The 83,471-nt window shown below is 67.3% G+C and carries 80 protein-coding genes, 2 tRNA genes and 12 pseudogenes; 47 read left to right on the plus strand and 47 right to left on the minus strand.

The window, feature by feature from the left end; genetic code table 11:
- From GNX96_RS31685 to GNX96_RS65330, 7 genes and pseudogenes are all read left to right on the plus strand, one after another.
- A pseudogene (locus tag GNX96_RS31685) lies at positions 1 to 592 on the plus strand (hypothetical protein); the annotation flags it as partial.
- The gene (locus GNX96_RS31690; RefSeq protein ID WP_279582029.1) at positions 580 to 1,026 is read left to right on the plus strand and encodes an FtsK/SpoIIIE domain-containing protein; all 447 of its coding nucleotides are present in this window, start codon (positions 580 to 582) and stop codon (positions 1,024 to 1,026) included. The pseudogene GNX96_RS31685 and the gene GNX96_RS31690, both read left to right, overlap by 13 nt.
- A gap of 162 nt (positions 1,027 to 1,188) precedes the next feature.
- Positions 1,189 to 1,254, plus strand: a pseudogene (locus GNX96_RS56825) (hypothetical protein); the annotation flags it as partial.
- Positions 1,255 to 1,561: 307 nt separating this feature from the next.
- The gene (gene eccCb / locus GNX96_RS31700) at positions 1,562 to 2,755 is read left to right on the plus strand and encodes a type VII secretion protein EccCb (protein ID WP_279582030.1); all 1,194 of its coding nucleotides are present in this window, start codon (positions 1,562 to 1,564) and stop codon (positions 2,753 to 2,755) included.
- A 16-nt stretch (positions 2,756 to 2,771) separates the two neighbouring features.
- A complete protein-coding gene (locus tag GNX96_RS31705; protein WP_163571673.1) occupies positions 2,772 to 3,443 on the plus strand; it encodes an FtsK/SpoIIIE domain-containing protein in 672 nt (223 codons plus the stop codon).
- Positions 3,444 to 3,480: 37 nt separating this feature from the next.
- The gene (locus GNX96_RS31710) at positions 3,481 to 3,846 is read left to right on the plus strand and encodes a WXG100 family type VII secretion target (RefSeq protein ID WP_163571674.1); all 366 of its coding nucleotides are present in this window, start codon (positions 3,481 to 3,483) and stop codon (positions 3,844 to 3,846) included.
- A 388-nt stretch (positions 3,847 to 4,234) separates the two neighbouring features.
- Positions 4,235 to 4,384 (plus strand): annotated as a pseudogene (locus GNX96_RS65330) (EsaB/YukD family protein); the annotation flags it as partial.
- Positions 4,385 to 4,437: 53 nt separating this feature from the next.
- Here GNX96_RS65330 and GNX96_RS31720 read toward each other — a convergent pair.
- The gene (locus tag GNX96_RS31720; protein ID WP_163571675.1) at positions 4,438 to 5,097 is read right to left on the minus strand and encodes a hypothetical protein; all 660 of its coding nucleotides are present in this window, start codon (positions 5,095 to 5,097) and stop codon (positions 4,438 to 4,440) included.
- 188 nt (positions 5,098 to 5,285) lie between these two features.
- Between GNX96_RS31720 and GNX96_RS31725 the strand changes: the two genes are divergently transcribed.
- Entirely contained in the window at positions 5,286 to 5,606 is a 321-nt protein-coding gene (locus tag GNX96_RS31725) for a hypothetical protein (protein WP_163571676.1), read from the plus strand.
- Positions 5,607 to 5,650: 44 nt separating this feature from the next.
- Here the strand turns inward: GNX96_RS31725 and GNX96_RS31730 are convergent, their stop codons facing one another.
- On the minus strand, positions 5,651 to 6,043 hold the full coding sequence (locus GNX96_RS31730; protein WP_163571677.1) for a YbaB/EbfC family nucleoid-associated protein: 393 nt from the start codon (positions 6,041 to 6,043) through the stop codon (positions 5,651 to 5,653).
- Positions 6,044 to 6,177: 134 nt separating this feature from the next.
- On the opposite strand from GNX96_RS31730, the gene GNX96_RS31735 reads away from it, so the two are divergent.
- The 15 genes from GNX96_RS31735 (at position 6,178) to GNX96_RS31800 (ending at position 30,770) form a co-directional block, all read left to right on the plus strand.
- Complete coding sequence (locus tag GNX96_RS31735) at positions 6,178 to 6,927, plus strand: WXG100-like domain-containing protein (RefSeq protein WP_163571678.1); 750 nt, start codon at positions 6,178 to 6,180, stop codon at positions 6,925 to 6,927.
- Positions 6,924 to 9,077: a hypothetical protein gene (locus GNX96_RS31740; protein WP_163571679.1), complete on the plus strand. Its 2,154-nt coding sequence runs from the start codon at positions 6,924 to 6,926 to the stop codon at positions 9,075 to 9,077. The genes GNX96_RS31735 and GNX96_RS31740 overlap by 4 nt, the downstream gene beginning before the upstream one ends.
- Positions 9,032 to 10,573 (plus strand): hypothetical protein, encoded by a 1,542-nt coding sequence (locus GNX96_RS31745; protein WP_163571680.1) that lies wholly within the window; start codon positions 9,032 to 9,034, stop codon positions 10,571 to 10,573. Before GNX96_RS31740 ends, GNX96_RS31745 begins: the two co-directional genes overlap by 46 nt.
- A gap of 2 nt (positions 10,574 to 10,575) precedes the next feature.
- Entirely contained in the window at positions 10,576 to 13,632 is a 3,057-nt protein-coding gene (locus GNX96_RS31750) for a hypothetical protein (RefSeq protein WP_279582032.1), read from the plus strand.
- A 39-nt stretch (positions 13,633 to 13,671) separates the two neighbouring features.
- The gene (locus GNX96_RS31755; protein WP_163571682.1) at positions 13,672 to 17,577 is read left to right on the plus strand and encodes a hypothetical protein; all 3,906 of its coding nucleotides are present in this window, start codon (positions 13,672 to 13,674) and stop codon (positions 17,575 to 17,577) included.
- Positions 17,508 to 18,335: a hypothetical protein gene (locus GNX96_RS31760; RefSeq protein WP_163571683.1), complete on the plus strand. Its 828-nt coding sequence runs from the start codon at positions 17,508 to 17,510 to the stop codon at positions 18,333 to 18,335. The genes GNX96_RS31755 and GNX96_RS31760 overlap by 70 nt, the downstream gene beginning before the upstream one ends.
- Positions 18,301 to 18,546 carry a hypothetical protein gene (locus GNX96_RS31765; RefSeq protein WP_163571684.1) on the plus strand — a complete coding sequence of 82 codons (246 nt, stop codon included), beginning with the start codon at positions 18,301 to 18,303 and terminating at the stop codon, positions 18,544 to 18,546. The genes GNX96_RS31760 and GNX96_RS31765 overlap by 35 nt, the downstream gene beginning before the upstream one ends.
- An 80-nt stretch (positions 18,547 to 18,626) precedes the next feature.
- Positions 18,627 to 20,957 (plus strand): hypothetical protein, encoded by a 2,331-nt coding sequence (locus GNX96_RS31770; protein WP_163571685.1) that lies wholly within the window; start codon positions 18,627 to 18,629, stop codon positions 20,955 to 20,957.
- 50 nt (positions 20,958 to 21,007) lie between these two features.
- Positions 21,008 to 22,234 carry a hypothetical protein gene (locus tag GNX96_RS31775; protein ID WP_163571686.1) on the plus strand — a complete coding sequence of 409 codons (1,227 nt, stop codon included), beginning with the start codon at positions 21,008 to 21,010 and terminating at the stop codon, positions 22,232 to 22,234.
- A 2-nt stretch (positions 22,235 to 22,236) separates the two neighbouring features.
- Complete coding sequence (locus GNX96_RS56835) at positions 22,237 to 22,689, plus strand: hypothetical protein (protein ID WP_279582033.1); 453 nt, start codon at positions 22,237 to 22,239, stop codon at positions 22,687 to 22,689.
- Positions 22,690 to 22,854: 165 nt separating this feature from the next.
- Positions 22,855 to 25,869, plus strand: coding sequence for a hypothetical protein (locus tag GNX96_RS31780; RefSeq protein WP_279582034.1), 3,015 nt, complete (start codon positions 22,855 to 22,857; stop codon positions 25,867 to 25,869).
- On the plus strand, positions 25,853 to 26,863 hold the full coding sequence (locus tag GNX96_RS31785; protein ID WP_163571688.1) for a hypothetical protein: 1,011 nt from the start codon (positions 25,853 to 25,855) through the stop codon (positions 26,861 to 26,863). Before GNX96_RS31780 ends, GNX96_RS31785 begins: the two co-directional genes overlap by 17 nt.
- The gene (locus GNX96_RS31790; protein ID WP_163571689.1) at positions 26,767 to 28,710 is read left to right on the plus strand and encodes a hypothetical protein; all 1,944 of its coding nucleotides are present in this window, start codon (positions 26,767 to 26,769) and stop codon (positions 28,708 to 28,710) included. Before GNX96_RS31785 ends, GNX96_RS31790 begins: the two co-directional genes overlap by 97 nt.
- Positions 28,711 to 28,749: 39 nt before the next feature.
- Entirely contained in the window at positions 28,750 to 30,027 is a 1,278-nt protein-coding gene (locus GNX96_RS31795) for a hypothetical protein (protein WP_163571690.1), read from the plus strand.
- Between the two features lie 29 nt (positions 30,028 to 30,056).
- Positions 30,057 to 30,770 carry a hypothetical protein gene (locus tag GNX96_RS31800; protein ID WP_163571691.1) on the plus strand — a complete coding sequence of 238 codons (714 nt, stop codon included), beginning with the start codon at positions 30,057 to 30,059 and terminating at the stop codon, positions 30,768 to 30,770.
- A 3-nt stretch (positions 30,771 to 30,773) separates the two neighbouring features.
- Here the strand turns inward: GNX96_RS31800 and GNX96_RS31805 are convergent, their stop codons facing one another.
- Positions 30,774 to 31,847, minus strand: coding sequence for an LLM class flavin-dependent oxidoreductase (locus tag GNX96_RS31805; protein WP_163571692.1), 1,074 nt, complete (start codon positions 31,845 to 31,847; stop codon positions 30,774 to 30,776).
- 9 nt (positions 31,848 to 31,856) lie between these two features.
- A complete protein-coding gene (locus tag GNX96_RS31810; protein WP_163571693.1) occupies positions 31,857 to 32,450 on the minus strand; it encodes a helix-turn-helix transcriptional regulator in 594 nt (197 codons plus the stop codon).
- Positions 32,451 to 32,824: 374 nt separating this feature from the next.
- On the opposite strand from GNX96_RS31810, the gene GNX96_RS31815 reads away from it, so the two are divergent.
- On the plus strand, positions 32,825 to 33,724 hold the full coding sequence (locus tag GNX96_RS31815; protein WP_163571694.1) for a zf-HC2 domain-containing protein: 900 nt from the start codon (positions 32,825 to 32,827) through the stop codon (positions 33,722 to 33,724).
- Here GNX96_RS31815 and GNX96_RS31820 read toward each other — a convergent pair.
- The 8 genes from GNX96_RS31820 to GNX96_RS31850 form a co-directional block, all read right to left on the minus strand.
- The gene (locus GNX96_RS31820) at positions 33,642 to 33,974 is read right to left on the minus strand and encodes a hypothetical protein (RefSeq protein WP_163571695.1); all 333 of its coding nucleotides are present in this window, start codon (positions 33,972 to 33,974) and stop codon (positions 33,642 to 33,644) included. The two genes, GNX96_RS31815 and GNX96_RS31820, sit on opposite strands and share 83 nt — an antisense overlap.
- Positions 33,971 to 34,963 (minus strand): S8 family serine peptidase, encoded by a 993-nt coding sequence (locus tag GNX96_RS31825; protein WP_279582035.1) that lies wholly within the window; start codon positions 34,961 to 34,963, stop codon positions 33,971 to 33,973. Before GNX96_RS31825 ends, GNX96_RS31820 begins: the two co-directional genes overlap by 4 nt.
- Entirely contained in the window at positions 34,933 to 35,145 is a 213-nt protein-coding gene (locus tag GNX96_RS56840) for a hypothetical protein (protein WP_279582036.1), read from the minus strand. Before GNX96_RS56840 ends, GNX96_RS31825 begins: the two co-directional genes overlap by 31 nt.
- A gap of 297 nt (positions 35,146 to 35,442) precedes the next feature.
- Positions 35,443 to 36,453 carry an RICIN domain-containing protein gene (locus GNX96_RS31830; RefSeq protein WP_163571697.1) on the minus strand — a complete coding sequence of 337 codons (1,011 nt, stop codon included), beginning with the start codon at positions 36,451 to 36,453 and terminating at the stop codon, positions 35,443 to 35,445.
- The gene (locus GNX96_RS31835; RefSeq protein ID WP_163571698.1) at positions 36,422 to 37,114 is read right to left on the minus strand and encodes a hypothetical protein; all 693 of its coding nucleotides are present in this window, start codon (positions 37,112 to 37,114) and stop codon (positions 36,422 to 36,424) included. Before GNX96_RS31835 ends, GNX96_RS31830 begins: the two co-directional genes overlap by 32 nt.
- Before the next feature lie 765 nt (positions 37,115 to 37,879).
- Positions 37,880 to 38,209: a hypothetical protein gene (locus GNX96_RS31840; protein WP_163571699.1), complete on the minus strand. Its 330-nt coding sequence runs from the start codon at positions 38,207 to 38,209 to the stop codon at positions 37,880 to 37,882.
- Between the two features lie 66 nt (positions 38,210 to 38,275).
- A complete protein-coding gene (locus tag GNX96_RS31845) occupies positions 38,276 to 38,752 on the minus strand; it encodes a hypothetical protein (protein ID WP_163571700.1) in 477 nt (158 codons plus the stop codon).
- 351 nt (positions 38,753 to 39,103) lie between these two features.
- Positions 39,104 to 39,176 (minus strand) — tRNA-Lys (locus tag GNX96_RS31850).
- 450 nt (positions 39,177 to 39,626) lie between these two features.
- Here GNX96_RS31850 and GNX96_RS31855 point away from each other — a divergent pair.
- Together GNX96_RS31855 and GNX96_RS31860 are read left to right on the plus strand one after the other, a co-directional pair.
- Positions 39,627 to 39,986, plus strand: a pseudogene (locus GNX96_RS31855) (Ig-like domain-containing protein); the annotation flags it as partial.
- Positions 39,987 to 40,102: 116 nt separating this feature from the next.
- Positions 40,103 to 40,657 carry a L,D-transpeptidase gene (locus GNX96_RS31860; protein WP_163571702.1) on the plus strand — a complete coding sequence of 185 codons (555 nt, stop codon included), beginning with the start codon at positions 40,103 to 40,105 and terminating at the stop codon, positions 40,655 to 40,657.
- 108 nt (positions 40,658 to 40,765) lie between these two features.
- Here the strand turns inward: GNX96_RS31860 and GNX96_RS31865 are convergent.
- From GNX96_RS31865 to GNX96_RS31875, 3 genes are all read right to left on the minus strand, one after another.
- Positions 40,766 to 40,841 (minus strand) — tRNA-His (locus tag GNX96_RS31865).
- Positions 40,842 to 40,901: 60 nt separating this feature from the next.
- A complete protein-coding gene (orn, locus tag GNX96_RS31870; protein WP_163571703.1) occupies positions 40,902 to 41,513 on the minus strand; it encodes an oligoribonuclease in 612 nt (203 codons plus the stop codon).
- 86 nt (positions 41,514 to 41,599) lie between these two features.
- Entirely contained in the window at positions 41,600 to 42,028 is a 429-nt protein-coding gene (locus GNX96_RS31875) for a winged helix-turn-helix transcriptional regulator (RefSeq protein WP_163571704.1), read from the minus strand.
- Positions 42,029 to 42,127: 99 nt separating this feature from the next.
- On the opposite strand from GNX96_RS31875, the pseudogene GNX96_RS56845 reads away from it, so the two are divergent.
- Both GNX96_RS56845 and GNX96_RS56850 read left to right on the plus strand, forming a co-directional pair.
- Positions 42,128 to 42,400, plus strand: a pseudogene (locus GNX96_RS56845) (alcohol dehydrogenase catalytic domain-containing protein); the annotation flags it as partial.
- A gap of 178 nt (positions 42,401 to 42,578) precedes the next feature.
- Positions 42,579 to 43,049: a zinc-binding dehydrogenase gene (locus GNX96_RS56850; protein ID WP_279582037.1), complete on the plus strand. Its 471-nt coding sequence runs from the start codon at positions 42,579 to 42,581 to the stop codon at positions 43,047 to 43,049.
- Positions 43,050 to 43,063: 14 nt separating this feature from the next.
- Here GNX96_RS56850 and GNX96_RS31885 read toward each other — a convergent pair whose 3' ends face one another.
- The 7 genes from GNX96_RS31885 to GNX96_RS31915 form a co-directional block, all read right to left on the minus strand.
- Positions 43,064 to 43,942 (minus strand): ABC transporter substrate-binding protein, encoded by an 879-nt coding sequence (locus tag GNX96_RS31885; RefSeq protein WP_163571705.1) that lies wholly within the window; start codon positions 43,940 to 43,942, stop codon positions 43,064 to 43,066.
- Positions 43,943 to 43,944: 2 nt separating this feature from the next.
- Positions 43,945 to 44,691: an SDR family NAD(P)-dependent oxidoreductase gene (locus GNX96_RS31890; RefSeq protein ID WP_163571706.1), complete on the minus strand. Its 747-nt coding sequence runs from the start codon at positions 44,689 to 44,691 to the stop codon at positions 43,945 to 43,947.
- Positions 44,692 to 45,022: 331 nt separating this feature from the next.
- Positions 45,023 to 45,442 (minus strand): nuclear transport factor 2 family protein, encoded by a 420-nt coding sequence (locus tag GNX96_RS31895; protein WP_163571707.1) that lies wholly within the window; start codon positions 45,440 to 45,442, stop codon positions 45,023 to 45,025.
- Entirely contained in the window at positions 45,439 to 45,762 is a 324-nt protein-coding gene (locus GNX96_RS31900; protein WP_163571708.1) for a Rossmann-fold NAD(P)-binding domain-containing protein, read from the minus strand. Before GNX96_RS31900 ends, GNX96_RS31895 begins: the two co-directional genes overlap by 4 nt.
- Before the next feature lie 85 nt (positions 45,763 to 45,847).
- The gene (locus GNX96_RS31905) at positions 45,848 to 46,495 is read right to left on the minus strand and encodes a MarR family winged helix-turn-helix transcriptional regulator (RefSeq protein ID WP_163571709.1); all 648 of its coding nucleotides are present in this window, start codon (positions 46,493 to 46,495) and stop codon (positions 45,848 to 45,850) included.
- Complete coding sequence (locus GNX96_RS31910; RefSeq protein ID WP_163571710.1) at positions 46,495 to 46,920, minus strand: SRPBCC family protein; 426 nt, start codon at positions 46,918 to 46,920, stop codon at positions 46,495 to 46,497. Before GNX96_RS31910 ends, GNX96_RS31905 begins: the two co-directional genes overlap by 1 nt.
- Before the next feature lie 63 nt (positions 46,921 to 46,983).
- A complete protein-coding gene (locus GNX96_RS31915) occupies positions 46,984 to 47,862 on the minus strand; it encodes an RICIN domain-containing protein (protein ID WP_163571711.1) in 879 nt (292 codons plus the stop codon).
- A gap of 127 nt (positions 47,863 to 47,989) precedes the next feature.
- Between GNX96_RS31915 and GNX96_RS31920 the strand changes: the two genes are divergently transcribed.
- A complete protein-coding gene (locus GNX96_RS31920) occupies positions 47,990 to 48,508 on the plus strand; it encodes an NlpC/P60 family protein (RefSeq protein ID WP_163571712.1) in 519 nt (172 codons plus the stop codon).
- Between the two features lie 48 nt (positions 48,509 to 48,556).
- On the opposite strand, the gene egtD is transcribed toward GNX96_RS31920, so the two are convergent.
- From egtD to GNX96_RS31950, 6 genes are all read right to left on the minus strand, one after another.
- A complete protein-coding gene (gene egtD / locus GNX96_RS31925) occupies positions 48,557 to 49,531 on the minus strand; it encodes an L-histidine N(alpha)-methyltransferase (RefSeq protein WP_163571713.1) in 975 nt (324 codons plus the stop codon).
- 13 nt (positions 49,532 to 49,544) lie between these two features.
- Positions 49,545 to 50,288, minus strand: a complete 744-nt coding sequence (gene egtC, locus GNX96_RS31930; protein WP_163571714.1) for an ergothioneine biosynthesis protein EgtC — start codon at positions 50,286 to 50,288, stop codon at positions 49,545 to 49,547.
- A 2-nt stretch (positions 50,289 to 50,290) separates the two neighbouring features.
- Complete coding sequence (egtB, locus tag GNX96_RS31935) at positions 50,291 to 51,634, minus strand: ergothioneine biosynthesis protein EgtB (RefSeq protein WP_163571715.1); 1,344 nt, start codon at positions 51,632 to 51,634, stop codon at positions 50,291 to 50,293.
- Positions 51,631 to 52,497 (minus strand): glutamate-cysteine ligase family protein, encoded by an 867-nt coding sequence (locus tag GNX96_RS31940; protein ID WP_279582055.1) that lies wholly within the window; start codon positions 52,495 to 52,497, stop codon positions 51,631 to 51,633. Before GNX96_RS31940 ends, egtB begins: the two co-directional genes overlap by 4 nt.
- On the minus strand, positions 52,422 to 52,901 hold the full coding sequence (locus GNX96_RS31945; protein ID WP_163571717.1) for a glutamate-cysteine ligase family protein: 480 nt from the start codon (positions 52,899 to 52,901) through the stop codon (positions 52,422 to 52,424). Before GNX96_RS31945 ends, GNX96_RS31940 begins: the two co-directional genes overlap by 76 nt.
- 161 nt (positions 52,902 to 53,062) lie before the next feature.
- A complete protein-coding gene (locus GNX96_RS31950; RefSeq protein ID WP_279582038.1) occupies positions 53,063 to 53,884 on the minus strand; it encodes a serine hydrolase in 822 nt (273 codons plus the stop codon).
- Between the two features lie 46 nt (positions 53,885 to 53,930).
- On the opposite strand from GNX96_RS31950, the gene GNX96_RS56855 reads away from it, so the two are divergent.
- A complete protein-coding gene (locus GNX96_RS56855) occupies positions 53,931 to 54,110 on the plus strand; it encodes a hypothetical protein (RefSeq protein ID WP_279582039.1) in 180 nt (59 codons plus the stop codon).
- Between the two features lie 100 nt (positions 54,111 to 54,210).
- A complete protein-coding gene (locus tag GNX96_RS31955; protein WP_279582040.1) occupies positions 54,211 to 55,497 on the plus strand; it encodes a M18 family aminopeptidase in 1,287 nt (428 codons plus the stop codon).
- On the opposite strand, the pseudogene GNX96_RS31960 reads toward GNX96_RS31955, so the two are convergent.
- Positions 55,494 to 56,819: pseudogene (locus GNX96_RS31960) on the minus strand (glutamate decarboxylase). The gene GNX96_RS31955 and the pseudogene GNX96_RS31960 overlap by 4 nt on opposite strands.
- A 71-nt stretch (positions 56,820 to 56,890) precedes the next feature.
- Positions 56,891 to 57,646, minus strand: a complete 756-nt coding sequence (locus GNX96_RS31965) for a hypothetical protein (protein WP_163571718.1) — start codon at positions 57,644 to 57,646, stop codon at positions 56,891 to 56,893.
- Positions 57,647 to 57,834: 188 nt separating this feature from the next.
- Here GNX96_RS31965 and GNX96_RS61580 point away from each other — a divergent pair.
- A pseudogene (locus tag GNX96_RS61580) lies at positions 57,835 to 58,390 on the plus strand (pyridoxamine 5'-phosphate oxidase family protein).
- On the opposite strand, the pseudogene GNX96_RS31980 reads toward GNX96_RS61580, so the two are convergent.
- Positions 58,377 to 59,503, minus strand: a pseudogene (locus GNX96_RS31980) (FAD-dependent monooxygenase). The pseudogenes GNX96_RS61580 and GNX96_RS31980 overlap by 14 nt on opposite strands.
- A gap of 154 nt (positions 59,504 to 59,657) precedes the next feature.
- Between GNX96_RS31980 and GNX96_RS31985 the strand changes: the two are divergent.
- Complete coding sequence (locus GNX96_RS31985) at positions 59,658 to 60,560, plus strand: GntR family transcriptional regulator (RefSeq protein ID WP_163571720.1); 903 nt, start codon at positions 59,658 to 59,660, stop codon at positions 60,558 to 60,560.
- On the opposite strand, the gene GNX96_RS31990 is transcribed toward GNX96_RS31985, so the two are convergent.
- Positions 60,547 to 61,218, minus strand: coding sequence for an asparaginase domain-containing protein (locus tag GNX96_RS31990; protein WP_279582043.1), 672 nt, complete (start codon positions 61,216 to 61,218; stop codon positions 60,547 to 60,549). The genes GNX96_RS31985 and GNX96_RS31990 overlap by 14 nt on opposite strands.
- A gap of 71 nt (positions 61,219 to 61,289) precedes the next feature.
- A pseudogene (locus tag GNX96_RS65335) lies at positions 61,290 to 61,553 on the minus strand (asparaginase domain-containing protein); the annotation flags it as partial.
- A gap of 139 nt (positions 61,554 to 61,692) precedes the next feature.
- On the opposite strand from GNX96_RS65335, the gene GNX96_RS31995 reads away from it, so the two are divergent.
- Both GNX96_RS31995 and GNX96_RS32000 read left to right on the plus strand, forming a co-directional pair.
- Positions 61,693 to 62,520, plus strand: a complete 828-nt coding sequence (locus tag GNX96_RS31995; RefSeq protein ID WP_163571721.1) for an SDR family oxidoreductase — start codon at positions 61,693 to 61,695, stop codon at positions 62,518 to 62,520.
- 2 nt (positions 62,521 to 62,522) lie between these two features.
- Positions 62,523 to 63,719 carry an MFS transporter gene (locus GNX96_RS32000; protein WP_163571722.1) on the plus strand — a complete coding sequence of 399 codons (1,197 nt, stop codon included), beginning with the start codon at positions 62,523 to 62,525 and terminating at the stop codon, positions 63,717 to 63,719.
- A 5-nt stretch (positions 63,720 to 63,724) separates the two neighbouring features.
- Here the strand turns inward: GNX96_RS32000 and GNX96_RS32005 are convergent, their stop codons facing one another.
- On the minus strand, positions 63,725 to 64,198 hold the full coding sequence (locus tag GNX96_RS32005; protein WP_163571723.1) for a QcrA and Rieske domain-containing protein: 474 nt from the start codon (positions 64,196 to 64,198) through the stop codon (positions 63,725 to 63,727).
- A 110-nt stretch (positions 64,199 to 64,308) separates the two neighbouring features.
- Between GNX96_RS32005 and GNX96_RS32010 the strand changes: the two genes are divergently transcribed.
- The 5 genes and pseudogenes from GNX96_RS32010 to GNX96_RS32030 all read left to right on the plus strand — a co-directional run bounded on the left by GNX96_RS32010 (position 64,309) and on the right by GNX96_RS32030 (position 67,396).
- A complete protein-coding gene (locus GNX96_RS32010) occupies positions 64,309 to 64,761 on the plus strand; it encodes a hypothetical protein (RefSeq protein WP_279582045.1) in 453 nt (150 codons plus the stop codon).
- A 38-nt stretch (positions 64,762 to 64,799) separates the two neighbouring features.
- Positions 64,800 to 65,309, plus strand: coding sequence for a sigma-70 family RNA polymerase sigma factor (locus GNX96_RS32015; RefSeq protein WP_279582046.1), 510 nt, complete (start codon positions 64,800 to 64,802; stop codon positions 65,307 to 65,309).
- Positions 65,306 to 65,983 carry an anti-sigma factor family protein gene (locus GNX96_RS32020; RefSeq protein WP_279582047.1) on the plus strand — a complete coding sequence of 226 codons (678 nt, stop codon included), beginning with the start codon at positions 65,306 to 65,308 and terminating at the stop codon, positions 65,981 to 65,983. The genes GNX96_RS32015 and GNX96_RS32020 overlap by 4 nt, the downstream gene beginning before the upstream one ends.
- Positions 65,984 to 66,186: 203 nt before the next feature.
- Positions 66,187 to 66,432: pseudogene (locus GNX96_RS65340) on the plus strand (MFS transporter); the annotation flags it as partial.
- Between the two features lie 73 nt (positions 66,433 to 66,505).
- Positions 66,506 to 67,396, plus strand: coding sequence for an MFS transporter (locus GNX96_RS32030; protein WP_279582049.1), 891 nt, complete (start codon positions 66,506 to 66,508; stop codon positions 67,394 to 67,396).
- Positions 67,397 to 67,417: 21 nt separating this feature from the next.
- Here GNX96_RS32030 and GNX96_RS32035 read toward each other — a convergent pair whose 3' ends face one another.
- The 7 genes and pseudogenes from GNX96_RS32035 to GNX96_RS65350 all read right to left on the minus strand — a co-directional run.
- A complete protein-coding gene (locus tag GNX96_RS32035; RefSeq protein ID WP_279582056.1) occupies positions 67,418 to 68,392 on the minus strand; it encodes a DUF222 domain-containing protein in 975 nt (324 codons plus the stop codon).
- Entirely contained in the window at positions 68,302 to 68,883 is a 582-nt protein-coding gene (locus GNX96_RS32040; protein WP_163571727.1) for a DUF222 domain-containing protein, read from the minus strand. The genes GNX96_RS32035 and GNX96_RS32040 overlap by 91 nt, the downstream gene beginning before the upstream one ends.
- A 345-nt stretch (positions 68,884 to 69,228) precedes the next feature.
- Positions 69,229 to 69,621 carry a DUF4291 family protein gene (locus GNX96_RS32045; RefSeq protein ID WP_313885829.1) on the minus strand — a complete coding sequence of 131 codons (393 nt, stop codon included), beginning with the start codon at positions 69,619 to 69,621 and terminating at the stop codon, positions 69,229 to 69,231.
- The gene (locus tag GNX96_RS65345; protein WP_390624194.1) at positions 69,545 to 69,835 is read right to left on the minus strand and encodes a DUF4291 family protein; all 291 of its coding nucleotides are present in this window, start codon (positions 69,833 to 69,835) and stop codon (positions 69,545 to 69,547) included. Before GNX96_RS65345 ends, GNX96_RS32045 begins: the two co-directional genes overlap by 77 nt.
- Positions 69,736 to 70,464, minus strand: a complete 729-nt coding sequence (locus tag GNX96_RS32050; RefSeq protein ID WP_279582050.1) for an RICIN domain-containing protein — start codon at positions 70,462 to 70,464, stop codon at positions 69,736 to 69,738. Before GNX96_RS32050 ends, GNX96_RS65345 begins: the two co-directional genes overlap by 100 nt.
- Complete coding sequence (locus tag GNX96_RS32060) at positions 70,461 to 71,012, minus strand: family 43 glycosylhydrolase (protein ID WP_390624196.1); 552 nt, start codon at positions 71,010 to 71,012, stop codon at positions 70,461 to 70,463. The genes GNX96_RS32050 and GNX96_RS32060 overlap by 4 nt, the downstream gene beginning before the upstream one ends.
- A gap of 22 nt (positions 71,013 to 71,034) precedes the next feature.
- Positions 71,035 to 71,256, minus strand: a pseudogene (locus tag GNX96_RS65350) (hypothetical protein); the annotation flags it as partial.
- A 242-nt stretch (positions 71,257 to 71,498) separates the two neighbouring features.
- Here GNX96_RS65350 and GNX96_RS32065 point away from each other — a divergent pair.
- The 6 genes from GNX96_RS32065 (at position 71,499) to GNX96_RS32090 (ending at position 78,771) form a co-directional block, all read left to right on the plus strand.
- A complete protein-coding gene (locus GNX96_RS32065; RefSeq protein WP_163571731.1) occupies positions 71,499 to 71,681 on the plus strand; it encodes a hypothetical protein in 183 nt (60 codons plus the stop codon).
- A 75-nt stretch (positions 71,682 to 71,756) separates the two neighbouring features.
- Positions 71,757 to 73,841, plus strand: a complete 2,085-nt coding sequence (locus GNX96_RS32070; protein WP_163571732.1) for an ATP-binding protein — start codon at positions 71,757 to 71,759, stop codon at positions 73,839 to 73,841.
- A gap of 325 nt (positions 73,842 to 74,166) precedes the next feature.
- Complete coding sequence (locus GNX96_RS32075; protein ID WP_163571733.1) at positions 74,167 to 74,634, plus strand: helix-turn-helix transcriptional regulator; 468 nt, start codon at positions 74,167 to 74,169, stop codon at positions 74,632 to 74,634.
- Positions 74,635 to 74,694: 60 nt separating this feature from the next.
- Positions 74,695 to 77,034 carry a PEP/pyruvate-binding domain-containing protein gene (locus GNX96_RS32080; protein WP_163571734.1) on the plus strand — a complete coding sequence of 780 codons (2,340 nt, stop codon included), beginning with the start codon at positions 74,695 to 74,697 and terminating at the stop codon, positions 77,032 to 77,034.
- Positions 77,031 to 77,933, plus strand: a complete 903-nt coding sequence (locus GNX96_RS32085) for a class I SAM-dependent methyltransferase (protein ID WP_163571735.1) — start codon at positions 77,031 to 77,033, stop codon at positions 77,931 to 77,933. Before GNX96_RS32080 ends, GNX96_RS32085 begins: the two co-directional genes overlap by 4 nt.
- Before the next feature lie 199 nt (positions 77,934 to 78,132).
- On the plus strand, positions 78,133 to 78,771 hold the full coding sequence (locus GNX96_RS32090) for an RICIN domain-containing protein (RefSeq protein ID WP_163571736.1): 639 nt from the start codon (positions 78,133 to 78,135) through the stop codon (positions 78,769 to 78,771).
- Positions 78,772 to 78,906: 135 nt separating this feature from the next.
- Here the strand turns inward: GNX96_RS32090 and GNX96_RS32095 are convergent, their stop codons facing one another.
- From GNX96_RS32095 to GNX96_RS32110, 6 genes and pseudogenes are all read right to left on the minus strand, one after another.
- A complete protein-coding gene (locus GNX96_RS32095; RefSeq protein WP_163571737.1) occupies positions 78,907 to 79,209 on the minus strand; it encodes a DUF2630 family protein in 303 nt (100 codons plus the stop codon).
- A 16-nt stretch (positions 79,210 to 79,225) separates the two neighbouring features.
- On the minus strand, positions 79,226 to 80,599 hold the full coding sequence (locus tag GNX96_RS32100; RefSeq protein ID WP_390624195.1) for an acetolactate synthase large subunit: 1,374 nt from the start codon (positions 80,597 to 80,599) through the stop codon (positions 79,226 to 79,228).
- 112 nt (positions 80,600 to 80,711) lie between these two features.
- Positions 80,712 to 80,855: pseudogene (locus tag GNX96_RS65355) on the minus strand (thiamine pyrophosphate-binding protein); the annotation flags it as partial.
- A gap of 55 nt (positions 80,856 to 80,910) precedes the next feature.
- Positions 80,911 to 81,513 carry a zinc-binding dehydrogenase gene (locus tag GNX96_RS56880; RefSeq protein ID WP_279582051.1) on the minus strand — a complete coding sequence of 201 codons (603 nt, stop codon included), beginning with the start codon at positions 81,511 to 81,513 and terminating at the stop codon, positions 80,911 to 80,913.
- Positions 81,498 to 81,908: an alcohol dehydrogenase catalytic domain-containing protein gene (locus GNX96_RS56885; RefSeq protein ID WP_279582052.1), complete on the minus strand. Its 411-nt coding sequence runs from the start codon at positions 81,906 to 81,908 to the stop codon at positions 81,498 to 81,500. The genes GNX96_RS56880 and GNX96_RS56885 overlap by 16 nt, the downstream gene beginning before the upstream one ends.
- 46 nt (positions 81,909 to 81,954) lie before the next feature.
- Complete coding sequence (locus tag GNX96_RS32110; RefSeq protein WP_163571738.1) at positions 81,955 to 82,689, minus strand: SDR family oxidoreductase; 735 nt, start codon at positions 82,687 to 82,689, stop codon at positions 81,955 to 81,957.
- A 145-nt stretch (positions 82,690 to 82,834) separates the two neighbouring features.
- On the opposite strand from GNX96_RS32110, the gene GNX96_RS32115 reads away from it, so the two are divergent.
- Positions 82,835 to 83,471: LysR family transcriptional regulator (locus GNX96_RS32115; protein ID WP_163571739.1), on the plus strand; the 637-nt coding region annotated here is incomplete at its 3' end.

Consider the following 83,471-nt stretch of genomic DNA (forward strand, 5'->3'; position numbering starts at 1 on the left):
GGTGAGCCTGCTCGGTGCTCGGAGCCGGACCGCCGGCCTCGCCCGGGCGCTGCTGTGTCAGCTCGCTGTGCTGCACGCGCCGGACGACCTGATGATCGCCGTCGAGATGTCCGACGGCGGCGACTGGGAATGGGCGAAATGGCTGCCGCACACGATCGAACCGGACGCGGCCGGCGAGTCGGGCGTGCTTCCGCTGGTACGGGTCGACACCGCTGACCTCGCGGGCTTCCTGGAACGTGAGGTGCACGCGAGACAGGAGCAGCTGTCGTTGCAGCGGACACAGATCACCTTCGAGCGTGACCAGGCGCCGCGGCCGCGGCATCTGGTGGTGGTGCTGTTCACCGGCTTCCAGCCGGTGTCCGAGTGGGGCCGGTCGCAGCTGTTCCGCAGCCTGCTGCAGACGGCCGGGCCGACGTACGGGCTGACCGCGATCTTCCTGGCGAGCCGCGAAGCGGACGAGCCGAGCCGGGTCGACCTGCGGATCCGGCTGGGCGAGGACGCCGGGCCGCGCTGGAAGGCCGTACGGAGCTGGTCTCGGCCGCCGTGGACGGTTGCGTTGCCGACACCATGGAGCCGCAGGTGGCGGACCTGATCGCCCGCCAGCTCGCACCGCTTCGGCTGATCGACGAGAGCGATCAGATGCTGACCAAGGACGTGTCACTGACGGACATGCTGTTCGAAGGCGACCCGCTCGCGATCGATCCCGCGACGCTCTGGGTACGCCCCGACAGCAGCCGGCTGCTGCGAGTGCCGATCGGAACGGACAGCGACGGCGGGACGGTCCTGCTCGACCTCAAGGAGGCGGCTCAGGGCGGGTCCGGACCGCATGGCCTGATCGTCGGCGCGACCGGCTCCGGCAAGAGCGAGTTGCTGCGGACGCTGGTGACTGGTCTCTCGCTCACCCATTCGCCGGAGACGCTGAGCTTCGTGCTGATCGACTTCAAGGGCGGCGCCGCGTTCGCGCCGCTGGCCGGGCTGCCGCACGTCGCCGGGCTGATCCCAACCTGGTCGATGACCAGGCGATGATCAGCCGGGTGCACGCCGCCCTGCTCGGCGAGCAGCAGCGGCGCCAGCAGATGCTGCGCGACGCCGGCGACGTGGACTCGATCCGTGAATACCAGACCCGGCGCGCGCGCGGCCGGCGCGACCAAGCCGGACGGTACGCAGCTGGAGCCGATGCCGTATTTGATGATCATCGTCGACGAGTTCAGCGAGCTGCTGTCCGGCCGCCCGGAGCTGGTCGACCTGTTCGTCCAGATCGGTCGGGTCGGGCGCAGCCTCGGCATGCATCTGCTGATGGCGACGCAGCGGCTGGAGGAAGGCCGGCTGCGCGGGCTGGACTCGCACCTGTCGTACCGGATCTGCCTGCGGACGTTCTCGGCGAGCGAGAGCCGCGCGGTGATTGGTACGACCGACGCCTACCAGTTGCCGTCGATCCCGGGCTCGGCCTACCTCAAGGTTGGCGAGTCGGTGTACCTGCGGCTGCTGGGTGGCGCACGTGTCGGCGGCGTACTTGACCAGCGCGCAGCGGACCGAGGCGGCTGGTCCGATCCGCACGCTGGTGCCGTTCGAGGTCGGGCCGCTGCCGGACAGCGCGGTAGGGCCCGCCGAGGCGGAGCCAGCCGAGCAGGAGACGACCGAGCGGAGCGGCCCGACCGAGCTGCAGGTCCTGGTCCAGCAGATGAAGCCGCTGGCCGCGCCGGCGCACCAGGTCTGGCTGCCGCCGCTGCCACCGGTCGTCCCGCTCGACCTGCTGCTGGGTGCGCCCGGCGTACGCCCCGCCCGCGGGATGTGCGCGCCGGAATGGGCCGGCGGCGACCTGATGGTGCCAGTGGGCGTGCTGGACCGGCCGCTGCAGCAGGACCAGCAGCTGCTGATGGTGAATTTCGGCGGTACGCAAAGCAATCTCGCGCTGGTCGGCGCACCACAGACCGGCCGAAGCACGCTGCTGCGCACCATGATGCTGTCCGCGATGCTCACGCACACTCCGGACGAGATGCAGTTCTACTGCCTCGACTTCGGTGGCGGCACGCTCTACCCGTACGCGGACGTGCCCCACGTGGGCAACGTGGCCGGCCGCAGTGACGACGAGCTGGTCCGGCGCACGCTGAGCGAGATCCATTCGCTGATCGGCGAGCGGGAGCGGCTGTTCCGGTCGATGGGGGTGGACTCGGTCGCCGAGTTCCGGGCCCGGCGGGCCGCTGGCCGGCTGCCGGCGGGCACTCGTACGGCCGACGTGTTCCTGCTCATCGACAACTGGGGCGCGTTGCGTGGCACGGTGGAGGAGGCCGACGCGCTGGTGACCGAGATCGCCGCCCGCGGCCTCGGCGTCGGCGTCCACCTGGTGCTGACCGCCAGCCGGTGGATGGAGATCCGGCCGGCGCTGCGGGACTCGATTGGTACCCGCATCGAGCTGCGGCTGAATGACCCGACCGACTCCGAGATCAACCGCAGGCTGGCCACCGCCATCCCGGCCGGCACCCCCGGTCGCGGTCTGGCCGCACCGGGCCTGTACTTCCATCTCGCGCTGCCGCGGATGGACGGCGCCGAGTCGACCGAAGGTCTGCGCGAAGCCCAACTGGAGATCCTCGACCAGATCGGCCAGGCCTGGCGGGGTGCCGCCGCGCCGCCGATTCGGCTGCTGCCGGCCCGGATCGACCTGCCCGACGTGCTGGCGCTGCCGGCCCCGATCGACCAACGCCGGCGCATCCGTCGGCGTACCAACGGGCATCCCTATTGGCATTGCGCAGCGTGACCTCGGCCAGGTCGAGGTGGACCTCGCGACCGACGAGTCGCATCTGCTGGTCTTCGGTGACAGCGGTTCGGGCAAGACCTCGTTCCTGCGTACGTGGATCTCGGCGATGGTCAGCCGCCGGTCGGGCTGGGAGGTCCGGTTCGTGGTCGCCGACTATCGCCGCAGCCTGCTCGGGCAGGTGCCGGACGAGCATCTCGGCGCGTACGCGGCGGACTCCGAGGCGCTCAAGGTCTACGTCGAGCAGGTCAGCGCGAAGCTGCGCGAGCGGCTGCCGCCGTCCACCATCACGCCCCGCGAGCTCGCCGCCCGGACCTGGTGGGAGGGCCCGGACATCTACCTGGTCGTCGACGACTACGACCTGGTCGGCGGCGGACCGCAGAGTCCGCTGCGGCCGTTCGTGGAGTTCCTGCCGCATGCCCGGGACATCGGCTTCCACATCGTGCTCGCCCGCCGGGTCGCCGGCTCGTCCCGCACGCTGATGACCGACCTGCTGGTGGCCCGGATGCAGGAGATGGGCAGTGCCGGCCTGGTGTTGAGCGGCGACCGGCGCGAAGGCGTGCTGGTCGGCGACCAGCGGGCGGCCGTACGACCGCCGGGTCGCGGCGTGCTGGTCACCCGGCGGGCGCCCACCGAGCTCATCCAGGTGGCGTTCACCGAGGACCTGATGACCAGCGGAGCCGCACGGTGACTCCCACGGCACGTACCAACCAGAAGAAGGAGCGAGCATGACCCAGTTCAACGTCACGCCGGAGTACGTGACGACCGCCGCCGCGGACTGTGACACGACTGCCCAGGACGTACAGACCCAGCTCGGCCTCTTGCGGACCTACGTCGAAGGTCTTGGCGCGACCTGGCTGGGTGTCAGCGCGGTGCAGTTCGCCGAGATGATGACCAACTTCCAGGTCTACTCGATCGCGCTGCACGACGCGCTGGTCGACATCGGCCAGGGCCTGCGCGGCAACTACGTCAACTACGTCAACAGCGAGGCGGACAACCTTCACAACCTCGTCGCCATCGACGGAAACATCGTCTCGACGCCGAACGGCGCGGCGAACCAGCCGACCGCGTACGTGCCGCCCGCCAACCTGTGATCCGCGCGAACCCGTACGGGAGGAACCACCATGCCTGACATCGAATCGAGCAACCTGCAGGTGCCGGCCGAGCTCGCCGAGGCCGGCACCCACATCCGTACCATCTCCGGCAACCTGGCCAGCGAGCTGGACACCCTGCACAAGAAGCTGGCCCGCGCGCGCGGAGAGCTGGAAAGGCGACGCCTACCAGTACTTCACCGGCCTGCAGCAGGAGTGGAACCTCGCCTCGCTCGGCCTGTGGGGCGACGGTACGCAGGGCAACACGGGGCTGCTGCCGTTCATCGCGCACGCGCTGGACGTGTCGTACGAGAACTACACGAACGCCGAGCATTCCAACGCGCAGACCTGGCGGCGCTGACCCGTGTTGGACAGGCGCAGCAGAATCACCGTGATCGGCGACGAGAAGCGCGTCGACCTCGCGCTTCCCAGCCAGACGCCGATCGGGGAGTACGTGGCCGACCTCGCCGGCCTCTGCGGCCAGCGCGGTGGCGCGGTCATGCCGCCGGCCTGGTCGCTCGCGCCGGCCGGCGGCGAGCCGTGGTCGATCGAGCTGTCGCTCGCCGAGGCGGGAGTCGCCGACGGGCAGGTGCTCTACCTGCGCGACAGCGCCCAGGACCCGGGCATGACACCGGTCGTCGAGGACATCGAGGAACTGGTCGCGCAGGAGTCGAAGGAGCGCCGTACGACCACCGGCCACCGAGGGGTGTTGGTCGTCTGGCTGGGCGCGGCCTGGATCACCCTCGCGGCCGCGGTCCTGGGTTTGCGACCGCCAGGTGGTGGCCTCGTCGCCGCCATCGGGCTCGTCCTGGTCGCCATCGTGATGCTCTCGCTCGCGTGGGCGCTGAACCAGCGGCGGACGCGGCTGCCGGCCACCGCCTGCCTCGCGATCTCGCTGTGCGCGGTGCCGTGTCTCGCGGCGGCCGGCGGAGTGGTCGGCACGATGTTCGGCACCGCCCCGGGTGGACAGCTTTTCTGGTGTGGTGTCGTGGTCGGCGCGAATGTCGGGATGGCGATGGCCCTCGGGGCCACCCCGGGACCGGCCGTGCTCGCCGCCGAGGTGCCGTTCGCGGTGGCCGGCGCCGTCGCGGTGGTGCTGGCGGTCCTTGGCGCCAACGGTACGCAGACCGCGGCCGCTGCCGCGGTGGCCGCGTTGGCGATGGTGGTGGCGGCGGCGCGACCGCTCGCCGGCCTGGTCGCCGCCTGGAGCGCGCGGATGCCGAAGGACGCCGCCGGCGTGGCTCCGGCGACCACCCAGCTGATGCGGCACGCCGAGCAGCTTTTGACGCTGATCCTGGTGTTCCCCGCGGTGGCGTTGGTCGCCGCGCTGCCGGCGCTCGCGCTGTCCGGGGAACCCGTGGGCGCTGGGCCTGGCCGCGGCCGGCGGCCTCGCTCTGGTCGCCCGGGCCCGCCAGGTCGGGTTCGCGAGCGAGGTGGTGCCGGTGGGTGCGGCCGGCGCGGTCGGCCTGTTCGCCGTGGTGGGCACCAGCGCGTACCGGTATCTCAACATGGACGCGGCAGTCTGGACGTTGGTCCTGGTCGGCGGCCTGGTGGTCGGTGCCGGCGTGACGGTCGCGGTGCTCTACCGCCCGCCGCGCGAGGACGAGCAGGCCTCCTTCGGGCAGGTGCTCGACACCCGCGACCGCGGCCGGTTCGTGGAGGTCATCGGGATGGTCTGCCTGATCGTCTCGGCGGCGCTCGCGATGGGGGTCTTCGGCGTGTTCGACGACATGGTCGCGATGGGTCGAGGCATCGTCGGATGACTACCGCCGGGGCGTTGCCCGCAGCCTTCGCCCCGGCCCGACCACTAGCCGTCGGCGAGCTTGGACAGATCGGCGGCGAGCGGGCGGACCATCTGCTCCGCGACACCGCGGACGTTCTCCAGCGCGTTCTGCATCGCCTGCGCGATCTGGCGCTCCAGCCGCCGCAGGTTGTCCAGGTCCACCGCGTTCGGCGCGATCCGCACCGAGCGGATCTCGCCGGCCGGCGTCATCGTCACCTGCACGGCGCCGCCTTCGCACACGCCGACGATCTCGCGCTGGGCCATCCGCTCGCCGGCCGCCCGTACCTGGGCGGTGATCTCCTGCGCCTGCCGGAGGAAGTCGGTCAGTTCGTCATCGGTCGCCATCGTGTTCTCCCGTTCGCTGTCTCGTACCACCTCGCAGACGGTCGCCGAGGCGTGGTGGTTCACCGGGGACATCTGAAAGTCCTCCGGACGGGGTGCCAGCGGCGTCCTCCGTTTTGGGTTCTGTGGCAGCACAAGTCATCGCTGCGATGGTGGCTTTGCGGTGCGTCTGTTCGGCGTACGGGGAGCAAGCGAGCGGAAGGCGGCCGGTGAGCGACGACTATCCGGATCCCGGGAAGCTGGACGATCTCGCGAGGCAGTGGGACGCGATGGCGGGCGACCTGGAGACGCTCGCCCGCGCCGTCGAGGAGTCGCTGAAAGGCCGGGACTGGAGCGGGCAGGCCTACCGGTACGCGGCCGAGGTCAGCGTCTTGGTCGGCCAGCAGGTCTTCCTGGCGGCGAACCATTCCCGGGATGTCGCAGACCAAATCCGGGCCTATGCCGAGCAGGTCCGCAAGATCATTGCCCAGGCGCTCAAGAACATGATCATCAACCTGGTCACGTCCATCCTGGGTTTCGCCCTGATGTTCGTTCCGCTGGACGGCATCATGACGGCGTTGACCAACCTGATCGCCTCGCTGCTGACCAAGATCATCCCCAAGATCTCCGAGCTGGTGGCGCCGTTCCTCAGCGGCGTCACCGTCGGTGTGGTCACTGGTGCCGGGGTCTGGGCGCTCGGTGAGGGCATCGGCGCCGGCGCCACCGGTCAGCCGTTCACCGTCAACCCGGTGGACCTCGCTCTCGCGCTCGGCCTTGGTGTTCTTCCTGCTCTGCTGCACGGTGCCAGTGGCCTGGTGGGTCGCCCCTTCAAGCCGGGCGGTGGCGGTCCCAACCCCGACGCGGCGCAGGGCCACGCCGGCGCACCACGTCCTGGCGGCGGTGCAAAAAACCCACCGGCGGAAAGGACGGGCAGTCGTCCAACGGCCCAGCGGGCGAACACGCAGGCGTCACCGGCGTGAAGTCCGCGCCGCCGGCCGAGCACGGCAGTGCGAACCCAGGCAGCGTCGTCAAATACACCGGGACCACGAACCACGGCCCCTCGGGTCCGGCGTCCGGGCGACCGGGATCTGTCCAGCCGAAGGCACCGGCCACGGACAAGGGCAACGAGCAGGGCAACGGCGTACGAGCGACGCCTGGCGGCGGCCGCGGGCCGGCCAACCAGATCCCCAACCCACGGAACGAACAACCGCAGACCGGCGGAAGGGGAGCGACTGGGGGTGGCCGCAGGCCCGGCCAGGTGAACCCGAACCGGCTGGATCCCAACCGCGACCTGGCCGGTCCGTCGGTGCCCAAAGGCGGCCGTGCCACCTCCGGGCATCTGGACGAATCAGCGGTGGGCGATGCCGGGAAAGGCAAGCTCTCGGCGCACGGCGATGCGCCGGAGGCGTCTGCGCGGGCGAACCCGAACCGCGCCGGCGAGGGTAGTCAGAAGGTCGGACAGGACCTTGGCGCTTCGAGCAAGGCCGGCACTCCCGTACCGATGCGACCCCAGCCTGACGGGCACGCCCAGCAGCAGCAGTCCCCGCCACGAACGCAACCACACGGCACCGACCTGGACCAGGCCAACCTAGGCGGCAACCCGCCGCGGGGCACCGGGACTGCCAGCCACGGCTCGACGCCGCCGTCGAACCGCGCTGGTGCCAACGACGACGGGAACCTGGCGCGTCCGAAGACCTCTGGACTCGATGCACCTCAGCCGGGGATGAAGCAATCCGGTGGCAACGAAACGCTCCAGCCGAAGGGGCAGCCGGGTGGCAACGAGACTGTGGTTTCGCCGAAGGGCCAGGGCACACTGCCACGAAACGAGAACATGCTTCCGCCGGCGAAAAAGGCGCCGGCCGGCCCGCATGGTCCCGACGATGCTGCCGCGTCCTCGGCCGCACCTCCTCGCCGCGCCTCACTGGATACGGCTCCTGCCAACAAAGCCGCGGCTGATCCGCACGGCCAGCCGCCCGGCGCCAAGCCCGGCGCAGACGTACGCGATGCGCCGGAGGCCAACGCGGCCCAGCCGCCGGTGCATGAAGGCAAACCCGCTGGCAGTGCTGGGCAGCGGCCAGACCGGTCTGATGTTCAGCAGAAGGTCGCCCAGGGGTTGGATCGGCGGATTCCGCCTCGTCCGAGTGGGGCAGGTGAGCGTGCCGCCGCCGGCGGCGACGCTGGTGAGTCGGCGACTGTCCAGCACGGGACCGGGCACGAGCCGACGCCACCACCGCGTGCGACTGGACCGGATCCGTTGGAGACGGGCCGAAAGCCACGCACGATGGCCGCGATCGAGGGGCATTTCGGTCGGGCGGACGGGCCGCGGGATGGCGTCTTCCAGTACGACGCCAAGACCGGCACGTTCGTACGACAGGACCCCGCCGAGGCGGCCTCCAAGCTGCCGAAGTCTTGGGAGCGCGGTAGTTGGCGCTTGGATGGCAAGCCAGTGCACGAGTCTGGTCCGGTCAGGGCCGAGAGGTCCGAGAGCGGTCAATCGAACTGGGTGGGTGATGGTCGTCGTTTGGACGGCAAACCCGCGGAGTCACCTGAGCCGGTGACGGCTGGAGGGGCGAAGGCTGAGCCGGCCGGTGGGTCGTCGGGTAAGTCGAACTGGGTTGGTGATGGTCATCGTCTGGATGGCAAGCCGGCGGAGTCGCCCGCGCCGGTTAAGGCCCAGGGGTCCGAGAGCGGTCAATCGAACTGGGTGGGTGATGGTCGTCGTTTGGACGGCAAACCCGCGGAGTCACCTGAGCCGGTGACGGCTGGAGGGGCGAAGGCTGAGCCGGCCGGTGGGTCGTCGGGTAAGTCGAACTGGGTTGGTGATGGTCATCGTCTGGATGGCAAGCCGGCGGAGTCGCCCGCGCCGGTTAAGGCCCAGGGGTCCGAGAGCGGTCAATCGAACTGGGTTGGTGGTGGTCATCGTCTGGACGGCAAGCCGGTGCAGGCGTCTCCGTCCGCCAAGTCCAAGCTTCTTCGGCGGGCGATGGGGAAAACCACTCCGCGTCGTCGGCAGGCGAGCGCGGTACGGCCAAGGGGCCGGGCCGGGCCGGCGATGGCGAGCCCGGTGCCGGGTCCAAGGTCCTGGTGGAGGTACGGCGCCCGGACGGATCGTCGACCTGGTTCGAGGTGACCCGGGAGCCCGGCAACCCAGGCGCAGGCGGCACGCACCAGAGCCCGGGCGGCACTACGGGCGCCGCGCGCGGCGATTCCGGTGGGGCAGCCCTGAAGTTCAAGCGTCCGGATGGCAGTTGGGGGACGGTCGAGGGCGAGCCGGGCGCGGCTGGGTCGGGTTTGAAGTTCAAGCGTCCGGACGGCAGTTGGGGGACGGCCGAGGGTGAGCCTGGTGCGGCTGGGTCGGGCCTGAGGTTCAAGCGTCCCGACGGGAGTTGGGGCACGGTCGAAGGTGAGCCGGGCGCGGCTGGGTCGGGTTTGAAGTTCAAGCGTCCGGACGGCAGCTGGGGCACGGTCGACGGTGAAGCTGGTGCGGGTGGGTCGGGCCTGAAGTTCAAGCGCCCCGACGGCACCTGGGGCACGGTCGAGGGCGAGGGTCGTTCAGGCGGCGCATCTGTACGCGATGGCGACCGCGGCACGGCGACGAAGAACGGCGGCAGCAGTACGCAGACCGTGACCGACCAGCGGTCCGGGAAGGGTGCCGCTGCCAAGACAACACCCCAGGTCAAGATCCGCGAGATCCCACCAAGCGAGGTGTCCGCGGCTCTGAAGAACGTCGCCGAGGTGCGGGCGACCGCCAAGGCCGAGGTGGCTACGCGTACGGACACGGCAACCGCCACGCGTACGGACACGGCGACCGCTACGCGGACCGGGACCGGCACTCGTACCGGAACGTCGACCGCGGCCGACGGCAAAAGTGCGCCGACGCCGGCACGTCTGGACGGTTCGGCCAAGGCAGACGTTGGCCAGACAGTGGACCAGACAACGAGCCAGCAGCCGGCGGGCGGTAGCACCGTTGGCGCCACCTCAGCCGGCACGAAGAGCACTGCCGGGTCGACTGCCGCGCGACCTCCCGCCGCGCGAGAGACGCCTTCGGCGCCCGCCGTACGAGCCGCTCCGCCACAACCGCCTCGGCAGCCCGTACGAAGTGGCCCCCATGAGCGTGCGGCGGAAGCGTTGAAGGTGGCGCATGCGAAGCAGGATGCGGCGGAGGTGGTGGCTAAGGCGGCTGCGAAGGCTGAGGTGAGGGCTAAGCAGGAGGCCGCCGACAAGGAGTGGGCTGAGTCTGGTCGGGCTCGGCAGCCCGTACGAAGTGGCCCCCATGAGCGTGCGGCGGAAGCGTTGAAGGTGGCGCATGCGAAGCAGGATGCGGCGGAGGTGGCGGCTAAGGCGGCTGCGAAGGCCGAGGTGAGGGCGAAGCAGGAGGTCGCCGACAAGGAGTGGGCGGAGTCCGGCCGGCGCCGGGTCCCGGTGTCTGGTGATCCGCGTGAGCGTGCGGCAGAGGTGTTGAAGCTGGCGCACGCGAAGGAGGATGCGGCGGAGGTGGCGGCTAAGGCGGCTGCGAAGGCTGAGGTCAAGGCGAAGCAGGAGGCCGCGGACAAGAGTGGGTGGAGTCTGGTCGGCGCCGGGTCCCGGTGTCTGGTGGTCCACGGGAGCGTGCGGCGGAAGCGTTGAAGGTGGCGCACGCGAAGCAGGATGCGGCGGAGGTGGCGGCTAAGGCAGCTGCGAAGGCCGAGGTGAGGGCTAAGCAGGAGGCCGCCGACAAAGAGTGGGTCGAGTCCGGCCGGCGCCGGGTCCCGGGGCCTGATCCGCGGCAGCATTCCGCTGACCAGACCTGGGCGGCTCACCTCAAGGCGGCCCGAGAAGAAGCCGAGGCTCAGCGGCGGCTGAACGAACAGTACGCGGCGAACGCGGCCAAGAACGATGCGAATTGGGCAAAGCGGGATGCGGAACGAGCCGCCCGCGACCGGGTTCCGGCGGAGTCGCTGCCTGCCGGAGTCAAGGTCCGCGACGGCGGCGACACGCTCGTGCTCTACCGCGGCAAGGAGCCGGTGGCGTTCGTGCCGAGAGGCCAGTCGCCGAGCAACGGAGTCCTGGTTTTCGTGGACCCGTCGATGGCTCAGCCAGGGACGGACTGGCTCGCGCAGGTCCAGCAGGCGTTGCACGCCATTCCGGTGCATCGCCGGCAAAATGTGATCGTCCAGTTCCTCGGAAAACATCCGCCGATCACTCCCGCACGCGCGCAGGAGATCGCGAACCAGGTCTTCGCCGACCTGCCCGAGCAGACCCGGTCGGCGCGGCTGATCTTCGCGACGCCGGCGTTGACCGGGCGGCCGGGGCGTACGGAGCTGCTGGTGCCGATCAAGCTCGGCCTGACGGCGACCTTGCCGGAATGGGCCGATGCGTACGCGATCCATCCGACCACCCGGCCGGTGCCGTCACAGGACCCCAAGCCAGCGTCGATGCGTGCCGCCGACTCGGCGGAAGCCGAGTACTTCGGCTCGATGCCGCAGGAGCTGTCGACGCACATCGACGGCAAGGTCATCCTGCTCTTTCGTGGCCCGCGCCCCACCCAGCCGGTCAAACCGCGTACCAGCCTGACGATCGTCGTCGACGAGTCGGTGGTGAAGCCGGAGCTGGTGGCGGCGGCGATCAGCCAGCTACGGCCGGAAGCGCAGCTGGGGCTAAGAGTCGAGGTCGGCGGCGACATGCAGCCCGTCACCCCGGCGCGTGCGAACGAGATCGCGGACCAGTTGCTCGCCGACACCGACGCCGCCGTGCTCTTCCCCCGGACCGTGCTGAAGGCGCCGCCGCCGTTGGACGCATCCCATGTCCCGGTCGACACCGCCGGCAATCCGACGTTTGCCCCCATCGCGAGCGGCTTCCTGTTCGCTCGCACCGATCATCCGGCGCCGGCCGCCGCCCCGTACGGCCTGAAGAACGGTCCGGAGCCGGGTACGTTCTCCTCGCCGAACGGCTTGCGATGGCGCGCGACCGGCGACGGCGAGATCTCGGTCGGCCGGACATTGGCGCCGAGCGGGCCCGCGATGGACCGGCCCGGCACGATCGTCGTCGGCAAGCCCGGTAACGTGTTGTCCGCCGCGGAACGGGACGAGATCACCCGCGTCGAGAAGCTGATTCGCGCGACCGGCCACCCGGTCCGCATGCTCCAGGTCGGACGTGTCACGACCGCCCAGGAGCAGGCGGAGCTCAAGCTGCTCCAGGACGCTTTGCCGGGATATACGGTGGTCCCGGCGTCGGCCGGCTTCGCGATAGCGCCGGCGGGCGCCGTCGCGGATCCTGGGGTGGCCGGGCGGCTGGCGCCGAACATGCGGGTGCTGTTCGTCAATCCCGCCGGCGCCAACCTGGACCAGGTCACGTCGCAGGTGGTGGCCGCGATCGCGGCTTTGCCAGCGAACATGCGGAAACAAATCGCGATCCAGCCAGTTTCCGGGTTGGTCGGGCCCTGGCGGGCAATCCAGTCCGTCGCCGACCGGCTGGGCGGCACGCCGATCATCATGCCGCGTGGTCAGGCGGCTGGCTTGCCACCCGCGGACGCGAACGTGGTTCCCATGGTGTGGACCAAGGACGGCCCCATCCGTACGGTGACGCCGGCCGCCGACCACTTCCGGGTGTACGCGCGCGGAACCACCCCGCTCGAGCCGCTGCCGGCCGGTCTCGTGGAAAACCTGCCTGGCTCGTACGGGATCGACTTGCCTGGCCTGGAAAACGTGAGTCTCGACGCCACCAAGGACGTGCTGCGGATCTACCCGCGCGGCACCGAGCCGCTGGTGCCGATCGGTCCGAAGCCGCCGGGGTTGGTGTCCGTCGAGATCACCGGCCCGGTCGATCTGGCGCAGCTGTACGACCTGCTCGAAAACCTCAGCGCGGGCCAGCTGCTCGACGTCACGCTCGACGGCCACTGGGGTGGCCTGAACGCGCAGGAGAACGCCGCGATCAAGCGGAGCCTGCCGGCCGGATACACCGCGCACCGGGTGCCGGCGGGTCACGTCATCTCGCGGGACACCGACCAGTTGCCGGACGCGATCGGCGACGTGTTGGGTCTCTCGCCGCGGCCGCGGGCCACGCTCATCGCGCTGGCTCCTGGCGTACCAGTTGGCCTGATCCTGGCTTCGTTGCCGTCGTCGATTCGCGATCGGGCCGTCATCCACCGCGCGGGCGAGCCTTCGCTGCCGGTCGCGTGGGCACCGGCGTACCTGCGGAAACAGCAGTCCAAAGAGCCATCCCGAGCGCCGGTGGACGCGCCGCGGCGGACGGCCGTCAAGCTGGCCGTCATCCGGGCGGCAGTCGCGCAGATGCGTTCCGAACCGCTGGTCACGTCGATGCCGACCGTCGCGCCGGCGGCGGCCGCGCGGGCGGTCCAGCTCGCGAACCTCGGGCATCACGCGGCCGCCGCCGACCAGCTCGCCACGGCCTACCTGGAGGCCGCCGACGTCAGTCAGCACGAGATGTTGCGGGAGCTCGGAGTCGCCGCGCCGCCGCCGGTACGCCTCGGTGGCGGCGACGGGGCGAGCCCGCGGCACCACGCCAACACCGCGGTCATGGCGGCCGTCCGGCTGACGTTCGCCGGTGAGCTGGGGGGCAGGCCCGCCTGGAAATCCAGCGGAACCGGAGCGTGCTCACCGGCCGGGAACAGTCCGACTGGCTGCTCTGGCTCCGGGAACTCGCGACCGCGCGGCCCGACCGTAGCCAGGACGTCGGCGAACTGGTGAAGGAATTGATGACGTGCTAGTCCAGATGGGGGAGTTCAGATGACCGGGCCCGGTGTCGAGGTGGTGATCTGCCCGGACGGGCGGGTCATCCCGGTTGGTCCGGGGGTCTACCTGAACGACCGCCCGGCAGCTGAGCCGATAGACCAGAAGGCGCTGGTGGCCGCGATCGCGGCCACGCCGCCGGCCGACACCTTCCTGGTGCACCTGGCCGCCGGTGCGGAGCATTCGGCGATGGTGGCGGACTATGTCGCGGGGCTGCCCACCGGTACGTTCGAGCGGCTTGCCCTCAAGCCGGCCGGCGCGGTGCTTGACCCGGTCGACGTACGGGCGTTGGAAAATCTCAGCGACCTTCACAAGTCAGCGCTCGACCTGCCGGTGCTGGGGGCCCTCGCGCAGTCCGCCCGAGCGGTGCCGATCGACCCGCAGGGCCGCCAGACAAGCTGGCAGCAGGCGGTGGCGGTGCGGCTGCTGACTCGTACGCAGGCGGCTGCGCGCGCCTTGCTGCACGCGGCCGTCCAAGCCGTTTCGGACGGGCATCGGCCGAGCCTGTCGCAATGGGCGGCCCAGGTGGCCGAGGTCCGCGACCAGCACCGGGTCACGCCCGGCAGCGCGCGGCCGTCGACGGTGGCCGCGGTCGAAGCGGTGGCCGCCCGGATCGCGCTTGACGGCCTCCCGGCCGGGCTCGATCCAGCCGAGCTGCTGCTTCCGGCGATGCCTGCGTCGCCCGCGCGGCTGCTGCTGCCAAGCTCGGGCTGGCCACCGCCGAGGTCGATGTCGACCAGCTCAGGCGCGAGATGCTGGACCAGCCTGGCTCGGCGGCGCTGGTGTCGTACCAGCCGGCTTCATCGGACACGACGGCGTACGCGTGTGTTGGTGTCCGGCGACCTCGGCGACAAGGACGAGCCCCGCCTGTTGGTGCTCGACCTGTCCACCCACGCGGCGCCGGTCGCGGTCGAGCCAGGTGCGGGTCTGGAGCTGTTCCGCGGTGCGCGAACCGCGCTGGTCATCCCCGACCGTACGACCACCATGCAGACCCCGCCGCCGCTGCGCCGGGTGGACGCCGGTCTTGGCCTCGATCCCGCGGTGACGCGGTTGCGGAATCTGGTCGACCTGAAAATCGCCCAGGGCGAGCACTTCGTCGAGATCCTCGAGGCGCTGGCTGGCCGGTCCTTCGTCAAGGAGTCACTGCTCACCCGGCTGCGGGTGGATTACCAGCGGCACGAGGTACGGGCCGCGGTGCGGCTGCTGGCCGAGGTCGCGGACGACCTGCGTGGCGAGATTTCCGCGGTTTCCCCGGAACACGGTGACCAGATCCTGCACCGGCTCGGGGACCTGTCCCGGGTGCTGGACACCGCCGGCCACCAGATCAGTGGCCTGGTCGAGGAAAGGGGACTGCGCGGCTATCTCGCGACTCGGGACAACAAGACCCGCGATCGAGTGCAGAAGGCGATTGGTGCGGTCGGCGACGCGTTGAACGCCGCCGCGCCGCTTTTCCTACCGACTGGAGCTTCGTTCGCGCCGCCGTTGCTGGAATTCGGCACCAAACTCGTCAGCAACGTCGTGCTCCGGGAATTCGAGGACTGGCAGGCGAAGGTCTATCTGCGCGAACACGGCGTCGGTGAGGCGCTGCTGGCTCATGACGACAACCCGCTGCTGATGGCCGAGGCGCTGATCAAACACCAGTCCGACGGTGTCGAGCTGCTGATTTCCGCGGCCGGCATCGGTGGCGCGAACGTGCCGGGTTGGCCGATCATCTCGTCCGCGATCACCAAGGTTTTGACCGGATACCTGAACGAACGACTCAAGCTCGCGCTGGCGGGGCACGGTCTCGCCGCCGCCGAGCCGGTGCAGCGGTCGGGCCTGTGGCGGCAGATCGTGGATCGGGTCTGGCCGGAGATCGTGGCGAAGATCAAGAGTCCGAGTACGGCCAAGGAAGTCATCAACGCCATTCGCGGCGACGCTGACGTGATCGCGCTTGCCAACATCGGCTCGGACATCGCGGTCGAAGCCGCGCTCGCCGTCCTTCTTGCCGTGATGCCACCAAAACCGGCGCAGCGGGTGACCGGCGAGATGTTGCGCGCGTCGGTCCTGGCCGCGGTTGGCAACGGTATCGCGAGTGGGCGTACGCCGACGCCGGTCGAAGCGAGGTCGCTGCCGGACGAGACGGTTCCGGTCGAGGTCGCCGGAATCGACCGCTTTGGCCGTCCGATTCGGCGCTATCGAGCCGGCGGGTCCAGCCCCAGCCGCGCTCACGTCACGGTCGAGTTCAATGGCACCGAAATCTGGGGATTCCTCGACCGGCGGACCCGGGAGTTCACCCCGGACTATCCGCACGAGTCGGCTTTCGTGGATTCGCAGGTGTGGCGCAACCGGATCGTCGGGCCGGACTATTACCTTCAGCTGCCCGAAGACGGCCAAGCCGGAGCTCCAGAGGACCGGGTGAAGGTGACTGGCAGCTGGTATCAGCCGTGGCCCGACCGGTTCCATTTCCTGTTCGTACGCGACGACGACGGCACGTGGGAATTGGCGCATGCTGGCGCTCCCACGACGCAGATGAACAGCGACGTGCACAACATGCACAAGATCTTCCAGGAAAACCCGGACTGGCTGCGGAAGTTCGTTTGGACGCCACCTGTCGTGCTTACCGTCGACCACGACGCGGGACAGGTCGCACCGCGGGTCAGCGCCTGGTCGCGGCGCCAGTTCGCGTACGGGATGGCGCACCAGACAATTGCCGCTCATCAGCGTCATTTCACCCTTCAGGTGCCGGTCGAAGGCGGCGGGAACGGTCGCCGCAACTTCGTGAAGAAGGCCTGGGACCGGCTCGGGAACCCGTCGACGGACCGGGCTGCCGCGTCCGGCCAGCGTCGCGCGGAAGCTGTCCGCGACCAGCAGAAGACCCTGGTGATCGAGGAGATCCAGCGGATCAAGGCCGAGCGCGGCCTGACCGACGACCAGGTGCCGTCCACTGTGGACGACTTGTTTGTGGTAAGCAACCGCGGAAAAGCGCGTGGCGCGACGTATTCCGGCAGTGACCGGGCACAGCTTCGCCGACAGACGTACGTCCGAATCGTCAACCCGTACGCCGAAGCGGACAAGAAACTGCGATCCGTGGTCGAGGAGACCGCACCGAATGTCGAGGCCTGCCTGGACTTCGTCCAGAAGTTCGCCGGAAAGGCGTTTCCAGCCGGAGTCCGCCAGGGAACGCGGACCGCGGTTGACGATTTTGGCGTTGCCGCCGGCCACCTCCTTCCGCATGTGCCGGACCGCGATTTCGCGCGTATCGACTCCTGGGACGCCGTACGTGAGCGGCTCATCGACGCGCCGCCGGGAACGGTCGCGATCGTCCTCGCCGGCCGACCGAACAACAACATCGGCCACGCGCTCGCGGTGTGGTACGACGGCGAAAAGCACATCTACGCCCACTTCACCCAGAATTCCGGCGTACGAGTCTTCACTGATTCCAGTCGGCTGATTCCCGATATCGATCTGCGCGGACTTTTCGTGGCAGCGAGCGGAAAAATGCTGGCCACGCGGCCCATGCGCGAGTCCGAGTCGCTTCCGCGCGCCCTGGTCGACGCGTCGATACCAGACAAGAACGGCGTCCAGTGGGGCCTCGATTTCCAGGACGTGGTGCCGGGCGAGGAGGACGAGGTCTACGTCGAACTGTTCGACCCGACCACGTTCGACCAACACCGGCTCGACATGGGCGGCACGAACGGGTACGCGTTCTTCGCCCATAAGGAGCTCATCGGCCAGGGCAACGGCTTCAAGGTCGTGATTGACCACGGACGGGACCCAGCTTTTCCCGATCGCTATGTCAACATCGCCGAATTCGTTACCCAACTGGGCTCTGGCCTGTCTCCCGAGAGCAGGTGCGCGCCGCCAAGAACCACGCCATCGAGGCGTTGCTTGCCGTCCCGGACGGTACGGTCATGCCGCTGAACCAGGTGCTGGCGGCTGCCGGCGTCCAGGTCATCGGGTTGGGCCAACGCCTTTCCGTCCGCGGCGGTGACCTGCAAGGTGTCATCTACCGGCAATGGACACCGGACCTGCGGCCCGACCTGCTCGCCGGTGTCCTTCGCTGGGTCGCCGCCGACCCGACGGCTGACAGCCCGGCGCATCGGCTGCTGAGCGCTGGGATCAGGATGGGCGAACAGGTACGCGCCGAGTTCGTCAGGTTCACCCAAGGACGGGCGATCGGGACGGACCAGCGGGCGCTGGAAGGCGTTGTCGCGCTGCTTTATCCGTATCTGATGCTGCGCATTTACGACAAGGTCCATTCATCGATGGACAGCGACGCCGGCACCACCGTCAAGGAATATCTCGCCCTCGGCTCCCGGCGTGACTTCGTCGAAAACCGAGCCGCGCTGACTGACCGACGTCGTCCAGGACTTCCTGGTTCACAACGGCGAGCGGATCCGGGAGATCATCAATGCCGAGACCCGGAGTTCCCAGGCGGACGTCCTCGCTGCCGTGGCCGACCAGCCCTGGATGTTCGACGCTGTCAACGGACTGTTCGTCGACCGCGAGAACGTGGACCTGCTGAACAATTTGCTGTTCGGCGATCGACTGCCAGACGGTCGGCCGGTCCGCCGAGTCCCCACCCTGGTGGGAGGCGCTCAGCTGCGCGACCAGTTGCGCGGATTCACGCCCGAGATCCGCGAGATGAGTTCCTCGTGGGGAAACCTTGGACAGCTTGACCGGGTTTCCGATGGCCTCACCGCGTTCCTGCGGCAGAATGCCGGGCCCTATCGAATGTCCGCGGACGAAGCGGCCGCCCTGAACGACAGCAACAGCGCGGTGCTGGAGAGGTCCGAGGAACTCCTTGTCCGACTCGACGAAGTCGTTGACTCTCCGGCCTCGTACGAGAGCAGGCCGCCGCGAATGCACAGCAGGCGGCATTTCTGCTGACTGTGGCCGCGCGAGACCTCCGTTTCGCGACAGACACGTACAATGCCATTCTTGCCGCATTCGGGCCCGAGAGCCCGGCGATGTTCACCGCGAACCTGAACCTGGAGAAAGCGCGCTGGAACAGCGGATTTGCCGCTGACACCCAACAGCTCGCGAACGACAGACTGGCGGCCTTCAGCCAGCAATTCGTGGGGTCCGGTCGTCGCTGGGAAGGTGACGGCACCGGACCGGTTCAGAGCGGCGGCGTACTTCCCACGGCGGTGGGATTCCCGGCCGGAGTGGATCTGGACGAGTTGTTGTCGGACGTACCCGTTCGCAAGGTACGCGGCGGTCCTGTCGACTTCGAGGTCTCTTCGCGGGTCACCGGGATGCCGGCGCGCGTCAAGGAGTCCTATCAGGTGGCGGGGCGGGCCGAGGATCTGGAAAACGGTCCGGACGAGCTGACTCGGATCTGGTTCGAGGATCAGCCGGTGGATGGCCTGATCGGCTACACCGAGCGGATCGCGCCGCTTCCCGACGGCCGGCAGCTGAAGAACCGGGAGCTGCGGCTGTACCTGAGTCCGCTTGACGCAGCTGCCGAAACACTGAAGAGCCAGGTCCAAGACCGGACCGTGGCCGAGATCGCCGCCCAGTGGAACAAAGGATTCGAGGTTGACGATGGTCTGCGGCGTTTCCAGCTGACCTTCGTGGAGAATCCCGCCGTTGCGGATTTCGTGGTCGAGCTGACCAGCGATCCGGCGGCGCGTGCTTCCCAGACGTTGTGGCCGCTGCAGGCGGGCGTACGAGTGTGGGCCCACGAGGTCGGTCATTTTTGGGGATTGCGCGACGAAACCGGTCGATATCAGCTCGCGAGGCGGCACGCGGACGACTCGGTGATGGGAGCATCGGCGACCGACCCGAACCGGCCTGGCCGGACGGTTTACCAGCGGCACCTGGATGCCATCGAGAAAATCGGCGCGGACCCGTCCATGACCGTCGTCGCCGGCTCTCATAACAGCATCGACTCGACTTTCTCCGCGGCCGATCTCAGCCCGCAGGTCCATGCGGCGTACGCGAAGGCGGCGGCGTCTCTCGAGGCAGCGGTCCACAAATCAAAGCCGATCGATGCAACCCGTGACGATATTTGTCTCACGTTCCTTCAGGACGTCGGTGCTGACGCGTTTCCCAGTGGCATTCGCGCGGCGGCGCCATCGGACGACGCGGATCTGGGCACTGGTCGTGTCTTTTCCACGGTTTCGGACCGGTCGTTCTCGCTGACCGAGTCTTGGGACGCCGTTCTGGACCGAGTGCTCGCGGCCGGCCCGGGCGCGGCCGGGTTCGTGCTGGCCGGCCGGCCAGGCACCATCGGGCACGGCGTCGTCGTGTGGTTCGACGGTGTCACGCCGAAGTACGGGCATGTGACGGCGTCGGGCGAGCTGCGGATCCTGGCGGGTTCGGCGGAGTTGCCCGCTGGTGTTGACCTGCGGACAGCGGTGGTTTCTCGCGGGGGCGTTATCCGTCCGCATCGGAGTTTGATGGAGTCAGGTTCTGTCCCACGCGCTCTGGTCGACGCTTCTTCGACCGACGAGAACGGTGTCAGATACGGCATGCTCGGGGAGGAAATCGAGCCCGCCATCGAGGTCTTTGACAAGGATCATCCGGATGAGATCTTCGATCCGAAGGAGCTCATCGGCACCGCGTACGTCGGAGATCTCGAAATCTATCGGATCGAAGTCGATCACGCGGCCTCGAATGAGACCAGGACCGTGGACGGAGTCCGGACGACAGCCAGACGTCAGTTCAACCTGCCCGAGTTCGTCACGGTGAAGATGGCGATTCTTCCGGGTGAGTCCGGACCGAGGCCAGCCGACGTACGCGGGAAGAAGAATGAGGCGATCCGCCTGCTGCGTTCGGTTCCGGTCGGTGCCGTCGTCCCGCTGAGCCAAGTGCTCCCTGAGGCGACCACCGGTCTGCGTTGTCGGCCCTGGGCAAGCGACTGTGGGGGCGCGCGGTGGCGCGCACACCCGGGATCTCCACGTTCAGTGGACCATGGGTGTTCCGCCGCGTCGCCTGAGCGCGCTACTGAAATGGGTCGCGGCCAACCCGTACCATCCGCAGACGAGGTCGGCGCAGTTGCTACGCGCCGGGATTCGGGTGGGCGAGATTGTCCGGGCAGCATACGTCGAGTCCAGCCGCGGGCGGGCGTTGGCGCGAGACCAACAGGCGCTGGAGGGCGTCGTCGCCCTGCTTTATCCTTATCTGACCGCGGGTTTTCAGGTGCTAGCGGCATCGGATTCGTTCCACGTCATCAAGAACTTGTTCGCGGTGGCGTCCCGGGTCGACTTCGTCGGAAATCGTGCCACGCTGTCGGAGGACGTTCACAGATTCCTGGAGCGCAACGGCGACCGAATCCGGGAAGCCATCAGGGATGAGGTCACCCGGACCGCTCACCCCGACCTGATCCAGACGGCCAGACCTTGGATTGTTCGACGAGGCCACCGCAACGATTGACGTGTTCCTTGAGCACGCCGCTGCTCCGGACCATCCAGCGCGGGAACGTCAGGCGAGCGTGGTGAACAACCTGCTGTTCGGTTCGCGCATGCCGGACGGAACGCCGATTCGACGGGTCCCGATGAGCGAGTACGGGATAAGCACCAACTTCCGGGAAGCCGACCACTATCCGGAGGACTTGCTCGTCATTGAGATCCGGGAGTTCCTCCACTCGCTGCTCTCGGATGTGAGTCAGGTCGACCGGATAACCGATCAGTTCGCGGCGAGCCTCGCGGCGAGCCTCGCGGCGACGCCTCGTACGCTGCCGATGTCCGACGGCGAAGCGGCCGGTCTCATCCTTCGCAACCTCGAGGCGGTTGAGAGCACCAGGCAAAAGACCAGCCAGCTTGTCCAGAGTTTGTCGGCCGCGGCCGAGAATGGGGTGTCGCGAGGCGAAGTCGAGGCCCTGGTCACGGCGGTGACGAACAACGCGCAGGAGGCGGCGGCGGACCTGCGATATGCCTCCGGGGCGTACGACGCCATCTCGGCCGCGTTGCCTGAGAGTCCTGGTCGGATAGCCGACGCTCTGACCAATGTCGAGAGCGCGCGCGAAGTCGCCCAGATCGCGCACGCTTTGCAAGCGCGGACCGCCGAGGTGACGCCGCGCCTGTCGGCGGGACAGATTCTCAGCCGGGCTTTGGAAATTGCCCAGGACCGGGTCAATTCACCGGCGGCCCGGCTGCGTGCACTGGTGGGCGCGATCGAGGCGCCGCCAGCCGCTGACTTGACCGAGGCGTTGGCTGACTGTCTTCCTCGGGCGTACGCGGCGTTTGTCGCCTATTACGGTCGGGCCGGGAACCGGGCCGACGTGGAACTGGCGGCGGATCCGGCGAAGCTGCGAGTCGCCGATCTGGAACATCTGCTGGAGATCCTCCCGCAGGGCGACGCGCGGCACCGCGCCGACAGTTCGTTCGAGCCCTTGGAAGACGTGCCGAAGCTGACCCACTGGCTGCACGCCTTCGCTGGCACGATGGCGCTTTTTTGCGGCTGCCGGCCGGTAACGGCGGATACGGCCATGTGTTCTGGCTGTGGTCAGAACCGACCGAGGCGGGCACCATCCTGCGGTGGATCGACACGCAGGAACCGGGTCTGCTCGACCGGGAGGCGTTCGCGCATCCCACCGATGTTCGCGCGGCGGCGATTTCCCAGCCAGGTGTGACTGTGGTGCGCTTCGGCGCGGACGGGAAACCGGTTCGGTCGGGCCAGCCGGTGGCACCCTCGCGGACCGTGGACGCGTTGACGCTCGCCAGTGATGTCTCGTCCCAGCCGCGTGGAATTCCGCTGAGCAGAATCGTCCGGCCCGACCGGCTCGTCTACGGCACCGGCTCGGCGGATCTCGCCGGGGCCACGCGTCTTCGTACCGACCTTCGTACGGTGTTCCTCACCGGCGACAAGCGGACCGATCGCAAGATGGTGGCAGCGGGCATTGAAGTCGCCGTCCCGGCTGCCGGTCCGGGTGGTGGCCGCCTCGCCGACGACCAGCGGCCTGCTCGACTCGCTGCGGGAGTGGGTCGGCAAGGCGACCGTGCCGGTGTTCGTACCCGGCGTCGGCCAGCGGGTCGCGGCGGCTCGGGACGACCTCGCCGCACAGTGGGCGGACGGACTCCCCGGTGACTGGGAGCTGGTTGGCGGCGCCGAACCGGCCGGCTACCGGACGGTGGACAGCGGTCACCTCGCCCGGTCCGTGGAGCTCGGCCGGCCGGTGACCGAGGGCGAGTTGGTGGCCTGGACGCTGCGCGAGTCGCGCATCCCGGTTCAGCTGGATCCGCTGCGGGCGAGTTGGACGTCGAGTGGGGAAACGAACTCGAGTACGACGCGACGCCGGGGGTCAAGGTGGCCGGGCTGGGGACGGCGATCGCCACCGACCTGCAGCGGTTCGGCCTCTCGAGGCATCCTCGGATGCAGGACTACCACGCGGCGATGCTGGCGGAATACAGCCATCGGCGGGACACCTGGTCGGTGCAGGTCGAGGACACCGCGGCAGGTGAGCTGCCGAGCCCGATTCTGCCTTACGGCCCGGGAAAGTGGCGCGAGAGCTGGTACGACATCGCGCTGGCGTACGCGGTGATTCGGCGTAACGGTGGGGTTTTCAGCACCCGTACCGGGTCGCACATCCACGTCTCGGTGAAGTCGTTCGATCAGCAACCGCGCCTGCTGATGAACCTCCTTCTGCATGTGCGGCACCGGCTGGACCTGCTTTACCGGGTCGGCGCGAACGGCCGGCATCACCGTGGCATCCAGTTCGCGACGCCGCTCGATCAGCTGCCGGCCGAAGAGGCCAGCTGGGAGGAGATCGCCCACCTGGCCTCTTCCGCGCTGTCGCTGACGCCGTTGTTGGGCAGCATCGGCGACCCCGAGCGCGACCACGTCGAACTTCGGATCCCGGACGGCATCGACGCCGTCGGGCATCTGCAGTTCCTGGTCCGCGTGCTGCAACGCCTCGTCAAGCTGTCCGCCGTGGCCGGACCAGACAACTACCGGCCACAGCAGCTCGGTCACCATTTCGACGGACGGGTGACCGACGCCGACTCGGCGGGACTCGCCCAGTTGCTGGAGCTGTTCGCGCCGGCCGCGAGCGCGGTCCACGATCAGGCGAGAGCGGTGTGGCAGGCCAGCAGCTGGCAAAAAGGCAACGTGTGGCGACGAGAGGCCTGGTACGGGGTCCAGATCGGCACCAAACCGGATGGCATGGGTACGTACGGTGCTGTCTCAGCGAAGCAACACCAGCGGAACATCGCCGCACTGCTGCGTACGACGGACGGCATGGACCAGCCGGTGGTCGTCTTCCACCACGTTTCCCGTCGCGACAACGTGGCCATCGGGGCGAGCAACTTCGGTGATCTGGAACAGATACTGCGGGAATACCACCTGGACACGCCGCGAGCACTGGTCGTGCTCTTCGAGCCGCGGGGGTCGGACGCGATCCGTGCTGCCGACGAGCTGGCGCTGGCTCAGCTGGCTGACCGGCGCCAGATTCTGCTCGTCCGGCCGTACGGCGTCGCCGACGTGGTGACCGCCGGGCCAGACGGTCTGTCCAGCCCGGGCGGGTGGAGCGTGCGCGAGCCGGGCGGTCGCCTGCGCCGGCTCGCCAGCGTGTTGCGGCGCGATGAGCTGGATGAGCTGGCTGCTCGTACGCCCGAGGCTGCGCTGGCGGAGCTCGCCGACTCGGTGCTGTGGGAACGGCTGGCCGGCGAGCCGGGGGAAGGTGGCGTGCGGTGTCGGGGGGACGCCCCGACGACGGTGCCGCCCGTGGTGGCCCGGACAGGTGCCGTCGCCGCTGGGCGTGGCCGGCCGTTGGTGGTGATGCGGCCCGATCGGACCGGACCGGGTGGCGTACGCCGGTTCTCGGTGGCTCGGCTGGACGCGCTACACGCGATGCTCACCGACGATCCGACGCTGGCGCGTACGGGCGTCCTGCTCGTTGGCGGCGACCCGCTGGCGATCGAACAGGTGCGTCGAGAGCACCGGATGGCGACGATTTTCGAGCTGGCCGGCGATTCCGGCCGGTCGGTCCGGTCCGGCTGGCGGCTGGTCAGTTCGGACGGCCAGCTGCTCTGGCTCGGTGAGGACGTCGACCGCACTACGATTCAGCGGTCCTTCGACCACCTCGACGAGATCCACCGGGCGGAGGGTTCGACGGCCTCCGCCAGCCCGGTTCTGTCCGGGACCGACGCCCATCGAGAGGCCGCACAGCGGATCAGGACCGCGGTCGTGGAGGTCGGGTTCGACCGCGTCGGTGCGTGTGAGGTGTGGGCCGGGGAGGCCGTCGCCGCGATCTTCAAGGGCGGGGTTCGGGTCCTGCGATCCTCCGATGACCTCGGTGTCCGCGACGGCGCTGGCCGGCTGACGACCAGCAGGGTGCTGGCGACTATCCCCGATCGGGAGTTCGTGGCGTCCGGCTCGTTCGCCGACTTGCGGCATCGAGTGGTGAAGGCTGGACCGGGTGCCGTGGCGGCCATCCTGATGGGCCGGCCAGGGACGGCCGGGCACGCCGCCGTCGCGTGGTATGACGGCTCCGGCCTGGTCGTACGGGACGACGAGGGCCGCGAGCAGTTCGTCGCCGATGGCTCGTCGGCCGGTCCGCACGGCTGGTTGTTGGAAGCCGACCTGCGGTCGGCGGTGTTCGATCGCAGGGGCGTGCTCCAGTCGGCACCGCCGGCGGAGCCTGAGTCGGGCTCGACCGTACGAACTCTGCTCGACCCACCCTCAGTGGACGAGGACGGCATCCCGTACACCGGAGGCGGTCTTGAGTTCGAGGCGCTGAGCGTCACGGCGGTCCCGGCGGGCCAGACGGACCTGACTCACGTCGATATGATCAGGGATTCGGCCGACGACAACGAAAACCTGGTGGGATGGGGAGACCACTACAAGATCGTTTTGGACAACGGTTGGCGGCGAGAGGTGCTGGCGGACGGCTCGTGGGAACAAATGTCCGTCAGCACTTTCGAGTTCGTCACCGACAGGTACGCGACCGTGCCCGGCGAGAGAGGCTCGGACGGTCTTTTGCGCCCCGAGTTCGAACAGGTATGGGCATCCTATCGGCGGGGTGTGGAGGCATTCTTCGCCATCCCGAGATACACGAACTGGCCACTTGTCGACCTGCAGACGCCGGAATCGGGGATCACTCTGAGCCGGTTTGGTCAGCGGCTGGGCGCCCTCAACGAAGGACGGCCCACCCAGCTCAGCCAGTGGACGTGGGGTGTCCCGCTGGACAAGCTGTCCGAGATTCTGGGAGTACGCCGAACAAAACTCCGATCGCGTTGGCGCACTGGGTCCGATGCTCGGCGACAGTAGCAGCCTGCTTTCCGATGGTCGTGAGGTCGGCGGAATCATCGCTCAGGAGTTCGCGGATTTCATCGATCGGTCCAGCCTGGGAGTGGATTCGGGGTCGCTGGCACTGGAGCGTCGGACGCTGGCGGGCCTCATGACCGGTGTATATCCGCATCTGGTCGCGCGCTTCTACACCGAGTGGTCCAACCAATCCATCACGAAGTCCTTGATAACCGCGCTGTTTCGGGTCGACTTCGTCGGCATCCACGACGGCCTGCCGCCACTGGTTCATCAGTTCTTCGAAGCCGAGGGCGATCGTGTCAGGGAGATCATCATCGGCTTCCTCAACACCAAGGTCCAGGACAGCGTCGCCTACCACGATTCGTGGGAGGCCGCCGTTGAGCTGGACATGGCGGACGTGGACGCCGACCGCATCGACTTGTTCCTCAACCGTCAACATTCCCATCTGATGAACAACTTGTTGTATGGCAGGACGATGCCGGACGGAACGCCGATCCCGCGAGTCAGCTTGGCGGACTTCTTCGGGCTCAAGTCGTCGCAGGCCGAGCTGGACCATGTCACGGTCGACGGCCGGCCACTGACGCTGCTCGGGATCGAGTTCCGCAGGTGGCGCGGGCGGGGCGGTGGCCTCGGTGCGGTCGGCCGACGGACTCTGGAGTTTCGGGAAAAAATAAGGGAAACGATGGGTGCGGGCAGGTTAACCGACACCGAGGCCGCCAGCCGTAGTCGCGCCGTCGCCCAGATGATCTCCTACCGGGGGCAGGAAAACCGGCGGATCGCCAGAGCGCTGGACGGTTTGGGCGGGGGGGAATGGCGGCGATGCCGCACGTGCCGGCGGCGAACCAGAACCTGGCAGCGGCGCTCCTTGGCCTGCGCCACGCGACCCACGTGCATGAGTCGATGGTCGGGAGCTTCGGTGTCGATGACCACCGTACGGTCAGTGCGGCTCGCCACCTTGATGAGGCCGAGCGGCTTGTCGATGACGCGTACGCGCTGAAAGATCGCGCTCTTTTCGGTGAGTTCGCTGGGTCCACCGATCGTCTTCCCGGCGAACCGATGGAGTTCGGCGGGCTCCGGGATGGCACCGCGGACGACGGTTTTCTGGTGTCGGGTTCGGTGTTGCGCAACGGGAAGGTGTGGCCTGCTGAGAACGTCGTACGAGTGCCGAGTGGGTATTACCTGCGTGGTCCAGACGATGCGGCCGCGGCCAGGGAGTTGGAGGCGGCAGGGCGGTTGCCCAGCCAGCCGGGCTGGGCCGTCTTTTTCGTGCACGGGACCGATGGCAGTCGGGTACGGGTGGGGAATCAGCTGCTGTCGGCGGCGCAGTTCCAGGAATTGGTCCGGTCGCGGCCTGGTACGGCGGGAAAGAAGCTCGCGTTGGTGTCGTGTTTCACCGGCGGACAGGGTATTGGCCAGGGTTTCATGGAACGGCTGGGAGCGCTCTGGGAGCCCGGCGGGTTGGCGGCCGCGACGGCCGTTGGCCAGGACGCGCAGGGCCGGTGGGTTCCCGAAGACGGTCAGTGGATCGACTTCACCGGCGGTACGGTCACACCGCGGGTGGTCGGTGGCGACCTGGTGTCCACCCTCAAGGCGTTGGCCGGGCCGGATCCGCTCGTCACACCGCCGTCCGGACTGCAATGGCAGGGCCGCGTACTCGCGCTCGGTGGCTGGGCAGCGTATCCCTCGCGCCTCGAAGAGCTCAGAGACTGGGCGACGGGGATGAAACGTCCGGTCGTGGCCGTGTACGCGTCGTCGTCGGTGGACAGGAACCGGCTGATGGCGGACCTGGAGACCACGCTGAAGCGGTCCGCCCGGATCGGCGTCCATCCGGTGGTCTACGTGATGGCGGCGCCGGCGGACGAGCTGGAAACCCTCCGGCAGCTCTACCGGCCGGTGGTAGTTCGGCACGACAGCGCTGGCAAGGACGGCGTGACGCGGGTGTGGGCGCCTGACGGCGAGCAGATCCTGCTGGAAGCCGAACTCACGCGAAGCGTGTTCGAGCAGGCTGACCAGCTGCCGGGCGTACCGACCGGGCACGAACTGCCGGCGGTGCTCAACGACTGGCTGTCACTTGACGACTGGCCGGCAAGCGAGGCGTACCTGCGGGCGCATGTCGACGAGCTGACGGCACCTGGACTTCGCCGGCGGCTGGCAGGTCTGCCCGAGGCGGCGCCGTACGAGCTGCTGCTCGATCTGGTGAAGTCCGCCGGACTGTCCGATCCGACGGCCGCCCGGTACGTGCCGGCGCAGCCGTTCAGCCTGACCAACCTGGAGCCGGATTTCGAGCCCGCCGACGCGCCGCTGGACGCGTTCGTCGTCGACCTGCTGACGCCGAAAACGTCCTTGGAAGAACGCAAGCCCTGGCTCGACCGGTTGCTGCGGCTGATCTCCAAAGGCCAGCTGGCTCCGGGCGAGATGGCCATGCTGGCCGCAACCATCGACGATGCCAACGCCGTCGTGTTTGAAGCCGTCGGGAAGGTGCTTGAGCTGGTGCCCGGGCAGGCCGAGCAGCTGACCGAGCGCATCGCCGAGCAGATCACCGCCCCGACCAGGGAATCGCCCAGGATCGTTGACCAGTTGCTCGGTCTGTCCCGGCTGCGGGCGACGGCGACGCCCGGCACGAGCGGCACGCCGTGCCGGCTGGATCCGCAGGACAAGGCCGCCTGGATCTACCGGATGACCGAGGTTCACGAACTGCTGAAGAACAACGAGATGCCCCAGCTGAGCGAACGGCTGAAGAACACCCCGCTGGCCGCTCTCTACCAGCAGCAGGACGGAAGCCGCGAGCATCACGCGTACCTGGTCAACCTGATGATCGAGAGGTTGTCTCTCTGCTATGGCTGACGCCGGCGTACGCATCACGACTGATCGAGGAGGAAGCCGATGAGCCCCAGCCAGGTGATGCTCGAACTCTGCGCGGACAGCCGGCTGGCTCCGCCGCCGGAAACCGGCGGCATGTATCTGCACCTCAACGGCGCGGGCAAGGCTGAGGATGATCCGCACTACGGCGAGGCCAACACGCGACCGCCGATGCCGGAGATCATCCCGCTGAGCCACGGACCGGGCGGGCTCGACAAGTCACTGGTCATGGGCTATCTGGACCGCACTCCGGCGGAGGCGCTCGACCGGAGGGCGTACGTGCCGCTGCTGTCCGTGCAGGGCCGGCTGGACCTTCCCGGTCTCGCCGCGCTGGCCGACGACCTGCGACTGCCCGTCCAGATTCGAGCCGCTCACCTGGTCCCCGGCGGCCAGCCGCTTGGGCTCGCGCAGGACCGTGTGGTGCCACTCGACCAGCACGGCAGAGCCACCTCGCTGGACCGCGCTTGGATGCTGCGAGTGGTGCCGGCCGCCAGCCGCTCGGCCGGTGTGTACGGCGACGTTACGGCCGAGATCGCGGAGATCTGGGCGGACCGGCCGTACCTGTCCGGACGGCTTGTCTTTGGGCCCAACGGCGTCGAGCTCGGCTTGCCGCCGGGGCTGGTCGACCACTCGTACGGACCGGTGCTGGCCGGCTTCGGCCGGCCGCTGGACAGTGCGGACACCGACGCCGTTCGCAGAGCCGGCAGCGAGACCGTCGTGGTCGCTGGGTACGCCGAGCTGCTGCGGCTGTTGGAGTCGCCGACCAGCGGCCGGGGAATCGTCGAAGTCGACGACGAGCAGGGGGTGACCAGGATCTTTATCGGCGACAACGGCCCGCAGGGGGCCGCCGTGATGGACCCAGGCACCGGCCAAGGGGTGGTGCTTGCGCAGAACCGGCAGCAGATCCGGTTCACGCCGTACGTCGGCACCTTGGTTGACCTTCTCCACGAGCTGAGGTTCGGTCCCCAGGGGCAGTCGTCCCGGCCGATCGTTCTCCCGCCCCATGCCACTGTGTACGGCCAACCCACCGGCACTGTCACCCCTGGAATCACCGTGCTTGGCGACGGTGTTCCCGCTTCCTTCCTGGACACCCTGGTCCCGCTGGTCGCGAAGGTCGGCCAGCCGATCGTTGTCCTGGGCAAATTCCAGGCCGATGACAAGCCGCGGCATGAGCTGACCACCCAGCTCGGTTCGTTGTTCGAGCAGCATTTGTGGGCCGGCAAGGTGCCGATCGTCATCAACCGCGGCATGTCCGAGACCAGCGAACTCCACGGCTTCTGGACGGCTACCGAGCCTCGCTGATCCATCAGGTCCCCGGTCGTACCGCCGCGATGCCGGCCGCCGGTGGCCTGGTGTCCTTCCTCGGCAACCCGTGGACAGTTCGTGAAGGGGTCCCCGCGGGGACCCCAGCGGCTGGTCCGGTGCACGACGACCTCACGCTGGATCTGCTGTTGTTCGCCGCTGGCAACCGCCGCCGTACGGTGGGCTCCCCGCCGCCGGAGCCGGTTCAGGAGTTTGTCACCACGCCGTTGACGATCCATTTCGGCGCAGGCTCGCTGCCGGACCTGCCCGTCAGGACACTCGGGCCGGTGGTGCGGCAGGTCGCCGCCCGTGCTCCGTTCTTCGCCGCGCACAGCGCCGCCCTGGACCTGGTCGAGTTGGGTGAGGCTGACGGGGTCGCGTCCTATCTGACCGAGGAAACCGGCCGCGGACAGCAGATTTTCCAGCGACTGCTCGCGGCCCCGGACAAGAGCGCGGCCGGGCGGGAGCAACGCGTACGGCAGCTGGTGCCGCTTTACGCCGCGCTGGCTGGGGGCGAAGCGGCCGACATGGCGAGCCACGCGACCCTGGGCGCGCTCAACGATCTGCTGACCGGGGCGGCGGCGCCGGACGCGGCCGTCCATCGGATCAGCCAGTACAAGAAATACCTGCCACCCGAGGCGAAGGCACCCCTGCTGCTGGGGCTGCGCGACCTCAAGGTGGTCCTGCCAGCGGACCAGGAGGCGCATCTCGACGCGGTGATCACCGCGATCCTGGAATGCTGAAAGTCAGGAAGAGACCGCCGGCCGGCGGGGATGGGCCGGTCCGGCGGGTACGTGCGATGGGCGTTTCGCGTCGAGTTCCGCGCGGAGCGTAGGGACGATTTCCTCGCCGAGGATGTCGAGCTGCTCCAGCACGGTCTTCAGCGGCAGGCCGGCGTGGTCCATCAGCCACAGCTGGCGCTGGTAGTCGCCGAACTGCTCGCGAAAGGTCAGCGTCTTGTCGATGACTTCCTGCGGGCTGCCGACCGACAGCGGCGTCTGGCCCAGGTAACTCTCCAGCGACGGCCCGTGCCCGTACACCGGTGCGTTGTCGAAGTACGGCCGAAACTCGGCGATCGCGTCCTGCGACCTCTTCCGGATGAACGCCTGCCCACCGAGGCCCACGATGGCCTGGTCGGCCGAGCCGTGGCCGTGGTGTTCGTACCGCTGCCTGTACAGCTGAGTCAATTGCTGGAAATGCTCTGTCGGCCAGAAAATGTGATTGGCGAAGAAGCCGTCGCCGTAATAGGCAGCCTGCTCAGCGACTTCCGGGCTGCGGATCGACCCGTGCCACACGAAAGGCGGCACCCCGTCCAACGGTCGTGGTGTCGATGTGAAGCCGTGCAACGGCGTACGAAACCTCCCTTCCCACTCCACCACGTCTTCCCGCCACAACCGATGCAGCAGCTGGTAGTTCTCCGTCGCCAGTTCCATGCTCTGGCGAATATCCTTGCCAAACCACGGAAACACCGGACCGGTGTTGCCGCGGCCCAGCATCAGGTCGACCCGGCCGTCGGTCAGATGCTGCAGCATCGCGAAGTCCTCGGCGATCTTCACCGGGTCGTTCGTGGTGATCAGCGTGGTGGCGGTGGACAGGGTGATCCGGCTGGTCCTGGCCGCCACATACCCGAGCATCGTGGTCGGCGACGACGGCACGAACGGTGGGTTGTGATGCTCGCCGGTCGCGAACACGTCCAGCCCGACTTCCTCCGCCTTGCACGCGATCGAGACCATCGCCTTGATCCGTTCGTGCTCGGACATCGGCACACCGGTGGTGGGATCGGTCGTCACGTCACCGATGGTGAAGATCCCGAACTGCACGGCGAACTCCTACGCGGCTGGCGACGACTTCTCGGGCAGGTGGCCCAGCTCGATGGCCATCCGGGTCAGGTCGGCCTTGTTGTTCACGTTGAGCTTGGCGCGCAGCCGTTTCGCGTACGTGTGCACGGTCGCCTGCGACAGCCCCATCCGCCGCGCGACCTGGGCGTGGGTGTAGCCCAACGCGATCCAGCGCAAGGTCTCGATCTCGCGCGGAGCCAGCCCGCTCGGGTCTTCCTCGACCTGCCGGGACAGCTCGGCCTGAAAGCGGTCGACCAGCCGCGGGCACAGCGAGAAGCCGCCTTCGGCGACGGTCCGCAGGGCCGCCCGTACGGCTGTCTGCTCGCTCTGGCGGGTGATGCAGCCGCGGGCGCCGGCCCGGATCGTGGACAGCAGCGTGGGCGGCTGTTCCCAGGACGCGCACACCAGCGGGCGACCGACGGCCGCGGTCCGCGAGACCAGCTCCAGGCTGGTGGTGGCCAGCTGTGCGGGCAGGTCGACGACCACGATGTCGTACGCGCCCGGCCCGGTCCGGGAGAGGTCGTCCAGCGTGCTGACCGAGTCGGCCACCCACAGGTTCGGGTCCTGGCCGACGAGCCTTTCCATGCCCCCCGGGACACCGGCTGGTCGTCGACGATCGCGACGCTGAACACACGCCCACCTCCACTTGGCACCTCCACAGCGACTGGTTCGCGTCCTTCGCCGCGGGCCGCCGCGAGGTCGCTGCCCCCATGACGGACCGGACCGCACCGGGGTTCACCGATGGGGCACTTTTCTGGTGGCCAGCCGAGTCCCCGAAGAGTGGACAGGCCCGTACTGGCCTGGGGGTACTACCCTCTGGCTAGGTCCTGTCTGGTGAAGTCGCCCCGCTGCGGAGTGAACCCGACGGCCGGTGCGTACGTAATAGGCATGTGGCGTGCCGAAGCGGTCCTGACGCGTTGAGGAACTGATACCGAGTGGACTTCACGGAAGAGCAGCACGTGCGGCTCTCGCTGGGCCCCTACCTGCTGGGCGCGTTGGACGCGACCGAGCGGGTCGAGGTCGAGCGGCATCTCGCCGCCTGCGGACCGTGTCGGGCCGAGTCCGACGAGCTCACCGGGACAGGTGCGGCGCTGGGGCTGTTCTCCGAGCAGGAGTCCCGCGACATCATCGCCGAGTTCGGGATTACCCGCCCGGTCGCTGGTTCCGGACCTCAGGTCACTGACCAGCCGTCGGCCGAACCGGCCCGACCGGCCAAGCCGCCGCCAGGCTCCAGGCGCCCGGGCGGAGTGACCCGGCCGAAGTCCAGGGGGCCGGGTCGGCAGCGGTGGTCTGGCCTGCTCGGCCGGCGTCGACGGGGGACCGGCCTGCTGGGTGTTGCCGCCCTGGTGCTGGTGGTCTTCATCTCGGCGACGATCGTTGTCAGCCTGCTCGTCGGTGATCAGGGCGGCGGCGGCCGGCAGGACCAGGGACCGGTCCGCCTCGCGGCGACCGCGGGCGCCTCGAACGGCGCGACTCTCTCGGTGGTGGCCGTCACGAACGGCACCGGCGTCACGGTCCGGGCGACCGTCTCCGGGCTACGGCCGGACACCACGTACAAGCTCTACGTCGTGACCTTGGATGACCAGACGCGCCAGATCACCACCTGGGTCGGCTCGGCCGCGCCACACGACCTCACCGCGCGACGTGCCGGTCGCGCTGTCGAACCTGGCCTTCTTCACCGTCGCCGGCGCGGACGGCACACCGGTCATCTCGGCGGCCGTCCCGAAGTCACGCTGACGACTCGCCGGTCACCGCGAGAGTCGCTGGAAGAACACCTCAGAAGGCGCCCGCCTCCGGCGGATGTGGGACACCCGCCGGAGCCATCGGGACACCTGCCGGCTGCATATTCGGCTGCATAGTCGGTTGCAGAGTTGACTGGACGGTTGGCTGCATGACCGGCTGCTGAGTTGGCTGGATGGCCGGCTGCATAACTGGCTGCATGACCGGCTGCGTGACCGGCGCGGGAGCTGGTACGGGTGCCGCCGGCGGCGGGGGTGGGGTCGGCCGCGGGTCGGCGACGACGTCGTCCGCGACGGGCCGGATCAGCCTGCGTACGCGGAAGAACAGCAGCACGGCCGAGACGATGCCGACGATCGTCACGATGATCACCGCGGTGATCCGGTCGCGCCCGCCGCCACCACACTGGTGCCGAACCGCTCGGTCGGCGGTGAGATCGACTGCCGCTCCTCGGGCAGCGCGCGGGTGACCGACTCGGCGGGGTTGATCATGCCGAAGCCGTAGTGGCTGTCCGGAACGGCTCCGCTGGACATCCGGTCCGCGGTGACCTCGACGCGATGCACGACCTGGACCGCTGACAGGCCCGGCAGCGCGGCCCGTACCAGCGCGACCTCGGCCGCGACGAAAGCCACCGAGAACTGCGTACCGTTGGCTGGCACCGTCCCGGTGCCGGTGATGCCGAGAGTCGAGACGTTCATGCCGGGAGCGACCACGTTCACCGTGCCGACCTGGTAGGCGGCGGCGAGGCTTCCGTCCACGCCGACGCCACCGACCCGCAGCGTGGCCGCCTTCGCGCCGGCCAGCGCCGGGTTGGTCGATCCTGACGTACCCGCTGCCAACACCACCACGATGTCCCGACCGACTGCCGCCGCGATCGCCTTGGCCACGGCCGGATCGTTGACGTTGACATAGGAGCCGAGCGCGATGACACCGGCTCCGGCCGAGACGGCCACCTGGATGGCCGCGGCCTCGTTCGCCGGGGTCGCGGTCGGGGTGGTCGTCACCACCCGTACAGGCAGCACGGTGGCGTCTGGCGCGACCCCGGACATGGTGCTGCCGCCGGCCGCCTGGGCGACCACGATGCCGGCCATCCCGGTTCCGCTGCCCAGGCAGTCGGTGTTGCCGCGGCCACTGCCGGACACCACGTCCGCGCCGATCGCGATATGCCCGGCCAGCTGCGGCAGGCTGCCGTCCGCACCGGAGTCCACGATCGCGACCAGCTGACCCTTGCCGCGCGTACGGCTCCAGGCCTGGTTCGGGGCGAGCCGAAGCGCCGCCCAGTTGGACGGGGAAGTCGAACTGGCCGCGGCGGCGCAGTGGCCACCGAGGTTCACCGGCTTGGGTGGCGGCGCGGTCGGCAACGCTCCCGGATTGCCCGGTGGGGCTTCTCGCGCGCGCCGCTGCCGGGTCCGCTCTTGGGCACTGGCTGGCCGTTGGCCGGCGGGCTGCTGCCCGGGCCGGGAGCGGCGGCCGGTGGCGGCCCACCAGCGGGCAGCAGACCGTACTGCACGCCGGCGCCCACCGCGTCCCACGGCAGCACCATCTCCCCCCCTGGTGCAGCGAGTCGTTCGCCTTGGCGAGCTTCCCGCCGTCGCCCTGCGACCGGCCGACGTTGAGGTTGTAGATGTCGCCCGACCGGTTCGCGGTGCCCAGGAACCGCTGGGCCAGCTCGCTGAGATTCTCCGGCGAGCCCTGGTAAGTGCCGGTCACCGTGTAGTACTTCACGTATTGCGAGCTGTCCGGGTCGGCCACTGCCGGACTGCTGAGCATGACAACGGCAAGTGCCGTGACCAGCCCGAACACCGTCCGTCCGGCGGCCCGGCGGGGGGACCACTCGCGCTCATCTGGTGAGCCGCCAGCGCTGGTCCTGCGCGGTCGGCTGCCGATGATACTGGTCGATGGTGCCGGCGTCGGAGGTGTTGTCGTCGTCGCCGTACACGTCCAGCACCGCGCCGGAACCGCGGTTGGCGATCCAGAACGAGCCGTTCGGCGCGTACTGGAACTGCCACTGCTGGCCGTCGGAGTCGCTGGGGTCGTTTTGGACGATCTGGGCGCTGTCGTCGTGCGAGTCGCCCTTCACGGCCAACGCCTTGCCGCTGTAGCCGTTGATGATCTGGTAGTAGCCGGACTTGCCGACCGGTACGAGCCGCCAGAACTGGTCCTTGGCGCGCTGGTTGTGCCACTGCTGGACGTTCACGCCGGCGGACGGGTTGTTGTCGTCGCCCGGTATGTCCAGCACCAGCCCGCTCCAGGCGTTCGTGATCTGGTACGAGACCGACGTGTCGAACTGTGGCGCGGGGGGCTTGGGCGGCGCTGGTTTGCCGGACGCGGGCGGCGCTGGCGGCGCGGGCGAGGCTGGCTGGCTGGCTGACGGGCTTGGTGATGGAGCCTTGCCCGGAGTCAGCCTCGGGTCCTTCGCGTAGTAGTCCACATACGTCTGCGCGAGGTTCGTGTCGCCCTGCAGCTTCGCCGACTTGGGCACGCCACCGGCCTCGCGAACGGCGGTCGCACCCCATTGGAAGGCGGCCAGCGCGAGTTTGTACGGGTCGCCGCCGGCCAGCGGGGAAAGCTGGCTGGACAGGTCGCACAGGGCGCTACCGAGCCGCTCGATCGCCGAGTCCGGGTTCCACGGCGAGTCGAGCGCCGACTGCGCGTACTGCTTCCAGACCTCAGGCGGGAACTGGGCGATGCCCTGCGCGCCGCTGGCGGATTGCTTGTTCGGGTCGAAGCCGGAGGCGGCCATCAGCTGAGAGGCGATCTTTGCCGGCGTCACCGCCGGGCAGATCCGGCCGGCCTTGAGCACCGCCGCGACGTACTGGTCAGGGACGGCTTTGGCCTGCGGGGCAGCCATTTGCGGGCCGGGACCGCCGACATACGTTCCCGGGGCCTGGAAGTCGCTCTGCTGGGCATACCAGTCGGCGTACGTGCCAACGGTTTCGACGTAGGCCTTCGCGTCGGCCGGAATTCCCTTCGCGTCGAGCACGGCCTGCAGGCCGGTCTTGGACGCCGCGACCGCCGTTCGCCACGGGTCCTCGGTCATCCCCGGCGGCGGCGCGTACCTGGCCGATCAGCTCACAGGTCTGGTGGGCCAGCGCGACGATGTTGTTGGCGCGCCGGTCGTCGCGGTCCGCGTCCGGCCACGGCAACCACTTTCGCCACTGGCTCGGGTCGAGGCCGTCGACGGTCGGCCCACCGGAGGCGCCGGAGTCGAAGGCGCCGGTCGCCATCAGTTGGGCGGCGACCTTGGGACCGGACAGCGCCGGGCAGGACAACGCCGCGCTCTGGATGGTCGGCAGGTCGACGGCCGGCACCGGCGTGCCGGTCAGCTCGTGGGTGCCCGCGAGGACCGGGTTGTACGTGGAAAATCCCTGAGTGGCGAACAGCACGGCCACCACCACCAGTGCGAGCGTGGCGGTCAGCCACCAGACCCGCATCAGCGCGCGAAGCGGTCGTTCGGCGCGGGTCGGAGTGGTTGCCCGCCGGAAGAGCCTTCGAATGGCCGTCAGTCTCACAGTTCCTTCTCCGGTTTCCCCACGCTGGTGGATCCCTCACATCGATGCAGCCTTACGACGATGCAGCCCGTCCGTTGGTTCACCCCACGGCCCAAAAAGTGAGATCGGCCCCAGCGGCCGGGTCGTACGAGGTTGCCCGCGCGACCACGCGGGTGGGTGAGACAGGCCGCTGGCGGCGAGTTCTCATGTTCCCTCACAAGGCCACTGAACCGTCCAGAGCAGCAGCTCGTTGGGCGTTGCCGCTGGTTGTGCGTGCTGGCTGTGCTTGTCGTGAGCGGCCCGCGTTCCTCGAGCCCCGCCGTGGCGGTCAAGTTATCAGATCCGTCCCGGTTCTTGCTTGTACTTGCTGTAATATACCGGTTAAGCAAGCGACTGTGGAACGGTACTGAAAACGTTGTCAGAGTGAAAAAATCTTTCGGCCTCGGAACTGGCCCGGGTCGGCGATCCGGATGCTGTCGTACGTCCCCTGGATCCTGGTTACGTCATGCCGGCACCAGTGCTGATCGGGGCTGTCCTGGTGGTCGCTGTGCTCGCCGTGGTTGCCTTTGCTATCGAGGGAAAGCTCGTACGGTCCGAAAGCGCGGCGCCGCGATCGTGGCCGCTCTTTGGATCCGCTCTGGCCGCCGGCTTCGCGGCGCTCGGGATTCTCGTCGACCGCGGCACTTTATCCCGCACTGGACGTCGAGTGCGGGACAAAGTGCGCCACTCAGCGACCAGCGCCACACCAATGCCTGTGTCGGATCGCGGCTCAGTGGTCCGAGCTCATCAGTCGCGTTCGTATTCCGAGCTGAACCTGGCCTTCTTTGCCTCGCCCCACAAGGGATGCTGGTCATCAATGTCAAGCGCCTTCAAGAGCAGGCCAGGATCGTCGATGATGAACAGATCTGATGCGCGCCTGCCTGGCCATACGGCATAGAGCGTGACCCGGCATTCAGCGGCTTGCATCGCTAGAAATTCCAACCCGGCACGGCTGTCGTCGCGAGCAAACATCGGTCCGTCCGGAGTCAGGATGAAATAGCAGATCCGGTCGTCTTCGTACGGGAATGGTGACATGCTTGCTTTTCTGGGTGATCCCGTCGCGTAACGCCAGTCCATCTCTTCTCCTCTTCTCGCCACGGCGGCGCCAGAACTGAGAACCGCGGAAATACGTGTCCGTTGTCGTCAGCCCGCAATGAGATCCCGGACGAGCGCGGCCACTGCGATGAGGACGCCCGCAACTCCAACCGCCATCATGATCCAGTCGTAGTTGTCGCGTCCGCCGGCGGGTTGTGGCGTGCCGGCGCCGCCGGGCGATGGTTGCGGCTCAGGCATGGTGCCGAAGAAGTCGCGACGCCACATGAGGGTCGGGAGTCCGGCGAATCCGCTGCCGCGAGCCAGCACAGGGATGCTCTTCTTGTATCCGGTGTGGAAATCGCAGGTGCCGAGCAATCCACGTACGCGCCATAGACACGGCCGGTGGCGGATCGTCTCCACGCGGCATCGAGTTAACCGCACCCACAGCAGGTAGAAGGCCAGGATGCCGGTGAAGATCGTCGCCGGCCACCATGCTCGCTGCCACAGTAAAATCCCGATAACGACAGTGAGCAGGCTGCCCCAAGCGCGAAATCGCGTCCACCGTCTACGGCGTCGACGTCCCATATGTTTCCCCGCAAACCGTCACGCATACGTTCCGAGACCTAACTTTATGTCAGGTTGGGTTAACTGTCCTAGAAACAGCCAAATTCTCGGGTTTTCTGTCGTGATCGGCGACGGCGCTTGCCAGTGCGAGCGGGACCGTCGACCGCTATCTGGACGTCTGCGAGCGTGGATCCATGGACGAGGAGGTGGTCGGGGCCTGATTCGTTGCCCTTAAAGGACAAGATGAAGGCCAAGCCCGTACGGCGGGGTGGGGGGTGGGGTCTGGGGGCTCCGCCCCAGGAAAAAACAACGATGTTCCGACAAACGCGCGAATGGCGTGCTCACCGAGCACGCCATTCGCAGAGAAACAAGTGCGCCGTCAGGGACTCGAACCCCAAACCCGCTGGTTAAGAGCCAGCTGCTCTGCCAATTGAGCTAACGGCGCAGACAGCGGGTTTCCCCTTGCCTGTGATCAGTTACGATAGCAGCCTGAACGGGCGGGGTGGGACCAGGGTGGCATGAGGGGCTCCGATCTGGGGCTCAGGCAACCTGTCGGCCACTTCGGACGTCGTACTGCTAGAGGCAGGGTGCCAAACTCTTGCCGGGCACAGCGGAGTGCCACCGACAGTCCGGTCACCCCGCTGCCGGCTGGGCGCGCGCCCGTGTAGTTACATATCTTCGGGCATCGGTCTAGATCGGGGTTATTCATGCAGGGACTCAAGCGCTGGTCGACAGTCGCGGTGACGGGTGCGGCGGTCATCGCCCTCTCTCTCTCACCGGCTGCTCGAAGCCGGCCAGCACCGGCGATACCAAGCAGGCCGCCGGCACTCAGACAGGCACTCCGAAGGCGGCTCCGGCCAGCCTGACGATCACGCCGGCCACCGGCGCCGCGAAGATCAGCACCCGGCCGGACGTGAAGATCGCTACCGACGGCAAGGTCTCCGAGGTCGTGGTCACCAACGACAAGAACGAAACTGTCGCGGGCGCGGTCTCCGACGATGGCGTCTGGAAGCCGAACAACCAACTGGCGTACGGCACGAAGTACAGCGTGGCCGCGACGGCCACCAACAAGGACGGCGCGCCGACCAAGGCCACCTCCGCCTTCACCACGATGTCCGCGCCCGGCAAGACCAACGGCGTCGACTTCTATGTGGAGAACGGCGCGAAGGTCGGTGTCGGCCTCCCCATCGTCTTCAAGTTCACCTACTCGGTGCCGACCGCTTCCCGCACCGCGGTGCAGAAGGCGATGTCGATCCGGACCAGCCAGCCCGATCGCCGGCGCGTGGCGCTGGGTCGGCTCCGACGAGCTGCACTTTCGGCCGCAGGAATACTGGCCGGCCGGCACCAAGATCGCGGTGAAGTCCGGGATCGGTGGCGTGGACATGGGCAACGGTCGGTACGGGAACCGGGGACCGCTCGCTGTCGCTGACCGTTGGCCCGAAGCAGATCCTCGAGGTCGACAACAAGACGCACGTCGCGAAGGCGTACCAGAACGACAAGCTGCTCAGGAGCATGCCGGCATCGCTCGGCAAGCGCAGCACCCCGTCGTCGTCGGGCACCATGGTGGTCATCAACACCAGCCAGAAGGTGACGATGGACTCGTCGACCTATGGCGTCACCAAAGGCATGCCGGGCTATTACAAGGAAGACGTGTATTGGGACGTGCGCTACACGTGGACCGGTGAGTTCGTGCACGGCGCTCCGTGGTCGGTCGACGACCAGGGCAACAGCAACGTCTCGCATGGCTGTGTGAACCTGAGCACCACCAACGCGAAGTGGTTCTTCAACCTGACCCAGCCGGGTGACCTGATCCACATCATCAACACGGTGCACACCGTCACCCCGAACGACGGCTTCACCGACTGGCAGCTGACCTGGGACAACTACCTCAAGGGCGGCACCGCCTACACGACGGTGCAGATGTAGCAGGCGAGCGTACGAGGAAGGCCGACTCGGCAACGAGTCGGCCTTTTTCCTCGCCAAGGGACAACAAAAAAGCCGACTCCAGGGGAGAGTCGGCTCTTCTTGTCGAGATGGGGTGACTGAGGGGACTTGAACCCCCGGCATCCGGGACCACAACCCGGCGCTCTACCAGCTGAGCTACAGCCACCATGCGCGACTTGCTACGACAGCATAGCGAGTCGCTGACAAGCGGTGAGAAGGTGGGGGATCAGTTTCCGGCGGTGTCCGCGACCACCTGGGCGGCGATCGCCTTGGCGGTGTCCACGTCCGGGCCTGGAGGCGCCACGAAGACCGCTCGGCGGTAGTACGCGAGCTCGCGGATGCTTTCCTTGATGTCGGCCAGCGCGCGGTGTGAGAGGCCCTTCTCCGGCTGTCCGTAGTAGACGCGTGGATACCACCGGCGGCAGAGCTCCTTGATGGACGACACGTCGACCATCCGGTAGTGCATGTGGGCGTCCAGCTCCGGCATGTAGCGGGCCAGGAAGCCGCGGTCGGTGGCGATCGAGTTGCCACACAGCGGCGCGCTGCCGGGCTCCGGCACGAACTGGCGCAGGTAGTCGAGCACCTGCTTCTCCGCCTCCGCGAGGGTGACGGTGGACGCCCGTACCTCCTCTGTCAGCCCGGATTTCTGGTGCATCTGGTGCACCACCTCAACCATCGAGTCCAGGGCGGCGTCGTCGGCGTGGATCACCACGTCGACACCGTCCCCGAGAATGGTCAGGTCCGAGTCGGTCACCAGAGCAGCCACTTCGATGAGTTGGTCATGCTCGGTGTCCAAGCCGGTCATCTCACAGTCGATCCATACCAGCCGGTCATTCACGCCGGAGAGCCTACGTTCCGCGGCTCGGCCGCGCAGACCCGACCCGCGATATTTGTGGTCAGGTTTCGTTTTCTCCCGTTTTGCCGTCAGTTCCCGATTGGCTCCGGTGGCCGGCTGGCCCGCTCGTCGTACGCGGTGCGAGCGGCCAGGATCTCGGTGACATTCAGGTCGGCCCAGTGCCCGACCGCGTGCAGCAGGTCCGCGGCGCCCAGGCCCAGTCTGGTCAGCGAATACTCGACGCGTGGCGGCATGGTCGGATAGACCGTACGAGTCACCAGGCCGTCTCGTTCCAGCGTACGCAGCGTCTGCGTTAGGACCTTCTGGGTGAGTCCCTGAAGCCGCCGGCGAAGCTCGTTGAAACGCATGGGCTCGACGTTGAGCTGCAAGGTGCTCATCACCAGCATGGTCCACTTGTTGGCGAGCACTTCCACGATCGTACGCGCCGGACAGACGCTCAGATATTGGCCGACCAGGTCGGCTGAGCGCTTCCAGTCCTGCTCAGCAACGGTATCCATAAGGTACCTGGATATCACCAAGGTGCCTTCTTCACAAGAGTGCCCAAGCGCACCGAAGATAACTGAGCAACCTCTTGCCGATCATCTTGGAGCGTTTTGATGCGTGCGATAAGCCAGCAAGCCTTTGGTGGATCTGACGTCCTGCAACCGGTGGACCTGGACCGGCCGCGGCCGGCCGCCGGGCAGATCCTGGTCCGGGTACGGGCCGCCGGAGTCAACCCGGCGGACTGGAAGATCCGGTCTGGTCTCGTCCCGCTCTTCGGCGAACCGCCGTTCGTCCTCGGCCTGGATGCCGCCGGCGTCGTCGAGGAGCTTGGCGAGGGCGTCACCCGTTTTCAGCCCGGCGACGAGGTTTACGGACTCCCGTTCCCGAATGCCGGTGCGTACGCCGAATTCCTGGTCGCCCCCGCGGAAACCTTCGCCCTCAAACCGAAAACCCTCGACTACGTGCAGTCTGCGGCGATCCCTACGGCGGTTCTGACAGCTGGTCAGTCGCTTGCGGTCGCCGGCTCGCTGCAGGGCCGCCGGGTGCTGATCCAGGCCGCGGCCGGTGGCGTCGGACATATGGGCGTACAGCTCGCCAAGCTGGGGCGGCGCGTACGTCATCGGCACCGCCCGCGCTGTCAACGCCGATTTCGTCCGCGATCTCGGCGCCGACGAGGTCATCGACTACACGACGACCGACATCAGCGAGTTGCGCGACATCGACGTGGTCGTGGAGAACGCCGGCGGCGCGGCTTCCGTACGCTCGCTGCGAACTCTCAGGCCAGGTGGTCTTTTCCTGCACGTTGCCGGTCCCGGTCTCGATGTCACCGAAGAGCAAGCGACTGCTCGTGGCGTTCGATTCCAGGACTTCTATGTGGCGCCAGTGGGCACGGACCTGGAGAACTACGCGGCGCTGATCGATAACGGCAAGTTGCGGGTGCACGTGGACCAGGTGTTCGCACTCGAAGATGCGGCCAAAGCTCATGAACTCGGCGAGACGAATCGTACGCGCGGCAAGATCGTGTTGGCTTTGTAAACCGAATCCTCATCCTACGTGACCGCTGACTGGGTGCGGTAGAAGTCAGCGGCGGCGATGGTGGCGGGGACCCCGAGTTCGGTGGCGACCGCGGTGATCGCGGCGTCGCCGATCGAGAGGTCGGCCTGGCCGCCGGGCCGGAAATACGGTGCGATGAACCGCTCGTAGTGGGCTCGGATCTCGTCCGCGGTGTGGCCGCCGAGGAACGTTTCGAGGTGCCGCAGGGTGGTGTCGGGGTCGTCGTGGATCACCCGCACCGCGCGTCGGTGCGCCCGTACGACGGCTTGCACGGCGGGATCGTCCGGCCGAATGTGGGTGGTGTCGACGGCGAGGCCCACGGTTGGGATCTGGAAGTGGTCGCCGACCCAGGCCAGCACCTGCCAGCCGAACTCGGCGGCCACCGCCTCCGGTGCCATGGTGCTGCCGACGAAAGCCGCGTCGACAGTCCCGTCGCGGAGGTGGCGCAGGTCCATGCCGTAATCGCCTGGCGCCCGTACGACCGTGTGGAGGTCACGGTCGGGGTCCAGGCCGGCCCGCCGCAGCACGATCCGGGCGAAGCAGCCGGGTGCGGTGTGCGGGGCGTGTACGGCGAGCCGCCGGCCGGCCAGGTCGGTCAGCGAGGTGAGGCCGGGGCGGGCGAGGAACCAGAACAGCGGGCGGTGGGTGTTGACGGTGAGCGCGACCCACGGAGTGCCGCTGGAGAGCCGGGAGAGCAGGGCCCGGCCGAGCCCGATGGTGGCGCAGCCGCGCAGCCGCTCCTCACTCCAGGTGCAACCGTCGTGCAAGGCGACCCGTACGTCCTCATCGGCGTAAAAGCCTTCCTGGTCGGCGATATAGGCGGCCAGTTCCTCGTGCAGGCCCCGCCCGACGTACGCGAGATCGATGGTGTTCATGTTTAGAACATGTCCATTCCGCCGTTGACCGCGGCGGTGGTGCCGGTCATGAAACCGCTGTCCTCACTGGCATAAAAGGCGACCGCCTGGGCCACATCGGCGGGCAGCGCCAGCCGGCCCACCGGGGTGGCGGCCACTTGCCGCCGGGTCTGTTGGTCGTCGAGTACGTGCGAGATCCTGGTTTCGGCGACCGGGCCGGGTTCCACCACATTGACCGTGATGCCCTGCGGGCCGAGCTCCTGGGCGACGTAGCGGCCGAACTGGGTGAGCGCGGCTTTGGCCGTACCCAACGCGATCATGTCCGCGCGGGGCCGGCGGGACAGACCGGTGCCAAGGAAGATGACGCGTCCCCAGTGCTGTTCGGTCATGGCCGGTAGGACCGCTTTGGTGACCACGAAAGCGGCGCGCATCTCGTCGTCGAGCTTGCCGCCGAGTTCTTCCCACGTCATGTCCCGGAAGGGCTTGATCGCGTACGGGGTAAGGGCATTGTGCACCAGAACGTCGATGCCGCCCCATGTCTGTCGTACGCGCTCGACAAGGGCGTCGACGGCCGCCGGGTCGCGTACGTCCGCCTGCACGGCGATGGCCTGGCCGCCGGCGGCTTCGATGCCGGCGACCACCTCATGCGCAGCCGCCTCGCTGTGCAGATAGTTGACCACCACTCGCATCCCGCGGGCGGCCAGCAGGCGCGCGGTGGCCGCACCGATGCCGCTGCTGGACCCGGTCACCAACGCCACTCTGCCGGTCACGGTCTCGCCTCCGAAACTGAGGAAACTATTTCCGTTTCCATAGTTTCCATCGCTAATCGGGCGCTGTCAAGGCGCTACAGATCACCTCGAGCGGCCGCGATCCCGCGCAGCGCTGCCCGCATGGTTTCCGCGTTTTCGCCGAAAAACCGAACTAACGGAACTGTTCGACCAGGCCGCTCCGTGTCCAGGTGGAACACGTCCTTCCCGTGAAGGAGGCCGCCAAAGCGTACGAACTTGGCGAGACCAACCGTACCCGCGCAAAGATCGTCCTGGCGGTTTAGCGTCGTGGCAAGCAATGTCGGTCGGTGGTGGTCATCGTGTTCTGGCCCCTTCAGTCCTTGGGGAGGGCGTCGACGACGACCTGAAAGCGGCGTGGGTCGAAATAGTCGTGATACTCGCTGATCAGGCCGTCGCGGAAGCGGAAGACGGCGATGTTGTCGTTGGTGTACTCCACGCCGTTGCGCAGGCGCGCCACGTTGCGGTATTCGACGCAGACCGCGTCGGAGTCGGCGGCTGGATATACGCCGGTGAGGTTGGCCTGGAAGAGGTCGAAGTTGGCCATCAGGCCGTGGAAACCGCCGACGATCTCGGCCTTGCCGCGGATCTCGGTGGGGAAGCCTTCGGCTGGGTAGGGGACGGTGATCACTGCTTCGGGGTGCCACAGGTCACCCCAGGCCGTGATGTCCTTTTCCGACAGTAGGCGGAAGAACTCGCGGGCGATGGTTGCGTTGTCGACAGTGGATGTCGTCATGGTTTTTCCTCTTCGTTGGTGAAGGCCGTGTCCCTGGCAAGGTGTTCCCAGGCGTCCAGTTCGGCGGTGAGATCGGTCGTGTGCGCGCGGATCGCGTCGACGGCGTCCGCGCCGAGAGCGAGATGTAAGGGCGGGTGGGGCGCGTCGAGGGCGGCCCGGATGGCGTCCGCTGCCTTGGCTGGATCGCCCAACTGTCGGCCGTCGTTGCGCCTGACCATTTCGCGGGTCGCGCCGACGGTCGCCGCGTACGCGGGCAACTCGGCGCTGTAGTCGGAGGCGGTGAGCAGGTTGGTACGGAAGTTGCCTGGTTCGACGCCCATCCCGAACTGACCAGGGCGCTGAGCCGCGCGACGCTGCAGTCCGGCGCGCTGCTCCGGCCGGACTACTACGCGACCAGCGACCTGTTCAGCGCGGCCATCGAGGTCGGGCAGCAGCGCGGCGAGATCCGGCCGGACGTCGACCCGAGGGCCGTTGGTCGGCTGCTGATCGACGGTTACCTTGGTGTTGTCTACCGGTGGGCGGTCGAGGATGCGGCGCCATCGCCGGAGCGGGACTTCGTCCAGACGGTCGACCTCGTCGTCGAGGGCATCCGGACGCGACCCGCGTGAGGGTGACTATGCGGATCTGGTTTCCGCGATCGTACGCAACGTCGTCCGCATTTTTGTCGCGTGGGGGCCGAAAAACTTGGTATCCAGAGTGCGGGCGACTCTCGGTCGCCTGTCGGACGAGCGCGCGGCCGGCGGGGGTGAGGCTGAGGCGTACGGCGCGGGCGTCTGTTGGGTCCGTACGTCGCTCCAGCAGGGCGCGCTCTTGCAATGCGCGGACGATTTTCGAGGTCATCATCCGATCCGCACCGGCCTGTTCGGCGACCGCCTGCTGGGTGGGCGGACCGGCCACGTGCTCCAACCAGCCCGCCGAGGCGAGCAGCATGAACTGGGTCGGCGTGAGGCCGAGCGGGCGCAGTCCGGCGTCCAGTGCGGCTCGCCAGGTCAGCGCCGCGTGATGCAGCCAAAACCCCGGCGACAGCATCGGCCCGGAGTCGCTGTCGGTCATCAGGTGCGGGCCTTGTCCCGTGCGGTTTTTTCCAGGGCGGCAAACGTTTTGAGCATGTCCGTACGAATGCGTTTGCCGAAATAGAACCGAAAAAGCGGCACCAAGGGTCCGCGTACGTGCACGATCTTGGTGCACCGCACCCCGCCGTCGACCGACTCGAAGAGGTTGTCCCCGCTGAGTTTTCCGCCTGGCAGTGGGCATTCCGACGACCATTTGCGCTGCTCGACCACCTCGGTGATGGTCCATTCGGTGGCCGGGCCGCCGTGCGGTTTGGACCAGCCAGTGGTGCCGACGGCGAAGGTGCCGTCGAGTCGGGCGCCTTCCTCGTGCGGGTCCCAGGAGGGCCAGTTGGCCACGTCGGTGACGACCTCCCAGATCGCGTGCAGGTCGGCATCGATGGTCATCTCGGCCTTGATCTCGTACATTGCCAGCTCCTCGTTCTTGTTGTCGCGACAACTATAACAGTTGTCGCGACAACAATGCAAGGATCAGACGGCCCGAATCCGCCAGGTCTGCTCTGGACCGCCGGTGCAGGCCATCGCGACGACACCGGCGCCGTCTTCGAGCGACGAGTCGCGTACGGCCAGGCAGTTCCCCGAATCCACCGCGCGCAGCGTCAGGTAGTGCCAGCCCTGAGAAGGCCCGTTGGACCGAGCCGAAAACAGCTGACCAGGTGCGACCGACTGGTACGGCGACACCTGAAGACTGGCGTCCGGGTCGGTGTTGGCCAGCGTCAGGACGAGCCAGCTGCCGGTGTCGTGCTGCAGGTTCGGGACCCCGTCACGCGCCGGGTTCCACTCCTGGTTGTCCGCTCCCCAACAGGACCACTGCATCACCCGCGCGCCGGCGCGGTTGTCCTGGTCGGTCTTGTCGAGGCATTTGCCCGAGCGCACGTTGAGGATCTGGACGAAGCGGTTCGCGAAGGCACCCTCCCGAACCGGCGGAATCGTGCCTGACGAGGGACCACGAAAGACGAAGACCAAGGCAGCGACGACGACCACGACACGACCGTGCCGCGCCGCGAGGAGCGCGATCCATCGCCAGCGATGCCGGCGAGGCGGTTCGGGCGGGCTTGGAACCTCGGCAAGCGACGCTCGTACGCCCTGCAGCCACTGTACGTCCGCCGGCAGCAGCTGCAGCGCGGTCAGGATGGCGCACAGCTCATGCTCGCTCGGCGGATCGCGGCGGGCGTTCTCGATCTCGGAGATCCGCTCCCGGCGGATCGGCTGCCGGTGCGAGCCGGCTCGGACGCTGACGCTGGTCTGGGTCCGCTGCTGGTGGGTGCGGACGGTCTTGAGATGGGCGCCCAGCTGCTGCCAGCTGGCGATCCGCGGCCGCTCGCTGCCCTGCGTGCTGGTCGCTGTCACCGCTGCTGCCCCCGAGGTCGTGTGCGTGAGTGTGGCGACAGCGTAGCGACACCTTTCGCCACAGATTCCCACCGTACTTGCCGCAAGGTCACCGTTGTCAGCAAAATTCGGGAAAGGTGGCTTTTCGGTGACCGCTAAGAAGATCGCGCCAGCGCTGATCGCGCTCCTGCTCGGGGTCGCGTTCCTGTTCGTGAGTACGTCTGTCGCACAGGCCGCGCCGACCAAGATGTGTGGCAAGTACTCGTCGAACCAGCGGCTCAGCCGCGGCCAGGTGATCAGCCGCGCCCAGTCGTGGCTGAACAAGGTGCCCTACAACCAGAACGCCTGCTACTCCAACAGCAACGGCAACTACCGGACGGACTGTTCGGGATACGTGTCGATGGCCTGGGGCCTGTCCTATTCGCGTACGACCGCGGACATTCGCGGCGTCACCAACAACATCAGCCGCGGCAGCCTCGCCCCGGGTGACGCGCTCTGGCACCGCAGCGGCGGCTTCAACCACGTGGCGCTGTTCGTCAAGTGGGGCAACGGCGGCCAGGCGTGGGTCTACGAGGAGTACAACACCGGCCACAAGGCCGAGCAGCGGCTGTGGAAGGCCTCGCAGGTGAACAGCTTCACCCCGATCCGCTACGGCAACATCTACTAACTAACTCCGGGGCGTACGGACCGGCCGCGTGGGCCGGTCCGTACGGCATCAGGCTGGTTCGGAGAGCGAAAGCGCGAAGCGCTGGTCGGGGTCGGTCCACCAGTGGGTGACGGTGAAGCCGGCGGCGGCCAACTCGGCCTCGATGCCGGCGCGTTGGAACTTCGCCGAGATCTCGGTACGAATCTCCTCGCCGGCGGCGATGGTCAGCGACAAATCCAGGTCGGCGATCCGGACCTGCTGGTCGGTACGCGATCGCAGCCGCATTTCGATCCATTCATTGACCGAATCCCAGACCGCGACGTGCTCAAAAGAGTCAATGTCAAAGTCCGCGGACAGGTCGCGGTTGATGACGTGCAGGACGTTCTTGTTGAATTCCGCGGTCACCCCGGCGGCGTCGTCGTACGCGGGGACCAGGATGGCCGGGTCGATGACGAGGCCGGTGCCGAGCAGGAAACTGTCGGCCGGCCCCATTCCGGCGCGGATGCCCGACAGGAAGTCAGCGCGCTGCGCGGGCGTCAGGTTTCCGATCGTACCGCCCAGAAAAGCGATGATCCGCCGGTCGGCGTCGGGCAGATGGTCGAGATGTTTCTCGAAATCGGCAATCAGGCCGTGAACTTCCAGCTCCCGGTAGTCGGCCAGCAAAGCCTCGCTGGCCGGGATCAGCGCGCCCGGGCTCACGTCCACCGGCACATAGCGGCGCAGCGTGCCGGCCTTGTCGAGGGCATCCAGCAGCAGCCGGGTCTTCTCGGACGACCCCGATCCGAGCTCGACCAGCGTGTCGGCCGGGCAGGCCACGGCGACGTCACCGGAATGCGTACGCAGCAGTTCCCGCTCGGTGCGGGTCGGGTAGTACTCCGGTAATTCGGTGATCTGGTCGAAAAGCTCGCTGCCGCGCTCGTCATAAAACCACTTTGGCGGCAGCGTTTTCGGGGTAGCGCCCAGGCCGGCGCGTACGTCCGCGGCCAGCGCGGTGGCCAAGTAGTCCTCGGGCAGGTGGCTGTCCAGCGTGAAACGGTCGGACATGAAAAATGCTCCCTCAGGAATAAGAGTCAAGTGAGCGCAGCGTGACGCCGTCGGTGGTCGCGGTAACCACGGTCGCGTCTGGCACTTCGGTCCACTGTGGAGAGTCGTCGTACGGTTCGGAGGCGACCACCACGAAATCGTCGCCGCGGAGGTAGTAAAGCGACTCGCCGCACCGGGTGCCGGCGATCCGCTCACCGTCGGTGAGCAGGAGATTGAGACGGCCGGTGGCGGTCGCGCGTACGTCGTTCACCACAGTCGCCAGCGAAAAATCGAGGCTGTCACCGGAAACCAGGCGTTGGCTTACGAGCGCCCACAAAACCGCCGCGTCGGTCGGCGCGTCCAGCGTCATGAGGTCGGCCGTACGCACCGTGGAAGCGAGCTTTTCCAAGGACTCCGGCCAGCCGTGCACGATCCCGTTGTGGCTGAAAAGCCACTGCCCGGAAGAAAAAGGAGCGCAGGCGCCATCGGAGACAGGCATGCCCTCGGATGCCGATCGTACGGCCGCCAGCACGGCCGGCGATCGCAAGGACGAAGCCAGCGACGGGAAGGAGGTGTCCGTCCACATCGGAACGGCCCGTCGATAGCGGCCCACACCGTCAGGGCCGTACCAGCCGACCCCGAAACCGTCCACGTTGACGGTCGCGGTGCCGAGCACTCGCCGCGGTGCCCAGGCCTGCCGGTGCAGCCCGTACGTCGGCTCCAGAAGCAGCGACGACAGGGTGACCGGTGGGCCCAGGTATGCCAGATGTCGGCACACGGTCAGGAAATCTCGGCCGGTGTCGCCGTCCGGGCGCAGCGGAATCCGGTGAAGATCTGCCGTCGAATAGGGAAGTCCCAGTTCCGGAACGTCGACCGGCAGGCCGCGAGGTCGGTGCCGAACGAGCCGCCGCGCAGGATGCGGAAGTCGTCCGTACCGAAGAAGACCTCCGAATACTCCTTATACGGGAAGGCGGTGAAACCGGGATAGGGAGCCAACGGTGAGGAAGTCCATTCCCACACGTCACCGATCATTTGCTGGACGCCATAGGCGGACGCGCCCTGTGGGTACGCGCCGACCGTGGCCGGTTGGAGATGGCGTTGGCCGAGGTTCGCGTGCGCGGCGCTCGGATCGTCGTCACCCCACGGATAACGCCGAGATCGATCCGACGCGGGGTCGTGCCGAGCGGCCTTTTCCCACTCCGCCTCGGAAGGCAGCCGCTTGCCCACCCAGGCCGCGAAAGCTTCGGCTTCGTAGAAGGAAACGTGCAGCACCGGCTCATCCGCTGGCACGGGTTCCACCTGCCCGAACCGCCGGCGCAGCCAGCGTTGTCCGTCCCGTTCCCAGAAAAGCGGCGCGGACAGCCCGGCGGCCATCCGGTGATCCCACCCGGCTGCCGACCACCAGCGTGGGTCGTCGTAGCCACCGGCGGCGAGGAAGCCGATGTATTCGGCGTTGGTGACGGGAAAAGTGTCCATCCAGAAAGCGGGCACGTCGATCTGGTGAGCCGGCCGCTCGTTGTCCAGCGCCCAGGGCTCGACGCTGGTCCCCATGGTGAAAGGACCAGCTGGGACCAAAACCTGCGACGGGTACGAGTGCGCGGCACCGCCGGTCGGGTGCGGTGGCGCCGGCGCGCTCAGGACCGGCTCGCCGGCCCGCAGTTGGTGGGTCGCCAGCATGGTCTCGTCGTGTTGCTGCTCGTGTTGCACGATCATCCCGAAAGCGAAGCCGGACCGTACCAGCCGGCGGGCCGTGTCCACGCCAACATCGGTGCTGTCCAAGACATCCAGCACCTTCGTGCGTACGTCCCCGACATAACCGCGAGCCTCGCCGGGGCCGAGCAGCGGCAACGCCGGCCGGTCCGCCCGGGCGTTCTGGAACGCGTCATAAAGGTGGTCGATGTCCTCCCGCAGTGGGTCGCGACCGCCCACGTCCCGTACCAGCCAAAGCTCTTCCTGGTTGCCGATGTGTGCGAGATCCCAGACCAGGGGGGACATCAACGGCGAGTGCTGCGCGGTCAGGTCGGACTCGTCGACGGCGTCGGTCAGCAGCTGGGTCCGCTGCCGGCTCCGGGTCAGCTCGTCGGCGATGTGTTGCTTCAGGTTCGTGGCGCCGGTGGGCGTCATCGGGAAACCTCCGGTGAGAGGGTGTCGTCGGCGGGGGATCGCCCCTTGACGGTGTACGTCTGGAAGAAGTCCTCGACTCGCTCGACGATCGCGGCATCGGCGTTTGTCCGCCGCAGAGCCCCAATCGAAGCGTCCAGGATCGCGATCGCCGCGGTTCCGATGGCCGGGTCGGCCAGCCCGTACCGAGCGGCTTGGGACCAAAGACCGGACACGGACTCGGCCGCGCCGGCCGCCACGTCCGCCGCGATCGGGTCGTCCAGCAGCGCCGAAAGCACCGCCAGCGGCACCACCCAACCGTCGCCTGGCTGGGCGTCCAAATAGCGCACCTCCAGGTGGCTGCCGCGCGGCCGGACCGGCGGAAACAGCGTCGAGAGGTGATAGTCCAGGTCGTCGTACGTCGGCGCCGGCAGATGCTTGCCGGCGATCCAGTCGGCGAAGGTCAGCGGGCCCGGGGGACTCCAGTCGGATCCGTCCCCGCGGATGGCGATGACCTGGGCGTCCAGCGCATACCGGGCATAACCGGCCGCTGGCTCCAGCGCGAGATCGGGTTGGCTGGTCCGACCGGGGTCGGCGCCCGACCACAGCTTGCGCCGGGTGGACTTCCAGCCGGTGTCGCGGCCCGCGAACCGCGGCGAGTTCGCGAAGGCGGCCACCAGCGGCGGCCCGATCAGGTGTAGCAACCACCACCGTTCCCGAGACGTCAACCCGGTATCGACGCAGATCTGAACGGCCGCGGTGGAGCACATCCCGCCCACGCCATCGGGCCCGTACGAGTCGAAATGGTGATTCATGGCCGCATAGCGCGGCGTACGAAGGATGCGCTGAGGATGCCGATACTCGTCGACGGCCGCACCGCACCGGATGGTTCGATGGCCGCGTCGCGGAGCAGGTGCCGGAGGTAGGTGGCGTCGGCAGTGGTGGCGGCGATGCACTCGGTGAGCCCGTGGTACGGCTGAGTGCTGATCTCGATCTGGCCGCCTGGCTCGACTGTGACGAAAGAGCCTGCCGGGAGAGCTGTTGCGGGGCTGTTGACAGCGATGCTGGTCGGCGTGTGTGGACCCAGTGCGGCGGTGAGCCGCTCCACCCCGATCGCTGTCGCGGGGTTGTCCCGATCATGCAGAATCCATTCGAGCTCGATGCCCAGAAGCGCTGGTGGACCGGTCTTGAAGCAGGTGGATGCGACATACACCTCGGCGTCGGTGATGCGGGAAACCGTGCGGTTCCGCAGCGTCGGGGTAGCCGCATCCCGGTGGATGAGGTTAGTCATGAACTCCACCCAAGCACACCGGTACGACAGTTGCTCGTCATTGATCTGACGAATTGGTTACGTACGAAGGCGACATTCAGGGAAGGAATGCCCTATTTGCCGCTCCAGAACGTCACCCCCATTTCGTCGAATCGGACGAAAAGGGCACTTAGCCAGTCCGGTCAGGGTTTTGACGAGGGAGCGACGGCGTCGTAGAACTGGCGGCCCATGAGCGTACGGGCGTGGATGAGCGGGTGCGTTGGGCCGAAGTTGGTGTTGTCGCCGTCTCTGGTGGCGAACATCGCGTACGTGAGCGCTGGCTGGCCGCCGGCGGTGAAGATCACGCCGGCTTCGTTGCGGCCGCTGTTCAGGGAGCCGACCTTGCTGGCGACTCGCAGCCGCTCGGTGGTCGACATGTTCAGCCGGATGCCGTCGGTGTACGCGATCGGGGAGCGCAGGATCGTCAGCAGGTAGCTGGTCGAAGCGGCCGCGAGGAGTTTGCCGGTGGCCAGGGCCTGCAGCAGGTCGTGCGCCTCTTTCGGGGTGGTCTTGCCAAGGAAGAACCGGTGCGGGTCGGCGGCCGGTGTGACCTGGGTGTGCGGGAAGCCTTTCGCGGTCATCGTGGCGTTGATCTCGGAAGCCGTACACACCAGTCCGCAGAGCCGGACCGCGGTGTCGTCGGACACCGTGAGCAGCGCGGAGAGGGCGTGCCCGACGGTCACGTTGCTGGGGTAGGCGCCGTCGAGGCGGAAGATGCCGTCGCCGTCCGGGATGACGATGTCGGCGGTGACATCGACCTTCGCGTCCAGCTTGAGGGTGCCCTTATCGACCTTGTCGAGCACCGCCGTCGCGACGGCGAGTTTGTTGATGCTGTACGCCTCGACGACAGCATCTGACCCGACATCGACCGCAGCTATTGCAGGTGCCGGGGTGCCGGCCACCGACACGTATGCGTTCCAGGTGCCGCCGGCCTGTGCGGACGCGGTGTCGTACGACGCCTTCACGAGCTCGGCGACTCGGTGCGGATCGGCGCTGGGCGATGGGGTGGGCGTGGCAGGCGGAGTGGGCGATGGCGACAGGGTGCCGACGGCTGGCGCGCTCCCGGTCGCGTACGCGCCGCCACCGGGCGAGCACGGTGCTGGCGGCGCTGACGGTGCCCAGCCGCAGAGCTGTTCGGCGGCTCACGTTCGGCATCCGGGCCTCCTCGACGAGCGACAGGGATCCGTTTGATAGCGATTCGTCCGTTATGAGTCTAAGGAGGGGGAGGCCGTTTTCCGGCTGACCGCAGCCGGCCTGTCGCCGTGTCCGTCAAGTTCTTAGGATCGAATTCGTGACTGAACCGAGGTTCGACCGTACCCACACCGACGACCTGATGCGCTTCATCCAGGCGAGTCCGTCGCCGTACCACGCCGTGGCGAACGCCGCGAAACAGCTGGTCACGGCCGGTTTCACGGAAACCGCCGAGACGGACGCCTTCCCCACCGAGCCGGGCGGTCACTACCTGATCCGGGGCGGCACGCTGGTCGCGTGGTGGGTGCCCGACGGCGCGCCGGCGCACACGCCGTTCCGGATCGTCGGTTCGCACACCGACTCGCCCAACCTGCGGATCAAGCCACGCCCGGACACCGGCCGGGCGGGGTGGCGGCAGGTCGGCATCGAGGTCTATGGCGGCCCGCTGTGGAACTCGTGGCTGGACCGGGACCTCGGGCTGTCCGGCCGGCTGGCGCTGGCCGACGGCAGCCAACGGCTCGTCCACATCGAACAGCCGTTCCTGCGGGTCCCGCAGCTGGCGATCCACCTGCATCGGTCGACCAACGAAGCGCTGACGCTGGACCCGCAAACCCACCTCGAGCCGGTGTGGGGCCTCGGTACGCCGACAGATGGCGAGCTCATCGCGTACGTGGCCAAGCACGCGGGCGTCGCCGCCGAGGACGTGCTCGGCTGGGATCTGATGACCCACGACGTGCAGCCGCCGGCCTACCTCGGCCGCGACGGCGAGCTGTTGGCGGCGCCCCGGATGGACAATCTGGTGTCCGTACACGCCTCTGTCGCCGCGGTGATTTCCGCGGTCGGCAACGGCGACTCGATCCCGGTGATGGTCGCCAACGACCACGAGGAGATCGGCAGCAAGTCCGACACCGGCGCCGAAGGCCCCCTGCTCCTGACGGTCCTGCGTCGGCTCGTGCACAGCCGCGGCGGGTCGTACGACGACGAGGCCCGGGCGCTCGCCGGTTCGTTCTGTATCTCGGCGGACATGGGCCATGCAGTGCACCCGAACTATCCGGAAAAGCACGAGCCGAACCATCAGCCGGTGCCCAACGGCGGCCCGATGCTCAAGGTGAACGCCACCCAGCGATACACCACAGACGCCAACGGTCGGGCACTTTTCGCGACCACTTGCGAAAAAGCGGGCGTACCATGGCAGATTTTCGTGTCCAACAACCGGCAGCCGTGTGGCAGCACGATCGGCCCGAGCACGGCCGCCGGGGTGGGCATTCGTACGGTCGACATCGGCGTCGCGGCGCTGTCGATGCACTCGGCCCGCGAACTCTGTGGCGCCGCCGACCCGTATTTGCTGGCCTCCTGCCTGGCCGCTTTCTCGAAGGTTGAGCTTTAGTGATGAAAGCTGGCGTTGGCGCGTACGGGAGTGGTCTGCGCCTGCAGTTCGGGCAGTAGTCGCTTGATGTCGGCGACCAACTGGTCGGCGAGCGCGGCGGAGAAACCGTTGCGGACGACCACTCGCAGGACCGCGAGATCCGTACGGTTCTCCGGAAAGGTGTAAGCCGGTAGTTGCCAGCCGCGTTCGCGGAGTCGCCGCGACACGTCGAAAACCGTGAACGCGGTCACGTCCGGCTGGGTGGTGAAGGCGAAAACCGGCAGCTGGTCGCCGCGGGTCAGCAGCTGGAACGGGCCGAGGTGCGCGATCTTGGCGGCCAAATCCATCGCGATGTCCCGCGATGCCTGCTGGACAATCCGGTAGCCTTCCCGGCCCAGCCCGTAAAAAACGTGTAGTACTGAGCGGCCACCTGCGCGCCGGGCCGGGAGAAGTTCAGCGCGAAGGTGGGCATCTCACCGCCGAGGTAGTTCACCCGGAAGACCAGTTCTTCTTCGGGCAGTGCCTCGCGATCGCGCCACACCCCCCCCCCCCCCGGATAAACCAGCCCGTACTTGTGCCCTGAGGTGTTGATCGACGCGACCCTGGGCAGCCGGAAATCCCATTCCAGCCCCGGATCCAGGAAGGGCGCGACCATTGCGCCGGAAGCGCCGTCCACGTGCACCGGAATGTCCAGGCCAGTCTTTTCCTGCAGAGTGTCCAAAGCCGCCGCGATCTCGGCGATCGGCTCATAACTGCCGTCGAAAGTGGAGCCGAGAATGCCGACCACGCCAATGGTGTTCTCGTCGCAGCGGGCCACCGCCTCGGCCGGCGAGATGACATATCGATCGCCTTCCATCGGTACGAACCGGGGCTCGACTTCCCAGTAGTTGCAGAACTTCTCCCAGCAGACCTGGACGTTGATGCCCATCACCAGATTCGGCTTGCCCTTAAGCCCCTTGGCCGCCCACCGCCGTTTCAGCGCCATCCCGGCCAACATGCACGCCGGACGAGCCGGTGGTCGAGCAGCCAATGGTGGTGGTCGGGTCGGCCGCGTGCCAGAGGTCGGCGAGGATCGCCACACAGCGGCGCTCCAGCTCGGCGGTCTGCGGATACTCGTCCTTGTCGATCATGTTCTTGTCCGCACACTCGGCCATCAGCCGGGCCGCCTGCGGTTCCATCCAGGTGGTCACGAAGGTGGCCAGGTTGAGCTTGGCGTTGCCGTCCAGGATCAGCTCGTCGTGGACCAGCTGGTAGGCCGCCTCCGGCGGGATCGGCCCGTCCGGCAGGCTCGCGTACGGCAGCTGGATGTCCTCGCTGATCGCCGGCGAGGCTTCGGTGAGCATCGGATTCACCGTGTGCCGCGACGATTCCGGCCTCTGTCCACCCTGGTGCAGCGCCATTTCTCCCTCTTCCGTCAGCTGGCTTCTACCGTGCCATGCGAGCGAAGCAGCGTCAGGTCCGACTCGCCGCCGTCCTCGTCCCATCCGTCCAGGACCTTGGCGAACTCGGTCCTGGTCGCCGCCTCGATCTCGTCGAAGAGGCTCTGCTGGGCTGGCGCGTCTTCGTTGCGGACGATGTTTTCCAGTCGTGGCAACAGGTTGTCCGCCGACCACCGCGGCGCCGCCAGCGGGTGCCGGCGCAGCTCCCATTCCAGGAACTTGTTGAAGGGACGAACCCTGCGGTGCAGCGCGAAGATCACGGTTAACAGGTGCGCGATGCTGTCGGCCGCGTCGAGATGCGCCGCGAGCGTACGCCCGTCGCGGCGGTTTTTGGCCGCACGATAGGCAGAGTTGATGTACGCGTCCAAAGCGCCGGCGGTCAGGTTATGGGCTTCCTTTGACGTGAGCCGGGCCTTGCGGTGCACGATCGCCGCGATGTCCGCCCGGTCGATCAGGATTTTGGCGTGTACGAACGCATAGCGGTCCCAGTCTTCCGGCTCGCCAGGCAGCGCGTAGCGGCGGAACGCGGACAGAGACATCCAGTCGAGGTCGAGTTCGGGTGTACGCACTGGCTGCCAACCGGGTTCGACGCCGTCCGCGATAATCAAGTAGACGTCGTAGTCGGAATGTTCGGTCGCCATGCCGTCACGGGCTTTGGAACCACTGAGCACCGCGCCGACGACGGCCGGGTCGGCCTCGGCGCGCCGCATCAGGTCAGCAAAAGAAAGCATCTCGGAGTCTCCTCACGACGAAATAGACCCAGCGTCGGTTGACGCGGGTCGCGAGTGTCGCCTGAGGGTCATTCCACGCTCGTACGGTAGCCAGCGCCCGGTCGCCGGCGCGAACGGATTTCCCAGCAAGTGGAAGGTGATGGCCGTTACCCTGTGAATAATGCCACCGTACCGGCACAATGGTCGCTATGAAGTTGCACGAGAAAATTGACGGCCGGCTGCGGGACTTCGTGCTCGATCAGCCGGTTTTTTTCGTCGGCACCGCGCCGCTGGCCTCCAACGGCCATGTGAACGTGTCGCCGAAGGGGATGCGGGGCACGCTCGCGGTGCTCCGACGAGCGCCGGGTCGCCTACCTCGACTATGTCGCGAGTGGCGCCGAAACCATCGCGCACCTGCGCGAAAACGGCCGGATCGTGGTGATGTTCTGCGCCTTCAGCGGGCCGCCCAACGTCGTACGGCTGCACGGCCACGGCCGTGTCGTGCTGCCTGATGACGTGGATTTTCCCGACCTGCAGAAGCATTTCCTCGATCAGCCGCAGCACGCCGTACGAGCCATTATCGACGTTGAGGTCGATCGGGTCAGCGACTCGTGCGGTTTCAGCGTGCCGCGGCTGGACTACGTCGAGGATCGCGACCTGCTCGTCCGTCATTTCGGGCGAAAGAACAACGAAGAGGTCGAGGCGTATATGACTGCCAAGAACTCGTACAGCATCGACGGCCTTCCGGCGCTCAGTCCAGAGTGAGGGAAGTGGCCGCCGCGGCCAGCACCTCTGGCGCCGGCGGCCCGTCCGCGGCGCTGACCAGACCTTGGTTCTGCTCCACGAAATAACGCAGCTTTGACTCGTACGCGGCAAATCCGGCCTGATGGTCGCCGCCGGCGGCCTTGAGTTCGGCGGCGAGGACGTAAGCGCCGACCAGAGCAAGGCTGGTGCCCTGTCCGGAAAGTGGTGAAGCCGCATAGCCGGCGTCGCCGACGAGCGAGACCCGGCCGTTGGACCAGCTGTCCATCTTGACCTGGCTCATCATGTCGAAATAAAAGTCCGGAGCCGCCCACATCGCCTTCAGCAGCCGCTGCGTTTCCCAGCCGGTGTCCCACAAAAGTGTCCTCGACCAGCTGCATTTGCTGGCGAGTGTCCCGCCGGTCGTACGCGACTGGCTCGGACCGGAAGCCGAACATGCCGCGCGCTTCCGAGTTCTGCCGGGCGGTGTAGTAGCCAACCCATTTTCTCGCCGTCCCGGTGAAAGGTTTCCCAGTGCTCCAGACCGAGAAAATTCGGGGTGCTGAAGACGCTGAGATACGTGCCGAGGTCGGTCAGGAAGTCTTTCTCTGGACCAAAAGTCAGGGCACGTACGGCTGAGTGCAGACCATCCGCGCCGATCACCAGGTCAAATCGTCGAGCCGGCGTGTACTCGAACGTGACCGTGACGCCGTTGTCGTCCTCTACGAGCGCGGTAATGGTGTCGTCAAAGACATATTCGACGGTGTCCTTGGTCTGCCGATAGAGCAGGCCGGTCAGGTCGTCTCGCATGATCTCCACGTCCGGGTTGTCGATCACTCCGCCGGTCAGCGTCGCTTCGGTGCTGCGCATGACCTCGGTGCCGTCGGCGTCCACAAAGGACATGCCGGCCAGGTGGGTGGCGGCCTGCCGGGCCTCGTCCAGGATGCCCATCCGGTCGACGACTTCCAGCGCGGTGCCACGGATGTCGATCGCCTGGCCGCCAGGCCGAAGACCGGGAGCGCGCTCGACGACAGTCGGACCGAAGCCGTGCCGGTGCAGCCAGTAGGCGAGCGTGGGGCCGGCGATGCTGCCGCCGCAGATGAGCACAGTTCGTGTTCCGCATGATGGTCTCCCCAGTATTTGTACGCCGTACGGGTCAGTGCGTACACCGTATCGACAGAACGGTCGGGCCTGCTAGTTTTTCGGTAGAGCAAAGAAAAAAAATCCAAACTGTACTAGGTCAGGAGGCTCAGTTGACCGGTACGACGACGGTCGTGTACTAGTACAGGGCATGGAGCCGAAGCCGTACGAGCGGATCGTGGCGGACATCCGCCGGCAGATCGTGGCCGGCGAGCTGCGCGCTGGCGACCGGGTGCCGGCGACCCGGCAGATCGCCAAGGACTGGGGAGTCGCGATCGTGACCGCCAGCAAAGCGCTCGCCACCCTGCGGCAGGAGGGTCTCGTGCAGGCGGTGCCGCGGGTGGGGACCGTGGTTTCGCAGCCGAAACGCCGGGTCAGGGCCGCCGAGTCGACGCATGAGATCCAGCGGGACAACCTCGTACGGGTCGCCATCGAGATCGCCGACGCGGAGGGCCGGCGGGCGCTGTCGATGCGTCGGGTCGCGACCGAGCTGGGTGTGCCGACGATGTCTATCTATCGGCACGTACGCAACCGGGAGGAGCTGGAGTTGTTGATGGCCGACGCTGCTTTCGCGCAGGCCAGCCTGCCGGCAACCCCGCCAGTGGGCTGGCGAGCGCAGCTGGAGCTGTTGATGCGTACGCAGTGGGCGATGTGTCGCCGGCATCCGTGGCTCGCGCATGTCATCTCGGTCACCCGGCCGCGGCCGGCCCCGCATCTGGCCACCCACGTCGAATGGGTGATGCGGGCGATCGATGGCCACGGCCTGGACCCGAACACCATGATCACCACGCACATCATGCTTTTCAGCTGCGTACGCGCCATCGCGATCAACCTGGAGCCGGAGGCCGAGGCCGAGCAGGACACCGGGATGACCAGTCTTCAGTGGATGGACGTGCAGGAGGACAACGCAATGGGGGTGATCCTGCGACCGCAGTACCCAGTTTTCGCCCGCGTCACCGAAGAAGCCGACTTCGACCTGAACCTCGACGAACTCTTCGAATTCACGATGGCTCGTACGCTCGACGGCCTGGCCCCGCTGCTCACCCCTGGGTGAGGCCGCCCTGGAGCCAGGAGTCGACGGTGCCGGGCAGGTCGGTCGCGCCGGTGGCGAGGGCGGCGGCGAGCAGCATCCGGCCCTGCCACGGGCTGAGATCGACGCCGAAGATCGCGCCCGCCTCGGCCAGCGACGCGCCGCCACCTCCGCCGTACAGCGGCGCCACCGGTCCACTGTGGACACGGGAGCAGACGAGGACCGGAACGCCGTTCGCGACGGCTGCTCGCACAGCCTCCAGGATCGCGGGATTCGCATTGCCAGCACCAAAAGCGGCGAGCACGATGCCTTGCGCGCCGGCTCCGATGGCTGCGTCGAAAAGGGTCGTGTCGGCGCCCAGATAGAGCGGGATCACGTCGACGCGGGGGACCGGGACACCGGTCGGGACGGGCAGTGTCGGCGGCCTGGACGCGGCGGTCAGCGGGATGATCCGGCCGGCGGCGACTCGCAGTGCCGGGCCGCGGCCGGGCGCGTCGAAACCGTGCGTACTGAGCGTGTCGACCTTGCGGACACCGCGGGCCGCGAACGCGTGGCCGTCGAAACACAGGAGTACGCCACGGTCGCGCGCGGCTGGGTGCGCGGCCAGCGCGAGCGCGTCGGAGAGGTTCGCCGGGCCGTCCGCGGCGGGGTCGTCGAGCGTGCGTTGGGCGCCGGTGAACACGATTGGGGGCGCGGGTCGTCGTGGCCGAGCGAGACCAGGAACGACACCTCCTCCATCGTGTCGGTGCCGTGTGTGACGACGATGCCGGCCACGTCTGGATCCGCCAGCGCCTCGTCGATGTGCCGCTGGAGCGTACGCAGCTCGGTCTCGCTCCACGCGAAGCTCGCGATCGTCGCGACATCGCGGATCGACACGTCCAGGCCGTCCGGGAGCGGGGTGTGGGTAAGCAGCTCCGCGCCGCCAGCGGCGGCGTACCGGCCGTTGGCGCCGGCCCGGCTCGCGATGGTGCCACCGGTGGCCAGCAGGCGGACAGCGGGCACAACGACCTCCCTCATCTGCGTTCCTTGCCCGAAGCCTGTCACGAACGAGCGTGGTCACCGGAAGGTGGTAAGCAGTGAAGTGCACCACTCGTCTGAGCCGTCGGCGTACTGGTGAGTAAGGATGACGACCTGGCCATGTCGAAAGGTGGTTGCGATGCCGGAGCAGGACTGGACCGGGCGGACGATGGTGATGTCCGGCGGCAGCAGGGGCATCGGCCTCGCGATCGCGCTCGGCGCGGCCAAGCGCGGCGCCAACGTGGTGCTGCTCGCCAAAACCGGCGAGCCGGACCCGCGGTTGCCGGGCACGGTGCACACCGCCGCCGCCGAAATCGAGGCCGCCGGCGGGCACGCGCACGCGGTCGTCGGTGACGTACGGTCCGAGGAAGACGTGCAGCGCGCGATCGACGAGGGTGTGCAGCGCTTTGGCGGCATCGACTTCTGCGTCAACAACGCGAGCGCGATCAACCTGCTGGGCACGGTTGAGCTGCCGGTGAAGCGTTTTGACCTGATGCAGCAGGTGAACGTCCGCGGCACGTTCCTGCTGACCCGCGCGTGCGTGCCGCACCTGCGCAACGCGAGCAACCCGCACATCCTCACGCTTTCCCCGCCGATTGGGCTAAAACCCGAGTGGCTTGGCGGTCATCCGGCTTACACGCTGTCGAAATACGGCATGAGCCTGCTGACTTTGGGCTGGGCGACCGAATTCCAGTCCGACAAGATCGCCGCCAACTGCCTGTGGCCGCGGACCATCATCGCCACCGCCGCGGTGCAGAACCTGCTCGGCGGCGACGAGGCGATGGCCCGCTCGCGGACGCCGGAAATCGTCGCGGACGCGGCCGTGGAGATCCTGTCCCGGCCGTCCACCGAAGCAACCGGGAACACGTATATCGACACCGATGTGCTGGCCGAAGCCGGCATCACCGACCTGTCGAAATACGGCGGCGGCACGGAACTCGCGACGGATCTCTTCGTCGAGGGCTGACCTTGCTCCCGGCTCCCGAGCTGACGGCCGAGCCAACCTCACGATGGCGAATTGTCCTGCTGCTGGCCGGGGTTTTGTTGCTGGCCGCCAATTTACGCGTACCGTTGACGTCGGTCGGCCCGGTGTTGTCGAACATCTCGACGGACGTCGGGCTGCCGGCCAACCTGCTCGGTCTGCTCAATTCGACGCCGTTGCTGGCTTTTGGCCTGTCGTCAGTGCCCTTGGCCACGCTCGGTCGCCGGTGCGGGGTTGAGCGCGTCCTCGGGTTCGCACTTTTCGCGCTGGCCGCTGGACTGCTGTTGCGTTCGGCGCCGTCGGTGGTGGCTCTTTTCGCCGGTACGATCGTGCTGAGCGTGGCCATTCCGGCGGGCAACGTTTTGTTGCCCAGCGTGGTGAAACACCATTTCCCGACCGAGATCACCCTGATCACCGGGATTTACGCGGCGACGATGTCCGGCGTCGCCGCGATCGGCTCCGGGGTGGCCGCGCCGATCGCGGCCGCGTTCGCTGGCGGCTGGCGACTCGCGCTCGGGTGTTGGGTCGTCCTCACAGTTTTGGCGATAGCGCTGTGGATCCCGCAGTGGCGATCCGGTGCCGTCCAAGCCGCCGGCATCGGAGCGGCCACCGCTCGTACGCCGTGGCGCTCGGCTTTGGCCTGGCAGGTCACCCTTTTCATGGGGCTGCAGTCGCTCGGATTCTATGTCTGCATCGGCTGGTTGCCGAGTTTTCTGACCAGCGCCGGATACACCGCCGTACATTCCGGATTTCTGTTGTTCTACTACCAGGCGGTGTCGCTGATCGCGTACGTCGTCGGCCCGCTGCTGCTGCGCAAGATGCGCAGTCAGCGAGCTTTCGCCGCGCTCGCCTCGGTTTCCTGCGCGACGGGCTATGTCGGCCTGTTGGTCGCGCCGAGCGCGGCCCTGGTCTGGTTGACCCTGGCCGGCCTCGGCGCCGGTGCGTGCCTGGTCACCGCCCTGTCGTCGTTTTTCAGCCTGCGGGCGGCGAACCCAGCTGGTGCGGCGGCGTTGTCCGGGATGGCCCAGTCGATTGGCTACTTGATCGCGGCGGCCGGCCCGATCGCTTTCGGCGCCATCCGCTCCGCCGCCGACAGCTGGATCCCCGCACTCATCGCACTAACCGCGTGCGCGCTCGTACAAACGGTGATCGCCCTCTACGCCGGCCGCGCCAAAACCATCTAACGGGGTCAGGATTTCCCGTAGACGACGTTGCCGCCGGCGACATGTACGTCGACCGCGGGCAGCGGCTTGGGGGCCGGGCCGGCGAGCACCTTGCCGGTGAACGCGTCGTACTGCGAGCCGTGGCAAGGGCAGTTGAGCTGCTTGCCGGCAGGCGCGACCGTGCAGCCCATGTGGGTGCAGATGGCGCTGAACGCGACCGCCGTTCCGGCCGTCGGCTGGGCGATGCAGATCGGCTTGCCGTCGTCGTCTTTCGACGAGATGGCCTGGCCGACCGGCACGTCCGAAAGCTTGGCGAGCACGGCGCCGCCGGCCGGTGCCGAGGTGGCGCCCGCGGCTGGCGCGCTGGTGCCGCTTCCGGCGGTCGGCGTGGCCGTACCAGCGGTCGGGCTGGAGCCGCAGGCCGCGAGGACGGCGGTGCCGCCGACGGCCACTGCGGTGCTGGCGAGCATCTTGCGGCGGGACAGGTCGCTGTCAGTCATTCTTCGGGTGCCTCTCGTTCCGAACGGGGAACTGCCTACCCAAACAGACACGGAGCCGGCGGCGAAATGGTTCAGTGAACCGCGCGGACCGCTGTTCCGTGTACGTGGATATGACGACAACGAGAACGGTGCCGACTGGGGTCGGCACCACCGACGGCATCGTTCGGGGCCTCACGGCGGCCGGTGTGCTGATGTCGGCCGACGTACATTTAGCGCTCTACTTCGGCGGATTTGGCAGCATTCCGGTGATCGGCCTGCTGTTCATGGTCAACGCGATCGCCGGCCTGCTGATCGGCGTCGGGGTGGTGGCCGTCCGGCACTGGGTGGTCGCGTTCCTCGCGCTCGGGTTCAGCGTGGCCACCCTCGCCGGCTTCTACCTGTCGGTCGCGGTCGGGCTCTTCGGTTTCCGGGAGACGCTCACCGGCACGCAGCAGGTGATGGCGGAGGTGGCCGAGATCGTCGGCCTGATCGGCGCGCGGTGTTGCTCGGTACGCAGTGGCGGCGGTCGTCGCGCGCGCTCGTACGGGCGTAGCGTGTCTCACGGCGGGGACCCGCTGAGATGAGACCGCTGCCCGAGTGGCCGGTGCGGCCGAGGAGTGATGTGGGAGCCAGTGACGACGTCGACTTGATGCGCGCGCTGCACGCCGAGCACGGATCCGCGCTCTGGTCGTACGCGATGCGGATCACTGGCGACCGCGGCCGCGCCGAGGACGTCGTGCAGGAAACGATGTTGCGGGCTTGGCGAAACCCGCGGGTGCTGGACCAGACTCGCGGGTCCGCCCGCGCCTGGTTGTTCACGGTGGCCCGGCGAATCGTGATCGACGAGTGGCGGTCCCGTCGCAACCGGGACGAGATCGCCACCGCGCAGGTGCCGGAGGTCCCGATCGAGGACCAGACCGACAAGGCGTTGCAGTCATGGTTGGTGGCGGACGCGATCAACCAGCTTCCGCAGGCCCACCGCGAGGTGCTGCTGGAGTGCTACTACCGTGGGCATTCGGTCGCCGAAGCCGCCCGGGTGCTGGGAATTCCCGAAGGAACAGTCAAATCGCGGACACACTACGCACTTCGCGCGCTCCGCTTGGCGCTGCAGGAAATGGGGGTGAGCGAATGATCCACGACGACTTCGCCACCTATGACGCCGCGTACGTGCTCGGCGCGCTGTCGCCGGCCGACCGGCGGGCGTACGAACAACATCTCACCGAATGCGACATTTGTTCGCGGGCCGTGCGGGACCTGGCCGGCATGCCGGGGCTGCTCGGCTCGGTGCCACTGTCCGCTGTGTTGACACTCCGTCGGCGCGACGAGCCGGTGCCGGACATGTTGCCGCGGCTGCTGAGAAAAGTGGGCCGGGACCGCCGGGTTCGCAGCTGGTGGCTGAGCGGGGTGACCGCGGCCGCCGCCGCGTTGGTGCTGTTTTTGTCTCTGGCTCTGGTGCTGGTGGTTGGTACGTCGTCCGGCCAGCAGCCCGTCCAGGCGGTGGCCCAGCAGCTGACGCCGACCGTCAGCACCGACATCCGGGCCACCGTGTGGCTGACGAACGTGGCCTGGGGGACCAAAATCGACCTGGAGTGCACCCATGACGCCGACACCAAATACCCGCGCGGCTGGTACGCGCTGACAGTGACCGACCGCAAGGGCCGGGTCGAGCAGGTCGCCAGCTGGAGCACCGTTCCCGAGCTGAAGACCATCAAAATGGCTGGCTCGACCGGTCTGCCCACCGACGACATCGTCGCGGTGGACGTACGAACCGCGACGAACAAAATCATCCTGCACCTGACACGGTAAAGTGTCGGCGATTGAGGTGACCGTAAGGTGATGCCTTGGGCAAGCCTGCGCTCGTACGTCCGAGGAGAACTATGGTTTCCGCCACACAACCCGACATTTCCTCATCTGGGAGGTTGCGTCGGGCGTTGCCGCGCGGGGTCGCCTTCTGGCTGGTGGGGGTCACGTCCACGCTGCTGGTGATGTCGTCCGCGGTGCCGTCCCCGATGTATGTCGTCTACCAGCAAGAATGGCATTTCTCGGCGGCGATGATCACGGTCATCTTCGGCGTCTATGGCATCTGTGTCCTGGGTAGCATGCTGCTTTTCGGCTCATTGTCGGACACGGTCGGCCGTCGCCCGGTGCTGCTGGGCGCCCTTGTTCTGATGCTCGCCGCGATGACGCTTTTCGCGCTCGCGCATGGTGTCGCGTGGCTGCTGGCGGCCCGGATCGTGCAGGGTATGGGCGTCGGCATCGCTACCGGCACGGTCGGTGCCGCGCTGATCGAACTGGCTCTCCGCGCGCAACGCGCCGAGCCGCGGCACGTTGGTCAACACCACGGCGCCGGTGCTCGGTGCTGCTGTTGGCCCGCTCATCGGCGGAATGCTTGTGCAATATGGCCCGGCGCCGACGGTGTTGTCCTATTTGTTGCTGCTGGCCGTTTTCGCGGTCGCTGGGGCGGTTTTGGTGTTCTTGCCGGAAACCGCGCCGAACGCCGGCGGCCGTTTCCAGCTGAAGCCGCGCCGCATTTCCATCCCGGCGCCGGCTCGCCGCTCCTTCGCCGTTCTCGCGCTGACCGTCGCCACAGTGTGGGCTTTCGGTGGCACGTTCCAAGCGCTCGGCCCGTCTCTTGTCGCTGACCTGCTGCACAGCCAAAACCACCTGCTTGGCGGCGCGGTCGTCGCCGTACTGGCCGCCGCCGGCGCCATTGGCCAGCCGGTCTTCGGTCGGCTGACGGGTCGGCAGCCGGTGGTGGCGGGCGGCGTGATCCTGGTTTTGGGGGTGATTGGCCTCCTGGCTGGGATGGCGACGAGTTCGGTGCCGGTTTTCATTGGCGGCATCGCGATTCTGGGCCTCGGGTCGGGGGGCGCCGTGTTTATGGGCGCTTTCCGCTTGATGGCCGCGCTCGCCGACCCGGAACACCGCGGTGAATTGCTGGCCGCGGTTTATATCGTCGCGTACTTGGGTCTGTCCCTGCCCGCCATCGGCGCCGGGATCGCGGTCCGGTATTTCGGTCTGTACGCGACAATGTCTGTGTTCGCGGTGGTGGTAGCGGTTTTGATGGTGGTGTCGATGGCCGGCCTGCCGCTGTTGTCGCACCGGCACCGGTCCGCGGAATCGTTGGCCCGGGACGTCCCGGTGGCCGTACCGCACCCGTGCTGCCCGCCGCACCCGGACGCGACCGGCGTCTCACCGAAGGTCCCGGTGGGGGTTTGACCACTACCAAGCCGCTAGTGGTTAAGGGACATTTGAGACGTGGCGCAGGGTGGTTGGCGGAAGAGCATTTTGGCGGTGTGGGAGGTTGTTGTCCCATTTGTGCAGCAACCGTCCGGCCGCGGTGGTCGCCAATTTTTGGCGGCGAGCAGGCGAAGATTTACTGCCACTAGCGCAGCGATTCTCGCTGGCGGTGGTGAGCCCGGGTTCGCCGGGGGTCGTTCCTGCCGTTAGAACGGTGGTGGTGGGTTTTTCGTCGTTGGGTGTGACGTCGTAGGTGCGTCCGGTGGGGCTTGTCCAGAGGAATCGGCCTGGTGTTGGTTGGGTGACGGTCCAGCCGTGTTCTTTGATGTCGTTGTGGAATTTGCATGCTGGTCCGGTGCTGTCGTACGCGGTTTTCCCTTCCGGGTCACGGAAGGGGGTGGTGTGGTCGAACTCGCAGGTCGCCGCCGGCCGGTTGCAGGCGGGTCCGCAGCACCGTTGGTCGCGTGCGTTGACCAGGTCCCGCAACGCCTGGGTCGGGCGGTAGCGCGTACGCCCATGGTCGATCACCACACCACTGACTGAATCGGTGAGGATTCGGTACCATTCGCTGTTTTCGTCGCCGGCGAGTTCGTGTGCACGTTGGGCGGTCATGGGGCCGTAGCCACTGAGGATCGCGGGGTTGTCGTCCAGGCCCATCAGGGTGGTGGCGTCGACGCGGAGTTCGATTTTGGTGCGTACGTTGCTCGGCACACCCAGGCACAGATCGGTCAACGCATCCGCTCGCAAAGCGTCCATCGTCCGAGTCTCGTCTTTGGTTTTGAGGCTGCGGGCGATGGTGTCGATGATGCGGTAGATCGCTTCCGCTGACTCAGCGGGCAGGAACGCGCCCAGCAGCGCCATCCCGCCTTCGCAGGGCTGCTTTTCTACTCGCCTCTCGGAGACCAGCTTCTTGCGGCGGGCCTCGGCGGCGGCTGGGTCGATTTTGATGACCTCCCGCCGGGCCCTGTCCCGGATCGATCGAGGCGTTTTCGAGTCGGCGCCGGGTAGGACTTTTTCTTCGACTTTCTGGGCGATTTCGGGTGAGAGGTGACCACTTGGTCAGCGAAGGTGAAGGCTTTGCGCAGGTCAAGGTGACCGTGAGACATCCCGGCCATGGTGCCGGGGAGTTCGTGGACGAGTTGGTACGCCAAATTCAGTCGTTTCTGGGCCGCTGACAGGCTCCAGGTCAGTGATGCGGCGATTTCACCGGCCGCGTACTTGGAGAAGGGTGCACCGACGGCGGGTCGGGCGTTGGTGAAGCGGTCCATGAACCGCATCTGCATCGCCTGCGTATACGAAATCACCTTATCCAGCGCCTCGACCGCGGCCAGCGCGGTGTCAGCGTCGGCTCGGCCGTACCTGTCGAGTTCTTCCAACATTTGCAGGGGGACCCAGCTGGGTGGCATGGTGCGCCACGGCTGTTTGTTGGGGTCGGTGAATTCCGGTCGCCTTCGTTTTCTGCTCATGACCCGATTTTACTGGCTGCCACCGACAGTCGGGCTGCCAGTTTTCGTTTCTGTGGATAAGAAACGGACCACTCAACCCCCTGTGGAAAACCCTTGTTTCAGAGCGCGCTCTGGCGTCCGACAGAGGCGGAATATTCGTCGCTCTCTTCCAGCTCTGCCCGCCACAAACGGTTGCCCCGGCGACAGGCCCATGTTTGCGCAGCAACCGTCCGACTAACACTTGACCAGCCGTATCACCAGCCCAGCGGCCGCGTCCGGGGAAAGTCCACTACAACGCCCCCGCCTTAGTAGTAAGGTGCCGCCGCGGTCTGCGCCCAAAGGCGGACAGCCTCCGGGCCGAGCTACTCAGGCCACACTCGCCCCTACGGCGGCGGCCGCCTCGGGCGGCAGGTCGTATGGATTTTCCGAAGGTAACAGGCTTTGCGCCGAAGTCAGCTCGCCGTCGACGACCAGCTGGCGGACTTTGCGTACGGTGCCGGTGATGTCCGTGACGGACCGGGTCGCAGTCAGTGCGTAGTCGCGGACATGTGGACCGCCGATGCCGATCTGGATGGACCGCCACGGCAGCGGATTCAACTGGAGGTCACGCTCTGGGTCCCACTGGACGCGTACGTGCGTCTGCTTCTTGCGCCGCGACCATTGCACCTGACTCGCATAAATATCACGGTCGTAGTGACTCAAAGTCGCATTTGTGAGACATCGATCGAAAAACTGCCGGTCGAGCTGGATTGCCAGCACCCGTTCCTGATCCGGTTTTGGTGGCCCAGCCGCAGCGATACATCATCCACAGAAAGGACGGCTTGATCCAGGTCATCCGCTCGATTTTGAAGGGTGGCACGAAAGCCTGCGCCGTTACCGCGGGCTCGGCGATTGCCGACGCGTACGCCTGGTAGACGATGATCGTGTCGTCGTCGTAAGCGGCACGTACCTGACGGGCCGGTATCTGATCCATGGTCCTGGATTCTCCCACTGGATCAGGCGATGCGTTGGAGGGACCACTGCTGGCAGGTGCCGGTGGTGGCCGCCCAGTAGGGCCAGATGTCCGTACGGGTGCCGGAAACGCCCGAGCAGCCGCCGATATCGAGCACCTGGCCCGGTGAGGCGGTTCGTCACTCGGTAGGAGCCGTCGCCGACTGGATCGAGATACCACGACTGGCAGTCACCGGGTTGGGCCCGGTGAACGTCCACAGTGGACGCCCTCGCGGTCTGGCATCCGGCGGTGCCCAGCGGATATCCGGAATTGCGGGCTGTGATGGTGTACGAGCCGTTTCCGCCGTACCGGATCCGCCACTGCTGGCAGGCCAGGCCTTGATAGGTGGCGATGTCCACCGCAGTGGCGTTCGCGGACGTACAACCGCTGACGTCCAGGCCGGTGCTGGTCGAATTCTGCGGCGTCAGGCGATACGTGCCGGTGGCCACCGTGGCGGCGCCCGGATCGCCGGACGGCAACGGCATGGACTGCCAGGAAGCCGCGGGGACACCGAAATTCGGGGTCCCGTCAGCGTTCCAGTTCACCTTCTGTACGCGGGTGGACCGGTCGCCACCGCAGTTGCCGACCACGCTGCCATTCGACGAGGTCACCGCGTGATAGGCGTTCCAGATCTCGGTGTGCCGTCCGGAGAGGTGAAGAAACTGTTGTGGCCGGGCCCGAAAACCCAGTTGGTGTCCGAACGGGTGAAGACCGGGGTGGTCGATTTCGTCCAGGAAGCGGGATCCAGCACGTTCGAGCCGGTGAAGGTGAGCATCGCCAAGGAATAGTCGGGGGACTCGCACGCGCTGACCGAGAAGACGATGAAAAGCTTTCCCTTGTGCCGCAGCACAGTCGGGCCCTCGTTCACCGGCCGGATGTGGGTTTCCCAGGAGTTGGTGGGACGGGACAGCGCGACCGGCGGGCCGCTGGTGGTCCAGGGGTTGCTCATGGGCGCGATGACCAGGCTGTTCACATTCAGTGAGTCGGCCTTGGAATACAACAGGTAAAGCGACCCGTCCGGCTGCTGCAGGATGCTGCCGTCGATGGAGAACGAGCCGGACGACAGTTGGCCCTTGAAATGGTACGTGCCGAGCGGGTCGGTGGTGTCGGCCTCGATCGCGTACGTACATGTTGTGGTGGTCGATGTTGCCGTCGTCAGCGGTGTAGTAGACGTACCATTTCCCGTTGATTCGGTGCAGTTCGGGCGCCCAGATGTCGCAGCATCGGGAGGCCGCGTCCGCTGACCCGGTCCACACCCGGTGCGGCGTGGCGGTCGACAGGCCGGTGATCGATGCCGACTGGATGATCGAGACGCCGCTGCCCTCGGTCCGCAACAGGTAATAGAACCCATTTTGGTAGCTGATCTGCGGATCCGCGGTGTTCAGTACCAGCGGGTTACGCAAGGTGTTCTGCCGTGACGGCGGGCAGGCCGGCCGCCGCGCCGGCCGGCCCCACCACGGCCGCTGCCAACAGGCCCACGACCAGCAGCGCGAGTAGTCTCAGCAGTCGCATCCAGGTGCCTCCTCAAGACGTATACAACGTTGTAGAGTAGCCGGGTTTGAGCGGTAAACCGTAGTGAAGACCTCGGGCGGCCATCAGGCAAAACCCTTGCGACACGGTCGAGGCGCTCGCTGCCAACATCCGTGTGGCCGAGCTCATCGACGTTGGGCCGTCCGGCGTGGACGTGGCGGCCGACCGCGCCTGGATCAGCGACGAGCAGCCGGGTGCCACTGGCGGACGTTCACCGTCCGTACGCTGGACAAGTGCGTGCTCCCAGATCTTCGCCGCCTGGCCAGCGAGAATTTGCCAGTGGATGGGCCGGCTTTGACCCGCGTTCTGTTGGTGGGCCTGGGGTGTCGCTCGCCGGCACGTTTGGAAGTCCTTTGACGGTTGATGATTTACAGTGACCGGAGTGGGCGAGATCCGGGATGCCGCATCCACTGGGCGCGCGTCCGGTGGACTGGTAGGGCGCGGCCGGGAGATGGCGGTACTCACCTCGGCGGTGGAATCCGCGCGCGGTGGAGCGGGTCGGATCATGCTGCTCACTGGTGAGGCCGGAATTGGCAAGTCCAGGCTGGCTGTCGAGACGACGGCGCTGGCGGCCCGCCGGGGTTTTGGGGTGTGGGAGGGCCGGGCCGATCCGCTGCAGGCGGGGTTGGCGTACGCGCCGGTGGTGGAGGCGTTGCGGCCTCGCCTCGCGGCCATGACGGCGCCGCACGCGGCCCGGGTTCTGGACGGCCTGACCGACCTCGGTCGGTTGTTCACTCACCCGGCGTTGCCTGGACAGTTGTCGGCTGGGGACCCGGAACTGGACCGGATCCGAATGTTCGAGGCGGTCGTCCAGCTTTTCCAGCGGTTGGCCGAACAACAACCGACTGTCCTGTTCGTGGACGATCTGCACTGGGCCGATTCCGGGACTGTCGAGTTGGTGCACTACATCGGCCGAAGTACGTCAGGTCAGCGACTGCTGGTGCTTGCCAGTTACCGCGTCGGTGAACTGACTGGCCTGCTGGGGGACTTGGCCGCGGACGTACGTCGGCGAGATCCCGATGCCGAACTCACGCTGGCGCCGCTGGCGGGCCCTGCGGTCGCCCAGCTCATCGGCGATCTGCTGGGCGCTGAGCCGGCTCCGTCGATGGTGCGCGGCGTCACCGAACGTACTGGGGGGGGTGTGCCGCTTTTCGTGACAGCTCTCGTGCAGAGCGGCGCCGAGTCCGCGCTGGAGTCCGGCCAGTTGCCGGTCATCGTTCGCGACGTGGTGCTCGGGCGGCTCCAGCGGCTCGGCGAAGACGAGCGGCGGTTGCTGGAAATCGTGGCGGTAGCAGGGGAAGGTGCGTCTGAGGACGTGCTGCGCGCTGTTTGGTTATCCGGCGATTTCGATGCTCAGCTGGGTAACCTGATCGCCAGTGGGCTGGTAGTTGAGCGGGAGTCGGGCCGGTCTTTGGCCTACCGGGTCGGGCATCCGCTGTATGCCGAGGTCGCGTACGCCGAGCTGACCGCGAAGGAACGGCGCGGCATGCACGCGGCGCTGGCGACAGCGATCGACTCCGTACGAGCGGACGACGTGCTTGCCCTGGCGCCGCACTATCTCGGCGCCGGCGACCTGCTGGTCTCCCAGCGCGCGATCGACATCCTCGCCGAAGCCGGCTGGCGGGCAATCCGGGTCACCGCGTACGGGGAGGCGGTCCGCTACCTGAGCGCTGCGCTCGCGGAAACCCGTACCGCTGGCCCGGATGAGGCAATCGTCGAGCTGCTGTACGGACTCACCAGGGCCTTGATGTGCGAAGGCCGGATCGCCGAGGTGGTCCCGATCTGTGAGGAGGGCGCGGTGCTGGCCGAGCGGTGCGGCACAACCAGCCGGTCGGGCTGGTTTCGCTACCTGCTGGCGGTTCACGCATCCGAGAGCGGGAACTCCACGCTTGCCGAACCGCACCTCGGCACCGGCATTCCGCTGATGAGCGACACGTACGACGACCTCGCCATGCGGTTGACCTTCGAGCTCCGGCACGGAGACTCACAGCGGCTGGCGCTGCTCGCCGCGCAGCTGACATCCGCCGCCGACCATGATTCGTCGCCGCACGCGAGCGCATCAGCCCATATCGGCCAGGAAATAACGGCACTGTTGGCGGGGGACTTCGCCGCGGCCAAACGGGAAGCCCAGCAGGCGCGGGACCTGACCAGCAGCGACACCGGTTTCCCGCTGCTCCTGGAACGAGCCACCCGCGACCTGATCGGTCTGTCCGTGCTGGCTGGGGATGCCGCGGCGGCCGTGCGGCATGCCGAGCACATCCTGCGCACCGAAATGAGGTTCGGGCCGCTTCTCGCGCAGTGCAGCGCGCGGTTTTCCTTGTCGATAGCGCGATATCTCGCCGGCGACGCGCCAGCGGCCCTACTGGACAACGACCGCGGACTGGAGGTGTCGCGGCGCATTTCGGTGGGCCGCTCGCTCGCTCGTACGCAGGTTACCCGCGCTTTTTCTGCTGGCTGAGCTGGGGCGCTCCGGCGAAGCGGCGACCGTATTGGCCAAGGCGGTCGACGGCTTCGGAACGGGCTGGCAGACCGACGGCGGCCTTCGCGCGCTGCGGGACCTGGCCCAGCTGGCGCTGGCGCTGACGACCGGTGGACGCGGCGGCTGGTGAACTGTCCGACGGAGTCGTCATCTACGAGCCTGCCGGCGCCTGCCTGATGCTGCTTTTCGAGGGACGGGCGGCAATCGCCAGCGCAGACCTCGCCAGAGCCGCCGCGCCGCGACGACCGACCGACTCCGGACGATCGGCCGGACCGCGCCGTTCCCGGACACGCTGGCCGACCGATTGACCGGCCTGCGGCTGGCTGCCATCGGCGATCCAGACGCCGCGGCCGACCTGTTGCGGTCTTCGGCAGATCGCACTGGTGCCATGGGCATGCCGGCGCTGGCTGCGCAGACCCGCTTGGAGCTGGCCGAGTTGGCCATCGGCGATGACGAGCGCCGCGAGATCGTGGTGTCCTGTCACCAGATCTTCCAACAGGCCGGCGCAGTGCTGTGGCTGGACCGGTGCCGACGGCTGGCCCGCTCGGCCGGGCTGACTTTGGGCTCCAGCCGCCGTACGGGCCCGTTGACCAAGCGAGAGACGCAGGTCGTTGAGCTCGTCGGAGAGGGACTGACGAACGCCGACATCGCCGCACGGTTGTTTCTCAGCGAGCGAACCGTCGAGGCGCATCTACGCCACAGTTACGCGAGGCTCGGTCTGACCACACGCGTCGCGCTGGCCCGCTGGGCGGCTGAGAATATTGCTGAATAGTCCAGATGTACGCACTAGCACCGAAGCGACGGCGAGGCTGGACTGGCGAGCATTGCCGATATGAGACAGATCCACTGGCTCGCCGCCATCACGATGGGCGATGCGCCGGCAGTAGGGCAGAAAGCCGCTGTTTTGGGGGAAATGCTCACCCGCGGCTTCCGGGTGCCACCCGGGTTTGTGCTCGGGGTCGGTTCCCAAGCCGTTACCGAAGCCGACCTGGACGCGGTCGTCACGGTGGCCGAGAAACTCACCGACAAACCGCTGGCCGTACGATCGTCGGCCGTCGCCGAGGACCTGCCGGACCGGTCGTATGCCGGCCTCTACGAAACCGTGCTGAACGTGTCCGGACCGCAGGCCTTGCGAGCAGCCGTACGGAAGTGCCTCGCCTCCGCTGACAGCGAACGCGTGTCGGCGTACGCCACCAACGGGCCGATGGCCGTGCTGGTGCAGGAAATGGTGCCGGCGGACGCGGCCGGCGTTGCCTTCACCGCCAATCCCGTCACCAACGCGACCGACGAGACGTCGATCAATGCAGTGCTCGGCTTGGCCGACGACTTGGCGTCCGGAAAAGCGGATCCGGAACAATGGACGATCGCCTCCGCTGCGCCGTGGCCGCACCGGATCAGCGGCCCGCTCGACGTCCTCAGCGAAGACCAAGCCAGTGAGATCGGTAACTTGGCCGGGAAGGTCGCCCAGCGGCTGGGCGGACCGGTGGACATCGAATGGGCGTACGCCGGCGGGCAGCTGTTCCTTTTGCAGGCCAGGCCGATCACTGGCCTGGTCCAGCAGGTGCCGATTCCGGTGGAGATCCCACCTGGGTTCTGGATCCGGGACTCCGCGCACGGACCGCGACCCCGTACGCCGATGACTGTCAGCGTTTTCCAGGAAGAACCCGCGTTGGCCGCCGCCTTTGCGGAGTACGGCGCGTTGGTCCGGCCCAAGATGGCCGAGATCGGCGGCTGGCACTATCGGTCCTTCTATCCGCTGTCCGGAAATCCGGATGCTTCGCCGCCTCCTGGATGGCTGTTGTCCATACTGGTCAGGGTGATCCCCGCCTTTCGCGGGAAGCTGCGTCGCACCAGGGAGTATCTCCGGGGCCGTGAAGCCGAGGAGTTGGTGGCCCGCTGGTCGGGGGAGCTGCGACCAGCGCTGGAAAAACGAATCGACCGCCTGCGCGACGACGGGCTGGGCGCGCTGGACGATACCGCCGTGTTGAACCGGTTGGACGACCTACAAGGCCTCGTTGCGGAGGGTCTACGACTGCACATGCGGCTGGCTGTGCCGCACGGAAAAGGTATCGCGGAGCTGCATTTCGCCTGCCGTGACCTGCTCGGCTGGCGGTGGCAGGAGACCGAGCAACTGCTCGTCGGCCTCTCTGAACGCTCGACCGCACCAGCCCGTGCGCTGGCAGCGGTGACGGCACTCGGTCCGGATTCGCCGAAGTTCGCCGCAGCGCTGGCAAACTACCGGCGCACGTACGGTTGCCGGGCGATTGGCTACGAGGTCGCCGAGCCGACGCTCGGCGAACTGTCCGGTCTGATCGACCGACTGATATCGGAGGCGACAGCCAATGGCGAGACAGACTCGGCGCCGCGGACGACTCGCCGGGACAAGAGCGCGGCCCGTGCGCGAGCGGCGCTGCGGGACGACGATCTGCGGCAGTTCTTAGCCGCGCTCGCTCAGGCTGAGATCGCTTACGGAGTCCGCGAGGACAACGCGTTCTTCACCGTCGGCGTGCCACTGGGGCTGCTGCGTTTCGGCCTGCTGGAAGCCGGTCGCCGGCTGGTTGACCGTGGGCTGCTGACAAGCGTTGACGATATTTTCTTCGTCAGTCTGGAAGAAGCCTGCGCGGCCCTTGCCAACAGCATCGACTTGCGTACTGACGTCACGAAGAACCGTGGCCGGTATGTTTGGGCGTTAGCCCATCCCGGTCCGCCAACATACGGGAAAAATCCCGGCCCGCCACCAAAACTACGTTGGCTGCCAGCTCCTACCCGGCACATGATGGCCTGCGTGGAGTGGACGATCGAGCAGATTTTCGCTCCGGAGCTGAGCACCCGGACCACCGTCGACGGCGCGTCGCTGACTGGGGTCGCCGCTTCGGCGGGGCGCTATCGCGGGCCTGTCCGGGTGATCGAAACGGAAGCGCAGTTCGGCAAGCTGCGACCCGGTGACGTGCTGGTCTGCCCGGCAACCAATCCGTCATGGTCAGTCCTGTTCGCCTCAATTAGCGCACTGGTCACCGAATCCGGCGGCGCACTGTCGCATCCAGCGATCATCGCCCGCGAGTTCGGCATTCCCGCGGTGGTCGCCACCGGCTGCGCGACCTCGGTGCTGCTGCGGGACGGCCAGATCGTCACCGTCGACGGCTCACTTGGCGTGGTGGAGCTCGAATCATGACCGCGGTTTTGAGCGTACTGACCAACGCCTTGGGCACCGTGCACGCGTACTCAGCCGCAGTTCGGCTTGGGGTGCTGGACCGCATCGACCGGGAGCCCGGCACTGCTGCCGAGGTGGCCCAAGCCTGCGGACTCAACGGGCACGGCACCGCACTTTTGTTGGCGTCATTGGAAACCACTGGCCTCGTTGATCGGCTGCCAGACGGTCGCTACCAGCCGATCGTGCCCGGTCTGGCTGGTCTGCACCCGATGCTGGCGATGTGGGACAACCTGTCGGACGTGGTACGCAACGGAAATCCGGTACTGAATCTGGACAAGCCCGAGCAGGCGGCGAGTTTCTATCCGCAGTTGGTGACGGCCCTGGGCGCTGCGCACGAGTCGACCGCATTGCACCTCGCGCAGAACCTGCCGGCAGCCAATCGCGTGTTGGACGTTGGCGCCGGCGCCAGCCCGTGGAGCATCGCGCTGGCAGCCCGGGATCGGGTATGCAAAGTCACCGCCATGGACCTGCCGGCAGTGCTCAACACAACCCGGCGAGCCACCAACAGAGCCGGAGTCGCCGACCAGTTCGACTATCTTCCCGGCGACGTCTTCGAAATCGACCTACCAGTGGCCGCGTACGACCTGGTGCTGGTCGCCCATGTGTGTCACCTCTTTGATCCGGACACCGTTGGGTCACTACTCGGGCGGCTCAGGCCAGCGGTGGCTCCGAGCGGCGCTCTCACGGTAGTCGACATCGTACCCGGCGGCCGCGCGCGACACTGCATGAACTGGGTCTTTACCTGCGCACGTACGGCGGTGCGGATCACCCACCCGACAGATACCGCCGATGGTTGGCCGCCGACGGATTCACCGTCACCGAGCCGGTCGTTCTGGACAGCGACCCTCCGATGTTCGTGATTTGCGCCCAGGCGAGCGCGAACCCCAACCGGACAGGAGAACGCCCGTGAGCCCGACCGGTTCGCGGAACCGTTCGGTCATTCGCCACCGAACACCCAGATGATGGCGCCCGACTACCCGCGACGCCGATCTTTTCACAATAGATACCCCAAATGCAGCCGCCAGCCGCGGACAGCCAGCAGAGTCCTGGGCATCGACGATGATCAGGAATGACGCGCACATAGACCTTGCCAGCGGTGCCCGGACTCAACCACAGAAGAAATATCCGTATGACTTTAACTGGAGGACCTCGAACATGCTGATCGGATCTGCCCATCCACGTGGGCGACTTCTCCTGGCGATCGGCCTGACCGCCCTGTTTGTGTGCGGCTTTCTTACAAACGCTGCGAAACCGGCTGGCGCCGCGGTTGGGCCCGCGGACAGTGACTACTACGAAATCCCCAACAGCGCACTGCCATCGGCGCCTTGCCTGCAGGAAGGGGCAAATCATTGGGTCCAGGTAGCAACGTGCGATCCGAACAATGCCGCCCAGCAGTGGGCCACCGACTACGACAGCCCATACGGAATCATGTTCCGCAACCGCGTCAGCGGCCTGTGCCTGGGCACGAACCACGAAAATGTGCTCGGCGGCGGTGTCAACGACGAATACTGTGAAAGCGACCTCGACGAGCTCTGGGGCATGACGGAGGTTTACCACGCTACCTACCAAATCGTGAACCAAGCGAGCGGAGGGTGCCTGGAAAACGATGAATACCAGAACGAGGTCTCTGTGTCGGCATGCGCCCCGAAGAACCTCGGCCAGATGTGGTTCTGGACCGGTCAAAGCAATCGAGGGTGATTGACCGGGTCTGATTCAGGTTGCTCGCGGGATCACTCTCCGGGTGGCGGAACGTCCGTACGAACGCGTCCTGCACAGCGTCCTGGGCGTCCGCCACATTTCCGGTGAACGCCTACACGGTGACTTGCTGTCACCTCAACGACCAGCGGTTGACGGATCCGGTTGCATCCACCGTTCGAAGGAGGGGCTACTGCTGTAGTAGGACTCGACTTCGGGGATGGGGCGGGCCTGGGCGTCATTGGGGTTCTGGTGGAACTCGGCACGGGCGCGGCGCTGGCGCAGCAGGTCCCAGCACTGGTCGAGGTGCTCTTCCAGCTCTTTCAGACGGGCCTGGTGCTCCGGTTTGAGCCCCTGCCCGACCGCGCTGCGGCGCAGCTCATGCTCCTCGGCGATCAACTCGTCGATCCGGCCGATGATCTGGCCTTCGTTCTCAGCCATGGCAGTGTTTCTCCTTTTAGAGTACGGCGTCGAGTTCGCCGAGTCGGGTGGTGAGGCGGAGGTTCTCGGAGTAGTCGACGGGGCAGGCGATGATCGCCACGCCATCGCTGGCGAGTGCTTCTCGCAAAGTCGGCAAAAGCTCGTCTGCGGCACCGATTCTCACGCCTTTGGCGCAAAAAACTCGCCGCATACTGCACGACATCGGGATTTCCGAAGGCGACATTGCTGTGTGCTTGCCGAGCTCGAGGTCCATTTTCCACTCGATAAGGCCGTAGCCGTTGTCCTCCCAGACCAGCACAACCAGCGGGATGTGTTCCCGCACGGCCGTCTCGATTTCCTGCGAGTGCATCAGGAACGAGCCGTCACCGACCGAAGCGAGCACTTTGGTGTCCGGCTTTGCCAGCGACACGCCCAAAGCGCCCGGAAGCGCGAATCCCATGGTGGAGAGGCCGTTGGAGATCAGACAGGTATTCGGTGCGTACGTGGGATAAAGCCGCGCCATCCACATCTTCAGTGCGCCAGTGTCGACCAGCACGATGTCCTCGCGACCGAGCGCGGCCCGGGTGTCGGCGACAATTCGCTGCGGCGCAAGGGGATAGCGGTCGTCCTGGCGGCCGCGGGTCAACTCGTCGTCCAGGAGCGCTCGTACGCGCGGAGCTGGCCTTGCTGGCTGCTCGTAGTCGGCGAGCGCGGCGGTGAGTGCGTCGAGCGAGGCGCTGAGGTCGCCTTCGATGCCCACATCGATGGAGTAGTGGGCGTCGACCTCGGCCGGGAAGCGGTGAATGTGGATGATTTTCTTGTCGGCCGGTGGGTTGATCCGTACCGGATCGAATTCCTGCAGCTCGTAGCCGACCGAGATGATCAGGTCGGCCTCGTCGAAACCGAAGTTCGCGTAGTCGTGCCGCATGAAACCAATGGTGCCGATCGCGTTCGGATGGTCGTCCGGAATAACGCCCTTGCCGTGAAAACTCGTCGCGACCGGGATGCTGAAACGCTCGGCGAAAGTGGCGACCGCCTTGCCGGCGTCGTTGCGGGCGGCGCCGTGGCCGGCCAGCAGGATGGGCTTGTGAGCCGTACGGAATAGGTCCGCGGCCCGCTGCACCTGGCTCGGCGATGGGGCCTCGGCTCGTACGACATTGCGGGGCAGTGGGCGCGCGGCGGCATCCGCGGCGGCCTCGTCGACATCTTCCGGCACGGCCAGGTAGACCGCGCCTGGCCGCTCGGTTTCGGCTGTCTTGAAGGCCTTCCGGAACATCTCCGGAATGGCCCGCGGCGACGGCACACTGGCGGACCATTTGGTGATGGGCGCGAACATCGACACCAGATCGACGAACTGGTGCGATTCCTTGAAGTTGCGGTCGGCGCCCACCTGCGCCGAAATCGCGACCACCGGCGTGCTGTTGGTGGTCGCGTCCGCGACGCCGAGCTGCAGGTTGATGGCGCCCGGGCCCGAGCGTCGCGGACATCACACCGGCGGTGCCGGTGACCCGGCCGTACATCTCCGCCATAAATGACGCGGCCTGCTCATGTCGGGTCAGGATGTATCGGATCTCGGATTCGTCCAGCGCCTGGGTGAAATGGATGTTCTCTTCGCCCGGAATGCCGAAGACGAACCTCACGCCTTCCGATTCCAGGCAGCGGACCATCAGCTCGGCGGCGGTAAGTTCGCTCACGTGCTCGAACCTACCCCCCGCGGGCGGGTCAGGGGGGGTGAGGAGTACCGGCCGGATGTTGACCTTGCTCTGGTTGGTGAACGCGTATTCGGCCTCCGCCAGCGGGAAGGTCTCGATGATGGGGCGTACCCTTCAGGACGGCGAAGTTCAGGGTGTCCTCGCTGTCCTGCGCGACGCCGCTGTACCAGCCGCCGATCTTCAGCCGGTCGGTGGCGAGCACGTGGCCGGTGACCTGGATCGGCTGCTGGCCTTCCAGCACGATCAGCTCGCCGTTCGGCCGCAGCCCGCTGACCAGGGCGGACTGTAGGTCGGCGTGGTCGACGGTGGCCACGATCACGGCTGCGCCGCCGTGCTTGCGGACAGCCTCGCCGGCGTCGCCTTCGTTGCTGTCGATGTATTCGTCGGCGCCGAGCCGGCGGGCCAGCTCCTCCTTGTCCCGGCCGCGGTTGATGGCGATCGTACGAAAGCCCATCTTGTTGGCGAACTGGATCGCCAGGTGGCCGACGCCGCCGACGCCCTGGATGGCGACCATGTCGCCCGGACCGGCCGGCGAGTGCCGCAGCGCGTTGAACGCGGTGATGCCACCACACATCAGCGGCGCGGCCTCTTCGAACTTCAGGCCCTCCGGCACCCCCGCGCCACGGCGTCCTGCGGCGCGACCATGTATTCGGCGTAGCCACCGTCGTACGAGGTGCCGACGATCGTCCTGCTGACGCAGTTGGTGAAGTCGCCGCGCCGGCAGAACTCGCAGGTCAGGTCGCTGCCGCCGGACCAGCCGACGCCGACCTTGTCGCCGACCTTCCACAGCTGGACGTCCTCGCCGACCGCGTCGACGACACCAGCGATCTCGTGGCCCGGGACGCGCGGCAGCTGTACGCCGAACAGCCCGAGGCGGGGGATAGCGTCGCCGCCGCAGATGCCGCAGGCGTGCACCTTCACCCGTACGTGGTTGCGCCCCGGCTCGGGCACGTCCATTTCCGTGACGACGAACGGGCCGCCGGCAACCTGTGCTTGAACTGCTTTCATTATCCCTGTCTCCTCTGAGTTTTTTGAAGGTCGTGGTTTTCGAAGTTCAGTGCATTCCGCCGTCGGCGACGATTTGTTGTCCGGTGATGAGGCCGCCCGCATCGGAGGCCAGGAACGCGGCGATTTCCGCCACGTCCTGCGCCGTGCCGAGCCGGCGGATCGGCACCATGTCGATCAGGCTCTGCTTGTACGCGTCATTGGCTGGGTCGGTGAAAATGCCGGCACCGTCGATCGGCCCGGGCACGATGGAGTTCGCGGTGATGCCACGACGGCCGAGTTCGAGGGCCAGTACGCGTACGAGATAACCGGAGGCGACCTTGCTGGTGCCGTAAAGACCGACACCTTCCTGCGGAACGGTCGTGGTGTTGGAGGAAATGTTGATGATGCGACCGTTGTCCGCGACCCGGCGCGCGGCTTCTCGCATCACGAAATACGGTCCCTTGGTGTTGACCTGGAACAGCTGGTCGAAATCCGCCTCGGTCACGTCGGTGACGGGGATGTTCACCTTTTCCATTCCGGCGTTGGCGACCACGATGTCGAGATGGCCGAATTCCGCGGTGGCCGCATCGAAAAGCGTGGTGATGCCGTCCACAGTGGACACGTCGGCGGCGACGGTCAACGCTTTCGTGGTGACCGCGTCACGTACCTCGTCGGCCGCGGCCTTGTCGCGAGAATAGTTGATGATCACGTTCGCGCCCTGAGACGCGAGCTTCAGCACGATGGCGCGGCCGAGGCCTTTGGAGGAACCAGTGACCAGCGCGGTCTTTCCTTCGAGTGACATGTGTTAATGATCGGACGGCCGGGACGAATGCGGAAACAACAATTCGTGGGGGAGCCCACAAGCGATCGTTGTGGCAGGATGGCTGGCGTGGATCTGAGCCTGCGGCTGATCGAAGCGCTTCTCGCGGTGGGTCGAGGAGGGCAGCATGACACGCGCGGCCACTCGGCTCAACATGACCCAGCAAGCGGTCAGCGGGCAGATTCGCCAGTTGGAGCGGATCGCTGGCACGGCCTTGCTGCTCCGCCTTCCGCAAGGTGTCGAGCTGACGCCGGCCGGCGAGGTGGTCGCCAAACAGGGTGCCGCGCTGGTGGCCGCCGCGACCACGATGCTGAGCGAGGCGCATCTGCTCGGCGAGGGGAAGTCGCATCGGCTGCGGATCGCCTTCAAAGGGCAGAGCACCGCCCATTTCATGCCCGACGTGGAGGCCGCCTTGCGCCGGGTGGCGCCCGAGGTCGTCCTGGAGCCACTGTCCGTGAGCACCCTGCCGGACGAGATCGACGCGCTGGTCAACGGTGCCGCGGACGCCGCCTTCCTGTGGCTGCCGATCGGCGACGACGACCGTTTCACCAGCCACGACCTGATCTCCGAGCCACGGATGGTGGCACTGTGTCCGGGCCATCCACTCGCCGCCCGTACCGAGCTGCGGATCGCCGATTTGGCGAACGAGCCGATCGTCGGGTACCCCGCCATCTTCGGTCCCGAGGGCCGTAGCGGTCGTCCGATTCTGGTTCATCGACCCTCGCCCGGACGGACCCCCGACATCTTCGGTCCCGAGGGCCGTA

Origin of the sequence: Fodinicola feengrottensis (genome assembly GCF_010993775.1) — a bacterium.
Taxonomy (GTDB): domain Bacteria; phylum Actinomycetota; class Actinomycetes; order Mycobacteriales; family HKI-0501; genus Fodinicola; species Fodinicola feengrottensis.

Coding starts and splice junctions, on each gene's coding strand:
- GNX96_RS31710 (WP_163571674.1), top strand. CDS start 3,481: ATGACCCAGTTCAACGTCACGCCGGAGTACGTGACGACCGCCGCCGCG.
- GNX96_RS31730 (WP_163571677.1), bottom strand. CDS start 6,043: ATGTCCCCGGTGAACCACCACGCCTCGGCGACCGTCTGCGAGGTGGTA.
- GNX96_RS31755 (WP_163571682.1), top strand. CDS start 13,672: ATGACCGGGCCCGGTGTCGAGGTGGTGATCTGCCCGGACGGGCGGGTC.
- GNX96_RS31765 (WP_163571684.1), top strand. CDS start 18,301: ATGAGTTCCTCGTGGGGAAACCTTGGACAGCTTGACCGGGTTTCCGAT.
- GNX96_RS31770 (WP_163571685.1), top strand. CDS start 18,627: ATGTTCACCGCGAACCTGAACCTGGAGAAAGCGCGCTGGAACAGCGGA.
- GNX96_RS31785 (WP_163571688.1), top strand. CDS start 25,853: ATGCTCGGCGACAGTAGCAGCCTGCTTTCCGATGGTCGTGAGGTCGGC.
- GNX96_RS31790 (WP_163571689.1), top strand. CDS start 26,767: ATGGTCGGGAGCTTCGGTGTCGATGACCACCGTACGGTCAGTGCGGCT.
- GNX96_RS31795 (WP_163571690.1), top strand. CDS start 28,750: ATGAGCCCCAGCCAGGTGATGCTCGAACTCTGCGCGGACAGCCGGCTG.
- GNX96_RS31800 (WP_163571691.1), top strand. CDS start 30,057: ATGCCGGCCGCCGGTGGCCTGGTGTCCTTCCTCGGCAACCCGTGGACA.
- GNX96_RS31810 (WP_163571693.1), bottom strand. CDS start 32,450: ATGGAAAGGCTCGTCGGCCAGGACCCGAACCTGTGGGTGGCCGACTCG.
- GNX96_RS56840 (WP_279582036.1), bottom strand. CDS start 35,145: ATGGTGCTGCCGTGGGACGCGGTGGGCGCCGGCGTGCAGTACGGTCTG.
- GNX96_RS31830 (WP_163571697.1), bottom strand. CDS start 36,453: ATGGCTGCCCCGCAGGCCAAAGCCGTCCCTGACCAGTACGTCGCGGCG.
- GNX96_RS31840 (WP_163571699.1), bottom strand. CDS start 38,209: ATGGACTGGCGTTACGCGACGGGATCACCCAGAAAAGCAAGCATGTCA.
- GNX96_RS31845 (WP_163571700.1), bottom strand. CDS start 38,752: ATGGGACGTCGACGCCGTAGACGGTGGACGCGATTTCGCGCTTGGGGC.
- GNX96_RS31875 (WP_163571704.1), bottom strand. CDS start 42,028: ATGGATACCGTTGCTGAGCAGGACTGGAAGCGCTCAGCCGACCTGGTC.
- GNX96_RS31885 (WP_163571705.1), bottom strand. CDS start 43,942: ATGAACACCATCGATCTCGCGTACGTCGGGCGGGGCCTGCACGAGGAA.
- GNX96_RS31895 (WP_163571707.1), bottom strand. CDS start 45,442: ATGACGACATCCACTGTCGACAACGCAACCATCGCCCGCGAGTTCTTC.
- GNX96_RS31900 (WP_163571708.1), bottom strand. CDS start 45,762: ATGGGCGTCGAACCAGGCAACTTCCGTACCAACCTGCTCACCGCCTCC.
- GNX96_RS31905 (WP_163571709.1), bottom strand. CDS start 46,495: ATGACCGACAGCGACTCCGGGCCGATGCTGTCGCCGGGGTTTTGGCTG.
- GNX96_RS31910 (WP_163571710.1), bottom strand. CDS start 46,920: ATGTACGAGATCAAGGCCGAGATGACCATCGATGCCGACCTGCACGCG.
- egtD (WP_163571713.1), bottom strand. CDS start 49,531: ATGTCCGACCGTTTCACGCTGGACAGCCACCTGCCCGAGGACTACTTG.
- egtB (WP_163571715.1), bottom strand. CDS start 51,634: ATGACGCCCACCGGCGCCACGAACCTGAAGCAACACATCGCCGACGAG.
- GNX96_RS31945 (WP_163571717.1), bottom strand. CDS start 52,901: ATGACTAACCTCATCCACCGGGATGCGGCTACCCCGACGCTGCGGAAC.
- GNX96_RS31965 (WP_163571718.1), bottom strand. CDS start 57,646: ATGCTTTCTTTTGCTGACCTGATGCGGCGCGCCGAGGCCGACCCGGCC.
- GNX96_RS31985 (WP_163571720.1), top strand. CDS start 59,658: ATGGAGCCGAAGCCGTACGAGCGGATCGTGGCGGACATCCGCCGGCAG.
- GNX96_RS31995 (WP_163571721.1), top strand. CDS start 61,693: ATGCCGGAGCAGGACTGGACCGGGCGGACGATGGTGATGTCCGGCGGC.
- GNX96_RS32005 (WP_163571723.1), bottom strand. CDS start 64,198: ATGACTGACAGCGACCTGTCCCGCCGCAAGATGCTCGCCAGCACCGCA.
- GNX96_RS32010 (WP_279582045.1), top strand. CDS start 64,309: ATGACGACAACGAGAACGGTGCCGACTGGGGTCGGCACCACCGACGGC.
- GNX96_RS32020 (WP_279582047.1), top strand. CDS start 65,306: ATGATCCACGACGACTTCGCCACCTATGACGCCGCGTACGTGCTCGGC.
- GNX96_RS32040 (WP_163571727.1), bottom strand. CDS start 68,883: ATGAGCAGAAAACGAAGGCGACCGGAATTCACCGACCCCAACAAACAG.
- GNX96_RS65345 (WP_390624194.1), bottom strand. CDS start 69,835: ATGGATCAGATACCGGCCCGTCAGGTACGTGCCGCTTACGACGACGAC.
- GNX96_RS32080 (WP_163571734.1), top strand. CDS start 74,695: ATGAGACAGATCCACTGGCTCGCCGCCATCACGATGGGCGATGCGCCG.
- GNX96_RS32085 (WP_163571735.1), top strand. CDS start 77,031: ATGACCGCGGTTTTGAGCGTACTGACCAACGCCTTGGGCACCGTGCAC.
- GNX96_RS32090 (WP_163571736.1), top strand. CDS start 78,133: ATGATCAGGAATGACGCGCACATAGACCTTGCCAGCGGTGCCCGGACT.
- GNX96_RS32095 (WP_163571737.1), bottom strand. CDS start 79,209: ATGGCTGAGAACGAAGGCCAGATCATCGGCCGGATCGACGAGTTGATC.
- GNX96_RS56885 (WP_279582052.1), bottom strand. CDS start 81,908: ATGAAAGCAGTTCAAGCACAGGTTGCCGGCGGCCCGTTCGTCGTCACG.
- GNX96_RS32110 (WP_163571738.1), bottom strand. CDS start 82,689: ATGTCACTCGAAGGAAAGACCGCGCTGGTCACTGGTTCCTCCAAAGGC.